Source organism: Streptomyces sp. NBC_00448 (genome assembly GCF_036014115.1).
In the GTDB taxonomy this organism is placed as follows: domain Bacteria; phylum Actinomycetota; class Actinomycetes; order Streptomycetales; family Streptomycetaceae; genus Actinacidiphila.
The window spans coordinates 5,979,937-6,095,279 of the sequence record NZ_CP107913.1 but is presented as its reverse complement, the minus strand read 5'-3'; the positions used below and the strand labels follow the sequence as shown (position 1 = coordinate 6,095,279).

Here is a 115,343-nt window from a genome sequence, read left to right as displayed (position 1 = left end):
TGTCCTTCGCCCGGCACAGCGGCAGCAGCACCTGGACCAGCCGGGAGAACGGGTCGCCGATCACCAGCCGCCTGACCCGCAGCAGCGTCGGCGCGAGCGCGCACGCGGTGCGCAGCAACCCGCCGCGGTCGCCCCGCGCTTCGTACCACCGCACCAACGCACCCTCGTCCCGGGCGAGTTCGGTCATCCGCTTCAACTGGCCCCGGCTGGTGGGGTCGGCGGGCGAGAGCACCACGATGGTGAGGGGTTCCGCGCGCTCACCGGGTGCGGCGGGCGGGCGGACGTGGCCCCACTCCAGCACGTTGAGCAGCTGCACGGGCGACTCGACGAGCGCGACGGCACCTGGTGGGGCGGGCCGGTCGGCCATGAGGGTTCCTTTCGGTGGGCGGGTGCACGATCCCGCCGTCAACTCCGCCCCGCGCCCCTCGGCGAACCCAGGGGCGCGGGGCAGCGGACCGTTCAGACCGTGGCGTCGACCGACTGCTCGGACTCGGCCACCACCCCGGGCACCCGGCGCAGCTTCTTCATCGGGCCCAACTCACCGTCGTAGACCTTCTTGACGCCGTCGCCCAGCGAGGTCTCGATGATGCGGATGTCGCGGACCAGGCGCTCCAGGCCCTGGGTCTCGACGGACGCGGCCTGGTCCGAGCCCCACATGGCGCGGTCGAGGGTGATGTGCCGCTCCACGAAGACCGCGCCGAGCGCGACCGCGGCGAGCGTGGTCTGCAAGCCGACCTCGTGGCCGGAGTAGCCGACCGGGACGTTCGGGAACTCGGACTGGAGGGTGTTGATCATGCGCAGGTTCAGCTCTTCGTGCTTCGCCGGGTAGGTCGAAGTGGCGTGGCACAGCACGATGTTGTCGCTGCCGAGCACCTCCACCGCGTGCCGGATCTGCTTCGGCGTCGACATGCCGGTGGACAGGACCACGGTACGGCCGGTGGCGCGCAGCGCCTGGAGCAGCTCGTCGTCGGTGAGGCAGGCCGAAGCGACCTTGTGCACCGGCACGTTGAACTTCTCCAGGAACTCCACGGACGGCACGTCCCACGGGGAGGCGAACCAGTCGATGCCCCGCTTGCGGCAGTACTCGTCGATCGCGCGGTAGCCGTCCTCGTCGAACTCGACCCGGTGCCGGTAGTCGATGTAGGTCATCCGGCCCCAGGGGGTGTCGCGCTCGATCTCCCACTGGTCGCGCGGGGTGCAGATCTCCGGGGTGCGCTTCTGGAACTTGACCGCGTCGCAGCCCGCGGCCACGGCCGCGTCGATCAGGGCGAACGCGTTCTCCAGGTCGCCGTTGTGGTTGATGCCGATCTCGCCGGTGACGTACACGGGCTGGCCGTTGCCGATGTGGCGGGAGCCGACGGCGCGGAGGTTGGCGGGGAGGGAGGTGGTCACGGCTGTTCCTTCACTACGGGGTTGGGACAGGGGGGTGGCACGGGCCGGACGGCCCGGGGACGAGAAGGCGGGCGAGAAAGGGGACAAGTCCGGGGCAGGGCAGGCGGGTTGGCGGGGTAGGCGAGGTGGCGGCCTCAGCGGGCGAGCGTGGGGCCGAGCAGCCAGGCGGCGATCTCGCGGATCGCGCCGTACCCGCCCTGCGTGCTGGTCACCGCGCGGGCCGCGGCGCGCACCACGTCGTGCGCGCCGGCCACGGCGACGGGCCAGCCGACGAGGCTGAAGCACGGCAGGTCGTTGACGTCGTTGCCCGCGTACAGGACCCGCTCGGGGGCGATGCCCTGCTCCTCGCACCACTGCTTGAGCGCGAGGTCCTTGCGGTCGATGCCGTGCAGCACCGGCACCTGGAGCTTGCGGGCGCGGGCGGCCACGACGGGGTTGGTCTCGGTGGACAGGATCAGTACGGGCACGCCCGCGCGGCGCAGCGCGGCGATGCCGAGGCCGTCGCCCCGGTGCACCGTGACCGCCTCGTGGCCGTCGGAGTCGATCAGCACCCGGTCGTCGGTCTGGGTACCGTCGAAGTCGAGTACGACCGCGTCCACGTCGTCGCGGCGCGGGGTGGTGGCGCCGGCGTCGAGCACCGGGGCGAGCGCGCGGGCCCGGTCCAGGTCGGCGGGCTCGTCGATCTCCAGCACCCGGGCCGGGTCGGTCCACACCAGGCTGGTGCGGCCGAAGAAGCGGTGGCCGGCGGCGCGGAAGCCGTCGGCGCGCATGCCGTAGGCGGCGCCGGTCTCCAGCAGGTCCTGCGGGCGGTCCTGGCGGCGCGGGCGGGTGGCCTTGTCGTGGTTGACGCCGACGCCGTTGCCGCGGAAGTCCGCGCCGGTGCCGGAACCGGTGCCGGCGGTCACGGTGCCGACGGTCGCCGCGCCGGTTCCCGCGGCTATGCCGGCGCCCGCGTTCGCGCCCGCGGCCACGTCCGCCCCGTCCGCACGCCAGACGAAGCCGTGGAAGGGGGCGACGGTGTGGGCGGTGTCGGCGCCGCCGTCGGTGATCGCCTCGATCACGCCGTCGAGTTCGTCACCGGTGATGAACGGGCTGGTGCACTGGACGAGCAGCACCACGTCGGCGGCGGCGCCGCTCATCGCCTCGTAGGCGTCCATGGCGTGCAGCACGGCGGCCTCGCTGGTCGCGGTGTCGCCGGCGATCGCGGCCGGCCGCAGCACCACCTCGGCGCCGGCCGCCCGGGCCACCTCGGCGATCGCCGGGTCGTCGGTGGAGACCAGGATCGCGCTGATCCGGCGGGCTGCGGTGCAGGCGCGTACCGCCCGGGCCACCAGCGGCACTCCGCCGACCGTCGCCACGTTCTTGCCCGGCACGCCCTTCGATCCGCCGCGGGCGGGGATGACGGCCAGGACCCGGGCGTCGCCGGCCGGGGCGCGGGGTGGCTCCCCCGCCGGCGTGATGGTCTGGGTCATCGTGCGGCTCCTGTCGTGGGGGTCATACGGGCCGCGGTCGCGGCATGGTGCGCCGCGAGGGCGCGTGCGGTGCGGGGGTCGAGGGGCGCGCCGGCGGCCGGGCGGCCGCCGTTCCGCACCGGTCCAGCGGGCCGCCGTCCAGCGGGGATCGCGGGTGTCGGCAGCGCGGTGCGGGGCCGGCTCACCGTTGGCCGGCTCACAGCTGGCCCCAGCGGCGGATGGCCGGGGCGACGCGCTGCACGCCCTGGCGGTAGGCGGTGCGCGCGGACTTGCGCAGCACCCGGCGGGCGGCCTTGCGCACCCGGTTGCTGCCGGCTCCGCCGGCGGTTGCGGCGCGCACGGCGGGCAGCCCCTCGGGGTCCAGGCCCTGCCGGGCGAGGATGCCCGGCAGGTAGCCGGGGGCGGTGCGCAGCGTGTAGTACGGCGTCAGCCTCGGCAGCCGGCCGGCGGCGACCAGGCCCTGGACGCGGGCCCGCAGGTCGGCGTACGGGTCGCCGGTGGCCACGCCGTGCGCGGCGGTCCATTCGGGGTCGGCCTTGGGCAGTTCGCCGTCGTCGAGCTGGTCCCAGGAGGCGAGGCAGCCCGAGCCGAGGAAGTGGTGGTTGCCGAGCGGCTCGCGGATGCCCAGGTCGGTGAGGACGGCGGTGGGTATGCCGCGGTGCAGCGACTCCAGCGCGGCGGTGGAGCTGACCGTGACCAGCAGGTCGGTGCGGTCCAGCACCTCGCCCATCGCACCGTAGACCAGCGAGACGTTCGCCGGCGGCTCCAGCGACTCCATCAGGTGCTGGTAGGGGTGCTCCTCGATGTGCGTGGTCTGCTCGCCGGGCATGCTGCGCAGCTTCACCAGCACCTCGCGCTCGGGGTGCCGGCGGGCGTGCTCGACCGCCCGGCGCAGCAGGTACAGCCGCTCGGGGCGCTCGGCGGGCGCGGACGGCTGCACGGCGAAAGTGACGGTGAACGGCCGGCTGCCGTCGGGCCGGTACGGTGCGCCGTCGAGGAACGGAAGCGCCGTCTCCACGATCGCGCCGGTCGGGAAGCCGACCCCTTCGTACACGGAACGGAACCGCAGCGCGTCGTCGGTGCTGTTGGCGAGCACCACGTCGGCGCCGGCCCGCAGCAGCAGGCCGTCGGCGAGCTTCTCGTAGACCACTCCGACGTAGCCGGTGACCACCACCGGGCGGCGCGGGTGGCCGCGCCAGGCGCGGTCGAAGCCGTGCAGGAAGCACTGGATGGTGCCGCCCACGCAGGAGATGACGAGCACATCGCAGTTGTCGGCGCTGGTCTCGGCGAGGATCTCCGCGGCGGTCTGCTCGGTCATCGAGTCGGCGGGAATACCGAGTTCGGCGAGCTGGCGCGGAGTGGGCGTGGCACGGCCGCGCAGGAGGCGGGCGTCGAGCCGCGCATCCGGGGCGATCCGGCGCGCGGTCAGCGCACCCCACTTCCAGCGGGTGTCCGAATCGGCGATCACCGTGACCCGCAAGGGCCCTGACGTACGTTCTGGCACATCGCAGACAGTAGGAAGCGGGTGGGTGGAATGGGCTAATCGAAGGCCAACGGCAGGTAAACAGAATGCCGCTACTTTGCGAGTGATCATCCGTCGCGAGTGAATCACCTGCTCGCCATATTCCGTTTACCTGGAAGTACGCGATCGGCAAAGTACCGAGCCGAACGGCGGCTTAAGGTAATCGGGTGGTCAAGCTCTCCGTCATCGTGCCGTTTTTCAATGTGCAGCCATTCGTCCCCGATGCGCTGCGGAGTCTGCGTGCCAACGCCCGGCACGACTTCGAGTTCCTGTTGATGGACGACGGGTCGACCGACCGGACTCCGCAACTCCTCGAAGAGGGCGCCGGCTCGCTGCCGGGCGCCCGGATCATCCGCCGCGACCACACCGGGGTCGCGGCGCTGCGCAACGCGGGCATCGACGAGGCCCGGGGCGAGTATCTGACCTTCATGGACGGCGACGACTGGCTCGCCCCCGGCTACCTGCCGCAACTGGTGTGCGCCATGGACGAGTTGGACGTGGACTTCCTGCGCACCGACCATGTGCAGTGCACCGGCTCCAGCCGCAACGTGATCCGCGCCCCGCACGGCCGCCGCAACGCCCGGATCGACCCGCGCGCCGCGATCCTGCCCGCCGACCGCCCGACCCTCGTGGACTACCCCTACTCCTGGGCCGGCGCCTACCACCGCCGGATCGTCGAGCAGGGCCTGGTGCACATGCCCGCGCACCTGCGCACCGCCGAGGACCGGCCGTGGATCTGGCGGCTGCACCGGGAGGCCAGGTCCTGCGCGGTGGTGGGCCTGCTGGGCGTGCACTACCGGCGCGGGGTGAACACCTCGCTCACCCAGATCGGCGACGAGCGGCAGCTCGACTTCGTCCGCTCCTTCGACCAGGTGATAGCCGAACTCGCCGGCGACCCCGACGAGGAGCGGTTCCTGCCCAAGGCGATCCGCACCTACTGCGCGATCATCGCCCACCACCTGGACAACATCGACCGGTTCGAGCCCGCGCTGGCCCGGCAGTTGAAGACGCTCTGCGCCGCGGCGCTCGGCCGGCTGCCCGCGGACCTGCTCGCCGACGCGCTGGACTCGATGGACGCCGAACGCAGCGCCCGGGTCCGCCGGTTGCGCGGGCGGACCGCGGCCAGAGCCGACCACTCCGGCCCCGCCGCGGACAGCGACGCCGACGTACGCGACAACGCGACCAGCGGATCGGCGGTCGCGTGATGGCCCGCACCCAGCTCCTCCTCGCCTCGACCCTGTACGGGATCGCCACCCTCGCCGCCGCGATCGACGCCGGCTCCGTGCCGCCCGCCGACCGCCGCATCCTCGTGGTCAGCAACAACGCGGCCGTACCCGAGACCCACGACGCCCCGGACCGGACGCCCGGCTTCGAGCCGCTGCGCACCCGCTTCGACCGGGTGGTGTCCTGGAACGACGCGATCCGCCCGATGCACCCCGGCGGCTGGGCCCCGCGCACCGACGAAGTCCCCATGTGGGAGCGGTACTTCCGGCAGCTGTGGCAGCTCGGCGACGACGACCTCGACCTGGTCGTGGAGTCCATCCAGGTCGCGCCCGCGCTCTCCTTCGCACAGGTCTTCACCGGCGCCCCGATCACCGTCTACGCCGACGGCCTGATGTCGTACGGCCCGACCCGCAACAAGCTCGGGCTGCTGGTGGACACCCGGATCGACGCGCTGCTCCACCTCGACCTGGTGCCGGGCCTGGAGCCCCTGCTGCTCAGCGAGTTCGGCGTGCCCTCGCGGGTGGTACCGAGCTCGGAGTTCACGAAGGTGCTCGCCGAGGTGGCCGAGGCCACCCGCGGACACGGCATCGGCCGGGACCCGGTGGACGAACTGCCGTGCGACGCGGCCCTGTTGCTCGGCCAGTACCTCTCGGCGCTGGGCATCCTCAGCGTCGAGGAGGAGGAGAAGCTGCACCTGTCCCTGGTGCGCGGCGCGGTCGCCCTCGGCCACCGCCGGCTCGTCTTCAAGCCGCACCCGACCGCGCCCTCGCACTGGCTGGAGCCGCTGCGGGAGGAGGCGCGCAAGCTCGGCGCCGAACTGACCGTGCTGGACTCACCGGTGCTCGCCGAGGTGGTCTACCAGCGGGCCCGCCCCGCCCTGGTGGCCGGCTGCTTCTCCACCGCGCTGCTGACCGCGTCCGCGCTGTACGGCATCCCGGTCGCCCGCAGCGGCACCAAGCTGCTGCTCGACCGGCTCTCGCCGTACCAGAACAGCAACCGGGTGCCGGTGACCCTCGTGCACGCGCTGCTGCCCGAGGTGTCCGACCCGGACGCGGTACGCGGCTGGACCTCGCCCTCACCGCGGCAGGTGGCCACCGAGCTCACCCCGCTGCTGCACGCCGTCGGCTACTGCATGCAGGCCGAGGCGTACCCGCACCTGCGGGCGGAGGCGGTGGCGTGGCTCGAAGGCCACCTCGACTCCGGGGTCGCGCCGTACTTCAAGCGCCGCCGGCTGACCTCGCTCGGCCTGCCCGGCGCCCTCCCCGTGCCCCGGCGCTCGCTGGTGCCGCGGGTCCGCGCCGTCCGCCAGGTGGCCCGCGGCGCCCGCGCACTGAAGAAGGCCGCGCTCGGGTAACGGCCGGATGATCTCGGGGTGCCTGGCCGCCGACGGCCGGGCGCCCCGATTAACGGACACGGGAGCTCATACGCCCTGCCCTACGATGGAAGAGTGAGCGACATCACCCGTGGGAGTCTGCGCGAACAGCCGACGCGCGCCGAGGCGATCCTCGCGGTCGGCCTGCGCGACGAGAAGAGGCGCCAGACCCGGCGGCACATCGCGGAGGTGGCCACCGGGCTGTTCCTCGAACACGGCTTCGCCCGGGTGACGATCGCCGAGGTGGCCCGCACCGCCGAAGTGTCCGTGAACACCGTCTACACGTACTTCCCCTCCAAGGAGGACCTGGTCTTCTACCCGGAGGAGGCGTCCGCGCAGCGGATGGTGGAGATGGTCCGGGACCGCCCGCCCGGGCAGTCCGCCGCCGGCGCCGTCCTCGCCACCCTGCGCGGCGAGCTGCGGCACGGTGACCGCATGGTCGGCCTCACCCAGGGCTTCGCCCGCTTCCTGGAGATGGTCCGCGCCGAGCCCACGCTCTCCGCCCGCCTCGACTCGACCACCCGCGAGATGGTCGACGCGCTCGCCGAGACGCTCGCCGAAGAGACCGGTGCGGAGCCGGGCGACCCCACGCCGCGCCTGGTCGCCTCCCAGCTCGGCTGGGCGCAGGAGCAGCTCTTCCGCGAGATCGGTGAGCGCTCCCGGGCGGGGTGCCCTCCGGGCACGGTGGCGGAAGACGCGCTGGCCCTTCTCGACTCCGTCGAGTCCCTCCTCGGCGACCGCGTCCTGACGTACGCCACGCGCTGACCAGCCTCGCCCCTTCGGGGGCGCCCCACAGGGGCGCGGGGAACCGCGCGCTCAGCCGTCCACCGGCCGGCGGTCCGGATACGACAGCAACAGCCCCTTCGGGCCGGTGACGACCCGCGGCCGCGCCCCCATCGCGCACCCTCAGAACGCCGGCGTCGGGATGTACGTCCCCCACACACCGCGCAAGGCGTCGCAGACCTCCCCCACGGTCGCGCGGCAGCGCAACGCCTCCCGCATCGGGTAGAGCACGTTGTCCGTGCCGGCCGCCGCCTCGCAGAGCACCGCCAGGGCGCGGTCGACCGCGTCCTGGTCACGTTCGGCCCGCAACCTCGCCAGCCTCGCCGCCTGCTGCGCCTCGATCGCCGGGTCCACCCGAAGCGGCTCGTACGGCTCCTTCTCGTCGAGCGTGAAGCGGTTGACGCCGACCACGACGCGGTCGCCCGCCTCGGTCTCCAGGGCGATCCGGTAGGCGTTCCGCTCGATCTCGGACTTCTGGAAGCCCCGCTCGATCGCTTGCACCGCGCCCCCCGCGTCCTCGATCCGGCCCATCAGTTCGAGCGCGGCGGCCTCGACGTCGTCGGTCATCCGCTCCATCACGTAGGAGCCCGCGAACGGGTCCACGGTGGCGGTCACGTCGGTCTCGTACGCGAGCACCTGCTGGGTGCGCAGCGCGAGCCGCGCGGACTTGTCGGTGGGCAGCGCGATGGCCTCGTCGAAGGAGTTGGTGTGCAGCGACTGGGTGCCGCCGAGCACCGCGCCCAGGCCCTGCACGGCGACCCGGACCAGGTTCACCTCGGGCTGCTGCGCGGTGAGTTGCACCCCGGCGGTCTGGGTGTGGAAGCGCAGCATCTGCGACTTGGGGTTCCTCGCCCCGAACTCCTCGCGCATCACCCGCGCCCAAATGCGCCGGGCGGCACGGAACTTCGCGATCTCCTCCAGGACGGTGGTGCGCGCCACGAAGAAGAACGACAGCCGCGGTGCGAAGTCGTCGACGTCCATCCCGGCGGCGAGCGCGGTGCGGACGTACTCGATGCCGTCGGCGAGCGTGAAGGCGATCTCCTGCACGGGCGAGGCGCCCGCCTCGGCCATGTGGTAGCCGGAGATCGAGATGGTGTTCCAGCGGGGGATCTCGGCCCGGCAGTAGGCGAAGATGTCCGCGGTCAGCCGCAGTGACGGCTTGGGTGGGAAGATGTACGTGCCGCGCGCGATGTACTCCTTGAGCACGTCGTTCTGGAGGGTGCCGGTGAGCTTCCCGGCCGGCACGCCCTGCTCCTCGCCGACGAGTTGGTACAGCAGCAACAGCAGCGCGGCGGGCGCGTTGATCGTCATCGACGTGGACACCTGGTCCAGCGGGATGCCGTCGAAGAGCACCCGCATGTCGTCGATCGAGTCGATCGCCACACCCACCTTGCCGACCTCGCCGGCCGCGATCGGGGCGTCGGAGTCGTGCCCCATCTGGGTCGGCAGGTCGAACGCGACCGACAGGCCGGTCGTGCCGTGGGCGATGAGCTGCCGGTAGCGCGCGTTGGACTCGGCGGCGGTGCCGAACCCGGCGTACTGCCGCATCGTCCAGGGCCGGCCGGTGTACATCGACGGGTACACACCGCGGGTGAACGGGTACCCGCCGGGTTCGCCCAGCCGCTCGGCGGGGTCCCAGCCGTCCAGGTCCTCCGGGCCGTACACCGGCTCGATCGGCACACCCGACTCCGACTCGCGCGTCATGCTCTCCGCCTCCGCCTCCGCCGGCTCGGTGGGGGTGTGCCCGCGTCCGCGCCACGTGGGGTGGCGGGCGCGTGAACAGACCGGCTCGCCCACGGACCTTACGACCTGGGGAGCGAAAGGGGACGGATGCCGCGCGTCGCCGGAGTGGGCACGCTGCGCGCCGGGGCCTCCCGAGCGGCGCTCGCGGCGCCCCGCGAACGGCGAGCGCGGCCGGGCAGGGGGAAAAACGCACCCGGCCGCGCTCTGTGTCGTGGACACCGGCACGGGGAGAGCCGGCGTCCACCGGGCCGATGACCAGTCGGCCCACTCCTTACGGCGGCGCGAGCCCCGGAAGTGTCACCCAGCGCCGCGGACGGGCGGTCCGCCGCGGGTCAGCGCGCCGCGCCCGACGCCGCCCCGTGGCCGCGGTCCCAGCCTTTGTGGCGGCCGTGCTTCAGGCGGTTCGCGGCGCCCTTCCCGCGCCCGTGGTCGCCGTGTCCCGGCGGCACGAAAGTGTCCCGGTCCGCGTCGGGAGGCAGGGCGGTACGCGCGGGCGGGCCGGGCGTCGTACGGGCCGGATCGGGCACCTCCCCGGGGATCACGGCGCGCCGGCCGGTGGCACCCGAGACGCCGGTGTCGGGCGGGCCGGAGCCGTCCGACGCGACGGACACCGGCGCGCTGCTGCCGGCCGGCCGCACCGGCTCCCGGCCGCCGCCGCGCCCGGCGGTCGCCGCCACGCCGACCGCGACCCCGCCGAGCGCGACCACCGACGCCGCCGCGGCCAGCACGATCCGGGTCGAGCGCCCGCTCCGCGTCCGCCGCACCGGCACGAGGCGCGCGGAGCGTACGGACCCGGCGCGGACCTTGTCCGCGGCGCGGCCGCCCACCACCACGGGCTCCGGGAGCGCGTCGCCCGCAGCAGGCCCGCCCGGCACCGGCCCGCTCGCGATCGCCACCGGCAGCACCCCGTCGAGGACCGGTTCGGCCGCCCCGAGGCCGGCCGCGCGCGCCGCGCGGAAGGCCGCCAGGGCCGCCTCCTCGCGCCCCGGGTCGAGCGGGTGGAGGACGCCCGGGTCCGCCGCGGCCGCCAGCAGGAGCAGCGCCAGCCGCTCCGCCTCGCCCGCCGCCCGGCGGTCCGCGAGCGGCACCCGGCGGCCGGACAGCAGCGCCTCCGCCGCGTCGCCGGTCAGCCAGTCCGCGCGGCCGCCGGACGCCTCGAGCCGTCCGGACCCGCCGCCGAACCCGGCCAGGACGTCCGGGCCGCCGAAGTCGCGCCCACCACCCGAATGATCCGAACCGTCCGGTCCACCCCGACCGTCCGAATCATCCGGACGGAACGAATCGCCCATCCCGCCCGCGCCCGGCAGTCGTTCGGGCCGCCGCGGGCGCGGGACCCCCGCCGCCCGTCCGTCGTCACTCATGCCACTTCCTCATCGGGCCCTAGGGCCTGCCGTGGGCGCGGAGAACGTCGCGCCGGTCCGCACCGCCGCTCCCCCCTCTGCCTCCTCCTCCGGTTCCCCCGCTGCTTCCCCCACTGCTTCCCCGCCGGCCCCGCGGGCACCATCCTCCCGGTCCTCGCGCACCACCGAGAGCTGTTCGGCCAGCCTGCGCAGCCCCCGGTGTGTGGCCATCCGCACAGAGCCGGCGCGTTTGCCCAGCACCTGGGCCGCGCTGGTGGAGTCCAGGCCCATCACCACCCGCAGCAGCACCGCCTCGGCCTGCTCGCGCGGCAGCGCCACGATCGCGGCCAGCGCGCGGTCGGTGGCGACCGCGTCCAGCGCCTCGCCCGCGGTGTCGGCCCGGCCCGGCAGCGCGACGAGCTCGTCCACCCCCGCCCCGGCGACCGGGCGGCGGCTGCGCGCCCTGATGTGGTCCAGCGCCCGGTTGCGGGCGATCCGGGCCGCCCAGCCGCGGATGCCGCTACCGCCGCCACGGAAGCTCGGCAGGTCGCGGGCGATCTGCAGCCACGCCTCCGAAGCGACGTCCTCCGCGTCGCCCGGGCCGACCAGGCTGCGTACGTACTGCAACAACTGCGGCTGCACCGCGCGGTACAGGACCCTGAACGCGGTCTCGTCACCGCCCTGCGCCGCGCTCACCGCGGTCTCCAGATCCACGTCCGGCCCCGCCCCCTCGACCCCCTGGTCCCCCGTGAACAGCCACCATCCTGCCCCATGACGGCCGGTGACACTTTCGGTCCCGCATACGCCGTACAAGTCGGCGGCCGGGGACGCTCCTGTGGGGGGAGGCGGCCCCCGGCCGTCGTCACGCCGGACCGACCGCGGCGAACCGACCGCACCGGACCCGGATTCCCGATCGCGCCGCGCCCGGGTCCACCCCGCGCCCCGCGCTCGTACGGGTGAATTCGCAGATCGGGCCAACCGATCGGGCCCCAGCCGCGTCTACAGTTGCCGTGCCCTCCGTAACGCCCCAAGTCACGCCCCCCGTCACGGGCCTCGCCCCGCGTCCCGAACCGCGCGCCGTACGACCCCCCGTGCCGGCGCGACCGCATCGCGATCCAGGAGCCCCGCTGTCCAGCGACACGCCGCCCGAGGGGCTGAGCCTGCTCAACGGCGTGCCCGCCGCCGACGCCGAGACGGCCCTGCTCACCTGCTGCGGCTCGCACCGCTGGGCCCGCCGGATGGCCGCCCACCGCCCGTACCCGACGGTGGAGGCGCTGCTCGCCGCGGCCGACGAGGCGGCGTACGACCTGGCGCCCGCCGATGTCGCCGAGGCGCTGCTGGGCGAGGACACCACCCCGCTGCCGGACCGCGGCGGGCTCGCCGTGCACACCGCGCTGCGCGCCGCCCACGCCGCCTACGAGGCGAAGTTCGGCCATGTCTTCGTGATCGCCCTGGACGCGGCCGATCCGGCCGCCGCCCTCGACCAGACCATGGCCAGCCTGCGCACCCGGCTCGGCCACGACGCGGACCACGAGTCGGCCGTCACCGCCGAGCAGTTGAGGCGGATCACCAGGGCCCGGCTGCTGCGGCTGACCGCGGGTCCCGGCACCCTCCGACCGTCCGCCCTGGTGGACGCGCACCGGCCGTAGCGTTCACCCGACCGTGCGGGATCGATCACACAAGCACTACCCCGCAGTACGAGGCACAGGTCACGTCGCTACGATGGCCGGGGCCGGTGGACCGTACCCGGCCGGGCGTGACCGACAAGAAGCCGGCAGCCCTCATCCCGCTCCCGGAGGGTATTTTCCGTGCCGGCTGGAACGCTGTACCGCGGCCGGGAAGGCATGTGGTCGTGGGTGGCTCATCGAGTCACCGGTGTCCTCATCTTCTTCTTCCTGTTCGTCCACGTCCTCGACACCGCGCTCGTGCGCGTATCGCCCGAGGACTACGACAAGGTCGTGGCGACCTACAAGACGCCCATCGTCAGCCTGCTGGAGTACGGCCTGGTGGCCGCCATCCTCTTCCACGCGCTGAACGGTCTGCGGATCATCGCCGTCGACTACTGGACCCAGGGCCCCCACTACCAGAAGCAGATGTTCTGGACCGTGATGGGCCTGTGGATCGTCCTGATGCTCGGCGCGATCTACCCGGTACTCGGCCACGCCGCCCGAGTCCTGTTCGGGAGCTGACCCATGGCCACTGAAGTCTCCCCCAAGGACGCCGTCGAACTGACCGGCTCCAGCATCTCCTACAGCCCGGAGAACCCGGCGCCGGTGATCGAGCCGCCGCGGGCCAGGACCAAGCGCACGCCGCGCCGCGGCCGCACCAACTTCGAGCTGTACGGCTGGCTGTTCATGCGGCTGTCCGGTGTGGTGCTCGTGGTGCTCGTGCTCGGCCACCTGCTGATCCAGCTGGTGCTCGACGGCGGTGTCACCAAGGTCGGCTTCGCGTTCGTCGCGGGCCGCTGGGCGTCGCCCTTCTGGCAGTACTGGGACCTGGCCATGCTCTGGCTGGCCATGCTGCACGGCGGCAACGGCCTGCGCACGATCATCAACGACTACGCCGAGCAGCCGAACACCCGTGTCTGGCTCAAGACCATTCTGTTCACCGCTGTGGCGTTCACCATCGCGCTCGGGTCGCTGGTGATCTTCACCTTCGACCCGAACATCCGCTAGGCCAGGGCCGGACAGGGAAGCGACCCCCATGCAATTCCACACGTACGACACCGTCATCGTCGGCGCGGGCGGCGCGGGTATGCGCGCGGCCATCGAGTCGACCAAGCGCAGCCGCACCGCCGTCCTGACCAAGCTCTACCCGACCCGGTCCCACACCGGCGCGGCCCAGGGCGGCATGGCCGCCGCACTGGCCAACGTCGAGGAGGACAACTGGGAGTGGCACACCTTCGACACGATCAAGGGCGGTGACTACCTGGTCGACCAGGACGCCGCCGAGATCCTGGCGAAGGAGGCCATCGACGCGGTCCTCGACCTGGAGAAGATGGGCCTGCCGTTCAACCGGACGCCCGAAGGCCGGATCGACCAGCGCCGCTTCGGCGGCCACACCCGCAACCACGGCGAGGCCGCGGTGCGCCGCTCCTGCTACGCCGCGGACCGCACCGGCCACATGATCCTCCAGACGCTCTACCAGAACTGCGTCAAGGAGGGCGTGGAGTTCTTCAACGAGTTCTACGTCCTGGACCAGTTGCTCACCGAGGTCGACGGCGTGCAGCGGTCGGCCGGCGTGGTGGCGTACGAACTGGCCACCGGTGAGATCCACGTCTTCCAGGCGAAGGCGGTGATCTACGCGTCGGGCGGCACCGGCAAGTTCTTCAAGGTGACCTCCAACGCGCACACCCTCACCGGCGACGGCCAGGCCGCGATCTACCGGCGCGGGCTGCCGCTGGAGGACATGGAGTTCTTCCAGTTCCACCCGACGGGCATCTGGCGGATGGGCATCCTGCTCACCGAGGGTGCGCGCGGCGAGGGCGGCATCCTGCGCAACAAGGACGGCGAGCGCTTCATGGAGAAGTACGCGCCCGTCATGAAGGACCTCGCCTCGCGCGACGTCGTCTCCCGCGCGATCTACACCGAGATCCGCGAGGGCCGCGGCTGCGGCCCCGAGGGCGACCACGTCTACCTCGACCTGACCCACCTGCCGCCGGAGCAGCTGGACGCGAAGCTGCCGGACATCACCGAGTTCGCCCGCACCTACCTGGGCATCGAGCCGTACACCGACCCGATCCCGATCCAGCCCACCGCGCACTACGCGATGGGCGGCATCCCCACCAACGTGCAGGGCGAGGTGCTCTCCGACAACACCACCGTGGTGCCGGGCCTGTACGCGGCCGGCGAGGTGGCCTGCGTCTCCGTGCACGGCGCGAACCGGCTGGGCACCAACTCGCTGCTGGACATCAACGTCTTCGGCCGCCGCTCCGGCATCGCCGCCGCGGAGTACGCCCTCGCCAACGACCTGGTGCCGCTGCCGGAGAACCCGGCCGAGCGGGTCGAGGCGCAGGTCGAGCGGCTGCGCAACTCCACCGGCAACGAGCGGGTCGCCGAACTGCGCCTGGAGCTCCAGGAGTGCATGGACGCCAACGTGATGGTCTTCCGCACCGAGCAGACCATCAAGACCGCGGTGGAGAAGATCGCCGAGCTGCGCGAGCGCTACCTGCACGTCTCCATCCAGGACAAGGGCAAGCGGTTCAACACCGACCTGCTGGAGGCCGTCGAGCTGGGCAACCTGCTCGACCTCGCCGAGGTGATGGCGGTCTCCGCGCTCGCCCGCAAGGAATCCCGCGGCGGCCACTACCGCGAGGACTTCCCCACCCGCGACGACGTCAACTTCATGCGGCACACGATGGCGTACCGCGAGGTGGACGCGAACGGCTCCGAGTCGATCCGCCTCGACTACAAGCCGGTCGTGCAGACCCGCTACCAGCCGATGGAGCGTAAGTACTGATGAGCACCCCGACGGTCGACAAGCACTCGGCGGCCCTGGACGCGGCCGAGGTCACCGGAACGCACCTGATCGCGATCACCCTGCGGGTGCGCCGGTTCAACCCGGAGGTCTCCGCCGAGGCCGAGTGGGTCGACTACCAGATCCAGGTCGACCCCAAGGAGCGCGTGCTGGACGCGCTGCACAAGGTCAAGTGGGAGATCGACGGGTCGCTGACCTTCCGCCGCTCGTGCGCGCACGGCGTGTGCGGCTCGGACGCGATGCGGATCAACGGGAAGAACCGGTTGGCCTGCAAGACGCTGATCAAGGACGTCAGCCCGGAGAAGCCGATCACCGTCGAGGCGATCAAGGGCATGACGGTGCTGAAGGACCTCGTGGTCGACATGGACCCGTTCTTCCAGGCGTACCGCGACGTGATGCCGTTCCTGATCACCACGGGCAACGAGCCGACCCGCGAGCGGCTGCAGTCCGCGGCGGACCGCGAGCGGTTCGACGACACCACCAAGTGCATCCTGTGCGCCGCGTGCACGTCGGCCTGCCCGGTCTTCTGGAACGACGGGCAGTACTTCGGCCCGGCCGCGATCGTCAACGCGCACCGGTTCATCTTCGACTCCCGCGACGAGGGCGGTGAGCAGCGGCTGGAGATCCTCAACGACAAGGACGGGGTCTGGCGCTGCCGCACCACCTTCAACTGCACGGACGCCTGCCCGCGCGGTATCGAGGTCACGAAGGCGATCCAGGAAGTCAAGCGCGCCCTGATCACTCGCCGCTTCTGATCCTTTCGACGCGCCCCTCGCACCGCTCGGCCCCGGCGGGCCGCCCGGGCTTCGGGTCGCCGCACCGGACTCCGTCCGGCGACAGGGGTTGCTGAGCAGAGCCCACCCGGTCGGGCCCCGCTTCCGCCAGGAAGCGGGGCCCGACCGTTCTCGGGCGCCGTCCTCACGCACCCCGACGGCACCTCACAACTGGCTCAGGATCGTCGGATCGGTGATGTCCGTGTCGCGGGCGAGCAGAAGCGCCTTGCTGAGGATCACCGCCAGGGTGCGATCGCCCTCGAAGGGCAGGTAGCCGACACCGGGGGCGCCCGGCGCGGACGTGGGCACGATGCAGAGATACGCGTCGTTCGGCGTCATCAGGATGTTCCCGGACCCGAGGTGGATCTTGTACGTGTGCCGCTCGCCGCGTACGTGCAGGAAGCGGCCCTCCACGCTGCACCGATCCGCGATCGCCAGCCGCGGCACCAGCCGGGTGAGCAGGTCGCGACGGCTCTCGGCTGTCTGCGAGAGCTCGCCGAAGCTGTAGCTGTGCCAGTACGCCTGGAAGTGGCCGCCGGGGCCGCCGTCCTGCCAGGTGGGGTCGTTGCCGACGCTGGCCACGCCGACGAAGAGGTCCACGTCGCGCAGCACCTCGCTGAGCACGAGCGCGGGGACCTCCTCCAGCGGCAGCGCCTCGGCGGGCGTCTGCCGCCGGCCCTGCCCGTAACCGCCGCCGCCGGCGTGCGCCCAGTTCTCCGGCGCGCCGGCCGGGTAGAAGCGCACCTGGTCGGTGCTCAGCCGCAGGTAGGACCCGGACTCCGTGGTGTCCGCGCCGTATTCGTCGCCGGTGCCCTCGATCCAGTACTCGGCCCGCAGCCCCCACTGCGGCAGCTCGCGCACGGCGGGCGGATAGGTGTCGTCGACCATCAGCCGCAGCTTGTTGCGCCAGCCGCGGACCGCGGCCAGCGAGTGGAACTGGTGCTGGCGCAGCACGTGCGCGGCGAACCGGTTGGAGTACGTCCGGGTGGCGCGTTCGGCGTCGGTGAGCAGATACACCTCGCGGTGGGCCTGCTTGAACGGCTGGGTGATCTCATGCCGCTCCAGCCACTCCCGCCAGGCGACCACCTCGGCCGGCTCCCGCCCCACCGGATGCCACAGCTCGACGGTGGCGGCGGCGTCCACCGGGCCGAGCCCGTCGTCGGTGAGGGTGCGCAGCCCGCCGTCCGCCCAGCCGCAGGCGCGGCCGTCGACCGTCCACAGCAGGCGCCGCGCGAGGGTGCCGACCAGCGGGTGGTCGAGGTAGCTCGCGCGCCACGCGGCGTACGCCCAGGTGCGGCGGGACAGGAACTGCCGGTCCAGCCGCTCGGCCTGCGCGCTGAGCATCTTGTCGATGTCCTTCGCGGTCGCCTTCAACTCGGCGATCAGCTCGGGCTGTTCCCGCTTCAGCGGCGCGGGCGGGCTCTTCACGGCCTTGCCGGCGGCGTTCCGCCAGGTCAGTACCGCCTTCCCGGCGGTCACCGCCAACTCACCGTGCTCGTGCGGCAGTCGACCAACCTCGGTCAACCCGTAGGAGGGGACGGCGAGTTCCTCGACCTCCTCGCGGCTCAGGCCCGTCGCGGTGGCCCGGGTCTCCAGCGCGGTGTCGAGTTGCTTGAGGGTGCCCTTGAAGGTGACGCGGGAGGCGAGCCGGGCGAGTTCGGCGAGCGCGGCCTCGCCCTCGGTCCTGGACAGCGCCAGCACGGCGGCGTTGGCGACCTTGGGGTTGCGCGGGCCGGTGCCGGGCACCTTGCGCAGCGACGTCTCGACCAGCCGCCCGAACGCGCGGGCGGTGTCGGGGTGCGGCGGGAGCAGCGACAGCAGCCAGGTCAGGCCGCGCAGCGCGTTGGCGTTGTACGGGTCGAAGAGGTCGTTCTGCGCGGGGGCGTACGCCTGCTCCTCGTACGGCAGCGTGCGCGGGCGGCCGACCCGGGCGAGCCAGCCGGTCACGCGGCCCCGTACGGCGTCCGGGTCGAGCGGGTCGAGCAGGGCGCGGCCCTTCTTCTCCCAGGTCCCGTTCGGCCGCGCGGCGGTCGCGGTGGCCGCGTGCCGCAGCAATTCGACCCAGGGCGGACCGAGTTCGGCCACATCCGCGAGCGCGGCCTCGGCCCAGGGCTCGCCGATGTTCAGCGCGGGCTCGGCGAGGTTCTTCGCGAGCGCGGACAGCGGGCCGCTGCGGTAGGCGACCAGGGCACTGCGCCGTACGACGCCGACCACCGGGGGCGGCAGGGTCCGCCCGGCGGCGAGTTCGGCCGCCACCAGGACGGCCAGCTCGTCGCCGTACCAGACGCTGTGCGTGTGGGCGTACCGGTCCAGGCGCAGCGACCGTTCGGTGGCGAGGGTGTCCTCGCCGAGGCCCTGGGCAAGGAGGGTCACCAGTTGGAGCACCAGGTCGCGGACCTCGTCGGTGTCGGTGCCGGCCCGGTGCCGGTCGACCAGCGCGCCGACCAGGCGGCGCCGGTCGTCGTCCGGCAGCTCCCCGACCGCCTCGATCGGCTTCTCCATACCGGGGTACAGCCGGCCGGACTGCGTGACCGCCCGCACCAGCGTGCCGGCCAGCACGCCCATGTTCCGCTCGGCGACGTGCCGCCGGACCTCCACCACGAGTTCGCCGAAGACCGCCATCAGCCACCCACCAGCGGCACGAGCTTGAGGAAGACCACTTCGGTGCCGAGCGGCAGGTCGATCTCCTGGTCCCACTCCTCGACCTGGCGGTCCCCCACGAGCACCAGGAAGCCGTTGCGCCCGAAGGCGGTGCGGGCCAACTCGTACTGCTGCTCCGGGTCGATCCGGCGCGGGGTGTGCAACCGGTAGCCGTTCAGGGCCACTTCAGCGTCGGACGGCCGGACGAGGCCACGGAAGACCTCCGACCCGGCCGCGTGGTACTCCGCGACCTCCTGGAAGACCCTCCTGCGTATCAACTCCCCCACCGTCAGCCGTTCTTCCGCGATCTCCAGCCCCCAGGAGCCGCTCCGCCCACCGGATGTCGTCTCGTCGACGAAGGTCACCGTTGCCATGGAACCGACCCTAGATGCCCCCACCGACACGCCTCCTGGCAGCGGGCGTCGGTGGCTGCTGCGGCCGGCCACTGCCGGTGGCCGGTGTCAGTGGCCGCGCATAGTCTGCCGCCGTCGTCCTCCGGGTGGAGGCGGGGCGCCGAGGGCGCGGGCATCAGGGGGTTCGGCGATGGCGTTGAGCACGCTGCTGGAGATACGGCTGCACCGGGCGATGGCCGACGACCGCCGTCAGGACGCCTTCGCGGAAGGGGAGTTCACGTCCTCCGCCGCCGGACGGCTGACCGCCGGGCTGGACGACCCGAAGCTGCGGGCGGCGGCCCGGTGGTTCCACGACCAGCTGCGCCACACGGACCTGGACCCGGTCGACATGCGGGCGGTGCGCGCGCCCGACCGGCTGTTCCTGCCGTTCGAGGAGGACGGCGGGATGCTGGCGGTGGTGCTCTCCAAGGCGTTCCTGCTGGCGGACGACGCGTCGATCACCGATCCGTCGATCCTGCGCCAACTGCCGCGCGCGGCCGCGTCCGTCTGAGTCCCGCGCGCCTGGCCCCCGGGTCCGGCTCCCGGGGCCGGGAGCGCCTACGACCCGTCGTCCGCGTCCGAGTCCTCGGCCACGACCATGATCCGGCGCAACAGGTCGGACAGGGTGCGGCGTTCGGCGGCGCTGAGGGTGCCCAGCAGGCGGTACTCCTCGTGCCCGACGACGTCCAGCGCGCCGAGCCACGCGGCGCGGCCCTCCTCGGTGAGTTCGACGTCGACGCGGCGGCGGTCCTCCGCGGAGTGGCTGCGGCGCACGAACCCGCGCTGCTCCAGGCCGTCCAGCCGCCCGGTGATCGAGGCGGGCGCCATCTTCAGGTCGGCGGCGAGTTCGGAGGGGGCGGCGCGGCCGCCGCGGCCGGCGAGGGTGTGCAGCGTGTCGAACTCGTGCTTGTGCAGGCCGAAGTCGACCAGCGAGCGCTCCCGCACCCGGCGCAGGTGGTCGGTGAGCGCCTTGGCCCGGGTGACCGCGCCCTCGATGTCGGGGTCGAGGCCGGGCAGCACCGGCGCCCAGCGCGCGACGTGCCCGTCCGTCCAGTCCCGGGCGGCGCTCCCGGCGCGCGCGGGCCGCTTCGCCGGAGCGGGCGGCGCGGGTGGCACGGGCAGCGCGGGCGCCGCGGGTGACACGGGCGGCCCGGGCGGGACGTCGGAGGCGGGGGTCATGGCCGCATCCTATGCCGGTCGACCACAGTCCATCGTCAGCGAAATATTCGTTGACGAAAGATTCGGTGCCGAAATACCCTGCGGGCGTGACGCACCCCCTCCGACTCCGCGCCTTCCGCCTGCTGTTCGCCGGGCGCACCCTGTCCGCGCTCGGCGACGCCGTCGTCCCCGCCGCCCTGGCCATCGCGATCAGCCGGGCCACCGGCTCGCCCTCCGCGCTCGCCCTCGTGCTGGGCTGCGCGATGGTGCCGCGCCTGCTGCTGCTCCCGCTGGGCGGGGTGGTCGCCGACCGGCTCGACGCACGCAAGGTCGCCCTCGTCACGGACCTGGTCCGGTGCGCCGCGCAACTCCTGGTGGGCCTCGAACTCATCGGCGGGTCACCGCGGTTGGCACACATCGCGGTGGCCGAGGCGATCGGCGGCACCGCCTCCGCCTTCGCGATGCCGACGACCGGGCCGCTGATCAACGGCACCGTGGGCGCCGCCGGCCTGCTGCGGGCCAACGCGCTGACCGCCTCGGCGGCGAACGCCACCCGGCTGGCCGGCCCGGCCGTCGCGGGCGCGCTGATCTTCACCGCCGGACCCGGCTGGGCCTTCGTCCTGGACGCGGCGTCCTTCGCGGCCAGCGCCTCGATGCTCGCGGTGATCCGGGTGCGGCGCGAGCGGATACCCCGGCGGTCGATCCGCGAGGACCTGGTCCAGGGCTGGAGCGAGGTGCGCTCCCGCGACTGGTACTGGACCAGCCTCGTGGCGCACGGGATCTGGAACGGCGCGGCGGCCGTACTGGCCACGCTCGGCCCGCTCGTGGTGCACCGCGAGGCCGGTGGCGACGGGGTATGGGTGGCGGTTCTGGAAGCCGGCTCGGTCGGTCTGCTGCTCGGCTCGCTGCTCGCCTCCCGCGTCCGGCTGCGCCGCCCGATCCTCACCGGCAACCTCGGCCTGGCCACGTACGCGCTGCCGCTGGCGCTGCTCGCCGCCGGCGCGCCCGCGTGGCTGCTGATCGCCTCCTACGGCCTCGCCCTGGCAGCGCTCGGCCTGCTCACCCCGGTCTGGGAGACCTACGTCTACGCGTCGGTGCCTGCCGGGGTGCTCGCCCGCGTCACGTCGTACGACTGGCTGCTGTCGCTGGCCGCGATGCCCGTGGGGTACGCCGTCGCGCCGCTCGCCGCCGACTCCTTCGGCCCGGCCGCGCCCCTGTACGTCTCGGCCGCCCTCGTCGCCGCCGCGTGCCTGGGCACCGCGGCCGTGCCCGGGGTCCGCGCCGCCCGCGCGCTGCCGGCCGAGCCGGTGCCCGCCGAGCCGGTGCCCGCCGCCTGAGCGCCCCGGACTCCCCCGCCCGCCGCCTGAGCGCCCCGGACTCCCCCGCTCTCCCACCGGTTCAAGCCCCCCGCCCGCGGACCGCTCCGGGCACTCGCCTTCACGCGGGCGCGAGTTGCCTGCTCACCGCGGGCAGCGTGACCTCCACGGTCAGGCCGCGGCCGGGTGCGGTCCGCACGGTGACCTCGCCGTGGTGGGCCTGGACCAGCGCGTGCACGATGGACATGCCGAGGCCGGCGCCGCCGGTGTCGCGGGCGCGGTCGGGGGCGGCCCGGAAGAAGCGGTCGAAGACGCGGCGGGCGTCGGCGGGGGCGAGCCCGGGGCCGCGGTCGCTCACCGAGAGCCGTACCTCGTCGGTGCCGTGGGCGGCGACCTCCACCGTGACCGGGGCGTCCGCGGGGGTGTGCACGCGGACGTTGCCCAGCAGGTTGCCGATGATCTGCCGCAGCCCGGCCTCGTCGCCGAGCACCGGCGGCAGGTCCGCGTCCGCTGCCTCGGCGTCGGCCACTCCGGCGTCCGGCGCCGAGGCATCGGCCACCCCGGGAGTGACCGCCGCGGGAGCGCCTGCCTCGGGAGCAGCCAACACCCTTATCGTCAGCGGCCGTTCGGGCTGCTGCGCGGCCAGGTCGGCGGCGGCCTCCCGGACCAGGCAGGCGAGGTCGACCGGGCCGAGCCGCAGCGCGGGGCGGTCGTCCAGCCGCGCCAGCGCCAGGAGTTCGTCCACCAGGCGGCTCATCCGCAACGCCTCCGCCGACACCCGGCGCAGCGCCCGGTCCTGCTCGTCGGCGTCGAGCATGCCCTTCTCGTACAGCTGGAGGTAGCCGCGTACGGACGCCAGCGGGGTGCGCAGTTCGTGGGAGGCGTCGGCGAGGAACTGCCGCAACTGGGCCGTGGCGCGCTCGCTGTCGGTGAGCGCGGTCTCGATCTGCTGGAGCATCGCGTTGAGCGAGCCGCTGAGCTGCTCGACCTCCTCCGAGCCGTGCCGGGCGGTCGGTTCCGGCACCCGCCGGGACAGGTCGCCCTCGGAGATCGCGGAGGCGGTCTCCACCATGTCCTCCAGCGGACTGAGCCGTCGGCGGGCGGCGGTGAGCGAGCCGGCCGCGAGCAGCGCCAGCAGCACCACCCCGACACAGCCCTCCACGATCAGCAGCTCGCCGACCGCGTGGTCCACCCCGCTCAGCCGCATACCCCGCACCACGATGGTGCCGTCGGCCAGCCCCACCCCGACCACCCGGTACTTCCTGCCGCCGCCGTGCACGGTCACCGCGCCGCCGCCGGCCAGCTTCCGCGGGTCCGGCAACGCGGCTGCCAGGGAACGCTGTTCGGCGTCGACCGGGGTCGCGCCGTTCTGGCAGATCGTGGCCGGCCTGCCGTGCGGGTCCAGCACGATCAGCAGGTCCTGCTGGAACGTCCTGGCCACCGCGGAGCCGCCGCCCTTGCCGCCCAGCACGTCGGCGAGCGTGCACAACTGCCGTAGCCCGCTGGCGTCGAGGGAGGCGTGCGCCATGGTCGACTGCGACGACTTCAGCGAGTCGTCGATCTCGCCGACCAGCACCACGTACGTGGCGGCGATGCTCGCGGCCGCGGCGAGCACCAGCCCGACGGCGAGGAAGAGCACGTTGGCGATGGTGAACCGGCCGCGCAGCGAGTGCGGGCGCGGCCAGAACCCGCAGCGCGCCCACACCGTCGCCGCCGCCCTCACGCCGCACCGCCGTCCCCAAGCACGTCACCGGGCGCGTCCCCGGCTCGACGCGTGTCGCCGACCTGAAGGCCGCCACCGACTTGCCCCGCGTCACCGGCCTGGCCGCCGTCACCTGCTTGACGCGGGTCACCCGACCGAAGGACATCGCGCGCCGCGCCCGACGCCGTGCAGATGCCGTAGCCGACCCCGCGCCTGGTCTGGATCAGCGGCGGCCCGAGCCGGTCCAACTTCCGCCGCAGATAGGAGATGTACGTCTCCACGACGGTGGAGGACACCGCCGTGTCGTAACGCCAGACGTGCTGGAGGAGTTGTTCCTTCGTGAGGATGCGGCCGGCGTTGCGCAGCAGGTGCCGCAGCAAGTTGTACTCGGTGGGGGTGAGTTCGACCGGTTGTCCGGCTCGGCGGACGGTGTAGGTGGCCTCGTCCAGTTCCAGGTCGCCGTGGCGCAGCACCCGCGCGGCGGGCAGCGGGTCGCGGCGGGTGCGGCGCAGCACCGCGTGCACCCGGGCCACCACTTCGTCGACCCCGAAGGGCTTGGTGATGTAGTCGTCGCCGCCGAGGGCGAGTCCGGCCACGACGTCGCGCGGGGCGTCGCGGGCGGTGACGAAGATGACCGCGGGCGCGTCGGTCCGGTCGCCGTCCGGCCCCGCGCCTTCGGCGGCACGCTCCTCGCGCAGCGCCCGGCACACCTCGAAGCCGTTGCCGTCGGGCAGCATCACGTCGAGCAGCACCAGGTCCGGCCGGTGCTCCCGGGCGGCGGCCAGCGCCTGCCGGCCGGTGGCCGCCTCGTATACCGTGAATCCGTTGTATTTCAGGGTGATTCGCAGGATGTCGGCGATACCGGGTTCGTCTTCGACGATGAGCACGGTGGCGTCCATGCCCCTCAGTATCCGTGGGCGGTGTGGCGGGCGGACGGCGGCGAACTTTGGAGTTCCTTGAGAGAACGCGGTTCGGCTTGGTGAGGGGGTGCGCGGCCACGGACGCTGAAGGGACGGGCCGTTCGGGGTTCGGGTGCGACTTCGACCGACGATGGGGGATGTGACGTGGCGGGTGTGGCGCGCTGGTGCTTCCGGCACAAGTGGTGGGTGATCCTGCTGTGGTCGGCGGCGCTGCTGATCGTGGGCGGCGCGGGCCGGATGGCCGGGGACGCGTACTCCAACGCGTTCTCGCTGAAGGGCACCGAGTCCGCGAAGGTGCTCGATCTGATGGGCAAGGCGGTGCCCGAGCAGTCCGGCGAGGCCGACACCGTGGTGTGGCACGTGGACTCCGGTTCGGTGCGCGACGCCCAGGTGCGGCAGCGGATCGCCCCGGCGCTGGCGCGGATCGCGCACCAGAAGGACGTCGGCGCGGTGGTCAGCCCGTACGACCCGGCGGGCGCGGCGCAGATCAGCAAGGACGGCCGGACCGCGTACGCCACCGTGACGTACACCAAGATCGGCGGCGAACTGTCCAACGGGCAGGCGCAGTCGTTGATCGACACCGCGCACGCGGCGCGGGCGCCCGGGCTGCGGGTCGAGGTCGGCGGCGCCAAGCCGGCGCAGGCCGAGCAGCCGCTGCCCGAACTCGCCGAGGGCATCGGCATCGCGGCCGCCGGGGTGGTGCTCTTCCTGGCGCTGGGCTCGCTGTTCGGGATGCTGCTGCCGATCGTCACCGCGCTGTTCGGCATCGGCATCGCGTCCTCGGCGATCATCCTGCTCAGCCACGGCATGGATGTGGCCGACTTCGCACCGGAGTTGGCGACGCTGGTGGGGCTGGGCGTCGGCATCGACTACGCGCTGTTCATCGTCACCCGGCACCGTAGGGCGATCCTGCGCGGCCGCAGCCCGGAGGACGCGGCGGTCGTCGCGCTCAACACCTCGGGCCGGGCTGTGCTGTTCGCGGGCGGCACGGTGTGCATCGCGCTGCTGGGCATGTTCACCCTGCGGCTGACCTTCCTCAACGGCGTTGCCGTGGCAGCCGCGTTGACGGTCGTGATCACCGTGGCGGCGGCGATGACGCTGCTGCCCGCGCTGCTCGGCCTGCTCGGGCTGCGGGTGCTCAGCCGCCGGCAGCGGCGGGCGCTGGCCGCGTCGGGGCCGCAGGTCGAGCAGGCCAACGGCCCGGCGGCGCGCTGGTCGGGCTTCCTCCAGCGGCACCCGCGCTCGCTCGCGGCGGTCGCGGTCGTGGTGATGGCGACGCTGGCGATCCCGGCGCTGTCCTTGCGGCTCGGCTCCTCCGACCAGGGCAACAACCCGGCCGGCACCACCACCCGCAAGGCGTACGACATGCTGGCCGATGGCTTCGGGCCCGGCTTCAACGGCCCGCTGACGATCCTCGCCGAGGTGCCGTCCGCGGGCGACCAGGCGGCGCTGGACGGCCTGGTGACGCATCTGCGCGCCACCCACGGCATCGCCTACGCGGCCCAGATGCCGATGAAGGCCGGCCAGAAGGTCGCGCTGGTGGAGGCGGTGCCGACCACCTCCCCGCAGGACAAGGCGACGTCCGACCTGATCGACCACCTGCGTGACGACGTGGTGCCCGCGGCCGAGAGGGGCAGCACCATGCGGGCGTACGTCGGCGGCCAGACCGCGATGTTCGAGGACTTCTCCACGGTGCTGTACGGCAAGTTGCCGCTGTTCATCGGGGTGATCATCGCGCTCGGCTTCGTGCTGCTGCTGTTCGCGTTCCGCTCGCTGGTGGTGCCGCTGACCGCTGCCGTGATGAACCTGGTGGCGGCCGCGGCCTCCTTCGGGGTGCTGGTCGCGGTCTTCCAGTGGGGCTGGGGCGGTGCGCTCGCCGGGCGGGCGGGACCGGTGGACGCCTTCCTGCCGGTGATCATGCTGTCGCTGCTCTTCGGCCTGTCGATGGACTACCAGGTGTTCCTGGTCAGCCGGATGCACGAGGAGTGGGTGCACACCCGGGACAACGCGCGGGCGGTACGGGTCGGCCTCGCCGAGACCAGCCGGGTGATCAACTCCGCGGCCGTCATCATGATCTGCGTCTTCGCGGCCTTCGTGCTCAGCGGGCAGCGGGTGCTGGCGATGTTCGGCATCGGTCTGGCCGGGGCGGTGGCGCTGGACGCGTTCATCCTGCGCACGGTGCTGGTGCCGGCCCTGATGCACCTGTTCGGCCCGGCCAACTGGTGGCTGCCGAGGTGGCTGGACAAGCGGCTGCCGCATCTGGCGGTCGAGCCGGCCGAGGAGGAGGCCGAGGAGTTCGCGGCCACTGCCACCCCCGGGTTCGCGACCGCCGCCGCGCCCGGGGTCGGGGTCACGCCGGGCGCCGGCCCGACCCCCGGTCCGCTGGTGCGCGGGCGGGTGACCGGCGCGGCCGGGCTGCCGGTGCCGCGCGCCGAGCTCACCCTGATCGCCTCGGACGGCCGCCAGGCCGCCCGGGCCCAGGCCGCCCCGGACGGCGCCTTCTCGCTGCCGGCCCCGGGCAACGGTTCCTACGTCCTGGTGGCGGGCGCCCCCGGGCACCACCCGCAGACCGCGAGCGTGCTCACCGCCGGCCACCAGGTCGACTGCGACCTGGTGTTGACCGGCACGGGCTCGCTCACCGGCACCGTACGCCGCGCCGACGGCGAGCCCGTCGAGGACGCGAAGGTCGTCCTGCGGGACGCCGACGGCCACCAGGTCGCCGAGGCCCGCACCGCCGAGGACGGCTCCTACGCCTTCGCCAACCTCTACCCGGGCAGCTACACCCTCCTCACCATGGGCTACCCGCCCTTCCCCGCGACCGTCCGGCTGACCGACCACGAACGCGACGGCGACGGAGACGTCGACCTGGAACTCGCCCACTCCGACTGAACGGTCCCCCTTCTCAACCGCTGTCTCGCCTCCGGGCACTTGGACCCGGTGTCGACGGTCGACCGTGCTCGATCACCTCGTCCCTCGGCGATCTCCGCGCGCTCTCCACTTTCGACACCGGCGCGCCCTTTGGCCCCCCCGCCACAACGGCGACCCGCCATCCTCCTGGGCACCCACCTCGGCGCGGCATTCCCGCACCCACCCGACGCGGCCCGGCTCCCTCCCCCGAAGGAGCCGGGCCGCTTCCGTCTGCCCCGCCCCGCCACCCGGCAAGGCCGTCACTCCGTCACCCAGCTCCGCGGCGACGGGACTTGGCCGTCTTGAACACGTTCAATAACAGGGCTAGCATCCTTGCTGTCAGAGTTTTGAACACGTTCAAGAGCACTCTCCCAGGGGTGGAATGCGTCATGAACCTCACCGTCCTCGCCTATGTGATCTACCTGGCGATCAGCGTCACGCTGACCGTCTGGGTGGCCCGGACGCTCAGCCACAACGGCCGGCTCTTCCTGTCCGACGTCCTGCACGGCGACGAGAAGCTGGCCGACGCGGTCAACCACCTGCTGGTGGTCGGCTTCTACCTGGTCAACCTCGGCTTCGTCGCGCTCTACCTGAAGACCACCGACACCATCGAGGACGCCCGTGAGGTCTTCGAGGCGCTGTCGGTCAAGCTCGGCGTCGTCCTGCTGGTGCTCGGCGCCATGCACCTGGGCAACGTCTACGTCCTCAACCGCTTCCGGCGGCGCGGCCTGAGCGACCGCGAGCAGTACCCTCCGATCGAGCCGGACGACACCACGCCGACCGCGTGGGCGCCCAAGCCCGCGGGGGCCTGAGATGGCCGCCGACACCGCGGCCCGCTGGGCGGGGCCGTACCGGCCGGCAGCCGCGGCGCGCGCGACCGGGAGCAGGAGTGGGAGTGGGAGCGCGACCGGGAGCGGACGCCGGCCGGTCCCCCGCCGGGCGATCCCCCGCCGGGCGATCCCCCGCCGGCCGTTGCGCGGGCTGACCGTGCTGTACGACCCGCACTGCAAGCTGTGCTCGTTCGTCGCGGACTGGCTGGCCCGGCAGCGGCAACTCGTGCCGATCGACCTGGTGCCCACCGGGTCGGGCGAAGCGCTGCGCCGCTTCCCGGAGTTGGACCACGCCGCCACGGCCAAGGAGATCACCGCGGTGGGCGACCAGGGCCAGGTCTACCGGGGCGACAACGCCTTCATCGTCTGCCTGTGGGCGCTGGCCGGGCACCGCGAGTTCGCGCACACCCTGACCAGGCCGGCCGGGCGACGGCTGGCCCGGGCCGCGGTGCTCAGCGCGGCGAAGTACCGCGGTACGACCAGCCACGGCGCGCTCGTCCACCCGCCGGCCAGGCCGCCGGGGAGGGTGACGTACGGGATGGCGCCCGGCTGGACGTACGACCGGGTCACCGGATGGAGCCAGGCGCCCGGGCCGACCCCGGAGCCTGGCCCGGACCCCGGCCCCGGCCCCGCTCCCACCTCACGCACCGGCACCCGCACCCGCGCCGGGGAGCACGACGACACCTGCACGGACGGCTGCGGGCCCGCCCCCGGATAGGCTCACCCGGGTGGAGGACATGAACGACCGCACCACCGCGAAGGCCGCCGACACCGGCGAGGCCGAGCCGCTGCCCGGTGGCCGGGCCAGGCCGAAGACGGGCAAGAGCGAGCAGACCCGGGCGCTGATCCTCGCCACGGCGATGCGGCTGTTCCAGGAGCGCGGCTACGACAAGACCACGATGCGGGCGATCGCCCAGGAGGCCGGGGTCTCGGTCGGCAACGCGTACTACTACTTCGAGTCGAAGGAATTCCTGATCCAGGGGTTCTACGACCTGATGACGCACGACCACGCGCGCGACGCGACATCCCGCATGGAGGGGGAGCGGGATTTCGCGCGGCGACTGGAGATCACCCTCGCCTCCTGGCTGGACTGCGCGGCGGAATACCATGAGTTCGCCGCGCAGTTCTTCCGCACCGCCGCCGACCCGGACAGCTCGCTCAGCCCGTTCTCCAACGAGTCCCACCCGGCCCGCGAGACCGCCGTCGCCCTCTTCCACGACGTCCTGACCGGCTCCGACCTCGCCCCCAAACTCGACGCCGAACTCGCCGAGCTCCTCCCCGACCTGCTGTGGCTGCACCTGATGGTGGTCGTCCTGTACTGGGTCTTCGACCGCACCGAGGACACCGCCCGCACCCGCGAGTTCGTCCGCCGCTCCACCCCGTTCGTCGCGCGGATCATCACCCTGTCCCGCTACCGGGCCTTCCGCCCCCTGGTCCGCGACGCCAAGGGCCTGATCCAGGACTTCATCCTCCCCACCATCGGCAAGACCCCCCTCCCCACTTCGCCGAAGCCGCCCACCCCCACCAGTAAGCGCAAACGCCGCGCCTGACCGCCGAACGGCGCTCGACCCGCCTGACCGCCGAACGGCGCCCGACCCACCCGCGGCCGGCCCTAGTCCGCCGTGTTCCCGCGGCGCAGATGCTCAGGGGTCCGCGTGGGGCGCTGCTTGGTGACGAAGGCACTGCGCAGCGCGTGGTACGGCGCGTCCGGGTCGAAGAAGGTCTGCCGCATCAGGGCCAGTTCCCGCTCGCGGTGGGCCCGCAGCGTCTCCTCGTCCCGTTCCCGCCGCGCCTTCTTCTCGACGACGCGCTGCTGCGTGCGGGGCGCCGACGCCAGACGCGCGGCACGTTCCGCGACGGCCGCACCGAACTGCGCGGGTGTGCTGTCGAGCACGAGGTCGACGAGGCCGAGGTCGCGCGCGCGGGCGGCGGTCACCGGCAGGGCCTGCCGCATGAGCCGTTCGGCCTGCGCGTCTCCCACCCGTCGGGGCAGCGTGTACGTCCAGTACTCCGAACCGTGCAGCCCCATCAGGCGGTAATGCGGGTTGAGCACGGCCCCGGCGCGGCACCAGACCTCGTCCGCGGCCAGCGCGAGCGGCACTCCGCCGGCCGCCGCGTTACCGGCGAGCGCGGCCACGACCAGCCGGTCCGGGGTCGTCAGTAGCGCCTCGACGACATCGTCCATGGCGTTGATGTTCTCCCAGGACTCCTGGGCCGGGTCAGCGGCGCCCTGGATCACGTTCAGGTGGATGCCGTTGGAGAAGAAGTCCCTGGCGCCGCCCAGCACCAGCACGGTGGTCGGGCGCGAGCAGGCGAAGCGGTGGGCCGCGAGCAGCCGCCGGCACTGGTCGGTGCTCATCGCGCCGCCGGGGAAGGCGAACCGCAGGAACCCGACCTGCCCGTCCTCCTCGTAGCGGATGTCGCTGTACGTCCGCCGCTCCCGGGGCAGCCACAGCGGGACGGCGGACTCGGGCAGCGCGGGCATCCGGTCCCCGAGGGCGAGTACGGCCGGCCGCTTGAAGGTCGCGGGCCCGCCCGGCTTGCGGCGGGGCCGCAGTTCGGGGAGCCACACCGCTCCGTCCGCGGTCGCACGGCAGACGGCTCCGGCGCGGGTGGCCAGCAGCGTCCCGGGGCGCCCGCGCAGGACGCCCTCGGGATGCCCGCCGTGCAGGTACCACTGCTCACCGAGCAGGTCGTCGAGCACGCCGGGCTGCGAGTCCGCCGCCCGCAGCTTCCGCACCACCAGTTCGGTGGGGTCCGCCGCCCAGTCGATCCGCCGCTCGCTCTGGTCGAGATAGGGCCGGGAGCGCGGCGCGCCCGGCCCGGCGGGAGCGGGTTCGGCGGGGCTTTCGGCACCCGGAGCGGCAAGGCCGGCGGGAGTTGCGGGAGTTGCGGGAGTTGCCTGCTGCGGGCGCGGCACATAGCTCCCGGCGGCGACGCGCTCGACCGCCAGCATCACCGCTCGGGCCGCCGCGTCACCGATCTCGTTGCGGTACAGGTCGCTCTTGCCGACCGGGGGCACCGGGCAGGCCACCGACGCCCACACGTCGCCCGCGTCCATCTCGGCGACCGCCTGGAGGACCGTCACCCCCCACTCCTCGGCCCCCTCGGTGACGGCCCGGTCCAGCGACGACGGTCCGCGGTCCCCCACCGGGCCCGGGTGGACGATCAGGCAGGTGTACGCCGACCAGATGTCCTCCGGGATCGCCGTCCTGAGCATCGGTGCGACGATCAGCTCGGGCGCGTGGCTCCTGACGGCCTCGCGCAACGCCTCGTCCCCGAGCGCCAGTTCCACCGCCACCCGGTGCCCGCGGTCCCCCAACTCCGCGAACACGCGCTGCGTCAGGCTGTTGAACGCGCTCGCCACCAGCAGGATGTCCATAACCGCCTCCGTCCGCCGACAGCCGAGGCCGAGATGTCGGCGTAGGCGATCATGGACCGTGTCGGGCGCAGCGACCCGCCCACCCGCCCGGACCCGCCCCCGGAATCACCTGACTGGTGGCGGGGCATGAGGGCTACGGGTCCGACGCAGCGGACCCGTTCGCCCGCACCGGCCCTCAGACAAGGCCGTTCTGCTTGGCCCAGGGGATGAACTGGCCGAGCCGGCAGGGATAACGCATCCCGGTCCCGATCAGGGTGTCCACGAATGTGGTGGCGACGTACTCGGTCGTGCGTCCATCCGCCACGGCTTCGGCCACGATCCGCAGCGAGCCGCAGACACCGAGCCCGTGCCGCCGTCCGATCCGGTGTGCGTCGCCGTCGTCGATCACCGCGACCGCCCCGTGCACGTCCGCCCAGGCAAGAACGGTCGCCTCGCCCTGGTTGGACTTCTGGCCCGACACGCGGTCCATCCAGACGACCAGTCGGTTCAGTTCGTCGAGGTCGTCCAGATGCACCACGTCAAGCCAGTCCAGCCCGCCGAGTTCCAGACCCTGGCGCCTGATCTCGTGGCGAACGGTCTCGGTCGTCACGTTACGCCGCGGCCCGTCGCTCCAGGTGCGAAGTCGTGCAGCACGTCGGTCTTCTCCGCCTTGATGGCATGCAGCAGAGGCGAGGTGTCCCAGATCAGCACCGGCCCCGTAGCGGTCGTTAACGGGGATTGCGCGATCACGGCAGCTCGTCTTCCACGTCGCGGCTGGGGAGTTCGTCCTCGCTGATGGCGCCGTAGAGCAGTTCGACAACTCGCGGCGCGGTGACGGCGCCGGCGAACCAGGCTTGCAGCGTCGCCTTGCGCCACTGCCTACCGGTGGTGCCGATCTCCAGGTCCGGTACCGGTTGGCTGCCGTGGGCGGCGAGGAAATCGCCGCGCTGCGGTATGTCCGCCTTGTAGCGGCGGGCGTCCGTGACATCGATGAAGTCCAGACGACGTGCACGGTTGACGACCGCGCTCCATGACACGCGGTAGCGGGCAGCGAGGTCCAGCAGGACCGCCCGAGGGCTCCTCCCCCCGTCGGTCTCCGCCCAGGCGGACCGCATGTCGTCCCCCGGCAGCAGGAACTCCTCGGCGAAACGGTCGATGAGCTGCTCGCGCTCGTCCCGCGCGGCCGCGACTCCCGCGTCGCTGTGATACTCGTCCTGCAACAGGTGGTGACCCAGCTCGTGCGCGGCCGTCCACCGCCGACGACCCGGCTGGGGCTCGCCGCTGATGACGGCGACGCCGTACCCGTCCTGAAGAAGGGATGCGCCCTCCCCCGCGTCATCGACGACGGTCAGGTAGAGGCCGAAGCACTCCAGAACGTCGGCCAGCGCACCGAGCGGGCCGGACACGAGCCCGGCGACACCCCGGGCCGCCTGCGCCAGTTTCACGGGGTCGGGTGACATGCCAGGAGTACGCAGCAGTGCGTCGTCGAGCACCGGTGGCCGCAGGTGACCGTGTGAGACGAGCCAGGCGGCGAACCGGGCGTGTTCCTCGAGCCGGGCGTCGAGCCGGTACCGGGAGCGGGCCGTGCCGTCGGAAGTCTCTTCGAGGGCGGTACGGCGGGAGACCAGAGCCTCTCGTGGTCGCGAGAGCAGGTGCGCCAGGGGGACGCCCAACGCGTCGGCCAGCCGGGACAGCTCCAATGCGGTGATCCGCCGCTCGCCTGCTTCGATGCGGACGACTGCGGTGCGGTCCAGCTCGACTCGCGAGGCGAGATCGCCCTGGCTCAAGCCCGCGGCGAGGCGGGCCTCGGCGATCCGCTCGCCGACCTCTCCCCAGTTCTGCGCCGTTTCCATGTGTGCGATTTTTGCACACCCGGCCCAGGCGAGCGATGCGGATCACCCAGATGACGTGAGGACGACGGCGTCACCCGCGTGCCCCTCGCAGGAAGTGCGGACTCGTCGGACCGGCCCCCGACGAGAACTCACAGGGCCGGCTGCAGCCCCTCGAAGCGCACCGACCAGCTCCGGTCCGCGGGGAAGCCCGGTGCGTGGTGGTCGGGGGCGCCGTGCCAGCCGGCGGCCATGAAGGCGACGGCGTACAGCAGCGCGGCGTTGCTGGGGAAGTAGGGGAACGGCCCGCCGGTGGCCAGGCCGGCGTCGTCGAACTGGAAGCCCGCGGCCGGGTGGAGCAGGAAGTCCACGGCGTCGGCGGGGCGGCCGAGCCGCGCGGCGCACATCGCGAGCATCGGGAAGTCCCACCCCCAGGTCTGGTCGAACTGCCAGCCGGTGAAGACCTTCTCGGCGGTACGGGCCATCGTGGGGACGTCGACACCGTCGCCCGGCAGCCAGCCGTACGGGCCGATCAGGGCCGGGTGTTCGTAGTTCCACTTCGTCCACATGTCCTGGACGCCCTCGTTCAGGACGTACACGCCGTCCTGCACCGGCAGCGGCGCGAGCTTGTCGTGGACGCGCTGCCACTGCGGGTCGTCGCGCAGGCCGAGGCGCTTGCGCCACTGCTGCGCGATCCGCAGGCCGAACCGCCAGTAGGCCAGCTCGAACGTCGGGTTCTGGGTGGTCTTGGGGTCGGTGTTCTCCGAGACCACGTACATGGGCGGGCCGAGGATGTAGCGGCTCGTGGCCTCGTCCCAGAAGGCCCAGGAGGAAAGGAAGTCGGCGGTGTCGAAGACGATGTCGCGCCACTTGTGCAACGTGCTCTCGTCGGGGTGCGCCTGGTAGTCCATCTCGGCGAGGAAGAGCGGGTGCGGCTGCTGCCACACCAGCAGGGCGTGGATGACGTGCGGCGACTCGCGCCCGTCGGCCGTCGTGCACTTCGGCCAGCGCGCGCCGCCGAAGCCCTGGAATTCCGCGCGTTCGCGCGCCGACTTGTGGAAGCGCTCGTAGACGTCCAGGCTGCGGTCGAGCATCGGCCAGCGGTTCCACAGCGCCCACTGCGCACCGTGCCACCAGTACATCTCCATGTGGAACTTGCCGTTCCAGCCGTTGTTGACGAGCCCGGCCTCCTGCGGCGGCAGCGAGCCCGCCTCGTTGACGCGCATCAGGTACTGAGAGAGCACGACGCGCCGCTCCAGTTCCTCCCAGCGCGGGTCGGTGCTCGCGGACAGGTCGATCGCCCCGCCGGAGAGCCAGTACTGCCGCCAGGCCCGGGTGCTCGCCGCGAAGCTCGCGCTCGACGTCGGCACCGATCCGGCCTGCGTGGGCGCGTACGTGCAGGTGAACCGCAGCCGGTCGGTACGGCCGCCGGCGGCGAGGCGGTAGCGGTGCCGGTCGGCCGCCGCTCCGATCGACAGAGTCTGGCCGTCGGGGACGACGATGTCGTGGTCCTGGCCCGCGTACGTGTAGCCGACCTCCAGGCGCTTGGCCTGGCCGGGCGCCGGGTCGCCGAGGTTCAGGTAATTGACCGGCAGGGTCAGCGAGTTGTCCGCGACGAGCGGCGCGAGGATGCCGGTGACGTCGGCCCAGTGACCGTCGGTTCCGTACTGCGCGGTACGGATGGCGAGTTCACCGGTGGTGGCGCCCAGCGCGGTGAACGCGCCCTGGCCTTCCCAGGCGAGCGCGACGTGGTATTCGGTCGAGTCCAGCCGGTGCGTGATGTCGGCGCGGTCGTGCCCGCGCGTCGTCGCCGTCGTCGTGTGGGCGTCCGGCGCACCGTAGTTACCGACGTACGCCGCGAACTCCTGCCCGTCGGCATACGGGAAGTCGAGGAGGACCGCCAACCGCCCGGTGGCGACGAGCGGCGAGTCGATCTGCACGGCGATCGTGTCGTGGTCGGGGTGGCAGCAGGTACGGACGTGGACCGGCTCGCCCGCGATCTCGAACCGGCTGTCGAGGACGCCGGTCCACAGGTCGAGTTCCTGGTGGACGGCCGTGAGGTCACCGGCGGTGGCCGCGCGGCCGTCGGGCATGGTCAGCTCCATGCCGATACGTCCGAGGTTGAGGCGGGCCGGATTGGCGTAGAGCCACGCCGACAGTTCGGGCTGGTCCGGGTTGGGAATGGGGTAGTCGACGGGCCGGCCGTGCGTGTCCCAGACCTGGCCGCGGAAGTCCGACGGCTCCTGGCCGGGCGGCAGCGGGAAGCTGTGCCAGCCCCAGTCCGACATGGTGTTGAACGGCACGAACGTCTGTAGCCCGGTGACGTCGACGCCGAACGCGAACCCGCCGTTGCCGACCTGCAGGGGGCTCTGCGTGTCGAGCTTCCCACGCACCACGCGGTGGCGGGCCACGACGGCCTGCCGGTCGATCGGGCGCATCGACCCGGCGCCCGCCGGCGTACGGGCCTCGGCGACAGCGGGCTCCGCGCCGACGCCGACCACCGCCGCGACCGCCGAGCCGGACAGGAACGTTCTACGCGTGACCATACGGGTGCCTCCTGGCGGGGCAGCGGCGAAGCCGAGCAGGCGAACGGTCGTCCGCGTCAGCCGTCGTCCCGGCGCCGTCACGCAATCCGACACGGAACCCGACACGGGGCACCGCCCGTCCCGCTCCTTCGCCGGCATCGAACGCTGGACGGCACGCGGAGACGACCCGGTGCAGTTGATTCGGTTCAACTCGTGCGCCAGGTTAGACCCGTGCTTTCGATCCGGGCAATGCCCAGGAAGGAAGTCGTCTACGCTGCCCGTCGCCGCGCGACCCTACCCGGCCACACCCGACGTGATTGAAACGTTCAACTCACCGCCCAGGCAGACCCGTCCGGCACTTGACGCCCTCGGGCTCAGGCCCGCTCGGCGGCGTACGCGACGAACGCGGCCCACGCCTCGGGCCCGAACGCGAGCTGCGGCCCCTCCGGGTCCTTGGAGTCCCGGACGTGAACGATCTCGGGGCAGGCCGCGACCTCGACACAGGCCGGGCCCTCGTTACTGCTGTGGCTGGACTTGCGCCAGGAGAGGGCGACTTCAATGCACTGCGGGCCATCGGCGGTGCTGTAGCTGCTCTTGCGCCAGTGCAACTGGGTGTTGTCAGCGGCGTACGGCTTGCTCGTCATGTCTCTCCCAGCACCTTTTCGATGAACGCCAGCGACTCACGCGGCGTCAGAGCCTGTGCGCGGATGATCCCGTAGAGGGCGTCCAGCCGGCGGACCTCCTTCTGGTCGGAGACGACGCGGCTGAACTGCTGTACTTCCACGTGCCCGACCTTGGGTCCGACTCTCGGAACGATAAGCTGAAATGGTCCGCTCAGGCCAGCATGGTCCTCAAGAGCCGTTGGCATCACCTGGATTTCTACGTGCCTCAATCGCCCGATCTCCAGAAGGTGTTCGAGTTGGCCCCGCAGCACCGACCTTCCTCCGACCGGGCGTCGAAGGGTGGCCTCCTCCTGGACGAAGCTGATGAACGGAGCTGGACGTCGGCCGAAGATCCCTTGCCTGTCCATGCGCGCGGAGATGTTCGTCTCGATGATGTCGTCGTCCATCACGGGTCGGCGCATCCGATACAGGGCTCGGGCGTAGTCCTCGGTCTGGAGCAAGCCGTGCATGACCGTTCCGGCATAGCCGCACAGCTCCACCGCATCCGCCTCCAACCGGGCCAGGTCACGGACCTTCTTCGGATACCGCGCGCGCTCCACATCCTCCGTGAACGCGGCCAACATGCCGCCCGCGCCCACTACTTCGTCGGCTGCCACCAGGAACTCCGGCTTCGGGGCGCGGCGGCCCCGCTCGACCGAGGAGACCAGTTCCTCGCTGTAGCCGATGCGGGCGCCCAACTCCGCCTGTTTCAGGCCCGCGCGTTCGCGCCAGAGCTTCACCTGCTTGCCGACCGTCTTGAGGATGTCGGTCGCGCCCTCGTCCCAGTCCTGTTCCTCGGTGCCGCCGCCCGGCTCCCCTGCCCCGGTCGTCATCGAACCGCCTCCCGTACGCCGCCGCGTCACGCCCGGACGCCCGGACGCGTCACCGAGGCACCCGGACAGGCCGCGTACCGTCCCGGCGCCGCTCCTTCTCAACCTATGCACGCTCGACCACTCTCGGTCACATGAATGGCGAAATCTCCACCCTGACCACCACATTCACCCGGCGCCTGCCCTCGGGTCGGCACGGTGCCCGCCTCGCGCGCCGGCTCGCGCTCAGCCGGCTCGCGGAGTGGGGCGTGCCGGGCGACGGCGAGTCGGCGGACGCGGTGGCGTCGGTGGCGTCGGTGGTGGCCGAGTTGGCCGCGAACGCGGTGACGCACGGGCGGGTGCCCGGCCGGGACTTCGAGTTGCGGCTCGGGTGGGACCCGGGCGCGGGCGTCGTACGGATCGAGGTGAGCGACGCGTGCGGGGAGCGGCGGCCGGTGCTCGCGCGGGTACGGCCGGGAGACGAGGCGGAGTCGGGCCGAGGACTGCTGCTGGTGCAGGCGCTGGCGCGGGCGTGGGGTGTCTCGTCGCGCGAGGTCGGCAAGACGGTGTGGGCGGAAGTGGCCCTGGACGAAGGCCCGCAGGGGGCGCGTCCGTAGCGCATGCGCGGCGGCGATCCACGTCCGGGGCGTGGCCGTACACGCTGCGGTGGCCCCGGTACCGGCCGGTCGCGAGGCCCCTAAAGGACCAGGTGAAAGAACCACCAACCACCCCTGCCGTCCCCACAGTCGGGGCTCCCCCGGCCCGCATCCGACCATTAACCCGAACGGGTGACATACCGTCAGGATTGTCGGATGGATGCGGTACGGTCGCCGCTAACGGCGCCGCCACTCCGCACCACCGGCAGCGCCCCACCCACCGAAACGACTTCGGCCCCCGGCAGGACGGCAATCCTGGTCCGAGGGCCTGACCAACCAGGAAGAACAAACCTTCCCGATGGCTGACCCTGAGTCTAACGCGCCCCTGTCCGCGTCCCCACTCCCCGACGGCACTCCGTACTCCGGGGTGATCCACGTCCGGCACCGCCACACCGAGAACTTCACGGTGATCGGCAACCACCTGGCCCAGCACACCGGGTTGTCCGCCCTCGCGATCGGGCTCGGCGTGTACATCCTGTCGCTGCCCGACGGTGCCCCGGTGACCGTGAAGGCGCTCACCGCGCGCTTCCCCGAGGGCGAGATCACGATCCGCCGCGCGCTCAACGAGCTTGTCGCCACCGGCTACTTGGAGCGGCGCCGCTTCCTGATCGGCGGCGGCCGGTTCGCCAGCCGCACGATCGCGTACGACCGCCCGGAGCCCGGCCACCCCTGGCCCCCGCGGCCGCCCGAACCGGACGGAGGAGGCGGACCGAGCGGAGGAGGCGGAGGGGGCGGCATCCGCCCGGAAGGACCCGCGCGGACTTCCACGGCCCGCCCGACGCCGATCCCCGCCGAGGAGCCCGCGCTGGCGCCCGCCCGGGGACCCGCCGCCGACCTGCTCGCCCGGCTGCGGCTCGCCGACCCCCGCCTGCTGCTGCCCGCCCGCGACATCGCGCGCCTGGTCCCCGCCGTGGACACCTGGCTGGAGCGTCTCGCCGACCCGGACCAGGTCGCCCGCGCCCTGACCTCCGGCCTGCCGCACGGCCCCATCCACCACCCGGGCCGCTTCCTCGCCCACCGCCTGACAGCCCTCCTGCCACCCCCGCTCCCACCCTCACCCCTGCCAACCGGCCGCCCGGCCCCCCTCCACACCTGCGACGGCTGCGACCGCGCCTTCCGCACCCACGACCCCACCACCCGCTGCGCCGACTGCCGCCCCACCCCACCCCCCGCGCCCGCCACGAAAAGGGCCGCCTGATGACCCGCTGGGGTAGCTTGAATCGCGTGAACGTCCAGGGCATCGAAGAGGTGCGGCTGACCGCCTTCAAGAGCTTTCGCGACCAGGTCCTCCCCCTTGCCCCGCTGACCACGCTCATCGGTCGCAACAGCAGCGGGAAGTCCAACGCGCTCGACGGTCTCGAAGTGCTGTCCCGGCTCGCCCGGGGCGAGGACATCACCGAGGCGCTGGAGAGCCGCCGCGGTCCGGAAGGCGCGGTCCGGGGCGGACTGGCGGGGTGCGTCCCGCACGGCTCCGACCGTTTCTCGCTCGGGTGCAGCGTGCGGACGAAGCGTGGACCGATCCAGCTCGACGTGACCGTCCAGGTCGAGCCCGAGGTGCAGATCATCGAGGAGCGGCTGACGGCCCGGACCGACGACGGCCGCCAGGACATGCTGGTGAGCCGCGAGTCGAACGCGGAGCACGGCGATGTGGTGGCCACCTGGCACAACGGAAAACCCGGCAGGGACCCGCAACTCCGGTTCCGCGGCTCCCGCCTTCTGACCGCACAGCTCCCGTTGCGCGTCGACGGTGAGACGCCCGGCGGCAAGTACGCCGTGCGGTGCGCCGAGACGATGATCTCCACGCTGGAGGGCGTCTTCCACCTCGACCCCGTCCCCCACCTCATGCGCCAGTACGTCCCCTCACGCGACAGCAGCCTGCGCCGTACCGCCGAGAACCTGTCCGCCGCGGTGGGGAACATCGAGCGCACCGACGGGCCCCTCTTCGGGCGCCTGGTGGAGTTGCTGCGCGGCCTCGCCGATCACGAGATCGAGACGCTCGCGGTCACCCGTTCCGAACTCGGCGACGTCATGATCGCGCTCAACGAGGGCCCGCTCGGCCTCACACCCGCCCGGGAGATGAGCGACGGGATGCTCCGCTTCCTGGCCATCACGACCTCGCTCCTCACCGGCGGTGGCGGGCTCGACCTGGGGCCTTCCACCACCGAGCGGGACGAACGCTCGCTGATGCTGGTGATCGAGGAACTGGAGAACGGCCTCCATCCGTCCCAGGCGTCCGAGGTGCTCGGGCTGGTCCGCCAGGCCGGTGCGGCCAACAGCACCCAGGTGCTCATCACCACGCACAGCCCGGCGCTGCTCTCCGCACTCGATTCCGAGGATCACGAGGGCGTGGTGGTCTGCTGGCGCGATCCCGACACGGGGACCAGCCGCCTGACCCGGCTCACCGAACTCGACGGCTATCCCGCGGCCATGGCAGCGGGCTCACTCGGCGAAGTGGTCACCCGCGGACGCCTCGAAACCCGCCCGCCCCGCGATCGCGACTACACCGAGTTCGACCGACTGCTGGGGATCGGGTGACGTATGGCACGCAGGGTCGAGTTCGTCGACACTTCCATCCTCTGCAACCTGCTGAAGATCCCTGGCAAGTGCCAGGACCACGCGAAGGTGGTCGAGGAATACCAGGCCAGGCGTGAGGCGCGCGACTGTGACCTGCTGCTCCCGGTGACCACGATCATCGAGACGGGCAACCACATAGCCCAGCTCGCCGACGGCCGTCAGCGGCGTACCTGTGCCGAGCTCTTCGCGGCGATGCTGCGTGCGGTCGTCAAGGGCGACGCTCCCTGGGCGCTCAACGAGGTGGAGTGGGGCGCTGCGCACTTGCAGGCGCTGATCCAGGGAGGTCGCACCGGCAGCACGCTGGTCGAGCACGCCTCCAACGGGCTCGGCTGCGGCGACCTGAACATCCTGATCGAGCGGGACCGCTACCTGGCCCGTACCTCCGGTGTGGAGGCGACGGTCTGGACGCTGGACGAGCTGCTGTCCTGTTACGCGTGACCTCGGCGCCGACCCGCCACTGACCCGTCGATCAGGGTCAGCGGGCGGCCGGCTGCTCGGTCGGCTTCGGGTCGGACGGCTGCTGCTGCTCCCGCAGGTCCTGCTGCTGCTCGCCCGCCACGCGGTCCCGTTCGCGGCGCAGCGCCCGCAGGCCGCGGATGCCGAGGACGCCGATCGCGGTGCCGAGGATCGTGGAGGTGATCGCGAGGGCGAGGTGAATCCAGAAGTACGCGGTCGGGTGGGAGTGGTCGCCGTGGTGGAAGGCGAGGCCGCTGGTGTCCTTCCAGAGATTCTTCACAAAGGTCGTCCAGACGATCCAGGACCACACGCCGAAGGCGACCAGGAACCAGGAGACGCGGCGGCTGAGCTTCATACGTACCAGTATGGGCGGGCTGTCGGGAGGGACGACGGGCGGGGTGCGGGGGTTCCGGGCGGCGGGCGTGCGAAGGGTCACGTGACGGGCGCGGGGCCCGGGGGCGCGGGAGGGTGGCCGGGCCCGGTACGTTCTGCGGGTGGCCAAGACAGTGACCTCAGCCCTGAAAGCGTCCGCGGCGTCCCTGACCGCCCTCCTGCTGGGAGGGACCGTGCTGGCCGGCACCGCACAGGCCGCGCCGGCCAAGCCGAAGACGCCCAGCCCGCCGGCGGTGATGTCGAAGGTCGGCGGCGACCGGATGAGCCTGCCGGGCACGCAGGTGAACGCGGCCGCGGGCGTGCCCGCGCTCCCGAAGGGCATCACCGCGCGTTCGTGGATCGTCACGGACGCCGAGACCGGCGACGTCCTCGCGGAGCACAACGCGCACTGGAAGCTCGCCCCGGCCAGCACCCTGAAGATGCTGCTGGCCGACATGCTCATACCGAAGCTGCCGGCGTCGACCGTGCACAAGGTGGTGCCCTCGGACCTGAAGGGCATGGGCGAGGGCAGCAGCCTGGTCGGGATCAAGGAGAACCTGACCTACACCGTGAAGGACCTGTGGCTCGGGGTGTTCCTGCGCTCGGGCAACGACGCGGTGCACGTCCTGTCGGCGATGAACCACGGCGTCCCGGCGACCGTCGCCGACATGAACGCCGAGGCGCACGAACTCCAGGCCGACGACACCCACGTGGTCTCGCCGGACGGCTACGACATGCCCGGCCAGGTCAGCAGCGCGTACGACCTGACGCTGTTCGCCCGCGCGGGGCTCCAGCTCCCCGAGTTCCGCGAGTACTGCTCGACGGTCACCGCGAAGTTCCCGGGCGACTACAAGAAGGTCAAGCACCCCAAGAAGGGCCAGCCGGGCAAGACCCGGGAGTCCTTCCAGATCCAGAACACCGACCGCCTGCTCAGCGGTGACTACGACGTGAAGCCGTACCCGGGCATCGCCGGGGTGAAGAACGGCGACACGACGAACGCCGGCGCCACGTACACCGGGGTCGCCGAGCGCGGCGGGCGCAAGCTGCTGGTCACCGTGATGCACCCGGACCCGGCGGTGTCGGGGCACAACGCGGTCTACCGCGAGGCGGCGTCGCTGCTGGACTGGGGCTTCAAGGCCGCGCCGACGGTCAAGCCGGTCGGCACCCTGGTGCCTCCGCTGAGCCAGCTGCCCGCGCCCAAGACGTCGGCGCCGTCGTCCGTCGCGACGGACGGGCGGACCGCGGTCGCCGCCGCGTCGTCCTCTTCCTCTTCGTCGTCCCGCGGGCTGTGGACGGCGGCCGGGATCACCGCCGCGACCCTGGTGGTGCTGGCCGCGGTGATCATCGTCGTGCGGCGTCGCCGTCCGCTTCCGTCCGCGGTGGTTCCCAGCGGTGCGAGCCGGAGCGCGGTGCGGGACCTCCCGCTCCGGGCGTCTCCCCCCGCTCAGCGGACCGCGCCGGATCAGGAGCAGACGCAGGGGCAGACGAAGGCGCAGCAGCCAGGGACTTCTCCGGACCGCCCGGCGAGCCGGCGCCGTCCCCGCTCCCTCCGGAAGCACTGACCGCGCCCCGCGGCGCCACCTCGCCGTACTGCGTCGCGGTCCACGCGGCGCAGTACAGCAGCAGCTTCGCCATGAAGTTGAACCACAGCAGCAGGGCGATCGGGGTGCCGAAGGCGCCGTAGACGTTCTTGCCCGCGACCCCGCGCAGATAGCCGCTCAGCCCGACCTTGAGCATCTCGAAGCCGACCGCCCCGATCAGCGCCGCCACCGCGACGGCCCGGCGGGGCGGGTCGACGCCGGGCAGCAGTGTCAGCAGGTAGACCAGGATGAGGAAGTCCGCGACGATCGCCAGCACGTAGCCGACGACGGTGAGCAGCACCCGGCCCGGGCCGTGGTGGTCCAGGCCGACCCGGTCGGCGGTCCAGTTGACCGCCGCGGTGGCGAAGCCGGAGGCCGCGAGCGAGACCAGCGCGGCCGCGCCCAGGCCCAGCAGCACCCCGCCGTCGGAGAGTTTGGCCTTGACCGGGTTGCGCTCCTCGTCGTCCTTGCGCCACACCGCGCGCAGGCAGTCGCGCAGCGAGCCGACCCACCCGATACCGGTGAACACCAGCGCGGCGGCGGCCGTCACGCCGATGGTGCCGGCGTTGGAGACCAGGCTGTTGATGTCGAGCTTGTCGGCGATGCCGGGGATCTGCTGGGAGATCTTGTGCTCCAGCGTGTCGAGCTGGTGATGCGACAAGGTGGCGGCGCCGACCGCGGCGACCACCGCGAGCAGCGGGAAGAGCGACAGGAAGCTGGTGAAGGTCATCGCGGCGGCCAGCCGCGTCCAGTGCACGGTCTGCAGGTGCGCGAACGCCCGCCACGCGTGGGTGCGCATCGCCCGCGCGATGTGCGGGCCGATCCACGGCAGCCGGGTCAACCAGTCCATGTCGGGCGGCTACCCTCCCCGGTTGCCTGCACGCCCGCGGGCTGCGCGGGCCCCTCGTCCGGGCGTCGCCGGCCGCGCCCGTCCCGGCGGGCGGCGGAGCTGAACACCAGCGTCCGGGTGCCCCAGAACCGCAGCGCGGTGGCCAGCACCATCCCGACGCCCGCGCCGGAGACCACGTCGGCGCGCGCCGAGGTGCGGCCGAGGACGTAGTGCGAGAAGCCCAGGCACGCCAACTGCACCAGCGCCCCGGCGAGGTTCACCGCGAAGAAGGCGCCGTACCGCCGCGCCCGGCTGCCCCGGACCGGGCCGCGACCGCGGTAGGTGCCCAGCGCGTTGCCGAGGTACGCCACCGAGCAGCCGGCCAGGAACGACAGCGACTTCGCGGTCAGCGGCCCCATCCCGCCCGGCCCGCGCAGCCACACGAACAGCCCGAGGTCGGCGGCGTACGCGGCCCCTCCGGCCAGCGCGAACCCCATCAACTCCGGCCACATCCCGCGCCGCGCGGCCCCGCTCACCCCGTGCCGCGCGGACCCCCTCAGCCCGCGCACGACGAGACCCGCCCCACCGGCCGCCCCACCCGCCGCCTCACGAATTGACCACCGCGAGCACGTACAGCGCGCTCCAGGCCATGGCGATCACCAGCAGCGGGCGGTCGCGCAGCACCACGTCCTCGGGCTCACCGGCGGCGCCGACATCGGCGAAGACCGCGTAGCGCAGCACCGACAGGGTGAAGGGGACCATCGACAACTGCCGCCAGGGCAGCAGGCCGTGCTCGCCGCCGCTGCTCTCCAGCGCCCACAGGCAGTAGGCGAGCACGGCCACGCCCGCCGCGAGCTGCCAGACGAACCGCAGATAGCCGATGGTGTACTCGCCGAGCAGCGCGCGGGTGGCGGTCAGGTCGCCGTCGCGCTGCGACATCAGGACGAGTTCGGAGTACCGCTTGGCGGCGACCATGAACAGCGCGCCGAAGCCGGAGGTGATCAGGAACCAGCGGGAGAGATCGATGTTCAGGGCGAGCCCGCCGGCCATGGCCCGCATCAGGAAGCCGGTGGTGACGATGACGAGGTCGACCACGAGCATGTGCTTCAGCCGCAGGCAGTAGGCGAGTTGCATGACCACGTACGCGGCGAGCAGCGCGGCGGTGTGGCCGTTGCAGGCGAGCGCGCCCACGGCGGGGGCGAGGACGGCGAGCAGGCCGCCGGCAGTGTAGGCGACGGAGACCGGGACCTGGCCGCTGGCGACCGGGCGGCGGCACTTCACCGGGTGGGCCCGGTCCGCCTCCGCGTCGCGGGCGTCGTTGATCAGGTAGACCGCGGCCGAGCAGGCGATGAAGAGCACCAGCGCGGTCGCCAGCCGTATCGCCTCGTCGAGGTCGAGCAGGCGGGCGGCGGCGAACGGCGCGGCGAGCACCAGCCCGTTCTTCACCCACTGCCGGGGCCGGGCGGCCCGCAGCAGCCCGGTGGCGAGGGTCCAGCCGGTGTCGGGGACGGCGAGCGCCGGCGGCGCCGACTGCTCGATGACGGCGGCGGGTTCACTCATCGCACACCCCTGTGGGTCCAGTCCCGCCCGAGGCGGGCGGTGGTCGCGCCGAGCAGCGCGCCGAAGGCGACATCGGTCGGGTAGTGGACGCCCGCGACCAGCCGGGACAGGCAGATCGCGGTCGCGAGCGGGCGGAAGGGCGCGGCCGGGGCGAGCGCGCCGAAGGCGAGCGCGGCGGCGGCGGAGGAGGCGGCGTGCGAGCTGGGGAAGCTGTGCCGGCCGGCGGTGCGCACCAGTGGCGCGGCTCCGGGCGGCAGTTGCGGGCGCGGGCGGCGCACCACGCGCTTGACGGCCATGCTCGCGGCGTGCGAGGCGGCCACCAGCACGGTGGCGCGCAGCCACGCGCCGCGGCGGGCCGGGTCGGCCGCCGCGCCGGCCAGCCCGGCGGCGAGCCAGACCGCGCCGTGCTCGCCGGCCAGCGACAGCCCCCTTGCCGCGGCGGCGGCGTACGGCTGCCGGCCGCAGCCGCGCAGCACGGTCAGCAGGTCGTGATCCGGGCGGAACACCGGCCGCACCTCCTCGCTTCCTCGGTCGGGCTTCGCGCCGATGGCCGGCCGCGTCCCCGCGTCCCCTGGGTCGCGTGCGTCGTGCGCGTCGCACACGGCGCATGAGTCATACGATTCGGCCATCGGACTGCGAATGCTTACCGTGCGGCACCCGCGCTTACCCCTCCCGATCGACCGTTACGGTGAGAAAAGCCGCATATACCGCCGAACCTCACCCCATAGGGCATTTCTCCGGGTTGGCCGACGGTACGTTCACGGACATGCCCGTACCGCTCGCGCCGGCCACCACCCCCGTCACCGGCTGGGGCCGCACCGCCCCGACCGCCGCCCGGCTGCTGCGCCCGGGCACGTACGAGGAGGTCGTCGAGGCGGTACGGGCCTGCGACGGCCGCGGCGCCATCGCCCGGGGCCTGGGCCGGGCGTACGGCGACGCGGCGCAGAACGCGGGCGGCGCGGTGCTGGACATGACCGCGCTGGACCGTATCCACGAGATCGACGCCGTCGGCGGCGTGGTCACCTGCGACGCGGGGGTGTCGCTGCACCGGCTGATGGAGGTGCTGCTGCCGCTCGGCTGGTTCGTGCCGGTCACCCCCGGGACCCGCTACGTCACCGTCGGCGGCGCGATCGGCGCCGACATCCACGGCAAGAACCACCACGTCTCGGGCTCCTTCAGCCGGCACGTGCTCGCCTTCGAGCTGCTGACCGGCGACGGCGAGACCCGGCTGGTGACCCCGGAGGCGGAGCCGGAGCTGTTCTGGGCGACCGCCGGCGGGATGGGCCTGACCGGGGTGGTGCTGGCCGCCACGATCCAACTGCTGCCGGTCGAGACGTCGTTGATGACCGTGGACACCGAGCGGGCCACCGACCTGGACGACCTGATGGCCCGGATGACCACCGCCGACCACCACTACCGCTACTCGGTGGCCTGGATCGACCTGCTCGCCCGTGGCGCCCGCACCGGCCGGGCCGTGCTCACCCGCGGCGACCACGCCCCGCTCGAAGCGCTGCCGGAGCGGGCCCGCCGCGCCCCCCTCGCGTTCCGCCCGCGCCGGCTGCCGGCCCCGCCGCGCCCCGCGCCCGACGGGCTGCTCGGCCGCACCACCGTCGGGCTGTTCAACGAGTTCTGGTACCGCAAGGCGCCCCGCGAGCGGCGCGGCCAGCTCCAGAAGCTCGCCACCTTCTTCCACCCGCTGGACGGCCTGCCGGACTGGAACCTCGTCTACGGCCGGGCCGGCTTCGTGCAGTACCAGTTCGTGGTCGGACACGGCCAGGAGGAGACGCTGCGTTCGGTGGTGCGCCGGCTGAGCACCCGCGGCTGCCCGTCGTTCCTCGCGGTGCTCAAACGGTTCGGGTCGGGCGATCCGGGCTGGCTCTCCTTCCCGATGGCCGGGTGGACCCTCGCGCTGGACATCCCCGCGGGGCTGCCGGGGCTCGGCGCGCTCCTCGACGAGCTCGACGAGGCGGTCGCGGCCGCCGGCGGCCGGGTCTACCTCGCCAAGGACTCCCGGCTGCGGCCCGACATGCTCGCCCGGATGTACCCGCGGCTGGACGACTTCCGTTCCCTGCGCGCCCGCCACGACCCGCGCGGCGCCATCACCTCGGACCTGGCGCGGCGGCTCGCGCTGTGACGTAGGGAGTTCGCTCATGAAGGACGCGTTCGGGGCTCCCCAGTCCCTGCTGGTGCTCGGCGGCGGCTCCGAGATCGGGCTGGCCACCGCGCGGCGGCTGATCGCCCGCAGGACCCGGCGGGTGCACCTGGCCGGGCGGCCCTCCCCCGCGCTGGACGCCGCCGCGGCCGAGCTGTCCGCGCTCGGCGCCGACGTACACGTCACCGGCTTCGACGCGCTCGACCCGGGCTCGCACGAGGAGGTCCTCGGCAAGGTCTTCGCCGAGGGCGACATCGACATGGTGCTGGTCGCCTTCGGCGTGCTCGGGGACCAGGCGCGCGACGAGCAGGAGCCGCTGTCGGCCGTACGGGTCGCCGCGACCAACTACACCGGGGCGGTCTCGGCGTCCCTGATCTGCGGGGCGGCGCTCCAGCGCCAGGGGCACGGCTCCCTCGTCGTGCTCTCCTCCGTCGCCGGGGAGCGCGCCCGGCGGGAGAACTTCATCTACGGCAGCAGCAAGGCCGGGCTCGACGCGTTCACCCAGGGGCTCGGCGACGCGCTGCACCCCTGCGGGGTCCATGTCATGGCGGTACGGCCCGGATTCGTGCGGACCCGGATGACGGCGCATCTGCCCGCCGCGCCGCTCGCCACGACACCCGAGGTGGTTGCCGCCGCGATCGAGTCCGGCTTGCGGCGCCGGGCCGAGGTGATCTGGGTGCCGGGCCGGCTCCGCCCCGTCATGTCCGCCCTCCGCCACCTCCCCCGCCCCCTCTTCCGCCGCATTACGACTCCGCGGTAACAGGACCCCCCGGGTGCCCCCGTCCCCCCGGTTGAGGGACCACCCCCCGGTGGTGGGCTTGTCGCGCAGTTCCCCGCGCCCCTGGGAAGCTGCGGGTTCTTCCGCGAAAGGAGCCGCACCAAGTGAGGCGCGCTGTGCAGCGGTGGCGCGCCACAAACAAGGGGCGCGGGGAACTGCGCGACCAGCCATCAACCGGGGGAAGATCCGGCGACCCCCGCAAGGGGCAGACCTGCGGACGCTCAGCGCGCCAACAGAACCCGGCCGAGGAGGCGGTACGGGGGCACCCGAAAGGAGCGAGGTTCGTTCCGCGGAAGAGCCGCAAGTCACCCAGGGGCGCGTGGGGGTACCTCCCAGGCGAAGCTCTGGGGGAGAACGGCGCGACAAGCCCACCACCGGGGGTGGTCCCGGGGCGGGCGGGACCACCCGCTGCGGGGGGTCAGGTCAAAGCGTCGCGAAGACGCTCCAGGGACCAGTCGAGATCCTCCTTGGAGATGGTCAGCGGGGGCGCGAGCCGAATCGTGGACCCGTGGGTGTCCTTGGCGAGCACGCCCCGCCGGAGCAGCCGCTCGGTGAGCGCGCGCCCGCTCCCGAGCGAGGGATCGACGTCGAGCCCGGCCCACAGCCCGCGCCCGCGCACCGCCGTGACCGCCCCGCCGGAGGCGATCGCCGCGAGCTCGCGATGCAGGTGGTCACCGAGTTCCGCGGCCCGCTGCTGGTACTCCCCGGTCCGCAGCATGTCGACGACCTCGATGCCGACCGCGCACGCCAGCGGGTTCCCGCCGAACGTGGAGCCGTGCTCGCCCGGGTGGAAGACGCCGAGCACGTCCCGGGAGGCGACCACCGCGGAGACCGGGACGACCCCGCCGCCCAGCGCCTTGCCGAGGACGTAGACGTCGGGGACCACGTCCTCGTGCTCGCAGGCGAAGGTGCGGCCGGTGCGGCCGAGGCCGGACTGGATCTCGTCGGCGACGAAGAGCACCCCGCGCTCGCGGGTGAGCCGCCGCACCCCGGCGAGGTACCCGGGCGGCGGCACGAGCACGCCGGCCTCGCCCTGGATCGGCTCGATCAGCACCGCCACGGTGTCGTCGTCGACCGCGGCCTCCATCGCGGCGAGGTCGCCGTACGGGACGATCGTGAAGCCCGGCGTGTACGGGCCGAAGTCCGCGCGGGCCTCGGGATCGGTGGAGAAACTGACGATCGTGGTGGTGCGGCCGTGGAAGTTCCCCTCGGCGACGACGATCTTCGCCCGGCCGTCCGGCACGCCCTTGACCTGGTAGCCCCATTTGCGGGCGGTCTTCACCGCGGTCTCCACCGCCTCCGCCCCGGTGTTCATCGGCAGCACCATGTCCTTGCCGCACAGCTCGGCGAGCCCCCGGCAGAACTCGCCGAACCGGTCGTGGTGGAAGGCCCGCGAGGTGAGCGTCACCCGGTCCAGCTGCGCCTTCGCCGCGGCGATCAGCCGCGGGTTGCCGTGGCCGAAGTTGAGCGCCGAGTACCCGGCGAGCATGTCGACGTACCGGCGGCCGTCGATGTCGGTCACCCACGCGCCCTCGGCGGAGGCGACGACGACGGGCAGCGGGTGGTAGTTGTGCGCGCTGTACTCCTCGACGACCGCGATCTCACGGTCGGTCGCGGTGCTGTCGGGAGCCGGGGCGCTGCCGGAAGCCGAGGTGCCGGGTTCGTCGTTCGTCACGTGCGTACTCCGTTCGTCATGCGTCAGGAGCCAGGCCGGGCCTGGAGCGGGGCGGGGGTGGTGCCCTCGTTTCTATCGTCGCTCACCGCCGTCCCGGTGAAACCTCCCGCGGACCCGCCCGTGCGTCGAAGGATCGACGGCATCGCCCGGGGGTGTGGGCGCGGGCCCGCGGCCTGAGAGAATGGAGGTATGGCCAACCTGCGACCTCGTGCCCTGTCCGGCATCCAGCCCACTGCCAGCTCGTTCCACCTGGGCAACTACCTGGGTGCGATCCGGCAGTACGTCGCGATGCAGGACACCCACGACGCCTTCTACATGGTGGTGGACCTGCACGCGATCACCGTGCCGCAGGACCCGGCGACGCTGCGCGCCAACACCCGGCTGGCGGCCGCGCAGCTGCTGGCCGCGGGCCTGGACCCGGAGCGCTGCACGCTCTTCGTGCAGAGCCACGTGCCCGAGCACGCGCAGCTCGGCTGGCTGATGAACTGCATCACCGGCTTCGGCGAGGCGTCCCGGATGACGCAGTTCAAGGACAAGTCGGCCCGGCAGGGCGCCGACAGCACCACCGTGGGCCTGTTCACGTACCCGATCCTCCAGGTCGCCGACATCCTGCTCTACCAGGCCGACGCGGTGCCGGTCGGCGAGGACCAGCGGCAGCACATCGAGCTGACCCGGGACCTCGCCGAGCGGTTCAACGGGCGTTTCGGCCAGACCTTCAACCTGCCCGCGGCCCACATCGTGCGCGAGGTCGCGAAGATCTACGACCTCCAGGACCCGACCGCGAAGATGAGCAAGTCCGCGGCCTCCGCGAAGGGTCTGGTCAACCTGCTCGACGAGCCGAAGGCGTCGGCGAAGAAGTTCCGCGGCGCGGTCACGGACACCGACACGGTCATCCGGTACGACGAAACGGAAAAGCCGGGCATCAGCAACCTGCTCAGGATTCACTCCGCCCTCACTGGCACCGGAATCGCCGAACTCGAGGAGCGATACGCGGGCAAGGGCTACGGTGCGCTCAAGACCGACCTCGCGGAGATCTTCGTGGCGTGGGTCACACCGTTCCGCGAGCGCACGCAGGAGTATCTGGGAGACCCCGAGACGCTGGACTCCGTTCTGGCCAAGGGAGCCGAGAAGGCACGGGCCGTCGCCGCCGAGACGCTGGCGCTGGCGTACGACCGGATCGGCTTCCTGCCGGCGAAGCACTGAAGTACCGGCCGTACGGCGGGATGGATCGGGTTGTGACGCACGTCGCTGTCCGGTTCCTCGGCATGCGCGCGACACTGAGCAGGACGAACGAGCACGACCGTGAGGCGACCCGGGAAAGAGGTGAACGCAGTGGGTACCACCACCATCGGCGTGTCCATCGCGGTCCCGGAGCCGTACGGGCGGCTGTTGCAGGAGCGGCGGGCCGGGTTCGGTGACCCCGCGGCCTTCGCGATCCCCACGCATGTGACGCTCCTTCCGCCGACGGAGGTGGCCCGCGAGGAGCTGCACGGCTTCGGCCGGCACCTCTCCCGGGTCGCCTCGTACGGGCGGCCGTTCGTGATGCGGCTCGACGGCACCGCGACCTTCCGGCCGGTCTCCCCGGTGGTCTACGTGCGGATCGCCGAGGGGGATGCCGCGTGCGGTGAGCTCCAGGAGCAGGTGCGGTCCGGACCGGTGGCCCGGGAGCTCCAGTTCCCGTACCACCCGCACGTCACCATCGCGCACGGCATCGCCGAGGATGCGATGGATCGGGCGCAGGCCGAGCTGGCGGGGTTCGCCGCCGAGTGGACCGCGTCCGGCTTCGCCCTCTACGAACAGGGCGCCGACGATGTCTGGCGGCAGCTCCGCGTCTATCCCTTCGGCGCGGAGGAGCTCCCGCCGCTCCCGCACCAACACGGGCGACGCGTCACCGCTCCGCGGTAACGGGACCCCCCGGGTGGCCCGGTCCCGCCCGTCCCGGGACCACCCCCCGGTGGGTGGCTTGTCGCGCCGTTCTCCCCCAGAGCTTCGCCTGGGAGGTACCCCCACGCGCCCCTGGGTAACCTCGGCTCTTCCGCGGAACGAAGCTCGCTCCTTTCGGGGGCGCCCCCGTGCCGCCTCCTCGGCTGCGTTCTGTTGACGCGCTGAGCGTCCGCAGAGCCTGCCCCTTGCGAGGGTTCTCCGGATCTTCCCCCGGTGATGGGCTGGTCGCGCAGTTCCCCGCGCCCCTTGTTGTGGCGCGCCCCCGCTGCACAGCGCGCCTCAGACCACCCCGCAGCGTGCGCACCCTCCTCCGCGGAAGAACCCGCACCTACCCAGGGGCGCGCCCTTCTTCGCGGAAGGAGCCGCACAAAATCAGGGGCGCGTGGGGGTCCCTCCCAGGCGAAGCTCTGGGGGAGAACGGAGCGACCAGCCACAACGCACCGGCACTGTGAACGCGGCGAGCAACCACCCCAAAGGGGCGCGTGGGGGTACCTCCCAGGCGAAGCTCTGGGGGAGAACGGAGCGACCAGCCACAGCGCGCCGCAAGGCGAAGGCACGACCGCAAGGGGCACCGTCCCAGGGGCGCGTGGGGGTACCTCCCAGGCGAAGCTCTGGGGGAGAACTGCGCGACAAGCCACGACGGCACAGCATCGTTGCCGCGGCGGGCAACCGCCCCAAAGGGGCGCGGGGAACTGCGCGACCAGCCCACCACCGGGGGGGTGGTCCCGGGGGCGGCGGGACCGGGGCACCCGGGGGGCGGGGGGGCGGGGGGCCGTAGCATCGGCGGATGGGGATCGGACTGGTCGCGGCGCTCGGCGCCGCGGTGTGTTTCGGCGCGGCAACGGCACTGCAAGCGATGGCCGCACGGGTGGCGGGAGAGGGCCGCGGCGCCGCGGGGCTCCTCGTGGCGGCGGTCCGCCAGACCCCGTACATCGCCGGCCTCGCCCTGGACTGCGCCGGCTTCGTGCTGGAAGTGATCGCGCTGCGCGGCCTGCCGGTGTACACGGTGGGCGCCGCGCTGGCCGCGAGCCTCGCGGTGACCGCGGTCCTGGCGAGCCCGCTGCTCGGCACGCGGCTCGCCCGCGGCGAGTGGGCCGGGGTGGCCACGGTCTGCGGCGGGCTGGCCCTGCTCGCGCTGGCCTCGGGCGGCGAGGGCTCGGGGCACGGCGGCAGCACCCTGCGCTGGGCGATCCTGGCGACCGCACTCGCGGTACTGGCGCTGGGCGCGCTGCCCGCCGGGAGGCTCCCGCGGCGGTTCCGGGCCGCGCTGCTCGGCCTGGGCGCGGGCTTCGGCTTCGGCGTGGTGGAGGTCGCGGTGCGGCTGCTCGACCCGGTCACGGCGCGGGCGCTGGTCGCGAACCCGGCGTCGTACGCCCTGCTGGTCGGCGGCGGCGCCGCCTTCCTGCTGCTGACCTCGGCGCTGCACCAGGGCTCGGTCACCGCGGCCACCGCGGGGATGGTGCTGGGCGAGACGGTCGGCCCCGCCCTGGTCGGGGTGCTCGCGCTGCATGACAGGACCCGGGCCGGCTGGGCCCCGGCGGCCGTCGCGGGGTTCGTGCTGGCGGTGGCCGGCGGGCTGGCGCTGGCCCGCTACGGGGAGGGCGGGGCGCCGGCGGATGCCGCCGGCGCCGAGCCGCAGGGCGTCAGGCTCGGGTCAGGGGGCTGAGCCGGCAGGTCACGCCGATCCGGTTCCAGGCGTTCATCGTCACGCACATGGCGATCAGCCGGGGCAGCTCGTCCTCGTCGAAGAGCGCGGCGGCACCGTCGTAGGCGGGGTCGGGGACACCGTGGGCGCCCAGTGCGGTGACGGCCTCGGCCAGCGCGAGGGCGGCGCGCTCGCGCGCGGTGAAGAACGGGGTCTCGCGCCACACCGTCAGCCCGGTGAGCTTCTGCTCGGTGACGCCCAGCCCGCGGGCGTCGGCGCTGTGCTTGTCGACGCAGTACGCGCAGCCGTTGAGCTGCGAGACGCGCACCCGCACCAGCTCGCGCACGACCGGGTCGAGCCCGGCGGACGCGGCCTTGTCCAGCGCGAACATCGCCTGGTAGAAGTCCGGCGCCTTGTCGTTGAGGTCGATCCGGCGCGGCGGCGGGGCCACGGTGGCGTCACCGGCGGCGCCGGGGGCCGGGGCGGAAGAGGTCTGCTCGGAAGTGCTCATACCGCCAACGTAGCCGCGAAGTGGCTCCGTCCCGTGGTCCACTTGCCGTATGACTGCACGGGCCACTTCCGGGGAGCAGGGCCGCCGCGCCGCGCCGGGCCGCGCGGGCGGACACGACCTGCTGCTCGACCTCGCCGCCCAGCGCGATCAGGGGGCCGGGGCGCGGGCGGGGCTGGAGGCGGCGCTGCGCGAGGCGGTGCGGGACGGGCGGCTCGCACCGGGCACGCGGCTGCCGTCGAGCCGGGCGCTCGCCCGCGATCTGGGCCTGGCGCGGAACACGGTGGCGGACGCGTACGGGCAGCTCGTCGCGGAGGGCTGGCTGACCGCGCGGCAGGGGTCGGGCACGGCGGTCGCGGCGCGCCAGGCCACGTCACCGGTACGGGCCGGGGCCGCCCGGGCGCGCGCCGCCGAGGGGCCGCCGGGGATGGTGCCGGACGCGGTGCGGCTGCCGTACTCGCTGTGGCCGGGCTCGCCGGACGTCTCCGCCTTCCCCCGGGCCGCCTGGGGCGCCGCCGCCCGCCGGGCGCTGACCGCGGCGCCGAGCGAGGCGTTCGGGTACTCCGACCCTCGCGGGCGGCCCGAGCTGCGGGAGGCGCTCGCGGCGTATCTGGCCCGGGTGCGGGGCGTGCGGGCCGACCCCGAACTGCTGATGGTCTGCACCGGCTTCGTCCAGGCGGTCGGCCTGCTCGCCCGGGTGCTGCGCGCCCGCGGTGGGCGCCGTATCGCGGTGGAGGAGCTGGGCTTCCCCGACACCCGCACGCTGCTGCGGGCCGCCGGGCTGGAGACCGTACCGCTGCCGCTGGACGGCGACGGCGCCCGGGTGGAACACCTCGACGGCACCGTGGACGCGGTGCTGCTCACGCCCGCGCACCAGTTCCCCACCGGCGTCCCGCTGTCGCCCGCGCGCCGCACCGCGGTCGTCGACTGGGCCCGCGCCACCGGCGGCCTGGTCTTCGAGGACGACTACGACGGCGAGTTCCGCTACGACCGCCAGCCCGTCGGCGCCCTGCAGAGCCTGGCGCCCGAACACGTGGTGTACGCCGGCACCGCGAGCAAGAGCCTGGCGCCCGGGCTGCGGCTGGCGTGGATCACGGTGCCTCCGCACCTCATGGACGCGGTGCTCCGGGAGAAGCGGATGGCCGACCACCACTCGCCGGTGCTCGACCAGTTGACGCTCGCGGAGTTCATCGGTTCCGGCGCGCACGACCGGCACGTGCGGCGGATGCGGCTGCGCTACCGGGCCCGCCGGGACCGGCTGGTGGCCGCACTCGGCGAGCGGGTGCCGTCGGTCCGGGTCTCCGGCATCGCCGCCGGACTGCACGCGGTCGTCGAACTCCCGCCGACGGCGGTCCCGTTGGAGCAGCTGACCGAGCGGGCCCGGCAACGAGGGCTGGCGCTGGGCGGGTTGGACCTGCTGGGCGCCCGTACCGCCGCCCGCCCCGCGCTGGTGATCGGCTACGCCACCCCGCCCGAGCACGCGTTCGGCGGGGCGCTGGACCTGCTGTGCGAGGTGCTCGCGGAGTTCTGCGGCTGACCTGGACCAGACCCTCGGCGCCCCAACGCCCTTACGGCGCCGAGTCCTTGATGTTCGGGCTCAGTGCGTAGGCGTGGGTCGGCGAGGTGCTGCCGTAGGTGTGGTCGGAGGAGGTGGGCTGGCCGGCCGCGTTCAGGCCGATCACGTCGTCGAAGGTACTGACGTGGGCGCACTTGCTGAGCTTGGAGTTGGCGCCGTCGAGGGCCTGCTTGGTGTCGGAGGGCGTCGAGGCGGCCTTGCCGCCCGGGTACACGGTGCCGGTGGTCCAGTCGGTGCCGAGCAGCAGCACGATCTGGTTGCCGGTGCCCTGTTTGACCGCCTTCGACGGCAGCCCGAGCGCCTTGGCGACGGTCTGGGCCTGCGCCTGCTCGCCGGCCGGGTAGCTGAGCGACGTGGTCGTGGTGTCCGGGCCGTCGCCGGAGCTGGTCTGCCGGCTGAAGCCCTTGCCGATCAGCTCCTGCGCGATCGCGCCGGCCCGGCCGGTGGCCTGCGAGCCGTTCTCCACCTGCACGGCGATGGTGCCGGGTGCCACGGTGGGCGTGGTGGTCGGCTTCGCCTTCCCGCTGGCCGTGGTGAGCGACTGGTCGTCGATGATGGTACGGAACAGCGCGGGCGCGCTCGGCTTGCTCATCAGCGTCTCATCGACGCCGTTCACCTTGGTGTCGTACGTCTGCAGGGTGACGTACTTGATCCGGTTCTGCGGGACCTTGTTGAGGTCGTTGGCGAGGCCGATCAGCTTGCTCGGCGTGTCCAGCGCGTTGTCCACGGTCAGTGCGGAGGTGGCGGCGTTGGCGAGCTTCCACAGCTTCGTCGGACTGCTCAGCGTGCCGTGGCTCTTGAGAGTGCCGACCAGCGAGTTGAGGTAGATGTGCTGTGCGACGGTGCGGCCGCGGCTGTCGCTGGAGTCGCCGAAGCCGTGCCGGGTGCGCAGGAACTCCAGGGCCGCGTCGCCCTGCAGCACGTGGTCGCCCTTCTTCAGCTTCAGGTGGCTGTAGGGGTCGTAGACGTCGTTGTCGACGCAGACGGGCACCCCGCCGACCGCGTTGGACATGTTCACCACCCCCTTGAAGTCGACCTTCATGAAGTGGTCGATGGGTATCCCGGTGAGCTGGTGCACGGCGTCCACGCTGCACCCGGGGCCGCCGTTGAGCGCCGCGTTGATCTTCTGGTCGGTCTGCGGGCCCATGCTGGGATGGCCCTTGTCGTGGCAGCCGCTCCAACTGGCGACCAGGTCGCGGGGGACGCTCATCACGGTCGCGTTGGTGCGGTCGGCGGATATGTGCACCACCATCTCCACGTCGGCCCGGGCACCGCTGGAGTCGGCGGCGCCGCCGAGCTTCCTGTCGCCCGCGTTGCCGCGCTCGTCCGAGCCGATCACCAGCAGGTTGATCGGGGTGCGGCCGAACGCGTCCGGCTTCTCCGTGCCGGCGCCGTTCTTGCCATTGGCGGACAGGTCGTCGGACTTGATGTTGCCGGACAGCTTGAAATACGCGTAGGCGGCGGCGCCGCAGCCGAGCAGCAGCACGAAGCCCATGGTCAGGCCGACGATCTTCAGGGCCCGCCGGCCGCCCCGCCTCCCCTGGTTCCTCTGATTCCTGCGGGCAGCGGCGCGCCCGCCCTCCACCGGTACGCCGTCAACCGGCCCGGTCGTCGGGCCGGCCGCGCTCATGTCGTTGTCTCCCGGGCGCCGGGCGCCATGCCTCCGGGAACCACTGGAGGAGCTGGTCATCTACGTACTTCCCCGCAACCTCGAGCTGAAGACACCTGTCCGGAACTCCTATTGAGACCCGGCAACCGCCCGTCGGGTTGCAGTCAGCTCTCGATCTCATAGCATTTCTTCACTCCGTCTTCACATATGGAGGGGTCATTCGGGACTCGGTAGGGCCAATCACCCCGGCCCGCCGGCCGGTTTTCCGGCTTATCGGCTCGCGAGGGCGGTCAGGCGGGCGTAGCCCAGGATGTGGGTCGACATCGTGAAGGTGGTGACCGCGGCCGGGGTGGCCGCGGGCAGCGCCAGCGTGGGGACGTCCAGCGCGTAGACGGTGATCTGGTAGTGGTGCGGGAGATCTCCGGCCGGCGGGCAGGGGCCCAGCCAGCCGGCGACGCCCGCGGAGTCGGTGCCGGCCACGGCGCCCGCCGGCAGGTCGGAGCCCAGCGCGCTGTCCTGGGCCGGGATGTCCCAGGTCAGCCAGTGCAGGAAGCCGGTCCCCGAGGGAGCGTCCGGGTCGAACATGGTGACGGCGTAGCTGCGGGTGCCCTTGGGAGCGCCGTGCCAGGCCAGCCGGACCTGCTGATTGGCCGAGGTGCAGCCGAACGCGTCGGCGTAGGCGTCGGCGGGGAAGGTGCCGCCGTCGCGGACGTCGGGGCTGGTGACGGTGAAGCGGGCGGCGGCGTCGGGGATGCCGCTGCGCACCGTGGTGTAGCCGAAGCCGTGGTCGTCGAAGCGGCCCGCGGTGGTGTGCGCAGCGGTGCGCGTGGTGGTGTGCGCCGAGGCGGCGCCGGTCCAGCCGGCGGTGATCGCGGCGACGGCGGCCAGCGCGAGGCCGGCGCGTACGGAAGTCCTCATGGTGTGCCCTCCGGGGGAACTGCCTGGTCGAGTAGGTGTATTGAGACCACCCTGGGGCCATCGCGGGGCGGGGAGGAAGGCGCTCCGCATCCTGGTATTCGGGATGCCAGGTCCGTGGCTGGACAGCGCGCGGGAGCAGTGGTGAGCATGGTCGTCATGACGACGGGCGCGGCGGCATCGGGGGACGGTACGGGCACGGCCGGCGGGCGGGCGCGGGGACGCGCCGAACTGGCCGCGTTCCTCCGGGCGATGCGGGCCCGGCTGCGGCCGGAGGACGTGGGGCTACCGGACACGGGGCGGCGGCGGACCCCCGGGCTGCGGCGCCAGGAGGTGGCCCAGCTCGCGGCGGTCAGCATCGACTGGTACATCCGGCTGGAGCAGGGGCGGGTGGGCATGCCCGGCACCGCCGTACTGGACGCGCTCGCGCAGGCGCTGCGGCTGTCCCCGGCGGAGCACCGGCACCTGCACATCGTCGCCCGCGGCCAGGCTCCGGCGGCCGCGCACACCCCGGCCCGGGTCGGCGGCTCACTGCGGGTACTGCTCGACGGGATGCCCCTGCTGCCCGCGTACGTCCTGGACTTCCGGCTGGACATCCTGGCGCACAACGCGGCGGCCGAGGCGCTGTTCGGTCCGGACTTCGGCTCCGGCGACGCGGACAACCTGGCCCGGGTGCTCTTCCTCGCCACGCCGATCCGAGCGATGCAGCTGGACTGGGTGCGGGTCGCCCGCGAGACCGTGGGCAACCTGCGGGCGAACCTCGCCCGGCACCGCGACGACCCCCGGCTGCGCGCACTGATCGCCGAACTGCGAGAGCACAGCCCCGAGTTCGCCGGCTGGTGGGCCGACCACACGGTCAAGGAACGCGGCCACGGCAGCAAGCGCCTGCTGCACCCTGTGGTCGGCGAACTCGCCGTCTGCTACGACGCGCTGGCCGCGCCCGGCGGCGCCGACCAGCACATCGTCGCGGTCACCCCGGCCGACCCGCCCGCCGAACGCGCCCTGCGCACCCTGGTGGCGGAGCACTCCGCCGCCCTGGCCCGGCCCGCCACCCGCCCGGCCGTGGTGGTGGCCTGACGGCTCGCCGGCCGCGCCGCCACGGCTCCGGCTCCGGCTCCGGCTCGATCAGTCCGCGGCCGGCGGCTGCCACGCGGCCGCCAGGGCGACCAGGCCCGGGAAGCGGGCTTCGAGGTCGTCGACCCGGACGTGGCTGCGACGCTCCAGGCCGTACTGCCGCTGCCGGATGACGCCCGCCTCGCGCAGTGCGCGGAAGTGGTGGGTGAGCGAGGACTTCGGCCGGTCCAGCCCGAACCAGCCGCAGGGGTGATCGAACTCCTCGCGTTCCAGCAGGAGTTTGCGGACCACGAAGAGCCGTAGCGGATCGCTCAGCGCGCCGAGCACCACCTCCAGCCGCAACTCCCCCACCGCCGGCTCAGGCAGCGGTTCCGGCAGCACGTCCGGTTCCGGCAGCACCTTGACGGTCGGCACCGGCGGCGCGATCGACGGCATGGGGTCCTCCTCGGGACATCGACTTCGCTGTACGACTTCTATCGTACAGCGTGCTAAGTTCGAGAAAACTCGTACCGGGCGGATGTTGCACGAGGGAAGGGAACTCGCCATGTCTCAGAGCCGGTTGACGCCACGCGTGAACGATCCGGGACCGGACGGTCCGGGACTGGACACCCTGGGGCCGGGCGGTCCGGGGCTGGACGGTCGCGCCAGCAAGGAGGCGCCGACGGGGTGGGTGTGGTTGGCGGCCTGGCCGATCACCGCGGTCTTCGTGCTGTCGAACGTCGCCACGCCGCTGTACGTGCTGTGGCAGCGCGACATCGGCTTCTCCAAGGGCACGCTCACCGTCGTCTTCGCCTTCTACATCGTGGGCCTGCTCGGTTCGTTGCTCGTGTCCGGCGTGCTGTCGGACCGGGTGGGGCGCAAGCCCGTGCTGCTTCCCGCGCTCGGTCTGGCGCTGGCCGCCTGCGCGGTCTTCGGCACCGCCGGGTCGGTGGCGGCGCTGATCGTCGCGCGGCTGTTCACCGGGGTCGCGGTCGGCGCGGCCGTGTCCGCGGGCATGGCCGCGGTGACCGACGTGGCCGGCCCGCACCGGCGGCCACTGGCCGCGCTGCTCGCGTCGTGCGCGATGGTGCTGGGCGCGGGCCTGGGGCCGTTCCTCGCGGGTGTGCTCTCCGAGGTGTTCCCGGCGCCGACCGTGCTGGTCTTCGTGGTGGAGGCGGTACTGCTGGCCACCGCGGTCCTCGTGGTGCTGCGCATGCCGCTGCCGCGTCGCGACCGGGCGTCGGAGGCCGGGGCGGTCGGCGGATCAGCCGACGGATCAGGCGACGGATCAGCCGGCGGATCAGCCGGCGGGGCGGCAAGGCCCGCAGGCGGAGCCTGGCTGCGGGTGCCGCGCGTGCCGCGCGAGGGCCGCACCCCGCTCGTCCTGGGTATCTCCGTGTTCGCACCGGGCATCACGGCCACTTCGTTCGTGCTGTCGCTCGGCCCCTCCCTGCTGGCCGGGCTGCTGCACACCGACAGCCGGGTGCTCGCCGGGTCCATGGCGTTCGCGATGTTCCTCACCGCGGCCGGGGTGCAGTTCGCCGTGCGGCGGCTGGACCGGCGCAGGGTGCTGGTGGCCGGGGTGGCGGCCGCCACCGCGGCCATGGCCGCGCTCGTCACCGCGGTGCACACCTCGTCCGTCCCGGTGCTCGTCGCGGCCGCGATCCTGGCGGGCGCGGGCCAGGGCCTGGGGCAGTTGGGCGGCCTGTCGCTGCTCAACTCCTCGGTGGCGCCCGCGCGGCTGGCCGAGGCGAACGCCGCGCTCAACGTCGGCGGCTACCTCCCGGCCGGGGCGCTGCCGGTCGCGGCCGGCTACCTCAGCGACGCCGCCGGGCTGACGACGGGCGCGACCGCCTTCGGCGTGGTGCTCACCGCACTCGCCGTCGCGGGCGGCCTGGTGGTCGTCACGACCGGCCGCGCCGAGCGGTCGGCGTGACATGCGAACGGCCCCGCGCGCTCACCGAGATGAGCGGCGGGGCCGTATCGGACCGGCTGGATCAGATCAGGCCGAGGGCGCGGACCGCGTCGCGCTCCTCCGCCAGCTCCTGCACCGACGCGTCGATGCGCGGCCGGGAGAAGGCGTTGATGTCCAGGCCCTGGACGATCTCGTACGAGCCGTTCCTGGTGGTCACCGGGAAGGAGGAGATCAGGCCGGCCGGGACACCGTAGGAACCGTCGGAGACGATGCCCATGGAGGTCCAGTCGCCGTCGGCGGTGCCGTTCACCCAGGTGTGCACGTGGTCCAGGGCGGCGGAGGCGGCCGAGGCGGCGGACGAGGCACCGCGGGCCTCGATGATGGCCGCGCCGCGCTTGGCGACGGTCGGGATGAACGTGTCGGCGAGCCACTGCTCGTCGCCGATCACCTCGGCGGCGTTCTTGCCCTCGATCTCCGCGTGGAAGACGTCCGGGTACTGGGTCGCGGAGTGGTTGCCCCAGATGGTGACGCGCTTGATGTCCGCGACGGCCGCACCGGTCTTCTTCGCGAGCTGGCCGAGCGCGCGGTTGTGGTCCAGCCGGGTCATCGCGGTGAAGCGGTCGGCGGGTACGTCGGGGGCCGCGGACTTCGCGATCAGCGCGTTGGTGTTCGCCGGGTTGCCGACGACCAGGACCTTGATGTCGTCGGCCGCGTGGTCGTTGATGGCCTTGCCCTGCGGCTTGAAGATGCCGCCGTTGGCCTCCAGCAGGTCGCCGCGCTCCATGCCCTTGGTGCGGGGGCGGGCGCCGACCAGCAGGGCCACGTTGGCGCCGTCGAACGCGGCGTTCGGGTCGTCGAAGATGTCGATGCCGTGCAGCAGCGGGAAGGCGGCGTCGTCCAGCTCCATGGCAGTGCCCTCGGCCGCCTTGAGGCCCTGCGGGATCTCCAGCAGCCGGAGCTTCACCGGCACGTCCGCGCCGAGCAGGTGGCCCGAGGCGATACGGAAGAGGAGGGCGTAGCCGATCTGGCCGGCCGCTCCGGTGACGGTGACGTTGACGGGAGTGCGAGTCATTGCCTTCTCCTGGCCTTCTGCTTCGGGTGGTGCTGCGGGTGGTACTGGCGGGTACTCGGTCGCCCCGGCAGTGGCCCGAGCGGCCCCGAACGTGGATCTCTCGGCGTCAAGAGAGCCAGTCGCCAGGCTATCGCGCGCCGCGCGCGGAGATGACGCTGCCTCCTGTGGCCCGGGTCACCGACGGCGGTACGTGCGCCGTACAGGGCCGGGTCGCACGGCGCGGCCCCGTCAGCCGATGCACACGCCGAGCAGGATCAGGCCGAGGCAGAAGGGGGTGTGGGACGGGCTGGGGTCCGGGGTCGGGCCGGCGCTCGTGGGCGGGTCGGAGGGCGGGTCGGCGGAGCCGCCGTTCGCGCCGCCCGCGGGCGGGGTCGTGGCGGGGGCGCCCTTGCCGCCCGGGGTGCCGGAGGTCCCGGCCGAGCCCGCCGAACCGGCCTGGCCCGTCGATCCGTCCGGGCCCGCGCCGGACGCCGACGGTTCGCCGCCGCCGGTGAGGGGCTGGTCCATGCCGCCGGGGTTCTGGTCGCCCGTTCCCGCGGTGGCGGTGCCGCCCGGGCCCGGCGGGCGCGGGGTGCCGCCGCCCCTGTGCCCGTGGGCCGGTGCGGAGGAGCCGGGTGCGGCGGGCGCCGTCAGCGACGGGTCCGCCTGTCCCGCGGGGGCCCGGCCGGTGCTCGGTCCCGCCGTCAGCAGGACCGCGATCAGCGCGCCCACCGCGAGCAGGGCGACGGTGGCCAGCAGCAGGAACTGCCGGCGGCGGCCCGGCAGCCCCTCCTCCGCGCCGAGCGGGTCCAGCGGGTCGGGGTGCGGCACCGCCTTGCCCCTGCCCCGGTCACCCGTACCGGTGCTCGCCTTCTCCGCCAGCCGCCACAGCTCACCGACCCGGGCGTAGTCCGCTCCGCTCGCCTGGGCCAGCACCTCCACCGCGTCCAGCGGCGGCAACTGCCGTCCGGCCAGGACCCGTTCCCACGTCTCCACGGGTTGCGCGGTCCGCGCGGCCAACGCGGGCACCGTCAGGCCGCTGCGGTCCTTCATCCGGCGAAGCTGCGTGGCAAGCCGCCGCACGTCCATCGGAATACGGTGCGCCAACGGCTCCCACTGCCCCACGGCAACCCCTCGCCCTCACCCGACCCCGTTTCCCGGCCACGCTAGGACGACGTTCCCTCAACCGGACGACTTTCGCCCGACCCCCACCGTTTCGGCTACCGCCGTGGTAAGCGGGCGCCCCAAGGGTGCCCCCCTCCCCCCGCTCCGCGACCTTGCGGTGGGTGGGTGGCTCGTGCGGTTGCCCGCCGCGGCAACGGCGCTGCGCCGTCGTGGCTCGTCGCTCCGTTCTCCCCCAGAGCTTCGCCTGGGAGGTACCCCCACGCGCCCCTGGTTTTGTGCGGCTCCTTCCGCGAAGAAGCAGGTGCCCTGAGGCGCGCTGTGCAGCGGGGGCGCGCCACAACAAGGGGCGCGGGGAACTGCGCGACCAGCCCATCACCGGGGGAAGATCCGGCGAACCCCCGTGAGGGGCAAGCTGTGCGGACGCTCAGCGCGTCAACAGAACGCAGCCGAGGAGGCGGCACGGGGGCGCCCCCGAAAGGAGCGAGCTTCGTTCCGCGGAAGACCCGCAAGTCACCCAGGGGCGCGTGGGGGTACCTCCCAGGCGAAGCTCTGGGGGAGAACGGCGCGACAAGCCACCCACCGGGAGGTGGTCCCGGAACCGACAGGACCACCCACCACGGGGGGACAGGGCCAAGCTCAGCGCACAGAGAAGTGGATGATGTCCTCCAGGAACGGAATCCGGATCAGGGGGTCCGGCTGGGCCATGAGCCCGAGCAGAACGATCGCCGCACCGAGAATCCCGTAGGTGATCACGTCAGTGAACCTGCTGCGGATCGCGAGCATCCCGACAGCGGTGAGCGCCCAGCGCAATACGGCACCGAGAAGCAGCGACGCCCCGATCAGGACCGTGCCGGCCCGAAACGCCCCGGCCGCGGTGACGATGAGCCCGATGATCGTCCCGGCGATGACAACGATGATCGGCCACTGCCGGGCGGGCGCGGGCGCGTCGCTGCCGGCCGCACGGCCCCCACCCTCGGGCCGGGCGATGCCACGCGTGGCCTCGGGCCGCCCGCCGGGCTCGCGCGGCACGGAACGCGCGGTGCCGTCGGGCACCTCCGCGGGAAGGCCCGCCGCCTCAGCCGACATGGCCCGCCGCCGTGCGCTCGGCCGCTTCCACGACGTTCTGGAGCAGGAGCGCGCGGGTCATCGGCCCGACCCCGCCCGGGTTCGGCGAGAGCCACGCGGCGACCTCGGCGGCACCCGGGTGGACGTCGCCGACGATCTTGCCGTTCTCGTCACGGCTGACGCCGACATCGAGCACGGCCGCGCCCGGCTTGACGTCCTGCGGCTTGACGATGTGCGGCACGCCCGCCGCGGCCACGATGATGTCGGCCTGCCGCAACTGCGCCGACAGGTCCCGGGTCCCTGTGTGGCAGAGCGTCACCGTGGCGTTCTCGGACTTGCGGGTGAGCAGCAGCCCGATCGACCGCCCGACGGTGATGCCGCGGCCGACCACGACCACATGCGCACCGTTGATCTCGACGTCGTGCCGCCGCAGCAGCTCCACGATGCCGTTGGGCGTGCAGGGCAGCGGCCCGGGAACGCCGAGCACCAGGCGGCCCAGGCTCATCGGGTGCAGCCCGTCCGCGTCCTTCTCCGGGTCCATCAGCTCCAGCACCCGGTTGGTGTCGATGCCCTTGGGCAGCGGCAGCTGCACGATGTAGCCGGTGCACTCGGGGTCGGCGTTGAGCTCGCGGACGACCGCCTCGATCTCCCCCTGCGTGGCGGTGTCCGGCAGTTCGCGCTGGATGGAGCCGATGCCCACCTGCGCGCAGTCGCGGTGCTTGCCCGCGACGTACCACTTGCTGCCCGGGTCGTCACCGACCAGCAGGGTGCCGAGACCGGGCTGGACACCGCGGTCCTTGAGCGCCTGGACGCGGACGGTCAACTCGGACTTGATCGCGGCGGCCGTGGCCTTGCCATCGAGAATCTGGGCGGTCATGGCTCCATACTCGCGGATCTGCCCGGCGAGCGACCAATCCGCCCGCGAACCGGACACCGGGCGGGCTCCGCAGGGCCTGCGGGCGCGGCGCGGAACGAGACCGGTCCGGCCAAACCGGGCAAGCCCGCCCCTTGCGCGCTCCCCCGCCCGGGCTCCACGATGTGCGCGCACGCCCGTCCCCTGCTGCCAAGGAATCCGCTCGTGAGCCAGCCCCCCGGTCCCGCCAACCCGTACGGTGACCCGCCCCCGCAGCCCTACGGGCAGCCGCCGTCCGCCGGCCAGTCCCCGTACGGAGCGGGTCCGTACCCCCAGGGCGGTCAGCCCTACGGTGCCGGTCCCGGCTACCAGGCAGGTCCGTACGGCTACCCGGCCCCGAGCAACCTCCCGCCCGGCATGCCGCCGCCGGCCAGTTGGGGCGCCCGCCTCGGCGCCATGCTGCTGGACGGGCTGATGTTCAACCTCATACCGAGCGGCCTGTTCTTCGCCGGCTACGGCCGGTTCGCGAGCAAGCTGGTCGACGCGTGGAACACCTGCGACGACCACGACATCCCGCGGTCGCAGTGCACCACCCCGAGCGTGCCCACCAGTTCGGCCATGCTCATGCTCGTCGGCGCGCTGCTGTCACTCGCCGCGCTCCTCTTCCTCGCCTACCGCGAGGGCCGCACCGGGCAGACCCCCGGCAAGCGCATCGTCGGCATCCGGCTCCTGCGCGAGGCGGACGGCTCCGCCCTCGGGTTCTGGCGCGCTTTCGGCCGCCGCCTCCTCCACGCCCTCGACGCGCTCCCCTGCTGCCTCGGCTTCCTCTGGCCCCTCTGGGACGAGAAGCACCAGACCTGGGCGGACAAAATGGTCCACACGGTGGTCATCCGTGACAACGGTTGACCGACCCCCCGGGTGCCCCCGTCCCCCCGGTTGAGGGACCACCCGCCGGTGGGGGGCTTGTCGCGCCGGCACTGTGAACGCGGCGAGCAACCACCCCAAAGGGGCGCGGGGAACTGCGCGACCAGCAGGCCACCGGCCTGCGGCCGGGACACAACCGAAGCCACAACGGCGCGTAGCCGAGGGGCGCGTGGGGGTACCTCCCAGGCGAAGCTCTGGGGGAGAACGGCGCGAGAACCCACCACCGGAGGGGTGGTCCCGGAACCGACAGGACCACCCACCCCGGGGGGTCAGGGGCACCGCCCCCGCGAGGTCAGTGGAAGAAGTGCCGGGTACCCGTGAAGTACATGGTGACCCCGGCCTTCTTCGCAGCCTCGACGACCGCCTCGTCGCGGATGGACCCACCCGGCTGGGCCACCGCCTTGACGCCGGCGGCGGTCAGGACTTCCAGCCCGTCGGGGAACGGGAAGAACGCGTCGGAGGCGGCGTAGGAACCCGCGGCGCGCTCCACCCCGGCCCGCTCCACCGCCAGCTTCGCCGAGTCGACCCGGTTGACCTGCCCCATGCCGACCCCGACGGTCGCCCCGTCCTTCGCCAGAAGGATCGCGTTGGACTTGACCGCCCGGCAGGCCCGCCAGGCGAACGCGAGGTCGGCCAGTTCGGCGGCGGACAGCGGCTCACCGGTCGCGAGGGTCCAGGTGGACGGGTCGTCGCCGTCGGCCTGCAGCCGGTCCTTGGCCTGCACGAGGACGCCGCCCTCGATCGGGCGGTGCTCCGTGGTGGCGGCGGGCGCGTCGGCGCAGCGCAGCACGCGGATGTTCTTCTTGCGGGCCAGCACCTCGACGGCGCCGTCCTCGTAGGCGGGGGCGACGATCACCTCGGTGAAGATCTCCGCGACCTGCTCGGCCATCGCCACGGACACCGGGCGGTTGACCGCGATGACCCCGCCGAACGCGGAGAGCGGGTCGCAGGCGTGCGCCTTGCGGTGCGCGTCGGCGACATCGGCGCCGACCGCGATCCCGCACGGGTTGGCGTGCTTGATGATCGCCACGCAGACGCCGTCGTGGTCGTAGGCGGCCCGGCGGGCGGCCTCGGTGTCGACGTAGTTGTTGTACGACATCTCCTTGCCGTGCAACTGCTCCGCGCCCGCCAGGCCGGTCCCGCTGCCGTCGGTGTAGATCGCCGCGCCCTGGTGCGGGTTCTCGCCGTAGCGAAGGGTGTTGAGGCGGGTGTACGTGGCACCGGTGAAGGCGGGGAACTCGTCGTCGGCGCTGTAGCCGTCCAGGAACCAGGAGGCCACGGCCACGTCGTACGCGGCGGTGTGCTGGAACGCCTCGGCGGCCAGCCGCTTGCGGGCGGCGAGGTCGAAGCCGCCGTCGCCCACCGCGGCGAGCACGTCGGCGTAGCGGGCGGGGCTGGTGACGACCGCGACGGAGGGGTGGTTCTTGGCGGCGGCGCGGACCATGGAGGGGCCGCCGATGTCGATCTGCTCGACGCACTCGTCGGGGCTCGCGCCCGAGGCGACGGTCTCGCGGAACGGGTAGAGGTTCACCACGACCAGCTCGAACGGCTTGACCTCCAGCTCGTCGAGCTGCCTGCGGTGGTCCTCCAGCCGCAGGTCGGCGAGGATGCCGGCGTGCACCCGCGGGTGCAGGGTCTTCACCCGGCCGTCCAGGCACTCGGGGAAGCCGGTCAGCTCCTCGACCTTGGTGACGGGCACGCCGGCGGCGGCGATCCGCCCGGCGGTCGAGCCGGTCGACACCAGTTCGACGCCGGCCGCGTGCAGGCCGCGGGCCAGCTCCTCCAGACCGGTCTTGTCGTAGACGCTGATCAGCGCGCGGCGGATGGGCCGCTGCGTCCCGCTGTCCTGCGGGGTGTCCTGGGAGGTGGCGCTCATGCCGGAATCAAAACCTTTCGTCCCTCAATGCGGTAGCCGTCACGCGACAGGCGTCCCACCACGTCGACGAGCAGCCGTCGCTCGACTTCCTTGATGCGCTCGTGGAGCGCTTCCTCCGTGTCGTCCGGCCGGACCTCGACCACGCCCTGGGCGATGACCGGGCCGGTGTCGACGCCGTCGTCGACGAAGTGGACGGTGCACCCGGTGACCTTGGCGCCGTACGCGAGCGCGTCCCGCACGCCGTGCGCACCGGGGAAGCTGGGCAGCAGCGCCGGGTGGGTGTTGACGAACCGGCCGCCGAACCTGGCCAGGAACGCCGGGCCGACGATCTTCATGAAGCCGGCCGAGACCACCAGGTCCGGGTCGTACGCCGCGGTGGCCTCGGCGAGCGCGGCGTCCCAGCCGGCCCGGTCGGCGTGGTCCCGTACCCGCACGGTGAACGTGGGCAACCCGGCGCGCTCGGCCCGCTCAAGGCCCGCGATCCCCTCACGGTCCGCACCGACCGCCACGATCCGCGCGCCGTACGCCGGGTGGGCGTCGATGGCGTCGAGCAGGGCCTGGAGGTTGGTGCCGGAACCGGAGACGAGGACGACGAGACGAGCAGGAGTGCGGGCGGCCACGGACGGGGCCTCTCTCGGGCGTGCGGGAATCCCGCGAACGGGGACCCTGGCGGCTGTATTTCGGGCTGCTTGGATGTTTCTATGAGACCGGGGCCGCTCGAATTCGGGGAACCCTACGAGTGCGCCGACCGTCAGCAACGATACCGGCACTCCGGACGGCCCCCACGGGACGGGGGAGCGTGCGGGCGGTAGCGTCTGGGGGAGAACACGTACGCGACAGGAGTCGAGCCCAAGGGGATGGCGCATCACATCATGAGCAGCGGCCGCATTGAACTCGCGCTGCGCGCGCCCGAGGGCGATCGGCGGGACAACCCGTTCGCGCCCCCGCCCGAGGGTGCCCCGGACCGCCCGTGGCAGCCCAGGCAGCCCTCCGGCGACCCTGGGCATCAGGGTGGCGGGGCAGGTGGGTCCGGCGGCTCCGGGTCCGGCTCCGGGGGTTCGGGCGGCGCCGGTTCCGGTGGCGGCTCGGGTGACCACGGCTCGGGCGATCACGGCTCGGGCGATCACGGCTCGGGCGACCACGGGCAGCAGGGCGGGCCGGAGCACCCGCACGGCGCCCCGCAGGCGTGGGGCCACCAGTGGAGCAGCCGCCAGCCGCAGTCCGGCCGGCCGGACCCGTTCGCCCGCCGCCCCGGGGACCAGCAGGGACCGACCGGGCCGCAGGGCCAGGGCCCGCGCTTCGACCCGACCGACCCGGCCCAGCGCCGCTCGCGGTACGCCCTGATCTGCGGCGGCTGGGGGCTGATCTTCTCGCTGCTCGGCTGGACCCCGCTGGGTCTGCTGCTCGGCGCGCTCGCCCTCTACTGGGGCATCAGCGCGCTGCGGATGTCCCCCGAGGACCGCGCCAAGGCCCGCGCCCAGGCCGCCTCCGCGCTCGCCGACGCCACCCAGTCCCCCCGCCCGGCGCCGCCCGCGCCCGGCCCGGACGCCCAGCGCTCCTTCCTCACGGCGGCCTGGACCGGCGTCATCACCAGCGCGCTCACCCTCGCGATCGTCGGCACCACCTACGGCTTCCAGATCGCCTATCGCGACTACTACGACTGCAAGTCGGACGCGCTGACCGCTCCGGCCTCGCACGCCTGCCAGAAGCTCCTGCCCTCCCCGCTGCGCGGCCTGCCCGCCCTGCGGGACTGACCACCAGGGCCGGCGCCGTCCGGTCATCGCTCAGGGGTCGGGCCTAGGGCTCGTCGGGTTCGGGCTGCCCGGCGGGCGGGGGTTCGGCCGGCGGCGCCGGTGCGACCGAGGGCTCGGCGGGTGAACCCGCGGACGGATCGGTGGCCGGATCTACGGGCGGTTCCGCGGCCGGCTGCTGCCCGGGGGGTTCCGCGGGCGACTGCACGGACGGTTGCACGGACGGATTTGTGGCCGACTTCACGGGCGCCTGCACCGGCGGTTCGGCTCCGGAACGGGTGGACGGTTCCGCGGGCGGGTCGGCCGGACGGGGTGGGACCGGCGTCGGCGGGGCCGCGGGCGGGGCCGGAGGCGCGGGGGGCGCTGAGGGCGGCAGGTCAGGCAGCGGTGGCGGAAAGAGCGGCAACGGGGCCGGGTTGGGCCACGGCAGCGGGTCGGACTGCGTCGGGGCGAGGCCGGGCAGCGGCGGCGGGAAGGCGGTCGGCGCGGCCGGGGCCGGCTTCGGTACGGAGGCGGGGGCGCCTTGCGCCGGCGGGCCCGGGGGCGCCGGAGCCACCGCTTCGCTCGGGCCCTGCTCGCCGGTACCGCTCCCCGCCGACCTGCGCAGCCGAGCCCACGACACGTCGGGCATCCGCGGCCGGGGCACCCGTAGCTCACCGACCAACGACCGCCACGGGTGCGGCGGATGGGCCACGTGGTAGCGCAGCACCAGCGCGGCCGGGACCGCGATCACCAGCGTCCACCCGGCCGCCGCGGCCCCCGCCAGCCACCAGGCCGGCCCGAAGTCCGCGAGCCGGCGCAGGCCGAGCGCACCCCCCGACCACGCGGCGAGCACCGCGAACCCGGCGCCCAGCACGAGTGAGGCCCCGGCCGTGACGCGGACCGTGCTCCACACCGGCCAGGCGTCGTTCCCGACGAACCACGCCACCGCGAGCGCGACCAGCGCCGGGACCGCGAGCGTGGTCCAGCCGACCCAGGACGTGCCGCTGTCCGGCAGCGCGGCCAGCAGCGGGAAACCGGGCAGCAGCAGGTAGCCGGAGGCGCCGGCCGGGGCCACCGCGCTGCCCGTGCCGACCGCGAAGCCGACCCCGAGCGCGTACGACGCCGCCCACACCGCGAGGTTGGGCACCAGGCCGACGGCCAGCAGCAGCACCGAGACCCGCCCCACCAGCGGCGCGCTGAGCTGCTGGTACGTCTGGCCGACCGCTCCCATGTGCCAGACCAGCGCGGCCGCGCCGATCAGGGCGCCGCCGGCCACCAGCAGCGCGCCGGCCATGGCCGCGGCCCGCACCGCCGCGCCGACCTCCTCGGCGTAGGCCCGGTGCACCCGGTGGAGGCGGGCGCCGCGGAAGCGGTCCAGCGGCAGCCGTTCCGGCCCGGGCCGCCCGCAGCCGGCCCACGCCCCGCAGCCGGCCGCGGTGCCGGAGAAGAGCAGCACGTACAGGGCGGTGAGCGGATCGACGTGGACGGAACCGCCGGTGGCGTAGACGACGACGATCGCGGCGAGGGTGAGATAGCCGGCGAGCACCCACCCGGTCACCGCGGCGGCGGCGCGCAGCCGGGCCGAGCCGGTGAGGCGGCCGTCGGGGTCGTCGCCGGACGAGCCGGGCGAGCCGCCGTGGGCAGCCGGGCCACTCGCGCCCGCGTGACCGTCGGAGCCGTCTCCGCCGGTGGCTCTCTCGGGCCCGTCGGCGTCCTTGCCGTCGACCGCGGCGGCCACGGCCGAGGACGTACCGCGGAAGACCAGCCACGCGGGCAGCACGCTGAGCAGCAGCGGCGCCACCGCGACGGGCGCGGGGTCGCCGGAGAGCGTGTCGGTACGCACCATGTCCGCGCCCTGCGCGAGCAGCCACAGGTCGGCGCCCACGTGCAGGGCGCCGCCGAGACTGGTGTCGGGGAAGGGCGAACCGATCCACAGCATCAGCACGGCGGCGGCGATCCCGCCGAGTCCCAGCCCGGCGGCGACCGCGCCCGCGGCCAGCGCGGACACGCGGAGCGCGGCCCAGCGCGGCGGCGGGGCGGATACGGAAGCGGTCAGCGGCTCGCTCGTCTGCGTCACGGCCACCCATGGTGACAGGAACACCCGTTTCGCCCCGGGAGAAGGCGAAAAGCCGACGTGTCGGCCATGATGTGCCCTATGTGTCATTTTTTCGGACCGTCATGTCAACGGATGGACGCCACCGGTGCGGCGGGGGCCCGGCGGGAGGCGGTCCGATGAGTTCGCGGCGCAAGTCCCGCAAGCGGTCGGCCGCGGCCAGGTCCGCCCGGCCCCGCCCCTCCACCCGCGCGGCGGCGCCCGCGGACACGGGTACTACCGCGGGCACGGCGCCCTCCGCGGACGACGGTCAGGGCACGGACGCGGCCGCCACCGCCGGGTCGGGCCCGGGGGCGGGCCGCGGCGGGCGGAAGGCCGGCCGGGAAACCGACCGGAAGAAGGCGGCGGTCGCGGGCAACCGCACGTACGCGGACGCAGACACCCGCGCACCCCGCGCGGCAGGCGGCCCCACCAGGACTCCCGTGGGCGGGGGCGCGGCAGCCCGTACGGCCCCCCGGTCCGCGGCACTCGTGGCGGCCGCCGCTCCGACCGCCATCGGCGCCGCCACCCTGACGGCACCTCAAGTGCCGTTCGTCGCCGAGGTGGTGACGGCACCCGCACCCGAAGCAGCACCCGAAGCCGCGCCCGCGTCCGCACCGTACGTATCCGAAGCCGCGCCGCCCGCCCCCGCCCCGATCCCGGCACCGGACCTCGGCCTTCCCGCCGACGCCACCCCCGACGACGCCTTCGACGCCCTCTACCGGCATGCCGCCGGCGCCCTGTTGCGCCAGGTGGACCTGCTCACCGGTGACGCGTCCCAGGCGCGGAGGTCCGTGGCGTACGCGTACGACCTGGCCTGGCAGCGGTGGCCCGAGGTGGCGCGGGACAGCGACCCGGTGGGCTGGCTGCGCGCGGCCGCGTACGAGCACGCGCTGGCGCCCTGGCAACGGTGGGTACCCGCGTGGGCGGGCGGGCACCGGACCCGGCCGCGTACCCCCGACGACCCGCTGGCGGCAGCCCTGCTCACGCTCCGCCCGACCCAGCGCAAGGCGCTCCTGCTCCACGACGGGCTCGGGCTCGATCTGCCTGCGGCGGCAGCGGAGGCGGAGGCGAGCGAGGAGGCGGCCGCCGCCCGTATCATCGCGGCCCGCGAGACGCTGACCGAGGCCGTACCGGACCTCGATGAGGAGGTGCTGCCGGCGCGGCTCGGCGCTCTGCTCGACGGCGGCGCCGGCCCGGACTCCGGCCCGGACTCCGGCCCCGGCGCGGGCTCGGGCGCGGGCGCGGGCTCGGGCGCGGACTCGGGCTCGAACTCGGGCTCGAACTCCGGTTCCGTTGCCGAGCCGCCGGACCTCCCCGACGGCGTGCGGGCCACGAGCGAGCGCGGGGCGCGGCGTCGTACCGTCGGGGTGTACGCCCTGACCGCGGCGATCGCGGCGGCCACCACGATCGCGGTGATCCTCACCCCGGCGCACCAATCGGCGCACCGTGCACGGCAGTCGGGCCCGGGCGCGCACGCTCCCGCCCGGAGCGGCGACCGGACCGGCCCCGCACAGCACGGCGGCGCGGGTCCGCTCCCTTCCGGGAAGCAGACCCGCGCCGCCGTGAGCCACTGAGCCGGGCCCGGTCCGGGCCCGGTGGCGGGTTCGGTCAGCCCGCCAGGATGGCCCGCGCCAGCCGCGCGGTCTCGGACGGCGTCTTGCCGACCTTGACGCCCGCGGCCTCCAGGGCCTCCTTCTTCGCCTGCGCGGTGCCGGAGGAGCCGGAGACGATGGCGCCGGCGTGGCCCATGGTCTTGCCCTCGGGCGCGGTGAAGCCCGCGACGTAGCCGACGACCGGCTTCGTCACGTTCTTCTCGATGTAGGCCGCGGCCCGCTCCTCGGCGTCGCCGCCGATCTCGCCGATCATCACGATCAGGTCGGTGTCGGGGTCGGCCTCGAACGCGGCGAGCGCGTCGATGTGCGTGGTACCGATGATCGGGTCGCCGCCGATGCCGACCGCGGACGAGAAGCCGATGTCGCGCAGCTCGTACATCATCTGGTAGGTCAGCGTGCCCGACTTGGAGACCAGGCCGATCCGGCCCGGCTTGGTGATGTCGCCGGGGATGATGCCCGCGTTCGACTGGCCGGGGGTGATCAGGCCGGGGCAGTTCGGGCCGATGATCCGGGTCTTGTTGCCCTTCGACTGGGCGAGCGCCCAGAACGCGGCGGAGTCGTGGACGGCGACGCCCTCGGTGATCACGACCGCGAGCGGGATCTCGGCCTCGATCGCCTCGACGACCGCGCTCTTGGTGAACTTCTCCGGTACGAAGATCACGGTGACGTCCGCGCCGGTGGCCTCCATGGCCTCCTTGACGGAGCCGAAGACCGGGACGTCGCCCTGCTCGAAGGTGACGGTGGTGCCGGCCTTGCGCGGGTTGACGCCGCCGACGATGTTGGTGCCGTCGCCCAGCATCAGGGTGGTGTGCTTCATGCCGGTGGCGCCGGTCATGCCCTGGACGATGACCTTGCTGTCCTTGGTCAGGAAGATAGCCATGGTGTCTTGAGTCCTCTTCCCTTACTTCGCAGCCAGCTCGGCGGCCTTGTCGGCCGCGCCGTCCATCGTGTCGACGCGCTGCACCAGCGGGTGGTTGGCGTCCGAGAGGATCTTGCGACCCAGCTCCGCGTTGTTGCCGTCCAGACGGACCACCAGCGGCTTGGTGACCTCCTCGCCCTTGGAGGCGAGCAGCGCCAGGGCCTGCACGATGCCGTTGGCGACCTCGTCGCAGGCGGTGATGCCGCCGAAGACGTTGACGAAGACGGACTTGACGTCCGGGTCGCCCAGGATGATCTCCAGGCCGTTCGCCATCACCTCGGCGGAGGCGCCGCCGCCGATGTCGAGGAAGTTGGCGGGCTTCACGCCGCCGTGCGCCTCACCGGCGTAGGCGACGACGTCCAGGGTGGACATGACCAGGCCCGCGCCGTTGCCGATGATGCCGACCTGGCCTTCGAGCTTGACGTAGTTCAGGCCCTTGGCCTTGGCGGCGGCCTCCAGCGGGTTGGCCGCGGCCTTGTCCTCCAGCGCCTCGTGCTCGGGCTGCCGGAAGGCGGCGTTCTCGTCGAGCGAGACCTTGCCGTCGAGCGCGACGATCTTGCCCTCGCCGGTCTTCACCAGCGGGTTGACCTCGACCAGCAGGGCGTCTTCCTTGATGAAGACGGTCCACAGCTGCTGCAGCACGTCCGCGACCTGGTCGGCGATCTCGGCCGGGAACTTCGCGGCGGCCACGATCTCGGCGGCCTTCTCCGGGGTCACGCCCTCCAGCGCGTCCACCGGGACCTTCGCGAGCGCGTCGGGGTTCTCCTCGGCGACGACCTCGATCTCGACGCCGCCCTCGACGGACGCCATCGCGAGGAAGGTCCGGTTGGTGCGGTCCAGCAGGAAGGAGACGTAGTACTCCTCCTTGATGTCCGCGGTCTGGGCGAGCATGACCTTGTGGACCGTGTGGCCCTTGATGTCCATGCCGAGGATCGCGTCGGCCTTCGCCACCGCGTCGGCCGGGTCCGCGGCGAGCTTCACACCGCCGGCCTTGCCGCGGCCGCCCACCTTGACTTGTGCCTTGACGACCGCCCGGCCGCCCAGCCGCTCCGCCACCTCGCGCGCCGCCTCAGGCGTGTCGATGACTTCACCGGCCAGCACCGGTACACCGTGCTTGGCGAAGAGGTCCCTCGCCTGGTACTCGAACAGGTCCACGCGCGTCCGTCTCCCTTATGGTCTTCTGGATTCCTCGGGCGGGGGCCCGGAATTCAGCGTCTCGCAGGCGGCTGCCGCCGGAAGTACAGCGCCGCCTGATCGGCTGGGCGTGCCGCTACGGGCAAGGCGACTGTGCGCAGTCACAAGGGAAGCGCACACGGTGACCGAGTACGCGGCATGTCCGTCTTGCAGGTTATCGCCGTGGGCCGTGACGTCCTAAATCGTGCCTCACATGGAGGCGGTGAGAACGGTCACAGCCTCCTGCGGAGTGGCCTCGCCGCACGGAAGGGGGTGCCCGGGGGTCAGGCTTCCGGTATGGGGAGGGGACGTTTCTCGATCGCGGCGGCCATGACCTCGGGAAAGAGATCGGGCGTGCAGGCGAAGGCCGGGGCGCCCAGGGCGGCGAGCGCGGCGGCGTGCTCCCGGTCGTACGCAGGTGCGCCCTCGTCGGACAGTGCGAGCAGCGCCACGAACTGCACACCGGACGCCTTCATGGCCGCGACCCGCCGGAGCATCTCGTCACGGATACCGCCCTCGTAGAGGTCGCTGATCAGCACCACGACGGTCTCGGCCGGCCGGGTGATCAGCGACTGGCAGTACGCCAGCGCGCGGTTGATGTCGGTGCCGCCGCCGAGTTGGGTACCGAAGAGGACGTCCACCGGGTCGTCGAGCGCGTCGGTGAGGTCGACCACGGCCGTGTCGAAGACCACGAGTTTGGTGTCGATGGACCGCATGGACGCGAGGACGGCGCCGAAGACGGAGGCGAAGACGACGGACGCGGCCATCGAGCCGGACTGGTCGATGCACAGCACGACGTCCTTCTTCACCGCCTGGTCCGCGCGGCCGTAGCCGACCAGCCGCTCGGGCACGACGGTGCCGTGCTCGGGCAGGTAGTGCCTGAGGTTGGCCCGGATGGTGCGGTCCCAGTCGATGTCGCGGTGGCGCGGCCGGTAGGTCTTCGCCGAACGGTCCAGCGCGCCGGTCAGCGTCGCCCGGGTCCTGGTCGCGAGCCGCTTCTCCAGGTCGGCCACCACCTTGCGCACCACCGCCCGGGCGGTCTCCTTGGTGGTCTCCGGCATCGCCCGATTCAGCGACAGCAGGGTGCCCACCAGGTGGACGTCCGCCTCGACCGCCTCCAGCATCTCCGGCTCCAGCAGCAGCGCGGACAGGCCGAGCCGGTCGATCGCGTCGCGCTGCATCACCGAGACGACGGAACTCGGGAAGTACGTCCGGATGTCACCCAGCCAGCGGGCCACCCGGGGCGCCGAACCGCCCAGGCCGGCCGACCGCTCCGCTCCCCCGCTCTCCCCCTGGCCGGACCGGCCGCCGCCGTAGAGCGCGCCGAGCGTACGGTCCATCGCCGCGTCCCGGCCGCTCAGCTCGCAACCGGTCCCCTCGGCGGCGCCGCCGCCGAGGACGAGCCGCCAGCGCCGCAGCCGCTCGTCGGCATCGGCGGCGTACGGAGGGCGGGAAGCGGTGCCGGTGCCGGGTGCGGTGTCGATGCCGGGTCCGGTCGTGTGTGGTGTGTGCGTCATGCGTGCGCTCCCCCTCGGTCGTCCGGCTCCGCCGGGTCCTCGTCGTCCTCCAGTTCGGCCGGGCCGGTGGTCCCGGCACGGCCGAGCAGCAGCCGTACGGTCCTGGCCGCGGTGTTCGCGCGGGCCCGGTCCAGGTCGGGGCCGAAGCCGGGCAGCCCCGCTTCCCCGGTGCCACCCGCCGCGGCCCGCGGCCGGTGTACGGCGGCCGGTCCGCGCCGCACCAACTCGCCGACCGAGCGCCGCACTCCGGGTTCGAACTCCGCGAACGTCCGCCGCAGCAGCGGGAGTACGTCCGTGAACGCGTCCTGCGGCACCCCGGCCAGCCAGCCGTCCACCAGGCCGAGCAGCCGTTCGTCGTGCAGGAGGAGCATCCCGCCGCCGGCGAGGAAGCCCTCCACCCAGCCGGCCGCCTCCGCGGGGCCGGTGCCCGGCGAGAGGGCGAGGCCCATCAGCCGGGCCGCCTCGGCCGCGTCCAACCGGCCCTCGTCCAGCAGCAGTCGGGCGGCGGCGCCGCGCAGCAGCCCCGGCACCGCGCCGTCACGCTCGGCGAGCGTCCGCAGCATCCCGTCCCACCGGTCCCGCAGGCCGCCGGTGGAAGGGGGTGCCGGTCCGGGCTCGGGGGTGGGGGTGGGCCCGGCCTTCTCCGTGGGCTCGGTCTTGCGCTCTGTTCTGCGCTCGGGTCCGCGCTCGGGTTCGGGTTCGGGTAGCAGGGCGATCGCGCGGTGGACCTCGTCCATGTGGGCGCGCAGTGCGGCGGCGCCGTCCTGGTCGAGGTTGACGCAGGCCGGGGGGAAGCCGATCCGGACCCGCTCGGCGAGCCCGGCCGCGACCCGGGCGAGGGCGGCGGAGTCGGTGCCGCGGACGTCTCCGTACCGGACCGCGCGGACCAGCGCGGGCAGCGCCGCCGCGAGGTGGGCGACGTCCGCGTCCAGCGCGGCGCGGTCGGCGAGCACCCGCATCACCGTCGGCAGGGCGTCGGACAGCCCGGCCAGCAGGCACAGTTCGGCGGTCGAGGTGACGTCGGCGAGTGTCGCCCCGGCGACCGCCGCCTCTTGGGCGCGAGTGCCGGCCGCGGCCCGTACCGTGGTGCCCCAGATCCCGGCCTCGGCGACACGGATCGCCAACTCCGGTTCCCAGCGCAGCTTCCAGGTCTCCCGGAAGGTGCCCTTGCCGCCGCGTCCGGTGCCCGGCTCGCCCCAGTCGATGCCCAGCAGCCGCAGCCGGTGCAGGAGCCGGCTGCGGTCGGCGTCGGTCTCCTTGCGCAGGTCGAGGTCGAGTTCGCGCTCCAAGGCCTCCGGCTTCAGCCGCAACCGGCGCTGCTCGCGGGCGAGATCGCGGGCGAGCGGCACCGCGGGGGCGTCCGGCGGGACCTCGCCGAGCACGTCGCCGACCACGAGGCGGTCCCGAATCAGCGCGAGCGGCACCTCCGAGCCGTCGCACATCACCGCCCGCACCGCGTCGACCGTCTCGCCGAGTCCGGCCAGCGGGCGGCCGCGCATCGCGGCGAGCGTGTCGGCCAGCCGCACCGACTCGATGACATGGGCCGAGGAGACCGGCAGGTCCTCCTCACGCAGCAGCCCGGCGACCTTCGTCATCCACCGGGTGACCGGGCGGTCCGGCGCGGTGAACAGGTGCTGGTACCAGCCCGGCGAGTCGATCCCCGCGCCGTATCCACCCGCCCGGGCGAGCCTGCGGTGGGTCCAGGGCACCCAGGTCGTCTCGACCTTGGCCTTCGGCAGGCCCTTGAGCAGCTGCCGGTCGGCGGTGGCCGGGACGGGCGCGGCGAGCGCCGGGACGTGCCAGGCGCCGCACACCACGGCGGTGCGCGCGTACGCCCGGCGGGCCTCCCGAAGCCGCAGCCGCATGTGCGCCTCGCGCAGCGGGTCGCGCGGGTCGCCGCCGTCGCCGTAGGTCGCCCGGATCGCGGCCATCGCCTCGGCCACGGCGGCGAACGGCGCGAGCGGGTCGGTGTCGTCCGCGCCGCCGCCCCGGTGCTCGACCGCGTCCTCCCACCAGCGCTCCGGGTCGTCGTACCCCGCGGTCTCGGCGAGCACGGCCAGCGGGTCGATCCGTACGGCCGCGGCATCGGAGCCGGAATCAGAGCCGTGATCGGAGCTAGAACCGGGCGCGGCTTCGGAACCGGAATCGGGCGCGGGATCGGCTTCGGGTGCGGGATCGGCGGGGGTGTCCTCGGCCGGGTCGGCCGCGCGCAGGGCCAGGGTGTGCGCGGCCGGGAGGTCGATGAACCGTACGGCGGCGCCCGCCTCGGCCGCCCACCGCATCGCCACCCATTCGGGGGAGAACTCGGCGAACGGCCAGAACGCGGCGCGTGCCGGATCGTCGGCCACATGCGCGAGCAGCGCGACCGGGGGCCGCATCGCCGGGTCCGCGGCCAGCGCGGTCAACGCGTCGGCCTCCGGCGGCCCCTCGATCAGCACGGCCTCCGGGCGGTACACGTCCAGCGCGGCACGCACCGCCCGCGCCGAACCGGGTCCGTGGTGCCGCACCCCCAGCAGCAGCACGTCGTCCGCGCCGCGGGCGGCCCGGACGCGCCGGGCCGCGGGCGGTCGAGACGGGGACGGACCGGTGACCGCGCCGGCCACGACGTCGGGTGCGGGTGCGGCATCCGGCGCGGCGGACTCGACAGAGGCCGTGGCTGCGGCCATGACGGCGGCCGACCGCACCGCGACCGCCTCACCGCCGGGGGCAGTCATGCGGACACCTCGCGGCAGGCCCGGTAGAAGTCCTTCCAGCCGTCGCGCCCGCGGACCACCGTTTCGAGGTATTCCTGCCAGACCAGCCGGTCCGCGGCCGGGTCGCGGACGACCGCGCCGAGGATTCCGGCGGCGATGTCGCTCGCGCGCAGCACCCCGTCGCCGAAGTGCGCGGCGAGCGCGAGCCCACCGGTGACGACGGAGATCGCCTCGGCCGTGGAGAGCGTCCCGGAGGGCGACTTGACCTTGGTGCGGCCGTCCTCGGTGACGCCGCCGCGAAGTTCGCGGAAGACGGTGACCACGCGGCGGATCTCGTCGGCGCCGCGCGGGGCGGCGGGCAGGTCGAGGCCGCGGCCGAGCTGGTCCACCCGGCGGGAGACGATGTCCACCTCCTCCTCCGCGGTGGCGGGCAGCGGCAGCACCACGGTGTTGAACCTGCGGCGCAGGGCGCTCGACAGTTCATTGACCCCGCGGTCGCGGTCGTTGGCGGTCGCGATCATGTTGAAGCCGCGCACGGCCTGGGTCTCGGTGCCCAACTCCGGTATCGGCAGGGTCTTCTCGGAAAGGATGGTGATGAGGGTGTCCTGCACGTCGGCCGGGATGCGGGTCAGCTCCTCGATCCGGGCGATCCGGCCCTCGGCCATCGCGCGCATCACCGGGCTGTGCACGAGGGCGTCGGGCGTGGGGCCGTGGGTGAGCAGCTGTGCGTAGTTCCACCCGTAGCGGATCGCCTCTTCCGGGGTGCCCGCGGTGCCCTGGACCAGGAGGGTGGAGTCGCCGCTGATCGCGGCGGCGAGGTGTTCGGAGACCCAGGTCTTCGCGGTGCCGGGCACGCCGAGCAGCAGCAGCGCGCGGTCGGTGGCGAGGGTGGTGACGGCGACCTCCACGATGCGGCGCGGGCCGACGTACTTCGGGGTGATCACGGTGCCGTCCGGGAGGGTGCCGCCGAGCAGGTAGGTGGCGACCGCCCACGGGGACAGTTTCCAGCGGGCCGGGCGGGTGCGGTCGTCGGCGGCGGCGAGCGCGGCGAGTTCGCCCGCGAAGGTGTCCTCCGCGTGCGGCCGCAGGGCCTGCTCGAAGCCGGGCGCGGCACTGCCGTCAGGACCGGCCTGAGCGGTGCCGGAGCCGCCGCCGGGCGCGACCGGCTCGGGACCGGCGGTGGTGCTGCTGGTTTCGGACATGAGCGACACGGTTCTCCCCCACTCGCTTGCGCGGGACCCTTCGGCCCCGAGCTCGTTCGGTGTGATCTCCACGATGCACCCGACCACTGACAATCGGTCACCCAGCGCTATTTCCGCAGGTCATGACGATTGTCAGTGGCGGGTTCTACGGTCTGTGACATGGAGACGGAAACGCGGTGGACGGTGGATCAGGTGCTCGCGCTCGCGCCTGACGCCACATCACGGAAGGCCGGCGCGAAGCTCGCGACGCCCGCGCCGTGGTCCGGCACGGGGACGGCGGGCACAGCGGTGTGGGGGCTGTGCAAGGGCAGCGGCAGCAAGCCGTACCAGACGGCGGTGGACACCCGCGGGCCCGCGTACCGGTGCAGTTGCCCGAGCCGGAAGTTCCCGTGCAAGCACGCGCTGGCGCTGCTGTTGCTGTGGGCCGGCGGGGCGGACGGGCCGATGGCGACGGCCGGCGCGGCGGGCTCGGAGCCGGAGTGGGTGGAGCAGTGGGTGGCCGCGCGGCGTAAGAAAGAGGAGGCCGATGCCGCCGGCGCCGGTGCGCCGCGTGCGTCCGGGCCCGCGGACCCGGAGGCGGCCAGGCGGCGGGCCGACCGGCGGGCGGTCCGGGTCGAGGGCGGCGCCGCCGAGTTGGAGCAGCGGCTCGCCGATCTGCTGCGCGGCGGGCTGGCCGGGGCCGACCGCGCCGGGCACCGCTCGTTCGACGAGACGGCGGCCCGGATGGTGGACGCCCAGGCGCCCGGACTGGCCACGCGGGTGCGGGAGTTGGGCGCGATTCCGGCGTCGGGCGGTGACTGGCCGTCCCGCATGCTGGAGGAGACGGCGCTGCTGCACCTGCTCGCCCGCGGGTTCCTCGGCCGCGAGGGCCTGCCGGGTCCGCTGGTGGACACCGTGCGAGCGCGGGTCGGATTCACCGTGGACAGTGCCGAGTTGCTCGCGGGGCCGACCGTGCGGGGTCACTGGCTGGTCCTCGCCCAGTACGACACCACCGACGATCTGACGACCCGCCGGATCTGGCTGCGTGACAGCGCGGCCGGGCGGTTCGCCCTCGTCCTGTCCTTCGGAGCCGCCGGGCGCGCGCCCCAACTCGCCCTGCCGGTAGGTGTCATGATCGAGGCCGACCTCGCCTACCACCCGTCGGCGGTCCCGCTCCGAGCCGCGCTCGGCCCCCACGGGACCACCACCACTCCCCCGGCGGCCGTCCCGCCCGGCACCCCGATCGGCCCGGCGCTCGACGCGTACGGCGCCGCCCTCGCCGACGATCCCTGGCTGGACGCCTGGCCGGTCCTGCTCAGCGATGTCGTCCCCATACCCGGGCCCGACCGCTGGCAACTCGCCGACGCGGCGGGCACCGACGCCATCCCGCTCAACGGCCCCGCGCCCTGGCGCCTGGCCGCCCTGTCCGGCGGACACCCGCTCACCCTCTTCGCCGAACTCACCCCCACCGGGGCGAAGCCGCTCACCGCGTGGTCCCCGTCCTCGCCCACGCCCACGCCCGTCCTGCCCTGACCGCCGCCGCGCGCGTGCCGCGCGACCAAGGAAGAGACCCGGCAGACCCGAGAGACCGAAGAGACCGCAGCACCGGCCCTGTTGAGACGAAAGCAGTGGACAGGAAGGGGAACCCGATGGGTGGGACGTGGGAGGACCTGGTGGGCAGCGCGCTGCTGGGCACGGAGCGGCGCCGGCCCTCCGGGGTCGTGGGGGACGCGGAGGAGGCGGCCGTCGGGTTGCTGGACGCCGCCGCGGTGGGCGTGGTGCGGCGCCGGGCCGGACTACGGCCGGGGGTCGCCGGGGAGCGGCCGAAGACGGTGGCGCCGGACCCGCGCCCGGAGCTGCCCGACGCGGCCCGGCGCCGGCTGGAGATGATGCTGACCGAGACCGGCCGCAGCCGGCAGGGCACAGCGCCCAACCTGCTGGAACTGCTGCCGCAGTGGCTGGCGACGGCCCGCGTCCGCGGCTTCGCCGCACCACCCGCGCTGCTGCCCGCGCTCCTGGACATCGCCCGGGCCCGCACGGACCTGCGCGCGGACGCCCTGGCGTTCGCGGGCCCGCGCGCCCTGTGGCTGGCGGAGCTGAACCCGGAGTGGAAGTTCGCGCTGCGGGCGGGCGGCGGCGCGGTGGGTGCGGCGTCAGCGGCCGGCGACGAGGCGGCACAGCAACGGCTCTGGGATGAGGGCCTGTTCGCCGAGCGGGTCGCGCTGCTGACCCGGCTGCGCCAGACCGACGCGGCGGGCGCGCTGGCCCTGCTCGTCTCCACCTGGCGCAGCGAACGCGCCGAGGACCGGCTGATGTTCATGGACGCGCTGCGTACCGGCCTCTCTCCGTCGGACGAACCGTTCCTGGAGTCCTCGTTGGCGGACCGCAGCCGCAACGTACGTGCCACGGCTGCCGAGTTGCTCTCCGCGCTGCCCACTTCCGCGCTGGCCGGGCGGATGGCGGCCCGCGCCCGTAGCTGCGTGTCGCTCGGCCCCGACGGCATCACCGTCGAAGCGCCGTACGAGTGCGACGCGGCCATGGAGCGGGACGGGGTGGCCGCGAAGCCGCCCAACGGAAGGGGCGAACGCTCCTGGTGGCTGGGCCAGTTGGTGGACGCCGCCCCGCTGTCGACCTGGCCGGCGCGGTTCGGCGGGCGCGCCCCGGAGCAGATCGTCGCCCTCCCGGTGCTGGACGACTGGCAGCCCGACCTGCACGCGGCGTGGTGCCGGGCGGCCGTACGCCAACGCGACGGCGCCTGGGCCCGCGCCCTGCTCGGCGCCCCGTCCGCGCGGGGCGGCCCGGTGGCGGCGATCGGCGACCCCGCGAAGCTGCTGGCGATCCTCCCGGTGGACGAACGGGCCGGCTGGGTCGCGGAGTTCGTCGCCGCCCACGGCCTGTCCGAGGCGTTCCAGATGCTCGGGGTGTGCGCGGTGCCGTGGAGCGGGCCGCTCGGCGGCGCGGTGGTCGACGCGCTCGACATCGCCCGGGACGGCGGGAGTTACCCGTGGAGCTTCAGCGGGGTGATGGGCCTCGCCGAACGCTGCCTCGACCCCGCCGCGGCCGAGCAGGTCGCCCTCCTCAGCGCCGCCGCCGAGGAGGCCCCCAACGGCTCCCCCGGCGCAACCGCCTACTGGTCGGAGGCGTTCCAGCGCCTGACCACCACGTTGCGCCTGCGCGCGCTGATGGCCGAGGAGTTGGGGGCGGCCTGACGTGCCCAGGAATGCCAGAACGAGGCACCCCGGAGGGTCCCCTCAGGCGGCCTGCCCGATATTCGCCTTGACCCACGCCACGACCTCGCCTGTGGACGTGCCGGGAGTGAAGATCGCGGCGACGCCCAGCTCCGTGAGCGGGGGGATGTCGGCCTCGGGGATGATGCCGCCGCCGAAGACCTTGATGTCGGCGGCGTCGCGCTCGCGGAGCAGCTCGACCACCTTGGCGAAGAGCGTCATGTGGGCGCCGGAGAGGATGGAGAGCCCGATCGCGTCGGCGTCCTCCTGGATCGCGGTGTCCACCACCTGCTCGGGCGTCTGGTGCAGCCCGGTGTAGATGACCTCCATGCCGGCGTCGCGGAGCGCACGCGCGATCACCTTGGCGCCGCGGTCGTGGCCGTCGAGCCCCGGCTTGGCGACCACCACGCGGATCGGTCCGGACACTCCCATAACTGCCTCCATGATCATGGGATGCGGCACACCGGGTGAGGTGGCGCAGAGTGAGCGAGCTGTACCGCGTAAACGAACGTTAGCGCCCACGCGCCCCACCCGACAGTTTTACGTGGGGCGGGGAGGGGGAAATCACACAGTGGGACACATTCACCAAAGGGTCGGGGCTGCCCACGGCGGCCGGCGCGGGACACGCCGGGAGCCGCGGGGACGCCCGGCTCGTTCCTTCGAGAGCCGCAGCCAGGACGCCGCATCACCGCGTATCAAGCCGCAGGACGCGGCGATGCGGCATCCGCTCCGGCTCCCGCTGAGGGCACCCGGGGTCGACGACGACCCCGCGGCGCCGCGACGGGAGGTGGGCCATGGCAGCCCAGTCCTCGGAAAGCGAGCCGGAGCCGGGGCCGACACCGGAGGAGCCCCCCGGCGACAGCCACTGGAACCGCATCCCCGGTCACGCGCTGTGGAGCAGTTCACTGTGGAGCGGGCACAGCGCCGAGCTGGCCAAGGTCGCCGCCATCGACCTCGCCCTGTTCGCCGGGCACCTGCTGCTGTATCCGACCGGAATACTGCCCGAGCGCATCCCCACGCCGCCGCGCCCGCCGGACGACCACGACGGCCCTGACGGCTCCGACAGCTCCGACAGCTCCGACAGCTCCAAGGCCACCCGTACTCGGCGCCCCGGCCGCGCCACACCACTCCCCGCCGAGAGCCGCACCGAGAGCCGCACCGAGAGCCGCGCCGAGGGGCCCTCCGAAGGCCGCGACCAGCCCCCGGTCCTGCTCCTGCACGGCTTCGTCGACAACCGCTCGGCCTTCACCCTGCTGCGCCGCTCACTGCTGCGGCACGGCTGGACCCGCGTCCAGGCGCTGAACTACTCCCCGCTGACCGGCGACATCCGCACCGCCGCCGCGATGCTCGGCCCGCACATCGAGCGGGTCTGCGCCGAGTCCGGGCACGCGCAGGTGGACATCGTCGGGCACAGCCTGGGCGGCCTGGTCGCCCGCTACTACGTCCAGTGCCTGGGCGGTGACGCCCGGGTGCGCAACCTGGTCACCATGGGCACCCCGCACTCCGGCACCCGCGCGGTGCCCGCGCTCGCCCCGCACCCGCTGGCCCGCCAGATGCGGCCGGGTTCGCCGGTGCTGGAGGAACTGGCGGGCCCCGCCCCGGGCTGCCGGACCCGGTTCGTGGCCTTCTGGAGCGACCTCGACGAGTTCATGATCCCCGCCGAGTCGGCGCGCCTCGAACACCCGGACCTTTCCACCGCGAACATCAAGGTGCGCGGAATCGGACACCTCGCCCTCCCCGTGCACGGCTCGGTGGCCGCCGAAATCAGGCAGGCACTGTCCGGTCCGGGGCCGCTGCCCGACGCGATCGACGCCGCATAACGGACACATAACGGTCGAATATCAACCGAACACCGGGCAAGGCGGGCGCCAGGTCCGGCCAGAAGATTGTCCGCAGCCGGTACGGAGGGCTACAGTCGCCGCTAATTCTCCTGCTGCCTAGGCGAAAGAGAAGCTGGCGGTGAACCAACGTCACCCGTCGGAGTACGCCTCCGACCACGACGCCCACGCGTACGACGCCTACTCCTCGGGTTCCTACCCGACTGTCGGCACCACCTACGCGGACGACACGACCGGCAGCTACAGCTACGCCCAGATCCCGCAGCAGGCCGCCGCCCCGTACGACCAGCAGTACGCCTACGGCTACGACCAGGGCGCGGCCCAGCAGCCGCAGCCCGGGTACGACCCGAACGGGTACGACACCGGGACGTACGCCGTCGGCGGTTACGACACGGGCAGTTACGACACCGGCGGCTACGCCACGTACGACCCGTACGCCGCGACCGGCACCACGACCGGCACCGGCACCACGTACTACGACACCGGCACGTACGACACGACCGCCTGGCAGACCACCCAGCAGCCGGCCTACCCGCAGCAGCAGGAGTGGGAGTCCGGCGCCTACACGGCCTACGGGTACGGCTACGGGTACGGGTACGACAGCAGCGGCGACACCGGCGTCTACGAGCAGGTGTCCGCGCCGTTCACGACCTCCGAGTCGTACGAAGCGCCCGCCGGCTACTCCGCCACCGCGTACGGGTCCGGCTACCAGCAGGCCGCGGAACCGGGCTCTGCCACGGCCACGATGGCGACCGTGTCGCCCGTCGCGCCCGAGACGGCGCCCGACGACACCGCGCTGCTCGGCGAGGAGTTCGCGCTCGGCACGCCCGACGACGAACCCGTACGCCACGACTTCACCGACGACGAGGTGCCCACCGCGCGCAGCCGCCGCCGAAAGCCGGCCAAGCGCTCGGCGCTGCTGACCGTCGGGGTGCCGTCGGTGGCCGTGATGGGCGTGGCGGCGGTCGGTGCGGCGGCGTTCGGCGGGGTCGGAGTAGCCCGGGACACCTCGAAGACGACGACCGAAGAGGCCGCGGGCAAGGCTCCGACCACCCAGCTCGACCGGCAGCTGTCCGGAGTGAGCCGGGACGCCGACGACTTCGCCAGCCGCGCCAGCCGCTCCCAGGAGCGGGTCGACCTCAAGGACCGGCAGGCCGCGGCGAAGAAGGCCGCGGACGAGGCGGCGGCCCGCAAGGAGGCGCTGCGGCCGAAGTTCGTGCTGCCGGTGAAGCAGAAGGGGCTGAGCGCGTACTTCGGGCAGTCCGGCGAGCACTGGATGGCGCTGCACACCGGGATCGACTTCCCGGTGCAGGTCGGCACCCCGGTGATGGCCGTGACCGACGGCACCGTGCGCACCCAGTGGAACAGTTCGTACGGCAACATGGCGATCGTCACCGCGCCCGACGGCACGGAGACCTGGTACTGCCACCTGAGCAGCACGAAGATCCGCTCCGGCACGGTCAAGGCCGGGACCGTCATCGCCTATTCGGGCAACACCGGCAACACCACCGGGCCGCACCTCCACCTTGAGGTCCGCCCGCACGGCGGCACCCCCATCGACCCCCTCCCCTGGCTTCTCTCCCACGGGCTGGACCCGAGGTAGGCCCGAGTAAGTGCGGCTCCTCCCGCGCCAAGCACGGAGGGAGCCCCCTTACCTTCGCTAGAGCTTTTCCACCGGCGCGTAGCGCAGCAGCAACTGCTTGGGCCGCTCGTCCCCGAAGTCGATCGTCGCCTTCTCGTCACCGGGTCGCCCGGTGACCGCGACCACGGTGCCGAGCCCGAACTGGTCGTGGGTGACGCGATCTCCCACGCTCAGCGAGATCACCGGCCGATCCCCGGCGGAGCGCTTCGTGGCGAACCCGCCCGTGCCGGAGCGCCCGCGGGCGCCGATGGAGGACGCGACGGACGCGGCCGCCTTGGAGCCGGCGCCACCGCCGGAGGACTGCCCGGTCCGCTTCCACTCTATGAGCGCCTCGGGGATCTCCTCCAGGAAGCGGGAGGGCGGGTTATAGGACGGCTGGCCCCAGGCGCTGCGCATCATCGACCGGGTGACGTAGAGCCGTTGGCGGGCGCGGGTGATGCCGACGTAGGCCAGCCGGCGCTCCTCCTCCAGCTCCTTGACCTGGCCGAGGGCGCGCATGTGCGGGAAGACGCCGTCCTCCATGCCGGTGAGGAACACCACCGGGAACTCCAGGCCCTTCGCGGTGTGCAGCGTCATCAGGGTGATCACGCCGCCGGTGTCCTCCTCGCCGTCGGGCGAGTCGGGGATCTGGTCGGAGTCGGCGACCAGGGCGACGCGTTCCAGGAACTCGGCGAGCGAACCGGTCTCCTCGCCCTCCCGCTCCTGCTCGAACTCCAGCGCGACGGCCGCGAGTTCCTGGAGGTTCTCGACCCGGGTCTCGTCCTGCGGGTCGGTGGACGCCTGCAACTCGGCCAGGTAGCCCGTGCGTTCCAGCACCGCTTCCAGGACGACGGCGGGGCCCGCGCCGGACTCCACGACGGTGCGCAGCTCGTCCATGAGGGTGTTGAAGCGCTTGACCGCGTTGGCCGAGCGCGCCGCCATGCCGTACGCCTCGTCGACCCGCCGCAGGGCCTGCGGGAAGGAGATCCGCTCGCGCCGGCCGAGCGCGTCGATCATCGCCTCGGCGCGCTCGCCGATGCCGCGCTTGGGCACGTTGAGGATGCGGCGCAGCGGCACGGCGTCCTCGGGGTTGGCGAGGACGCGCAGGTAGGCGAGGACGTCGCGGACCTCGCGGCGCTCGTAGAAGCGGACACCGCCGACGACCTTGTAGGGCAGGCCGACCCGGATGAAGATCTCTTCGAAGACACGGGACTGGGCGTTGGTGCGGTAGAAGACCGCGACGTCGCCGGGCCGGGCGTCGCCGGCGTCGGTGAGCCGGTCGATCTCCTCGGCGACATACTGCGCCTCGTCGTGCTCCTGGTCGGCGACGTAGCCGGTGATGACGGGGCCCTCGCCGGACTCCGTCCACAGGTTCTTGGCGCGGCGGCCGGCGTTGCGCTCGATGACGGCGTTGGCGGCGTTGAGGATGTTCTGGGTGGAGCGGTAGTTCTGCTCCAGCAGGATGGTGCGGGCCTGCGGGTAGTCCTCCTCGAACTGGAGGATGTTGCGGATCGTCGCGCCGCGGAAGGCGTAGATCGACTGGTCGGCGTCGCCGACCACGCAGAGTTCGGCGGCCTCGTCGCCGGTGCCGACGAGCTCGCGGACCAGGGTGTACTGGGCGTGGTTGGTGTCCTGGTACTCGTCGACCAGGACGTGCCGGAAGCGCCGCCGGTAGTGCTCGGCGACGTCGGGGAACGCCTGGAGCAGGTTGACGGTGGTCATGATGATGTCGTCGAAGTCCAGCGCGTTGGCGTCGTGCAGCCGGGCCTGGTACATCGCGTACGCCTCGGCGAGCTTCCGCTCGAAGGGGTTCTCCGCCTTGGCGGCGAACGTCTCGTGGTCGACCAGCTCGTTCTTGAGGTTGGAGACCTGGGCGCTGAACGACTTCGGCGGGAACTGCTTGGGGTCGAGATCCAGGTCGCGGCAGACCAGGGCCATCAGCCGGCGCGCGTCGGTGGCGTCGTAGATCGAGAACGACGAGGTGAAGCCGAGCGTCTTGGACTCGCGGCGCAGGATGCGCACGCAGGCGCTGTGGAAGGTGGACACCCACATGGCGTTGGCGCGCGGCCCGACCAGCTCCTCGACGCGCTCCTTCATCTCGCCCGCGGCCTTGTTGGTGAAGGTGATGGCGAGGATCGCGCCCGGGTGGACGTCGCGGGCGCCGAGCAGGTGGGCGATGCGGTGGGTGAGCACGCGGGTCTTGCCGGAGCCGGCGCCGGCGACGATGAGCAGCGGCCCGCCGTGGTGCTCGACGGCGGCGCGCTGCTGCTCGTTGAGCCCCACGAGGAGCTGCGCGGGGTCGAGCACGGGACGCGCCGCGCCGTTGCGGTAGTGCGCGTCGTGCGCGGGCGGACTGTCGTACCGCCCCTGGAACAGGTCGTGCGGGACGTCCTCGCCACCGGGGCCGTCCTCCGGCGGCGGGGGCTGCTCGCCGTCGGAAGGCCCGTGGGCCGCGTCCATACCGGCCAGGAAGTTGTCGTCAAAGAGGCTGCTCATCGCCTCCCGAGTCTAGGCGCCCGCACCGACAGTCCATCGCCGTCCGGGGAAGTCCATACGCTCGGCGCCCGGACCTGTCGGAAACCGGGCGCGCGGGGCGCCCGGGCCTGCCGGAAAGCGGCCTCCCGGGTAGCCCGATTACCACGCTGCGTGACGGCCGCGCCCGCTTCGGCAAAAGATTACGAAAAGGTATCGGGCCTATCGGACATCGCCCTTCCCAGGTGCGCCGGGCGTTGGCTAGCGTGCCGCACCAGCCGGAACCGGCAGCGTCCGAGAGGAGTCCGCGCGCCATGGCGACGCACCGTAAGGCTCGTACCGCGCTACTCAGCACCCCCGGTCCGCGTGCGGCCGTGGGGCTCACCACGGCGGCGCTGGCCACTGTGACGCTGCTCAGCGAGAGCGCGAGCGCCACCCCCGCTCCCACCAAGCCCAAGCAGCCGTCGATCAGCACGGTCAAGAAGCAGGTCGACTCCCTCAACCAGCAGGCCGAGGCCGCCACCCAGAAGTACGACCAGGCGCAGGAGCAGACCGACCAGCAGAACACCAAGGTCAACAAGCTGCTCGCGCAGGTCGCCCAGAAGACGCAGAAGCTCAACGACTCCCGGCGCGTGCTGGGCGAGTTCGCGGCGGCGCAGTACCGCAGCGGCGGCGACCTGACCACCACCCGCTACCTGCTGTCGGAGAACCCGCAGGACCTCGCGAACGAGATCCACCTCGCCGACGTGATGGGCAAGCGGCAGCAGGCGGCGGTCGAGGACTACCAGACCCAGCAGGTCGCGGTCACCCAGCAGCGGATCGAGGCGGCCAAGAGCCTGGCCTCGCTGACCGCGCAGCAGGGGCAGCTCAAGTCCGCCAAGCAGGACGTGCAGACGAAGCTGGGCGCGGCGCAGAAGCTTCTCAACAGCCTCAACGCGCAGGAGAAGAAGCGGCTGGCGGAGCTTCAGGCCAAGCAGGAGGCCGAGGCGAAGGAGAAGGCGAAGAAGCTCGCCGCGCAGGAGAAGCAGAAGGCGGAGGCCGCCGCGAAGGCCGCCGCGGCCAAGGGCACCGACGCGCCGGTCAACTCCTCGGCCGCCGACCAGGCCATCGCCTTCGCCCGGAAGCAGATCGGCAAGCCGTACGTGTGGGGCGCGACCGGCCCCGACTCGTACGACTGCTCGGGGCTGACCCAGGCCGCCTACAAGGCCGCCGGGATCGACCTGCCGCGCACCACCTACGACCAGGTGGACGTGGGCACCCGGGTGTCGGAGGCCGACCTGCAGCCGGGCGACCTGATCTTCTTCTACAGCGACGTCAGCCACGTCGGCCTCTACATCGGCAACGGCGAGATGATCCACGCCCCGCACACCGGCACCGTGGTGAAGGTCGCGCCGATTACCGAGATGCCCTTCTACGGGGCCGTCCGTCCGTAATGGAGCATCCCGACCGGGTCGCCACCCGATGACCCGGATGACCGATAAGGCGCCCGGGCGAAGTGTCCGGCAAAACCCAAGGTCACAAAGCGATTTCGGTCACATTGCAATCCAAACTTCCCAAGACCCGGCGAAGTTGACTACGGTAGCCCGCTAGGTGGTGCGCCTCCCGTCGGCGAAGGTCCGGCAGCGAACCATCTCCGCCTAATCCGGCCGGCGGCCGGAACCGGGGACCCACAGGCACTTTGGGGTGAATCGGGGTGGACGCGACGAGCGTTCGACCCGTAGGGCGACCTTCCCCGCCCGAACCCGTCAGCTAACCCGGTCGGCGGTACCCGGAAGGAGTCGTCTCCTTGGCGTCGCATCGCAAGCCGCGTACCCCGATACTCGCGTCGACCGGCACACGGGCCGCCGTCGGTATCACCACCGCGGCCCTGGCCTCGGTCACCTTGATGAGCGAGACCGCGAACGCGGCGCCCGCGAAGCCCTCCATCGCCGAGGTCAAGAAGCAGGTCGACTCGCTGAACGAGCAGGCCGAGGTCGCCACGCAGAAGTACGACCAGGCCCAGGAGGACACGGCGGCGCAGCGCACCAAGACCAACCAGCTGCTCGCCCAGGTCGCCGACAAGACCCAGCAGATGAACGAGTCCCGGCGGGTGCTGGGGCAGTTCGCCGCCGAGCAGTACCGCACCGGCGGTTTCGGCGCCACCACGCAGCTGCTCTTCTCGGACGACCCGGAGAGCTTCCTCTCGCAGAACCACCTGCTGGACCGGATGACCGCCACGCAGGAGCAGGCGCTCAAGACGTTCAAGATCCAGCAGGAGCAGGCGTCGGTCCAGCGGGCCCAGGCCACCGCGAGCCTCAAGAAGCTGACCGGTTCGCAGAGCACGCTCGCCACGCAGAAGAAGAACCTGCAGACGAAGCTCGCCGCCGCGCAGAAGCTGCTCAACAGCCTCAACGCGGAGCAGAAGAAGAAGCTCGCCGCGATGCAGCCCAAGACGTCGACCTCTTCGTCGTCCTCGTCCTCGTCGTCCGGCTCCAGCTCGACCTACAAGTACAACGGGCCCGCGTCCGGCCGCGCCGCCGCCGCGATCCAGTTCGCGCTCGCCCAGCGCGGCAAGCCGTACTACCGCGGCGCCACCGGCCCGGACTCGTACGACTGCTCGGGGCTGACCCAGGCCGCCTACAAGGCCGCCGGGATCACCATCGGGCGCACCACCTGGGACCAGGTCAAGGACGGCACCGCGGTCTCCAAGGCCGATCTGCGCCCGGGCGACCTGGTGTTCTTCTACTCCGGCATCAGCCACGTCGGGATCTACATCGGCAACGGCAACATCGTGCACGCCCCGCACACGGGCGCGACGGTCGAGGTCGCCCCGATGGACTGGATGCCGTTCGCGGCGGCCCGCCGCATCGCGTAAGCGGGCGTGCGGCGGCGAAACGCCGTCAGCACGTAAGGGTAAGGGCCGGTCTCCAGGAGACCGGCCCTTACTCATGGCCTTCGTGCCCCACCCCGCGGCTCAGGCCAGCACCAGCAGGTCCATCCAGCTCGTCGCCGGCGCCGCCGGATCGGCCGCCCGCAGCCGTGCCATGCCGCGCTCGAAGTCCTCGTCGCTCAGCGCCCGCAGCTTCGAGTCGGTGTCCCGGCGCAGCAGGCCGGCGTAGTGCCCGAGGCTCGGCGCGCTCTCCTGCGGTACGGCGACCAGTCGGCGCCGTACGAACCCGGCGGCCGCGAAGTCGGCGCAGACGCCGTCCACCGTCCGGTAGCCGTCGATCTCCGCCACCGTCTCGGGGAAGAAGCGGACCCGCAGGTCGCGGTCGGCCCGGCCGGGGAAGAGGTTGCGGATCAGCACCGGCGCGCCGGGCTTCAGGGCGCGGCGCAACTCGCGGGCGGCGGCGGGCAGATCGGGGATGTGGTGCAGCACCGAGCCGAGCCAGGCCGCGTCCGCGCCGCCGTCCGGCACCGGCAGCGCGTCGGCCCGGCCGGCCAGGGCCTCGATGCCGGGGCGGCCGTCCGTCGCGGGGACCCGCGGGATGAGCGCGCGCATCGCCTCGGCCGGTTCGACCGCCACGACGTGGACGCCGAACCAGTCGTGCAGCGCGGCCGCGAAACCCCCGGTGCCGGCGCCGACGTCGAGCACGGTCATCCCGGGGGTGAGCCCGGCCGTCGCCTCGATCGCCGTCTCGATCGCCGCCCGCCACGCGGCCAGCCCGGCGCGCGGGACCTCGCGGGCCAGCCGGTACTGCTCGGCGGTGGCGCGGTCGTAGGAGATGCCGGTCATCGCGGTCAGGTCCAGAGCACGGCGATGAAGATGTTGACGACGGTCAGGCCGCCGACCGCGCCGAAGGTGGCCGCGTCGACCTTCTCCTCGTCGCGCTTGACGTAGACGAGCCCGAGGATCACCAGCAGCACGACCAGTTTGATGCCCAGCTTCACGTTGCTGAGGTGCCGGTCGTCGGCGTGTGCGAGGCCGACCAGCGCCACCCCGGTGACGAGCATCGTGCCGGCCCCGTAGAGCATGCCGGGCACGAACCGCGGCTCGGCGCTGCCCCGGCCCATCGCCTTGAGTTGGGTGAGGAAGCCGCCCAGCAGCGCCGCGATGCCGATGATGTGCAGTCCGACAAAGACATTGATGAGGGTGTCCATGGGCCGGACCCTACGGCGCGTATAGCAGCGCACGGCGGGCGGGGTGCCGTATCGCGGGCTTCGGTCGGCGGGCGCCCGGATGCGGGCGGGTCACCCGTCGAACGGCGGTCGAATCCGGTCGGCCGCGGCGGAAAGCGGGCAGTCCCGGACACCTGGCCCGGGCGGCCCCCGGAGCAGGTTTAGCGTCACTGGCGGGTGGCCGGTTCCCCTTCGCCGTCGGTACGTCGGCGGCGCGGCCGCCCTGCCGACGTCCGGCGGTGCCGCGTTCCCCCGTAACGCGGCGCCGCCGGGCCCGCCCTGCCGAAGGAGTGACGGCCGCATGGCCTCGCACAGTCGCCGGAGTCGCCACCGCCGCGGCCCGGTCCCCGCCGTCCGCACCGCTGACCGCGTCACGGACCGCGCCACTGACCGCACCGCCGCCCGGCCACCGCTCGTCTCACGGGCGACCGCCCGCGCCGCGCTGTCGCTGGCGCTGGTCTCGGCCGCGTCCGTCAGCCTGCTCGGCGAGAGCGCGCAGGCCGACCCGGGCCCGGCCGCCGGCGCCACGACGACGTCCGGAGCGGACGGCGCGAAGGAAGCCGACGGCGCGAACGGAGCGAACGGCCCGGCCGGTTCCGTCACGGCGGTCAAGGCACGGGTCGACGCGCTCTACCAGCAGGCGGAGGCGGCGACACAGCAGTACGACGGCGCGCGGCAGAAGGCCGCCACCGCCCGCGCGGCGGTCACCGACCTCCAGGACGAGCTGGCCCGCAAGACCGCGCGGCTCAACACGACCCGCGACCGGCTGGGTTCGATCGCGACCGCGCAGTACCGCTCCGGCACGCTGGACCCCGCGCTGCAACTCGCGCTCAGCTCCTCGCCCGAGACGTACCTCGCCCAGGTCGGCGCGCTGGACCGGATGGGCGACCGGCAGGCCGCCACGCTCGCCCAACTGGCCGGGCAGCGACGGGAGATCGAGCAGACCCGCGCCGAGGCGAACGGCAAGCTCGCCACTCTCAAGGCCGCGCAGGGCCAACTCGCCGACCGCAAGCGGACCGTGCAGACCGCGCTGCACCAGGCGCAGGTGCTGCTGGACTCCCTCACGCCGACCCAGCGCGCCACCGTCGACGGCTCCGACGGCGGCGCGGACGCGAACCGCTCCGGCGCCCCCGGCTCCGGCACCACCACCCGCGGCACCTCCCGGCCGCCGCTCGACGCCGCGCCCGCACCCTCCGCGCGCGCCGCCCAGGCCGTCGCGTTCGCCTACCGCGCCATCGGGCTGCCCTACGTCTGGGGCGCGACCGGGCCCGGCTCGTACGACTGCTCCGGCCTCACCCAGGCCGCGTGGAGGGCCGCGGGCGTCTCCCTGCCGCGCACCACCTACACCCAGATCAACGCCGGCACCCGCGTGTCCGAGTCCGAACTGCGCCCGGGCGACCTGGTCTTCTTCTACTCCGGCGTCTCCCATGTCGGCCTCTACATCGGCCACGGCGAGATGATCCACGCCCCGCACCCGGGCGCCCCGATCCGGATCGCCCCCATCTCCGAGATGCCCTTCGCCGGCGCCACCCGCCCCGCGTGACCGGCTAACGGAGCCGGAACACCGCCACGTCGTAGCGCTCCGACACGGGGCGCGGCCGTACGAGCGGCTCGGCGTCCGCTCCGGCTCCGGCTTCTGCTTCGGCTTCTGCTTTCGCGTCAGCGGCCAACCGGGCCAGCCCCGTGGCGAATTCGGCCTCGGTGAGGTGGGTGAACTTCGACTGCGGGCGCGTCGCCAGCCGTTGGTGGTACGCCCGCAGGCCGGCGGCGACCGGCTCGGCGTGCGAGCTGATCCGTACGACGTCGAACCCGTGCGCCGCGAAGTCCGCGCGGACGTCCGCCTCCGCGGGGAAACGGATGCGGTCGACGTCGAGCAGCCGCGGCCAGTAGGTGTAGACGACGGCGTCCAGCCGCTCGCGGAAGGTGGTCCGGACGACCACCACCCCGCCGGGACGCAGCACCCGCGCCAACTCCCGCGCGCAGGCGCGGCGGTCGGGCAGGTGGTGGATCACCCGCGAGAGCAGGGCGAGGTCGACCGAGCGCGGGCGGAGCGGCACCGCCTCGGCGCGGCCCGCCGCGAAGTGCAGCCGGTCCGGGCGGTGCGCGGCCGGGTGCAGCCGATGCGCTTCGGCGAGCATCGCGGGCGACGGCTCGACGCCCACCACGAGGCGCGCGTCCGTCCACCGGGCCAGCGCCGCCGCGAACATGCCGGTGCCGGCGCCCACTTCCAGCACGCGCGGCGCCGGGACGGGAGCGCACTCCGCGATCACTCCGGCCCAGGCGCGGAGCGAGGCGTCCGGCATGTCGTTTCCCGCGTGGTAGGAGCCGGCGAGCCGCCGGTCCTCGTACACCTGAACCATGTCGGGTACCTCTCTGTCGGGTGGGAGGCGAGGATCACCGGCGGCCGGAACCGCGCGCCGGGTCGGCTGTCAGTGCAGGGTCGGCTGTCAGCGCGGGCCGATCGTCAGCGCAGAGCGGACCGTCAGCGCAGGGTGACCCGGCTGGGGCCGTTGAAGGAGGACAGCGACAGCACGGTGGACGGGGTGCGCAGCCCGTCGTGGTCCGCGAAGAGCGCGCGGGCCTCGGCGAAGGGCACCTCGTCGCCGGTGACGCGGGCGGCGGTGTCGTAGAGGTCGCGGATCTCGTCGCTCATCTCGTCGTCCGACTCCGCGCCGGTGCCCCAGACGTCCCACAGCAGGGTCTCGACCTTGTTGAGGGCGGCCAGGTCGAGCCTGACGTTGCCGGCCACGAACCACTCGCCCACCATCGGCCCCTCCGGCAGGTGGAGCCCGAAGGACTTCGGGTCCGCCTCGCCGGCGCGGATGAGCTGCCACGCCTTGGCCGCGACCAGGAAGCGGTCCCTGGGCACGTCGGTCGGGTCGAACGGCATCGAGTACCGCTCGGGGTCGACGATCTGGGCGTCGGCCAGCAGCCAGCCGCGCTGGTCGTCCCAGTACTCGGTGACGACGTGGTCGAAGTGGAACCCGTCGTCGCCGAAGTAGTCGGCGAACCCGGAGCGCAGCCGCGCGGGGATGCCGACGTGGCGCAGCAGGGAGACGTGCAGGAGGGTGAAGTCGCGGCAGATCCCCACGAACCGGTCGGCGAAGTCCCGCCGCTCCACCAGCGGCGCGCCGTTGCGGTTCACCACCAGCCGCAGGATGTCGTCGACGTAGCGGGTCTCCGCGTCGTCGCGCATCCGGTCCTCGGCGATCGGCACCCCGAACTGGCCGCCCTCGACCCGGTGGACCATCACGTCCCGCACCACCCGGGCGAGTTCGCCGACGTTCCTGGGGAGGTCGGCGTACCAGCCGACCAGCTCGCCGGGGTCGGAGAAGCTGCTCTGCGAGGCGTAGAAGGCGGCTTCCTCTGGGGCGAGGCGGTCTGCGGTCATGGTGGAGCCCCCTGCCTGCGGCATTCGACTGTGACGTCGATCATCGTCCACGTTTTCGAACGGTGGGTCGGCGCACCCCACCGTGCCAAAAACCGGGCCGCACTGTCCAGGGTTTGAGCCGCGGCCGGCCCGAGGCCGATCCAGGGGCGGCCCGAGGGCACGCATCGGCCGGGCATCGGCCGGGCGCCCACCGGATGCCGACCGGGCGCCGCTCGGGCGCCGCTCGGGCGCCGCTCGGGCGCCGCTCGGGCGCCGGACCGGGCCGTGCTTGACCTTCCCCCTGGGACAGGGCCCATCGTGGTCGTACCGGCCGCCGAACAGGCCGGTCCCCGGGCCGCCCGCCCGGCCACGCGTCGGAAGGACGACCGGGATGACCACTGCGTGCCTGATCCTCGACATCGGCGGGGTGCTGGAACTGACCCCGCGCACCGGCTGGGACGCCGCCTGGGAGCGGCGGCTGGGGCTGCCGGCCGGCGCGGTGGACCAGCGGCTGGAGGAGGTGTGGACGGCGGGCGGGTCCGGCGCCATGACCGAGCCGGAGACCCGGGCCGCGGTCAGCGCCGAGCTGGGCCTCGACCCGGCCAGGACCGACGCGTTCTTCGCCGACCTGTGGACGGAGTACCTGGGCACGCCGAACACCGAACTGATCGCGTACATAAGGGAGTTGCGGGGCCGCTGCACCCTGGGCATCCTCAGCAACAGCTTCGTCGGCGCCCGGGAGCGCGAGGAGGAGCGGTACGGCTTCGCGGCGCTGGTGGGCGGCGCGGACGCGGTGGTCTACTCGCACGAGATCGGGTGGTCCAAGCCCGATCCGCGCGCCTTCACGCTGACCTGCGAGCGGCTGGGGGCGCGCCCGGCGGACTGCCTGTTCGTGGACGACCTGGCGGCGAACGTCGAGGCGGCCGAGGCGCTCGGCATGTCCGCGGTGCTGCACACGGACAACGCGACGACGCTGGAGCGGATCGCCTCCCACGTCGCGGCCGCGGCCTGACCCGGGCATGGACCTGCTGACCATCGGCGCCTTCGCGAAGGCGGCCCGGCTCTCGCCGAAGGCGCTGCGGCTGTACGACGACCTCGGCCTGCTCCCCCCGGCCCGGGTGGACCCGGACACCGGCTACCGCTTCTACGCCCCCGAACAGCTCGAACGGGCGCGACTGGTGGCGTGGCTGCGCCGGCTGGGCATGCCGCTGGCCCGCATCCAGCGGGTGTGCGCGTGCGCCACCGACGCGGCCGCCGCCCAGGAGATACGCGGGTACTGGGCGCAGGTGGAGGCGGAGACCGCCGCGCGGCGGGACCTCACCGGCTTCCTGCTCGCCCACCTCGACCGCGCGCCGGACGCCCGAGCAGCCGGCCGCCAAGCGCCCGACGCCCAAGCGCACGATGCCCAAGCGCCCGATGCCCAAGCGCACGGCCCCCGAACACCTGGCCCTTCAGAAGGGAACGCACCCATGCCCGACGCCACTCTGACGTTGCGCTACTCCGCCCGCTCCGACACCGGCCTGGTCCGGCCGGGCAACCAGGACGCGGTGTACGCGGGCGACCGCCTGCTCGCGGTCGCCGACGGCTTCGGGCCGGCCGGCGCCCCGGCCAGCGCGGCCGCGATCGAGGCGCTCGCCGACCTGGACACGGGCGCACCGCTCCCGCCGGGCAACCTGCTCAACGTCCTCCAGGACGCGGTGGAGGCAGCGGCCCGCGCGGTCGGGACCGCGGCACCCGCACCCGTACCGGCATCCGCACCACCCGCACCCGGCACGGCCCCCGTCGGCACCACGCTCACCGCCATGCTGTGGACCGGAACCCACCTCGCCCTGGTGCACATCGGCGACAGCCGGGCGTACCTGCTGCGCGACGGCGAGCTGTTCCGGATCACCCACGACCACACGCTCGTGCAGTCCATGATCGACGACGGCCGGCTCACCGAGGCCGAGGCGGCCTCCCACCCGGACCGGTCCCTGCTGCTGCGGGCCCTGCTGTCCGACGGCCCGCCGCCCACCGCCGACCTGAAGCTGCACGCACCGCGGCGCGGCGACCGCTACCTGCTGTGCTCCGACGGGCTGCCGGCGGTCGCCGGGCCGGCCGACATCCGCCGGGTGCTGGTGGACGAGGCCGAACCCGACGAGGCCACCCACGCGTTGATCGCTCTCGCGAACGGCGCGGGCGGCCCCGACAACGTGAGCTGCGTGGTGGCGGACGTGGTCGCCCCCGCCACGCGGTAACTCCCGTCAGGACTCCCGCTCAGAACTCCCGTCAGGAGCGCCCCGGACCGTCAACCGGCCGGGGCGCCCTGCTCACTTGAGGCCGACGTGGCTGCCCGCGGCCGAGACCGCCGGGGTGGTCGACGTGCCGGCGAAGGAGAACCGCCAGTAGCCGTCGGCCGTCGCCTTGTAGGTGGTCTTCAGGTTGCCGTGGCTGTCGGTCTTCACCGTCTTGAGCGTGGTGTAGGTACTGCTGTTCTTCTTGCGGAACTGCAGCTTGACCGGCTGGCCGGTGTAGCCGGCGTACTTGTGGGTGTCCCAGTTGGCGCGGCTGAGCTTGCCCGTGACGGTCACGGTGCCGCCCTTCTTCACCGGCTTCGGCGTGGCGCTCGCGGTCAGCGTCGCGTAACGCTGGATGGCCGGCGCGTGCTGGCCGGTGAGCGCCGCCTGCCCGATCTTGGTCGGGTCCGGGTTGTCGCCGTCCTGGCCGTTGAGCGCGACCGCCCAGGCCACCGCGTGCCAGCCCGTGCCCGGGTCCTTCAGGGTGAGGTCCTGGCCCGGGTAGATGTCCACGGTGCCCTTGCAGCTCTCCACCGTGACCACGGAGTTCGCGGAGCTGGTGGAGGAAGTGACGCTGCACTTCGGCGGGTTGTCACCGAACAGGTCGTTGCTCGGGGTGTTCGCCGAGCCGCGGTAGAGGTCGACGCCGGCGTAGAAGTCGTCCGCGCGGACATCGACGTTCGTGGCGGTGAGGGTGAAGCTGAAGGGCACGTGCACCGTGTTCGTCGTGCCGACGACCACGGCCGGCTTGCCGTTGTCGACCTTGAGCTGGGAGAAGGTCACGGCGAGCGGGTACGGCTGGGCGGCGGCGGTCGCGGCCGAAGCAGCGGCTGAAGTGGCGGCCGACGTGGCTTCCTTCACCGCCGGCTTGGCGGCGGACTGGGCGGCCGACCCGGCGGCCGAGGTGCCCACCGCGAACCGGTGGGCGGACGCCCAGCCGCCGTGGGCCGGGAAAGCGCCGGAAGCGCCGGTCGCCTGTGCGGCCGGGATCGCGACGGCAGTCAGGGCCAGTGCGCCCGAGACGACTGCGACGGCCGCGGTTGCGCGTATACGCATGGATTCTCCGCTTGAGCAGCGTCACGGCGGCCGGGAGGCCCGGCCGCCGTGACGAGAGGAATCAAGAGCCTTGTGGCTCGCCCTGCTTGACGGGCCCGCGCCCGCACACGTTGCACGAGCTGTGAAGTTTCTGTGAGAACTTGTCCGGCATAGCGGACCGATCGCCGTTCCCCGCGACGGCGAAGGTCACGGTTCGGGCATTCCGACCGTCGCCACCCCGCACCGGCGTAGTGTCTACGCTCGCCCGATGAGCCGACCCGACGGGAGAACCACCGATGCAAGCCCTGAAGGCGAGTTGGGGCGACTGGATGGCAGCCTTCCAGCAGCGCTACGACCGGCTGCCGCGCACGGCGCCGGACGCCCGCTGTCCCAACTGCGGTGCCCGCGAGCTGAATCTGACCTTCTGCGGTCTGCCCGCCGACCGCGTCGGCTACGCGTCCTTCTGGTGCGACGGGTGCCTGACCGGCATCCACCTCAGCCGCTGCGCGGTGCCGGACGACGTCCCCATGGACTCCGTGCACACCCCGGTGGAACAGCGCACCGCGCACACCCCCAACTACGTCCTGGTCTGGCCCACCGACGAGGACGAGTAAGCCGCCCCGCCGAACGCGCGGAACGCGTCGCGCCCCGCGACCCGCGCGCTCAGACCAGCCGCCGGGCGGTCGCCCAGCGCGTCAACTCGTGCCGGTTGGAGAGCTGGAGCTTGCGCAGCACCGCGGAGACATGCGACTCGACGGTCTTCACCGAGATGAACAGCTGCTTCGCGATCTCCTTGTAGGCGTAGCCGCGGGCGATCAGCCGCAGCACCTCGCGCTCGCGCTGGGTGAGCCGGTCGAGGTCCTCGTCGACGGGCGGGGCGTCGGTGGAGGCGAAGGCGTCGAGCACGAAGCCGGCCAGCCGGGGCGAGAAGACCGCGTCGCCGTCGCGCACCCGGAAGATCGAGTCGACCAGGTCGGGCCCGGTGATGGTCTTGGTGACGTAGCCGCGCGCGCCGCCGCGGATGACGCCGATCACGTCCTCGGCCGCGTCGGACACCGACAGCGCGAGGAAGCGCACCGGCCGGTCCGGGTCCGCGCTGAGCGCCGCGCACCGCCGCAGCACCTCCACCCCGCCGCCGCCGGGCAGGTGGACGTCGAGCAGCACCACCTCCGGCCGGGTCGCGTTGACGACGGTGACCGCCTGGTCCACGTCGGCCGCCTCGCCGACCACCTCGACCCCGGTCTCCGCGGTGACGCCGATCTCCGCCTGCACCCCGGTGCGGAACATGCGGTGGTCGTCGACGAGGACCACCCGGACCCGTCGTTCGTCTCCCGTGGGCGTAGTCATGCCACCGCCACCCTCTCCATCTCGAGTTCGACTTCCGTGCCGCCGCCGGGCGCGGCCCGCAACCGGGCCTCGCCGCCGTTGCGCCGCATCCGTCCGATGATCGATTCTCTTACGCCCATGCGGTCGCCGGGAACCCGGTCGAGGTCGAAACCGGGACCGTGGTCGCGTACGGAGACGAACACCTTCGCCTCCTCGACCTCGGCGTAGACCTGGACCGCGCCGTCGCCACCGTACTTCGCCGCGTTGACCATGGCCTCGCGCGCGGCCTGCATCTGCGCCGCCAACCGTTCGTCGAGCGGGCAGTCGCCGACGCAGACCACCTCCACCGGCACGCCGTGCGCGTCCTCCACCTCCGCGGCGGCGGCCCGTACGGCGTCGGCGAGCGTGGTCGGCTCGTCGTCGCGGCCGGTGCCCTCGGGGCGGTAGAGCCAGGCGCGCAACTCGCGTTCCTGGGCCCGGGCCAGCCGCGCCACCTCGCGCGGCTCCTCCGCGTGCCGCTGGATCAGCGTGAGCGTGTGCAGCACCGAGTCGTGCACATGGGCGGCGACCTCCGCGCGCTCCTGGGCGCGGATACGCATCAGCCGCTCCGCGGACAGGTCCTGCGTCATCCGCACCAGATACGGCCCGGCGATCAGCGCGACCCCGACCAGCACGGCGAGCGCGGCCTGGAGGATGCCGCCGAGGTGGCTGCCGGAACCGCGCACCACGATGAAGCCGGTCACCCCCGCGATCACCAGCACGATGCCGCCCGCGGCCCGTACCAGCGGCCAGAACCGCTTGCCGTGGCTCATCTCGACCCAGCGCGCCTTGCGGGCGTTGTCGGCCTGCCGCCACACCAGCGCGACGCCGGCGCCGATCAGCAGCAGCGGCCACACCGCGCGGTTGGCCGCGCCGAGGTTGAGGTTGTCCACGAGGATGCCGGTGCCGCCGGCCAGCGCGATCAGGGCCATGATCTGGCCCTTGTCCGGACGCTTGCCCGCCAGCCAGGACCGGGCGTCGCGCGGCTCCTTGGCCTCGGAGACGCCGCCGACGCCGAGCGGCACGAAGAACCAGAACACCGCGTAGAGCAGGATGCCGATGCCGTTGAAGACGGCGAGCAGCACGAACAGGGCCCGTACCCACAGCACGGGCAGCCCGAGGTGGCCGGCCAGCCCGCGCGCCACCCCGCCGACCATCCGGCCCTCGGAGCTGCGGTAGAGCTTGCGCACACCGGACGCCGCCGGGTCGGGCGGCGTGAGGAAGGACGCTCCGGAGACGCCGCCGGACGGTCCGGGCGGCGGCGGGGTGCTGGCTGACATACCCCGATCGTCACACAAGCACGTCCTCGCGGGCATCAGGGTGAACCCCCGAGGATTGCCCGGCCCGACCCCCAGGGGGCGTCCGGGGCGGGATCAGGGTCGTACCAGGGTCGGGGCGGGTGCCGGTACGGCGGCGGACGGGCGACCATGGTGTCCATGACCGACGACCCCACCGAGACGAGCGCGGCCCGGAACCGGGCCACGGACCGGGACGAGGTCCGCGGCGAGGTTCGGGACGAGGGCGCCGGTGCGCCGCCCCCCTCGCCCGCGGACGAGGCCCCGCGGCCGGCCGGCGCGACCCGGGACGACCGCGGCACCGACGCGGGCGGCACGGGCACCGGCACTCGTACCGGCAGCACCCGCGCCTCACACGGGGACGACGGCAAGGACGGCGACGGCGACGGCACCGCCGACGACAGCCGCCCGAAACTCCGGCGCGGCCACGGCAAGGACAAGGTGCTGGCCGGCGTCTGCCACGGCGCGGGCCGCTACTTCGGCGTCGACCCGGTCATCTTCCGTATCGTGCTCGCCGTCCTCGCGCTGACCGGCGGCATCGGTCTGATCATCTACGGCCTGGGCTGGCTGGTCATCCCGCAGGAGGACGAGGAGGAGAGCGAGGCGCACCGCCTGCTCTCCGGCCGGATCGAGGGGGCGCCACTGACCGCCGTGCTGATGGCACTGGTCGGCTGCGGTCTGTACGCCTCGATGCTCGGCAACGGCGGCAACCAGGCGTTCTCCCTGATCCTGCTGGCCGCCACCGTCGCCGCCGTGTACTGGTCGCAGCAGCGGACCAGGATGCAGGCGGCCGGCGAGACCCCGCTCGCGGCGGCGAGCGCCGTCGCCGACGCACCGCCCGCCGCGCAGGCGCCGCCCGAGCCCGGCAGCACCCCGTCCTGGTGGCGCGACCCGCTGACGAAGGCGCCGCCCTACCTGTGGGGCCCGGACGACGGGCCGTACCAGGCGGCGGACCGGCAGGCGTGGCGGGAGCGGAAGAGGAAGACCCGCAAGGAACGCCAGTGGCCGTTCGGCCTGGTGGCCTTCCTGCTGGCGGCGACGGCCGCGGGCGTGGGCACCTGCGTGGCGGTGCACCGGACGTCGGTGGGCAGCAGCGTGGAGATCGGACTGGCGTCCGCGCTCGGCGTGTTCGGCGTGGCCTACCTGATCGCGTCCTTCGCGGGGCGGCCGCGCGGCCTGACCGCGTTCTGGTCGCTGCTGACCATCGCCGGCCTGATCGGCGCGGCCTCGCTGCCGAAGGACCAGGAGGGGTGGACCAGCCGGTGGACCCCGACCACCGCGACCGCGATCCAGCCGTCGTACGTGCGCGGCGCGGGCGACGGCGTCCTCGACCTGCGGACCGTGTCGCTGGGCAACCGCACGGTCAGCACCCGGCTGGACGTGCACGTGGGCGAGGCGGAAGTGAAGCTGCCGCCGAACGCCACGGTGGTCCTGACCTACCACATCGGCGTCGGCGACGTGCTGCTGCCGGGAAAGAGCCACAGCGGAGTGAACATCAGGAGCGGCACCCACGACACCGAGGTCTACAGCCCGAGGTCGGGCACCCCGTCGACCGGCACCATCGACCTCACGGTCAAGGTCGGCGTCGGAGATCTGCGGGTGGTCCGGTGAAGCGGCACCGTTTTGAACCGACCGCCCTGATGATGGGCCTGGTCCTGATCGGCCTGGCGGTGGCCTTCTTCCTCGACGTGGCCGGTGTGGGGAACCTCTCGGACCCCAACCTGTCGATCCCCGTCGCGGGCACCTGCCTCGGCCTGGTGGTGGCGACGGGGGTCGTCACGCAGGGGGTGCGGACCGTACGGGCCCTGCGGAAGCGTCGATCCCCTCGGCGGTAGCCGCCGCGGGTCCGGCCGCCGCGGGTCCGGCCGCCCCGGCGACGGCGACACCGGCGCCCGCACCGGTGCGCCGCTTCCTGATCAGCAGGTCGAGCGACAGGTAGGGCGTGCCCGCCAGCACCAGCGGCAGCCAGGCCATCAGGTAGGCGAGGTCGTTGCCGTAGTAGTAGGGCGTGGTGGACCAGCTCACGGTCAGCCACAGGCTCAGCGAGATCAGCGCGCCGCCGAGCGCGGCGACCCGGCCGAGCAGCCCGAAGAGCACGCCGAGACCGGCCGCCAGCTCGCCGAGCGCGATCGCGTATCCGAAGCCGTGCGGCGCCTTCAGCGCGAGGTCGACCATCGCCGGGATCGCCGCGGAGTCCCGCACGCCGTGCAGGGTCTGCAGCAGCGAGCCGTTCGCCGAGTCGGTGAAGAAGGTGTTGCTGGTCAGCTTGTCGAGCCCGGCGTAGGTGAACGTCACACCGAGAAAGATCCGCAACGGCAGCAGTGCGTAGCGACGTGCGGTCTCCCGCCACATCTCCAGCATCGTCTCCCGCCTCTCCCGCCGCTCTTGGTGGGGTGGAAGTCGTCTTCCGTTGCAGCGGCGTCAGGGGGTCATACGTACACCGGCGGGCTGTGACTCAACCCGGCGGGACATTTCCCGGCCCGCCGCACCGGCCGCCACACCTGCTGCCGCACCGGACCGCCCCCTGGCGCGAGACCGTACGGGGGCGGTGCCCGCTCACTCCCACTCGATGGTGCCCGGCGGCTTGCTGGTGACGTCGAGCACGACCCGGTTCACGTCGGCGACCTCGTTGGTGATCCGGGTGGAGATCCGGGCCAGCACGTCGTACGGCAGCCGGGACCAGTCGGCGGTCATGGCGTCCTCGGAGGAGACCGGCCGCAGCACCACCGGGTGGCCGTAGGTGCGGCCGTCGCCCTGGACGCCCACCGAGCGGACGTCGGCGAGCAGCACCACCGGGCACTGCCAGATGTCGCGGTCCAGGCCGGCCGCGGTCAACTCCTCGCGGGCGATGGCGTCGGCCTCGCGCAGCAGGTCGAGGCGGTCCCTGGTGACCTCGCCGACGATACGGATGCCGAGGCCCGGGCCGGGGAACGGCTGCCGCTGGACGATCTCGTCGGGCAGGCCGAGCTCCTGCCCGACCATCCGCACCTCGTCCTTGAAGAGCTTGCGCAGCGGCTCGACCAGGGCGAACCGGAGGTCCTCGGGCAGGCCGCCCACGTTGTGGTGGGACTTGATGTTGGCGGTGCCGGTGCCGCCGCCGGACTCCACCACGTCCGGGTAGAGGGTGCCCTGCACCAGGAACTCCACCGGCTGGTCGTCCGGCGCCTCGGCGATGATCTCGGCCTGCGCCTGCTCGAAGACCCGGATGAACTCCCGGCCGATGATCTTGCGCTTCTGCTCCGGGTCGGACACCCCGGCGAGCGCGGCGAGGAACCGCTCGGAGGCGTCGACGACCTTCAGCCGCACCCCGGTGGCGGCCACGAAGTCCTTCTCGACCTGTTCGGTCTCGCCCTTGCGCATCAGGCCGTGGTCGACGTAGACGCAGGTCAGCTGGTCGCCGATGGCGCGCTGCACCAGCGCGGCGGCGACCGCGGAGTCCACCCCGCCGGACAGTCCGCAGATCGCCCGCCGGTCGCCGACCTGGGCGCGGACCGCGGCGATCTGCTCGTCCACCACGTTGCTGGTGGTCCACTCCGGCTTGATGCCGGCGCCGCGGTAGAGGAAGTGCTCCAGGATCTGCTGGCCGTGTGTGGAGTGCATCACCTCGGGGTGGTACTGCACGCCGTACAGCCGCTTCTCGTCGTTCTCGAACGCGGCGACCGGGACGACGTCGGTGCTCGCGGTGACGGTGAAGCCGTCGGGCGCGGCCGAGCAGGCGTCGCCGTGGGACATCCACACCGACTGCTGGGCGGGGGTGCCCTCGAAGAGGGTGGAGCCGGGCTTGGAGACCTCGAGCGCGGTCCGGCCGTACTCGCGGGCGCCGGTGTTGTCGACGGTGCCGCCGAGCGAGGTGGCCATCAGCTGGAAGCCGTAGCACATCCCGAAGACCGGTACCCCGGCCTCGAACAGCTCGCGGTCCAGGCTGGGCGCGCCCGGCGCGTAGACCGACGAGGGGCCGCCGGACAGGATGATCGCGCTCGGCCGCTTCGCCAGCATCTCGGCGACCGGCATGGACGAGGGCACGATCTCGCTGTAGACCCGCGCCTCGCGCACCCGGCGGGCGATGAGCTGGGCGTACTGCGCGCCGAAGTCCACGACCAGGACGGTGTCGGTGGCGGCGGCGCCGTCGGGAGCGGGGTCGGCTGGGGTCGCTGAGGACACGGGCGGCCTTCCGGCGAGGGTGCGGGAGTGTGCCGCCAGTCTACCCAGCGCCGGGCGGCTCCCCCGACGGCGCCCGCCGCCCCCGCCGCCTCCGACCGCCGCACGGCCCCGCGCTCCCACCGCAGCGCCCGACGCAGCCCCCACCGCACCGCCCGCGCCCCGCCTTGCGCGCACACCCGGTCGGTGGTCCATACTGGCGCCATGCACACGCACACCTTCGCGTTTACCTATGGCACCGGCTGGTCCGGCTGCCATGGTCGCGTCGCGTGAGCTGAAGCAAGCGACCTCCAGGCGCCCCGGGCCACTCGGCCCGGGGCGCCTGTCGTTTCCCCGGACCGCGGCCCGGGTCGTGACCGACGTGCCACCGACCCGAGGAGCAGACCGTGACCGAGACCCTTCCCTCCGACACCGAGCAGATCATCGCCGAGGCCCGACAGCGCATCGACGACCTCGACGCGCGGATCATCGAACTCGTCCAGCAGCGCGTAGCGGTGTCGCAGGAGGTGCAGCGGGCCCGGATGGGCGCCGGCGGCCGGCGGCTGCACCTGACCCGCGAGATGGAGGTGCTGCGGGCGTACGGCGACGCCCTCGGCCGCCCCGGCACCGCGCTCGCGATGACCCTGCTGGAACTGGGCCGGGGCCGGGTATGACGGTATGACCGCGGCGGGCGAGGTTCCCCTTTCGAGGGGGATCACCCGAACGGCACGTGACCGGCCGACGGCCCCTTCGTTGGAGGTGATGTCCGTGCCAGCCAGGGGCGGTAACCCAACACCACGCGTGGAAATGGACACCGCCTAGACGCAGCTAGGCGGGGTGTGAGCCGGTGCGATGAGGCGGCCGCGGCAATGTGGCCGCCGTGGGACCTCGCATCGGTGCGAGTGGCCGGACGGCAGGGGACAGCAGCCCGGTCACGACTCTAAAGAGGCGGTCGGTTCCCGGGGACGCCCGGGACCGGCCGCTCTGCGAGTGACACATTACAGCGTGTTCAGGGCGTTTTGGGCACCTGCGGCGCTTCTTCCGCCCGAGGGACTCGGGGTATCGGCAGCAGCGTGAGCCGCAGCGCGCCGAACGCGTCCGCCGGCACCACCGGGGAGACCGGCTCGACCGCGGCGATCCTGCGGTACACCTCGCCCTGGGACGGCCGGGGGTCCGCCGCGCCCTTGTTCGGCCACAGCGACATCGCCCGTTCGGCCTGTGCGGTGATCGTCAGCGAGGGATTGACGCCGAGGTTCGCCGAGACCGCGGCGCCGTCGACCACATGGATGCCCGGATGCCCGAACAGCCGGTGGTACGGGTCGATCACGCCGTGGTCGGCGTCCGCGCCGATCGGGCAGCCGCCCAGGAAGTGCGCGGTCATCGGCCGGTCGGTGGCCTCGCCGACGTTGCTGCCCGCGAAGCCGTTGATCTCCTCGGCGATCAGCTCGGCCGCCCGCGCGCCCTCGGGGATGTGCACGGGGTTCGGGGCGCCATGGCCCTGACGTGCCGTCAGCAGCCCCTTGCCCAGGCCCTTGTCCTTGCGGTAGGTGGTCAGCGAGTTGTCGCTGGTCTGCATCACCAGTCCGATGATCGTCCGTTCCGACCATCGGAAGTTCGACAGCGAACGGAACGCGACCGCCGGGTGCCGCAGGTAGTTGACCGCGAACTCCGCCCAGCGCGGCAGCTTCCCGCGGTACGGCGCGGCCATGATCGACAGGTTGCCCATCGCGTTGGAGCCGCGGCCGTAGCGGACCGGTTCGATGTGGGTGTGGTCGTTCGGGTGCACCGACGAGGTGATGGCCACGCCCCGGGTGAAGTCCAGCGGGCGGTCCGGGTGGCGCTTGCGGTAGCGGGACGCGGAGGTCTGCGCACCCACCAGCGCCTCGGAGTTGGTCCGGGTCAGCTCGCCCAGCCGGGCCGAGATCCGCGGCAGCCGGCCGGAGTCCCGCATGGCGTGCAGCAGCGTCTGGGTGCCGTAGGTGCCGGCCGCGACCACCACCTGGCGAGCCCGCAGCACGCCGCGGGCGCCCTTCCTGCGCCGGTCGGTGGGCACGGTGGTGACCCGGTAGCCCCCCGCCGGGTCGTCGGCCAGCTCGACGACGGTGGTCATCGCCCGGATCTCGGCGCCGGCCCGCTCCGCCAGGTGGAGGTAGTTCTCGTTGAGCGTGTTCTTCGCGCCGTGCCGGCAGCCGGTCATGCACTCGCCGCACTCGACGCAGGCCCGCCGGCGCGGCCCGGCGCCGCCGAAGTACGGGTCCGCGACCTCCTCGCCGGGCGCCGCGCCCGGCCCGCCGGTCCCGTCGCCCTCGCCGCCGGCCCCCTCGCCGCCGCAGGCGTCCCGCCCGTCGCCGAAGAACACCCCGACCGGCGCGAGGTGGAAGCTCTCCCCCACGCCCATCTTCTCGGCGGCGGACTTCAGATGGACGTCGGACGGCGTCATCGTCGGGTTGAGCCGCACCCCGAGCATCCGCTTGGCCTGGTCGTAGTACGGCGCCAGCTCCTGCTGCCAGTCGGTGATCGCGCCCCACTGACGGTCCTGGAAGAACGCGGCCGGCGGGACGTACAGCGTGTTGGCGTAGTTCAGCGAACCGCCGCCGACGCCCGCGCCGGCCAGCACCAGCACCTTGCCCAGCACATGGATGCGCTGGATGCCGTAGAGGCCGAGCGAGGGCGCCCACAGGTAGTTGCGCACGTCCCAGGAGTTCTTCGGAAGCTCCTCGCGGGTGAAGCGGCGGCCCGCCTCCAGCACGCCGACCCGGTAACCCTTCTCGGTCAGCCGCAGCGCGGACACCGCACCGCCGAAGCCCGATCCGACGACGATGACGTCGTAGTCGTAGCCGTCTTCCTGTGCCACCTGGTCCTCCGGAGGATCGGTCGTCGAGCGGGGTCGGGTCGGGTCGCGTGGGAAGCCGGCGCGGGTCGGGAGCCGGGCCGCGCTCAGCGGATGTGCAGCCCCTTCATCAGCCGCAGCGAGGCGTTGAGCAGCGCCGCGTACTTCTCGTCGCTCATGCCGAACGCCGGGCCCATCGGCATCAGCCGCTGCACCGCGATGGTCTGCGCCTCGGTGTACTTCACGATGCCCTCCGAGCCGTGCCGGCGGCCCAGCCCGGAGTCCTTCATGCCGCCCATCGGCGCCCGCACGCTGCCGTAGGCCGCCGCGTACGCCTCGTTGACGTTGACCGTGCCGGAGCGCAGCCGGGCCGCGAGCGCGGTGCCGCGGCGGACGTCGCGGGTCCACACGCTGGAGTTGAGGCCGTACTCGGTGGCGTTGGCGCGCTCGACCGCCTCGTCCTCGTCGTGGAAGCGGTAGACGGACACCACCGGGCCGAAGGTCTCCTCGGCGCACACCGCCATCGGGGCCTCGACGCCCGTGAGCACGGTCGGCTCGTAGACGTACGGGCCGATGTCGGGGCGCGGGCGGCCGCCGGTGAGCACCGCGGCGCCCTTCTCCCGGGCCTCGTCCACATGCCGGGTGACCACGTCGAGCTGCCGCGGCCCGACCAGCGAGCCCATGCCCGCGCCGTACGCCAGCGCGGTGCCGAGCTTGAGCGAACGGGTCAGCTCGACGAACTTCGCGGTGAAGGCGTCGGCGACCGACTCGTGCACGAACAACCGCTCGATGGAGATGCACAGTTGCCCGGCGGAGGCGAAGCAGGCCCGCACCGCGCCGGCCGCGGCCCGGTCCAGGTCGGCGTCGCGCAGCACCAGCAGGGCGTTCTTGCCGCCGAGTTCGAGCGAGGCGCCGACCAGCCGGGCGGCGGCGCGCTGGGCGACCTCGCGGCCGGTGCGGGTGGAGCCGGTGAAGGAGACGTAGTCGGCGTGCTCGACCACCGCGGGGCCGACCACCGGGCCGTCCCCGATCACGATCTGCCAGACGTCCTCGGGCAGCCCGGCCTCGATGAGCTGCCGGCGGGCCCACAGCGCGGTCAGCGCGGTCTCGGTGTCGGGCTTCATCACCACCGCGTTGCCCGCCGCGAAGGCGGGCAGCGCGTCGCCGACGGACAGCTCCAGCGGGTAGTTCCAGGGCGCGATCTGCCCCACCACCCCGCGCGGCTGGCGCACTTCGAGCGCCTTGGTGAGGGTGGGCACGGCGCCGGTGTGCCGCTTCGGCCTGAGGTAGGCGGGCGCCTTGAAGCCGTAGTGCCGGGCGGCCATCGCGACCACCTGCACCTCTTCGTGGGCGTGCAGCCGCGCCTTGCCGGTCTCCAGCTGGATCAGGTCGAGGACTTCGGCCTGCCGGGCGAGCACCAGGTCGTGGAAGCGCAGCAGCACCCGGGCGCGCTCGCGTACGGAGGTCGCCGCCCAGCCGGTCTGGGCGGCGCGGGCGCGGCGGTACGCCTCGGCGACGTCGTCCGGGGTGGCCTCGGGCAGGTCGGCGAGCTTGTCGCCGGTCAGCGGGGTGTGGCCGGCGGTGCGGCCGGAGCCGAGCACGCCCCGGGTCAGCCGGGCGACGAGGTCGGGGGTGACGACATCCCGCGGGCCGCGTGCGGTGGCGGGCTGCGGCGCGACGGGGTTGTCGGTGCTGCCGTCGGTGAGGGAGGCACTGCGTGTCACGCTTTCCGGCGAATCCGTCATGCCGGTGAGGGTACGGCGACCGGCCCGCCGTGGGTACCCATCAGTAGCTTTTTTCTCCGTGACTTCTGCAACCACGCCAGCGCGCAATGGCATCGTGGTGATCTTCGCAGGTCAGCATGGTCGAACAGGCGGGCGGACGGCGGCCGCACGCACGGACCGGCGAACGAGCGGGACCGCGAACGGGCGGCGGGCTGACGGACCGTCGGACCTGGGGCCGGGCCGGGGTCAGTTCGCGGTGTAGGTCTGGACGGCCTTGTCGAACGCCTGCTGGACCGCCGTCCGCTGGTTGTCCAGGCCGGTGACCAGCACGATGTGGTACTTGCCGTCGATCAGGATGGCGAGGTTCCGCGCGTACACGCCCTGGCCGCTGGAGTTGCGGTATGTGTACTCGCCCTCGGCCGCCGGGTGGCCGTCGAGCGTCAGGGACTGCAGGCCCGACGCGGAGGACCAGGACGAGGAGCGGAAGTCGGACAGCTCCGGCTCGTTGAGCTGGTAGGCGACCGGGTCGGTGCCGCGCGCGGAGGACTTGTCGCGGCCGGGGACGACGGTGAGTTGGAGGTCGTCGCCGGAGTAGGTGACCTCGTCCTGGGCGTTGGGGCCCGAGCGCTGCCAGCCGGTGTGCACCGCGACGGAGAAGCCGGCCGCGTCGTGCCGCAGCGCGTAGCCGGGGCCGAGCGCGGGTCCCGACGGGGAGGCGGGCGCCGTCTTCGCGGGCTTGGTCGGGGACTTGCCGGCGGGCGCGGAGGTGCCGGTGGACGGCGCCGTGGAACCGTCCCCCTTGCCGTCGCCCTTGCCGGCACCGGGGTTCGGCATCCGGGCCGGCACGCTGCGGTCGGCCTTCGCGCCGTCGGAGGAGTCGCCGCGGTGCGGCATCACCAGCAGGGCGTACGCCACCGCGGCCGCGAGGATCACCAGCACCGCGATCAGCAGCCGCACCCCGAGCCGGCGCGGCGAGTCGTCGCTGCCGTCGGGACGCCGGTAGACGACGTCCTCCTCGTGGATGTGCGGGCGGGCGGCGGTGCGCGGGCCGCCACGGCCGGCGGTGGGCTGGTCCGGCACGGACGGGCGCGGCTGCCGGGCCGCCTTGGCCGGGCGGGTCGCTTCCATCGACGCGGTCGGCGCGACCGGCGCGGCGGGGGCCGGACCGGTGCCGGACATCCCGAGGGCGGTGGTGGCACCCGGCGCCTTCGGCAGCTTGGCGGGCTTGGGCGGCTTCGGCGGGCGGCCCACCTTGGCCTGCTTGCCGCGGGCGTGCCTGCGGTGCTGGGCACCCGCCTCCGCCTCGGCGCCCGCCTTCCGCCGGCGCCGCCGGACCAGTTCGCCCCGGCGCCGCTTCACCGGCAGCTTCGCCGGGTCGGTGGGCACCTGCACGGTGCTGACGCCGAGGTCGGGTTCGGGCGCGGAGCGGATCAGCGAGCGCAGCCAGCCGCCCAGCTCCTCTGCCTCCGGCCGCTCCTCGGGGTCCGGGCGCAGCAGCGACTCCACGATCGGCCGCAGCGGGCCGCACTCCTCGGCGAAGGCCGGCGGCTCCGCGCAGACCAGTTGGACGAGTTCGGCCGCGCTCTCCTCGGGGAAGGGCGGGTGGCCCTGGACGCTGCGGAACAGCAGCGAGCCGAGCGCCCACAGGTCGGCGGCCGGGCCGACCGGCGGGGACAGCCGCCAGTTCTCGTGCACTTCGTGCGCCTGCTCGGGCGCCCAGCGCTCGGTGACGGCGCCGACCACGGTGATGCGGTTCTGCCGGGCCCGCTCCTGTTCCAGCGCGGACCGCGGGCCGTGCCAGTCGTCGGAGTCCGCGTCGGTGCCGCCGGCGAGCACCTGCTCGGGCACCGGGTCGTATCCGCACAGCGCCTCCTGGGCGGCGCCCGCGGCCAGGCCGGCGAGCATCGCGCGGCCGTCGTCGCAGACCAGCACGGTGCTCGCGGTGACGTTGCGGTGCGTCCAGCCGGTGGCGTGCAGGGCGCGCAGCGCGGTCAGCACGTCGGAGGCGACCTCGGCGGCGCGGTAGGCGTCCAGCGGGCGCTCGGCGAGTAACGCGGCCAGCGACCGGGCGGACACCAGTTCGCTCGCGATCCACAGGCTGCCGTCCTCGACGAAGATGTCGAAGACCTGGACCAGCCGCGGGTGGTCGGGAATGGCGGCCGCGGTGCGGGCCGCCTCCAGGGCGCGCCGGGCGCTCTCGTCCAGCCCCTCGGCGCCGTCGGACCCGCCGGGGCCCTCCTCGCCGGGGTCGGCGCTGACCACCTCGGGCAGCAGCACCTGGTGGACCAGGACCTCCTGGCCGCTGTAGGTGTCGAAGGCGCGGCTCTCGACGAGTTCGAACTCGTCGGCGGGCGGCCGGGGCAGCCGGTAGCGCTCAGCGAGCACCCGTCCTGCGTACTCCTCCACGGCGCCCCCCTTCCGGCCCGCCCGTTCGCTCATCCGCCCGCGCACCCGAAACGGTCAGGCCCTTTCAGGTCCGGACACTTCCGACGGCGAGTCGGTCCGTATCCGGCTGCGGACAGTCCACACGCACTCACCTTACGTGCTTCGCCCCGCCTACTTGGCCGGTTTGAAGGTACTGAAGAAGGTCGCGAGCCTGTGCTGGTTCACGTCGCTGCCCCACGCGCCGGCCGGGGTGGTGTACATCAGGGCGTAGCCGTGCTTCTTGTCCGTCACCATGCCGCGGTTCAGGACATGTACGGCCTTGCCGTTCTGCTGCCGGGTGTATTCCCAGTCGGCGGCGTCGTAGTCACGGTAGTCCGCGGAGGCCACCTTGATCTGGTGGTAGTTCTTCATCTGCCCCGGCGCGGCGGCCGCCGAGACCTGCCAGTTGTGCAGGGCGCTCTTGCCCGGGCTGTGAGTCCAGTCCACCAGCAGGTTCTCGCCGCCGCTGCCCTTGAAGCGCGAGCCGACGCCGTAGCCGTCGTCACCGACCCGCTTCCACCCCGCGGGGAGCGCGATCGAGAAGCCCTCGGAGTCCTTGAAGGTGTGCCACCCCTGGGGGAGGGCGTCGGTGCCGGACCCGGAGGCCGGCGGGGTGGTGGAGGCGGTCGTGCCGGCCGTGCCGGGCGACCCGGCCGCGCCGTCGGGGTCCTGGCCCTGGCCCTTCTCCTTGGCCGCGTTCTTGTCGGTGCCCTGGGCGGAGGTGCTCGGCGTGCCGCCGCCGGACGCGCCCTTGCCGCTCTTGCCGTCGCCGCCACCGGAGTTGGCTATCGCGATGCCTATCACGGTGCCCAGCAGCGCCAGCACCACCAAGGCCACGACGATCACCATGGTGCGGCGCGGCACCACG

General features: G+C 73.3%; 94 protein-coding genes, 4 pseudogenes and 1 riboswitch (2 of these 99 only partly in view). Of the genes and pseudogenes, 42 read left to right on the top strand and 56 right to left on the bottom strand.

The features are described 5' to 3' along the window. The 4 genes from OG370_RS26265 to OG370_RS26250 all read right to left on the bottom strand — a co-directional run. On the bottom strand, nt 1-367 hold the 5' portion of the coding sequence (locus OG370_RS26265; protein ID WP_328468364.1) for a hypothetical protein. 692 nt of this gene lie to the left of the window's left edge; the window shows 367 of its 1,059 coding nt (coding positions 1-367); its start codon is at nt 365-367; the stop codon falls past the left edge of the window. A gap of 92 nt (nt 368-459) precedes the next feature. Further along, nucleotides 460-1,392, bottom strand: a complete 933-nt coding sequence (locus OG370_RS26260) for an N-acetylneuraminate synthase family protein (protein WP_328468362.1) — start codon at nt 1,390-1,392, stop codon at nt 460-462. A 134-nt stretch (nt 1,393-1,526) separates the two neighbouring features. Then, on the bottom strand, nt 1,527-2,864 hold the full coding sequence (locus tag OG370_RS26255) for an acylneuraminate cytidylyltransferase (protein ID WP_328468359.1): 1,338 nt from the start codon (nt 2,862-2,864) through the stop codon (nt 1,527-1,529). A 196-nt stretch (nt 2,865-3,060) separates the two neighbouring features. Further along, entirely contained in the window at nt 3,061-4,368 is a 1,308-nt protein-coding gene (locus OG370_RS26250) for a DUF6716 putative glycosyltransferase (RefSeq protein WP_328468357.1), read from the bottom strand. A gap of 185 nt (nt 4,369-4,553) precedes the next feature. On the opposite strand from OG370_RS26250, the gene OG370_RS26245 reads away from it, so the two are divergent. The 3 genes from OG370_RS26245 (at nt 4,554) to OG370_RS26235 (ending at nt 7,747) form a co-directional block, all read left to right on the top strand. Next, entirely contained in the window at nt 4,554-5,591 is a 1,038-nt protein-coding gene (locus tag OG370_RS26245; protein WP_328468355.1) for a glycosyltransferase family 2 protein, read from the top strand. After that, nucleotides 5,591-6,964, top strand: a complete 1,374-nt coding sequence (locus OG370_RS26240; RefSeq protein ID WP_328468353.1) for an alpha-2,8-polysialyltransferase family protein — start codon at nt 5,591-5,593, stop codon at nt 6,962-6,964. Before OG370_RS26245 ends, OG370_RS26240 begins: the two co-directional genes overlap by 1 nt. Before the next feature lie 93 nt (nt 6,965-7,057). Beyond that, the gene (locus OG370_RS26235) at nt 7,058-7,747 is read left to right on the top strand and encodes a TetR/AcrR family transcriptional regulator (protein ID WP_328468351.1); all 690 of its coding nucleotides are present in this window, start codon (nt 7,058-7,060) and stop codon (nt 7,745-7,747) included. 141 nt (nt 7,748-7,888) lie between these two features. Here OG370_RS26235 and OG370_RS26230 read toward each other — a convergent pair whose 3' ends face one another. The 3 genes from OG370_RS26230 to OG370_RS26220 all read right to left on the bottom strand — a co-directional run bounded on the left by OG370_RS26230 (nt 7,889) and on the right by OG370_RS26220 (nt 11,562). After that, the gene (locus OG370_RS26230; protein ID WP_328468349.1) at nt 7,889-9,469 is read right to left on the bottom strand and encodes an acyl-CoA mutase large subunit family protein; all 1,581 of its coding nucleotides are present in this window, start codon (nt 9,467-9,469) and stop codon (nt 7,889-7,891) included. Between the two features lie 371 nt (nt 9,470-9,840). Then, nucleotides 9,841-10,869, bottom strand: coding sequence for a hypothetical protein (locus OG370_RS26225; protein ID WP_328468347.1), 1,029 nt, complete (start codon nt 10,867-10,869; stop codon nt 9,841-9,843). Nucleotides 10,870-10,878: 9 nt separating this feature from the next. Then, nucleotides 10,879-11,562, bottom strand: coding sequence for an RNA polymerase sigma factor (locus OG370_RS26220; RefSeq protein WP_443060742.1), 684 nt, complete (start codon nt 11,560-11,562; stop codon nt 10,879-10,881). A 377-nt stretch (nt 11,563-11,939) separates the two neighbouring features. On the opposite strand from OG370_RS26220, the gene OG370_RS26215 reads away from it, so the two are divergent. The 5 genes from OG370_RS26215 (at nt 11,940) to OG370_RS26195 (ending at nt 16,079) form a co-directional block, all read left to right on the top strand. Next, the gene (locus OG370_RS26215) at nt 11,940-12,497 is read left to right on the top strand and encodes a 2-oxo-4-hydroxy-4-carboxy-5-ureidoimidazoline decarboxylase (protein ID WP_328468345.1); all 558 of its coding nucleotides are present in this window, start codon (nt 11,940-11,942) and stop codon (nt 12,495-12,497) included. 159 nt (nt 12,498-12,656) lie between these two features. Further along, the gene (gene sdhC, locus OG370_RS26210) at nt 12,657-13,037 is read left to right on the top strand and encodes a succinate dehydrogenase, cytochrome b556 subunit (RefSeq protein WP_328468343.1); all 381 of its coding nucleotides are present in this window, start codon (nt 12,657-12,659) and stop codon (nt 13,035-13,037) included. A 3-nt stretch (nt 13,038-13,040) separates the two neighbouring features. Beyond that, on the top strand, nt 13,041-13,523 hold the full coding sequence (locus tag OG370_RS26205; RefSeq protein ID WP_328468341.1) for a succinate dehydrogenase hydrophobic membrane anchor subunit: 483 nt from the start codon (nt 13,041-13,043) through the stop codon (nt 13,521-13,523). Nucleotides 13,524-13,551: 28 nt separating this feature from the next. Continuing rightward, complete coding sequence (sdhA, locus tag OG370_RS26200) at nt 13,552-15,306, top strand: succinate dehydrogenase flavoprotein subunit (RefSeq protein ID WP_328468339.1); 1,755 nt, start codon at nt 13,552-13,554, stop codon at nt 15,304-15,306. Then, nucleotides 15,306-16,079, top strand: coding sequence for a succinate dehydrogenase iron-sulfur subunit (locus tag OG370_RS26195; RefSeq protein ID WP_328468337.1), 774 nt, complete (start codon nt 15,306-15,308; stop codon nt 16,077-16,079). Before sdhA ends, OG370_RS26195 begins: the two co-directional genes overlap by 1 nt. A 183-nt stretch (nt 16,080-16,262) precedes the next feature. Here the strand turns inward: OG370_RS26195 and OG370_RS26190 are convergent, their stop codons facing one another. Together OG370_RS26190 and OG370_RS26185 are read right to left on the bottom strand one after the other, a co-directional pair. After that, complete coding sequence (locus OG370_RS26190) at nt 16,263-18,719, bottom strand: DUF4132 domain-containing protein (protein ID WP_328468335.1); 2,457 nt, start codon at nt 18,717-18,719, stop codon at nt 16,263-16,265. After that, nucleotides 18,719-19,111 carry a hypothetical protein gene (locus tag OG370_RS26185; protein WP_328468333.1) on the bottom strand — a complete coding sequence of 131 codons (393 nt, stop codon included), beginning with the start codon at nt 19,109-19,111 and terminating at the stop codon, nt 18,719-18,721. Before OG370_RS26185 ends, OG370_RS26190 begins: the two co-directional genes overlap by 1 nt. 169 nt (nt 19,112-19,280) lie before the next feature. Between OG370_RS26185 and OG370_RS26180 the strand changes: the two genes are divergently transcribed. Further along, nucleotides 19,281-19,640 (top strand): DUF7737 domain-containing protein, encoded by a 360-nt coding sequence (locus OG370_RS26180; RefSeq protein WP_328468330.1) that lies wholly within the window; start codon nt 19,281-19,283, stop codon nt 19,638-19,640. Between the two features lie 47 nt (nt 19,641-19,687). Here OG370_RS26180 and OG370_RS26175 read toward each other — a convergent pair whose 3' ends face one another. Further along, on the bottom strand, nt 19,688-20,308 hold the full coding sequence (locus OG370_RS26175; RefSeq protein WP_328468328.1) for a MarR family winged helix-turn-helix transcriptional regulator: 621 nt from the start codon (nt 20,306-20,308) through the stop codon (nt 19,688-19,690). An 86-nt stretch (nt 20,309-20,394) separates the two neighbouring features. Here OG370_RS26175 and OG370_RS26170 point away from each other — a divergent pair, with 86 nt between their 5' ends. Next, nucleotides 20,395-21,624 carry an MFS transporter gene (locus tag OG370_RS26170; protein ID WP_328468326.1) on the top strand — a complete coding sequence of 410 codons (1,230 nt, stop codon included), beginning with the start codon at nt 20,395-20,397 and terminating at the stop codon, nt 21,622-21,624. A gap of 100 nt (nt 21,625-21,724) precedes the next feature. Here the strand turns inward: OG370_RS26170 and OG370_RS26165 are convergent, their stop codons facing one another. Both OG370_RS26165 and OG370_RS26160 read right to left on the bottom strand, forming a co-directional pair. Continuing rightward, nucleotides 21,725-23,326, bottom strand: a complete 1,602-nt coding sequence (locus OG370_RS26165) for a sensor histidine kinase (protein ID WP_328468324.1) — start codon at nt 23,324-23,326, stop codon at nt 21,725-21,727. 170 nt (nt 23,327-23,496) lie between these two features. Then, nucleotides 23,497-24,204: pseudogene (locus OG370_RS26160) on the bottom strand (response regulator transcription factor); the annotation flags it as partial. Between the two features lie 174 nt (nt 24,205-24,378). On the opposite strand from OG370_RS26160, the gene OG370_RS26155 reads away from it, so the two are divergent. The 4 genes from OG370_RS26155 (at nt 24,379) to OG370_RS26140 (ending at nt 29,512) form a co-directional block, all read left to right on the top strand. Continuing rightward, entirely contained in the window at nt 24,379-27,114 is a 2,736-nt protein-coding gene (locus OG370_RS26155; protein ID WP_328474414.1) for an MMPL family transporter, read from the top strand. Between the two features lie 407 nt (nt 27,115-27,521). Further along, complete coding sequence (locus OG370_RS26150; RefSeq protein ID WP_328468322.1) at nt 27,522-27,944, top strand: hypothetical protein; 423 nt, start codon at nt 27,522-27,524, stop codon at nt 27,942-27,944. A gap of 1 nt (nt 27,945) precedes the next feature. Then, a complete protein-coding gene (locus OG370_RS41550; RefSeq protein ID WP_443060741.1) occupies nt 27,946-28,680 on the top strand; it encodes a thiol-disulfide oxidoreductase DCC family protein in 735 nt (244 codons plus the stop codon). 19 nt (nt 28,681-28,699) lie between these two features. Continuing rightward, nucleotides 28,700-29,512 carry a TetR/AcrR family transcriptional regulator gene (locus OG370_RS26140; RefSeq protein ID WP_328474412.1) on the top strand — a complete coding sequence of 271 codons (813 nt, stop codon included), beginning with the start codon at nt 28,700-28,702 and terminating at the stop codon, nt 29,510-29,512. 62 nt (nt 29,513-29,574) lie between these two features. On the opposite strand, the gene OG370_RS26135 is transcribed toward OG370_RS26140, so the two are convergent. From OG370_RS26135 to OG370_RS26105, 7 genes are all read right to left on the bottom strand, one after another. Further along, nucleotides 29,575-31,344: an enoyl-CoA hydratase-related protein gene (locus tag OG370_RS26135; protein WP_328468320.1), complete on the bottom strand. Its 1,770-nt coding sequence runs from the start codon at nt 31,342-31,344 to the stop codon at nt 29,575-29,577. 175 nt (nt 31,345-31,519) lie between these two features. Then, a complete protein-coding gene (locus tag OG370_RS26130) occupies nt 31,520-31,933 on the bottom strand; it encodes a hypothetical protein (RefSeq protein ID WP_328468318.1) in 414 nt (137 codons plus the stop codon). Further along, the gene (locus OG370_RS26125) at nt 31,930-32,073 is read right to left on the bottom strand and encodes a hypothetical protein (protein ID WP_328468316.1); all 144 of its coding nucleotides are present in this window, start codon (nt 32,071-32,073) and stop codon (nt 31,930-31,932) included. Before OG370_RS26125 ends, OG370_RS26130 begins: the two co-directional genes overlap by 4 nt. Then, the gene (locus tag OG370_RS26120; protein WP_328468314.1) at nt 32,070-33,176 is read right to left on the bottom strand and encodes a helix-turn-helix domain-containing protein; all 1,107 of its coding nucleotides are present in this window, start codon (nt 33,174-33,176) and stop codon (nt 32,070-32,072) included. Before OG370_RS26120 ends, OG370_RS26125 begins: the two co-directional genes overlap by 4 nt. A 128-nt stretch (nt 33,177-33,304) precedes the next feature. Continuing rightward, nucleotides 33,305-35,698, bottom strand: a complete 2,394-nt coding sequence (locus tag OG370_RS26115) for a DNAJC11 domain-containing protein (protein WP_328468311.1) — start codon at nt 35,696-35,698, stop codon at nt 33,305-33,307. 353 nt (nt 35,699-36,051) lie between these two features. Next, nucleotides 36,052-36,321 carry a DUF397 domain-containing protein gene (locus OG370_RS26110; protein ID WP_328468309.1) on the bottom strand — a complete coding sequence of 90 codons (270 nt, stop codon included), beginning with the start codon at nt 36,319-36,321 and terminating at the stop codon, nt 36,052-36,054. Then, nucleotides 36,318-37,172, bottom strand: coding sequence for a helix-turn-helix domain-containing protein (locus OG370_RS26105; RefSeq protein ID WP_328468307.1), 855 nt, complete (start codon nt 37,170-37,172; stop codon nt 36,318-36,320). Before OG370_RS26105 ends, OG370_RS26110 begins: the two co-directional genes overlap by 4 nt. A gap of 131 nt (nt 37,173-37,303) precedes the next feature. On the opposite strand from OG370_RS26105, the gene OG370_RS26100 reads away from it, so the two are divergent. The 4 genes from OG370_RS26100 to OG370_RS26085 all read left to right on the top strand — a co-directional run bounded on the left by OG370_RS26100 (nt 37,304) and on the right by OG370_RS26085 (nt 40,816). Beyond that, entirely contained in the window at nt 37,304-37,765 is a 462-nt protein-coding gene (locus OG370_RS26100; RefSeq protein WP_328468305.1) for an ATP-binding protein, read from the top strand. A 337-nt stretch (nt 37,766-38,102) separates the two neighbouring features. Further along, nucleotides 38,103-39,002, top strand: a complete 900-nt coding sequence (locus tag OG370_RS26095) for a hypothetical protein (protein WP_328468303.1) — start codon at nt 38,103-38,105, stop codon at nt 39,000-39,002. A 26-nt stretch (nt 39,003-39,028) separates the two neighbouring features. Further along, entirely contained in the window at nt 39,029-40,339 is a 1,311-nt protein-coding gene (locus tag OG370_RS26090; RefSeq protein ID WP_328468301.1) for an AAA family ATPase, read from the top strand. Between the two features lie 3 nt (nt 40,340-40,342). Continuing rightward, complete coding sequence (locus tag OG370_RS26085) at nt 40,343-40,816, top strand: hypothetical protein (RefSeq protein WP_328468299.1); 474 nt, start codon at nt 40,343-40,345, stop codon at nt 40,814-40,816. A gap of 37 nt (nt 40,817-40,853) precedes the next feature. Here OG370_RS26085 and OG370_RS26080 read toward each other — a convergent pair whose 3' ends face one another. Next, entirely contained in the window at nt 40,854-41,189 is a 336-nt protein-coding gene (locus OG370_RS26080) for an SCO4848 family membrane protein (protein ID WP_328468297.1), read from the bottom strand. 139 nt (nt 41,190-41,328) lie between these two features. Here OG370_RS26080 and OG370_RS26075 point away from each other — a divergent pair, with 139 nt between their 5' ends. Beyond that, the gene (locus tag OG370_RS26075; protein WP_443060740.1) at nt 41,329-42,768 is read left to right on the top strand and encodes a D-alanyl-D-alanine carboxypeptidase family protein; all 1,440 of its coding nucleotides are present in this window, start codon (nt 41,329-41,331) and stop codon (nt 42,766-42,768) included. A gap of 43 nt (nt 42,769-42,811) precedes the next feature. Here the strand turns inward: OG370_RS26075 and OG370_RS26070 are convergent. The 4 genes and pseudogenes from OG370_RS26070 to OG370_RS26055 all read right to left on the bottom strand — a co-directional run. After that, nucleotides 42,812-43,585 (bottom strand): annotated as a pseudogene (locus OG370_RS26070) (YihY/virulence factor BrkB family protein); the annotation flags it as partial. Nucleotides 43,586-43,623: 38 nt separating this feature from the next. Continuing rightward, on the bottom strand, nt 43,624-44,127 hold the full coding sequence (locus OG370_RS26065; RefSeq protein WP_328474408.1) for a GtrA family protein: 504 nt from the start codon (nt 44,125-44,127) through the stop codon (nt 43,624-43,626). Between the two features lie 94 nt (nt 44,128-44,221). Next, nucleotides 44,222-45,175: a decaprenyl-phosphate phosphoribosyltransferase gene (locus OG370_RS26060; protein ID WP_328468295.1), complete on the bottom strand. Its 954-nt coding sequence runs from the start codon at nt 45,173-45,175 to the stop codon at nt 44,222-44,224. Further along, nucleotides 45,172-45,681 (bottom strand): phosphatase PAP2 family protein, encoded by a 510-nt coding sequence (locus tag OG370_RS26055; protein ID WP_328468293.1) that lies wholly within the window; start codon nt 45,679-45,681, stop codon nt 45,172-45,174. Before OG370_RS26055 ends, OG370_RS26060 begins: the two co-directional genes overlap by 4 nt. A 260-nt stretch (nt 45,682-45,941) precedes the next feature. Between OG370_RS26055 and OG370_RS26050 the strand changes: the two genes are divergently transcribed. Together OG370_RS26050 and OG370_RS26045 are read left to right on the top strand one after the other, a co-directional pair. Then, nucleotides 45,942-47,309: an FAD-binding oxidoreductase gene (locus tag OG370_RS26050; protein WP_328468291.1), complete on the top strand. Its 1,368-nt coding sequence runs from the start codon at nt 45,942-45,944 to the stop codon at nt 47,307-47,309. Between the two features lie 16 nt (nt 47,310-47,325). Next, nucleotides 47,326-48,087: a decaprenylphospho-beta-D-erythro-pentofuranosid-2-ulose 2-reductase gene (locus tag OG370_RS26045; protein WP_328468289.1), complete on the top strand. Its 762-nt coding sequence runs from the start codon at nt 47,326-47,328 to the stop codon at nt 48,085-48,087. Nucleotides 48,088-48,523: 436 nt separating this feature from the next. Here OG370_RS26045 and rocD read toward each other — a convergent pair whose 3' ends face one another. Then, nucleotides 48,524-49,780, bottom strand: coding sequence for an ornithine--oxo-acid transaminase (gene rocD, locus OG370_RS26040; protein ID WP_443060739.1), 1,257 nt, complete (start codon nt 49,778-49,780; stop codon nt 48,524-48,526). A gap of 189 nt (nt 49,781-49,969) precedes the next feature. On the opposite strand from rocD, the gene trpS reads away from it, so the two are divergent. The 3 genes from trpS to OG370_RS26025 all read left to right on the top strand — a co-directional run bounded on the left by trpS (nt 49,970) and on the right by OG370_RS26025 (nt 53,390). Next, entirely contained in the window at nt 49,970-50,983 is a 1,014-nt protein-coding gene (gene trpS, locus OG370_RS26035; RefSeq protein ID WP_328468287.1) for a tryptophan--tRNA ligase, read from the top strand. Nucleotides 50,984-51,112: 129 nt separating this feature from the next. Then, the gene (locus OG370_RS26030; protein ID WP_328468285.1) at nt 51,113-51,685 is read left to right on the top strand and encodes a 2'-5' RNA ligase family protein; all 573 of its coding nucleotides are present in this window, start codon (nt 51,113-51,115) and stop codon (nt 51,683-51,685) included. Between the two features lie 826 nt (nt 51,686-52,511). Next, nucleotides 52,512-53,390, top strand: a complete 879-nt coding sequence (locus tag OG370_RS26025) for a hypothetical protein (RefSeq protein ID WP_328468283.1) — start codon at nt 52,512-52,514, stop codon at nt 53,388-53,390. Here OG370_RS26025 and OG370_RS26020 read toward each other — a convergent pair. Further along, nucleotides 53,368-53,880, bottom strand: coding sequence for a carboxymuconolactone decarboxylase family protein (locus OG370_RS26020; protein ID WP_328468281.1), 513 nt, complete (start codon nt 53,878-53,880; stop codon nt 53,368-53,370). The genes OG370_RS26025 and OG370_RS26020 overlap by 23 nt on opposite strands. A gap of 49 nt (nt 53,881-53,929) precedes the next feature. On the opposite strand from OG370_RS26020, the gene pdxR reads away from it, so the two are divergent. Then, nucleotides 53,930-55,414, top strand: a complete 1,485-nt coding sequence (pdxR, locus tag OG370_RS26015; RefSeq protein ID WP_328468279.1) for a MocR-like pyridoxine biosynthesis transcription factor PdxR — start codon at nt 53,930-53,932, stop codon at nt 55,412-55,414. Nucleotides 55,415-55,445: 31 nt separating this feature from the next. On the opposite strand, the gene OG370_RS26010 is transcribed toward pdxR, so the two are convergent. Both OG370_RS26010 and OG370_RS26005 read right to left on the bottom strand, forming a co-directional pair. Continuing rightward, complete coding sequence (locus tag OG370_RS26010; RefSeq protein WP_328468277.1) at nt 55,446-57,083, bottom strand: LCP family protein; 1,638 nt, start codon at nt 57,081-57,083, stop codon at nt 55,446-55,448. Between the two features lie 249 nt (nt 57,084-57,332). Further along, on the bottom strand, nt 57,333-57,980 hold the full coding sequence (locus OG370_RS26005) for a YbhB/YbcL family Raf kinase inhibitor-like protein (RefSeq protein WP_328468275.1): 648 nt from the start codon (nt 57,978-57,980) through the stop codon (nt 57,333-57,335). Nucleotides 57,981-58,136: 156 nt separating this feature from the next. On the opposite strand from OG370_RS26005, the gene OG370_RS26000 reads away from it, so the two are divergent. Beyond that, on the top strand, nt 58,137-59,054 hold the full coding sequence (locus OG370_RS26000) for a helix-turn-helix transcriptional regulator (RefSeq protein ID WP_328468273.1): 918 nt from the start codon (nt 58,137-58,139) through the stop codon (nt 59,052-59,054). A 48-nt stretch (nt 59,055-59,102) separates the two neighbouring features. Here OG370_RS26000 and OG370_RS25995 read toward each other — a convergent pair whose 3' ends face one another. Beyond that, nucleotides 59,103-59,486, bottom strand: coding sequence for an ArsR/SmtB family transcription factor (locus OG370_RS25995; protein WP_328468271.1), 384 nt, complete (start codon nt 59,484-59,486; stop codon nt 59,103-59,105). Nucleotides 59,487-59,595: 109 nt separating this feature from the next. On the opposite strand from OG370_RS25995, the gene OG370_RS25990 reads away from it, so the two are divergent. Then, on the top strand, nt 59,596-60,966 hold the full coding sequence (locus OG370_RS25990) for an MFS transporter (protein ID WP_328468269.1): 1,371 nt from the start codon (nt 59,596-59,598) through the stop codon (nt 60,964-60,966). A gap of 61 nt (nt 60,967-61,027) precedes the next feature. Here the strand turns inward: OG370_RS25990 and OG370_RS25985 are convergent, their stop codons facing one another. The 4 genes and pseudogenes from OG370_RS25985 to OG370_RS25970 form a co-directional block, all read right to left on the bottom strand. Then, nucleotides 61,028-62,017, bottom strand: coding sequence for a malate dehydrogenase (locus OG370_RS25985; protein ID WP_328468267.1), 990 nt, complete (start codon nt 62,015-62,017; stop codon nt 61,028-61,030). 228 nt (nt 62,018-62,245) lie between these two features. Next, nucleotides 62,246-63,085 (bottom strand): helix-turn-helix domain-containing protein, encoded by an 840-nt coding sequence (locus tag OG370_RS25980; RefSeq protein WP_328468265.1) that lies wholly within the window; start codon nt 63,083-63,085, stop codon nt 62,246-62,248. Between the two features lie 672 nt (nt 63,086-63,757). Then, nucleotides 63,758-64,207 carry a DUF3017 domain-containing protein gene (locus tag OG370_RS25975; protein ID WP_443060893.1) on the bottom strand — a complete coding sequence of 150 codons (450 nt, stop codon included), beginning with the start codon at nt 64,205-64,207 and terminating at the stop codon, nt 63,758-63,760. Next, nucleotides 64,187-65,063, bottom strand: a pseudogene (locus tag OG370_RS25970) (bifunctional methylenetetrahydrofolate dehydrogenase/methenyltetrahydrofolate cyclohydrolase); the annotation flags it as partial. The gene OG370_RS25975 and the pseudogene OG370_RS25970, both read right to left, overlap by 21 nt. Before the next feature lie 201 nt (nt 65,064-65,264). Between OG370_RS25970 and OG370_RS25965 the strand changes: the two are divergent. Beyond that, nucleotides 65,265-65,945, top strand: coding sequence for an RDD family protein (locus tag OG370_RS25965; protein WP_328468263.1), 681 nt, complete (start codon nt 65,265-65,267; stop codon nt 65,943-65,945). A gap of 310 nt (nt 65,946-66,255) precedes the next feature. Here OG370_RS25965 and purH read toward each other — a convergent pair whose 3' ends face one another. Together purH and purN are read right to left on the bottom strand one after the other, a co-directional pair. Continuing rightward, a complete protein-coding gene (purH, locus tag OG370_RS25960) occupies nt 66,256-67,839 on the bottom strand; it encodes a bifunctional phosphoribosylaminoimidazolecarboxamide formyltransferase/IMP cyclohydrolase (protein ID WP_328468261.1) in 1,584 nt (527 codons plus the stop codon). Continuing rightward, nucleotides 67,836-68,459: a phosphoribosylglycinamide formyltransferase gene (purN, locus tag OG370_RS25955; protein WP_328468259.1), complete on the bottom strand. Its 624-nt coding sequence runs from the start codon at nt 68,457-68,459 to the stop codon at nt 67,836-67,838. The genes purH and purN overlap by 4 nt, the downstream gene beginning before the upstream one ends. 237 nt (nt 68,460-68,696) lie before the next feature. Between purN and OG370_RS25950 the strand changes: the two genes are divergently transcribed. Next, nucleotides 68,697-69,593: a hypothetical protein gene (locus OG370_RS25950; protein WP_328468257.1), complete on the top strand. Its 897-nt coding sequence runs from the start codon at nt 68,697-68,699 to the stop codon at nt 69,591-69,593. A gap of 43 nt (nt 69,594-69,636) precedes the next feature. Here the strand turns inward: OG370_RS25950 and OG370_RS25945 are convergent, their stop codons facing one another. Then, nucleotides 69,637-71,649, bottom strand: coding sequence for a cell division protein PerM (locus tag OG370_RS25945; RefSeq protein ID WP_328468255.1), 2,013 nt, complete (start codon nt 71,647-71,649; stop codon nt 69,637-69,639). Nucleotides 71,650-72,155: 506 nt separating this feature from the next. Between OG370_RS25945 and OG370_RS25940 the strand changes: the two genes are divergently transcribed. Beyond that, a complete protein-coding gene (locus tag OG370_RS25940; protein WP_328468253.1) occupies nt 72,156-73,241 on the top strand; it encodes a hypothetical protein in 1,086 nt (361 codons plus the stop codon). 34 nt (nt 73,242-73,275) lie between these two features. Here the strand turns inward: OG370_RS25940 and sucD are convergent, their stop codons facing one another. The 5 genes from sucD to OG370_RS25915 form a co-directional block, all read right to left on the bottom strand. Further along, nucleotides 73,276-74,160 (bottom strand): succinate--CoA ligase subunit alpha, encoded by an 885-nt coding sequence (gene sucD, locus OG370_RS25935; protein WP_328468251.1) that lies wholly within the window; start codon nt 74,158-74,160, stop codon nt 73,276-73,278. Between the two features lie 21 nt (nt 74,161-74,181). Then, a complete protein-coding gene (gene sucC / locus OG370_RS25930; RefSeq protein WP_328468249.1) occupies nt 74,182-75,354 on the bottom strand; it encodes an ADP-forming succinate--CoA ligase subunit beta in 1,173 nt (390 codons plus the stop codon). A 302-nt stretch (nt 75,355-75,656) separates the two neighbouring features. Continuing rightward, a complete protein-coding gene (locus OG370_RS25925; protein ID WP_328468247.1) occupies nt 75,657-76,889 on the bottom strand; it encodes a VWA domain-containing protein in 1,233 nt (410 codons plus the stop codon). Then, a complete protein-coding gene (locus OG370_RS25920; RefSeq protein WP_328468245.1) occupies nt 76,886-79,603 on the bottom strand; it encodes a DUF5682 family protein in 2,718 nt (905 codons plus the stop codon). The genes OG370_RS25925 and OG370_RS25920 overlap by 4 nt, the downstream gene beginning before the upstream one ends. Further along, nucleotides 79,600-80,784 carry an ATP-binding protein gene (locus tag OG370_RS25915; protein WP_328468243.1) on the bottom strand — a complete coding sequence of 395 codons (1,185 nt, stop codon included), beginning with the start codon at nt 80,782-80,784 and terminating at the stop codon, nt 79,600-79,602. Before OG370_RS25915 ends, OG370_RS25920 begins: the two co-directional genes overlap by 4 nt. A 159-nt stretch (nt 80,785-80,943) precedes the next feature. On the opposite strand from OG370_RS25915, the gene OG370_RS25910 reads away from it, so the two are divergent. Both OG370_RS25910 and OG370_RS25905 read left to right on the top strand, forming a co-directional pair. Further along, complete coding sequence (locus tag OG370_RS25910) at nt 80,944-82,296, top strand: SWIM zinc finger family protein (protein ID WP_328468241.1); 1,353 nt, start codon at nt 80,944-80,946, stop codon at nt 82,294-82,296. A 116-nt stretch (nt 82,297-82,412) separates the two neighbouring features. Beyond that, entirely contained in the window at nt 82,413-83,972 is a 1,560-nt protein-coding gene (locus OG370_RS25905) for a DUF5691 domain-containing protein (RefSeq protein ID WP_328468239.1), read from the top strand. 42 nt (nt 83,973-84,014) lie between these two features. Here OG370_RS25905 and OG370_RS25900 read toward each other — a convergent pair whose 3' ends face one another. After that, nucleotides 84,015-84,422, bottom strand: coding sequence for a cobalamin B12-binding domain-containing protein (locus OG370_RS25900; RefSeq protein WP_328468237.1), 408 nt, complete (start codon nt 84,420-84,422; stop codon nt 84,015-84,017). A gap of 362 nt (nt 84,423-84,784) precedes the next feature. Here OG370_RS25900 and OG370_RS25895 point away from each other — a divergent pair, with 362 nt between their 5' ends. Beyond that, nucleotides 84,785-85,810 carry an esterase/lipase family protein gene (locus OG370_RS25895; RefSeq protein ID WP_328468235.1) on the top strand — a complete coding sequence of 342 codons (1,026 nt, stop codon included), beginning with the start codon at nt 84,785-84,787 and terminating at the stop codon, nt 85,808-85,810. A 139-nt stretch (nt 85,811-85,949) separates the two neighbouring features. Then, nucleotides 85,950-87,431, top strand: coding sequence for a M23 family metallopeptidase (locus OG370_RS25890; protein ID WP_328468233.1), 1,482 nt, complete (start codon nt 85,950-85,952; stop codon nt 87,429-87,431). Nucleotides 87,432-87,488: 57 nt separating this feature from the next. On the opposite strand, the gene pcrA is transcribed toward OG370_RS25890, so the two are convergent. Further along, nucleotides 87,489-89,945, bottom strand: a complete 2,457-nt coding sequence (gene pcrA / locus OG370_RS25885; protein WP_328468232.1) for a DNA helicase PcrA — start codon at nt 89,943-89,945, stop codon at nt 87,489-87,491. A gap of 290 nt (nt 89,946-90,235) precedes the next feature. Between pcrA and OG370_RS25880 the strand changes: the two genes are divergently transcribed. Next, nucleotides 90,236-91,354 (top strand): C40 family peptidase, encoded by a 1,119-nt coding sequence (locus tag OG370_RS25880; RefSeq protein ID WP_328468230.1) that lies wholly within the window; start codon nt 90,236-90,238, stop codon nt 91,352-91,354. Between the two features lie 191 nt (nt 91,355-91,545). Continuing rightward, nucleotides 91,546-91,700, top strand: a riboswitch (cyclic di-AMP (ydaO/yuaA leader). A gap of 7 nt (nt 91,701-91,707) precedes the next feature. Then, the gene (locus tag OG370_RS25875; RefSeq protein WP_328468228.1) at nt 91,708-92,775 is read left to right on the top strand and encodes a C40 family peptidase; all 1,068 of its coding nucleotides are present in this window, start codon (nt 91,708-91,710) and stop codon (nt 92,773-92,775) included. Nucleotides 92,776-92,874: 99 nt separating this feature from the next. Here the strand turns inward: OG370_RS25875 and OG370_RS25870 are convergent, their stop codons facing one another. Together OG370_RS25870 and OG370_RS25865 are read right to left on the bottom strand one after the other, a co-directional pair. Continuing rightward, on the bottom strand, nt 92,875-93,636 hold the full coding sequence (locus OG370_RS25870; RefSeq protein WP_328468226.1) for a class I SAM-dependent methyltransferase: 762 nt from the start codon (nt 93,634-93,636) through the stop codon (nt 92,875-92,877). Between the two features lie 5 nt (nt 93,637-93,641). Further along, a complete protein-coding gene (locus tag OG370_RS25865; RefSeq protein ID WP_328468225.1) occupies nt 93,642-94,001 on the bottom strand; it encodes a hypothetical protein in 360 nt (119 codons plus the stop codon). A gap of 319 nt (nt 94,002-94,320) precedes the next feature. Here OG370_RS25865 and OG370_RS25860 point away from each other — a divergent pair, with 319 nt between their 5' ends. Further along, nucleotides 94,321-95,562 carry an NlpC/P60 family protein gene (locus OG370_RS25860; RefSeq protein ID WP_328468224.1) on the top strand — a complete coding sequence of 414 codons (1,242 nt, stop codon included), beginning with the start codon at nt 94,321-94,323 and terminating at the stop codon, nt 95,560-95,562. A 4-nt stretch (nt 95,563-95,566) separates the two neighbouring features. Here OG370_RS25860 and OG370_RS25855 read toward each other — a convergent pair whose 3' ends face one another. Further along, nucleotides 95,567-96,379, bottom strand: coding sequence for a class I SAM-dependent methyltransferase (locus tag OG370_RS25855; protein WP_328468223.1), 813 nt, complete (start codon nt 96,377-96,379; stop codon nt 95,567-95,569). 122 nt (nt 96,380-96,501) lie between these two features. Then, complete coding sequence (locus tag OG370_RS25850) at nt 96,502-97,410, bottom strand: transglutaminase-like domain-containing protein (protein WP_328468220.1); 909 nt, start codon at nt 97,408-97,410, stop codon at nt 96,502-96,504. Between the two features lie 370 nt (nt 97,411-97,780). Between OG370_RS25850 and OG370_RS25845 the strand changes: the two genes are divergently transcribed. Both OG370_RS25845 and OG370_RS25840 read left to right on the top strand, forming a co-directional pair. Continuing rightward, on the top strand, nt 97,781-98,401 hold the full coding sequence (locus OG370_RS25845) for an HAD family hydrolase (RefSeq protein ID WP_328468218.1): 621 nt from the start codon (nt 97,781-97,783) through the stop codon (nt 98,399-98,401). A gap of 7 nt (nt 98,402-98,408) precedes the next feature. After that, nucleotides 98,409-99,626, top strand: coding sequence for a MerR family transcriptional regulator (locus OG370_RS25840; RefSeq protein WP_328468216.1), 1,218 nt, complete (start codon nt 98,409-98,411; stop codon nt 99,624-99,626). Between the two features lie 72 nt (nt 99,627-99,698). Here OG370_RS25840 and OG370_RS25835 read toward each other — a convergent pair whose 3' ends face one another. Further along, nucleotides 99,699-100,721: a hypothetical protein gene (locus OG370_RS25835; protein ID WP_328468214.1), complete on the bottom strand. Its 1,023-nt coding sequence runs from the start codon at nt 100,719-100,721 to the stop codon at nt 99,699-99,701. Between the two features lie 275 nt (nt 100,722-100,996). Between OG370_RS25835 and OG370_RS25830 the strand changes: the two genes are divergently transcribed. Beyond that, on the top strand, nt 100,997-101,314 hold the full coding sequence (locus OG370_RS25830; RefSeq protein ID WP_328468212.1) for a hypothetical protein: 318 nt from the start codon (nt 100,997-100,999) through the stop codon (nt 101,312-101,314). 49 nt (nt 101,315-101,363) lie between these two features. Here OG370_RS25830 and OG370_RS25825 read toward each other — a convergent pair whose 3' ends face one another. Both OG370_RS25825 and OG370_RS25820 read right to left on the bottom strand, forming a co-directional pair. Beyond that, nucleotides 101,364-102,047 (bottom strand): response regulator transcription factor, encoded by a 684-nt coding sequence (locus OG370_RS25825; protein ID WP_328468210.1) that lies wholly within the window; start codon nt 102,045-102,047, stop codon nt 101,364-101,366. After that, complete coding sequence (locus OG370_RS25820) at nt 102,044-103,345, bottom strand: ATP-binding protein (RefSeq protein ID WP_328468208.1); 1,302 nt, start codon at nt 103,343-103,345, stop codon at nt 102,044-102,046. Before OG370_RS25820 ends, OG370_RS25825 begins: the two co-directional genes overlap by 4 nt. Before the next feature lie 156 nt (nt 103,346-103,501). Here OG370_RS25820 and OG370_RS25815 point away from each other — a divergent pair, with 156 nt between their 5' ends. Further along, on the top strand, nt 103,502-104,971 hold the full coding sequence (locus OG370_RS25815) for a PspC domain-containing protein (RefSeq protein ID WP_328468206.1): 1,470 nt from the start codon (nt 103,502-103,504) through the stop codon (nt 104,969-104,971). Between the two features lie 276 nt (nt 104,972-105,247). Here the strand turns inward: OG370_RS25815 and OG370_RS25810 are convergent. Both OG370_RS25810 and guaA read right to left on the bottom strand, forming a co-directional pair. Continuing rightward, nucleotides 105,248-105,721 (bottom strand): annotated as a pseudogene (locus OG370_RS25810) (DoxX family membrane protein); the annotation flags it as partial. 195 nt (nt 105,722-105,916) lie between these two features. Then, complete coding sequence (gene guaA / locus OG370_RS25805; protein WP_328468204.1) at nt 105,917-107,521, bottom strand: glutamine-hydrolyzing GMP synthase; 1,605 nt, start codon at nt 107,519-107,521, stop codon at nt 105,917-105,919. 383 nt (nt 107,522-107,904) lie between these two features. Between guaA and OG370_RS25800 the strand changes: the two genes are divergently transcribed. Further along, complete coding sequence (locus OG370_RS25800; RefSeq protein ID WP_328468202.1) at nt 107,905-108,171, top strand: chorismate mutase; 267 nt, start codon at nt 107,905-107,907, stop codon at nt 108,169-108,171. A 335-nt stretch (nt 108,172-108,506) separates the two neighbouring features. Here OG370_RS25800 and OG370_RS25795 read toward each other — a convergent pair whose 3' ends face one another. The 4 genes from OG370_RS25795 to OG370_RS25780 form a co-directional block, all read right to left on the bottom strand. Continuing rightward, nucleotides 108,507-110,351 carry a GMC family oxidoreductase gene (locus OG370_RS25795; protein WP_328468200.1) on the bottom strand — a complete coding sequence of 615 codons (1,845 nt, stop codon included), beginning with the start codon at nt 110,349-110,351 and terminating at the stop codon, nt 108,507-108,509. An 83-nt stretch (nt 110,352-110,434) separates the two neighbouring features. Further along, nucleotides 110,435-112,072 (bottom strand): succinic semialdehyde dehydrogenase, encoded by a 1,638-nt coding sequence (locus OG370_RS25790; RefSeq protein WP_328468198.1) that lies wholly within the window; start codon nt 112,070-112,072, stop codon nt 110,435-110,437. Between the two features lie 225 nt (nt 112,073-112,297). Then, a complete protein-coding gene (locus OG370_RS25785) occupies nt 112,298-114,457 on the bottom strand; it encodes a protein kinase (RefSeq protein ID WP_328468196.1) in 2,160 nt (719 codons plus the stop codon). Between the two features lie 150 nt (nt 114,458-114,607). Continuing rightward, nucleotides 114,608-115,343, bottom strand: the final stretch of a protein-coding gene (locus OG370_RS25780) for a serine/threonine-protein kinase (RefSeq protein WP_328468194.1). Its footprint extends 1,115 nt past the window's final position; only the last 736 of its 1,851 coding nucleotides appear in the window; its start codon lies off the right edge, out of view — the gene reads right to left on this strand; the stop codon is at nt 114,608-114,610.

Coding starts and splice junctions, on each gene's coding strand:
- OG370_RS26255 (WP_328468359.1), bottom strand. CDS start 2,864: ATGACCCAGACCATCACGCCGGCGGGGGAGCCACCCCGCGCCCCGGCC.
- OG370_RS26240 (WP_328468353.1), top strand. CDS start 5,591: ATGGCCCGCACCCAGCTCCTCCTCGCCTCGACCCTGTACGGGATCGCC.
- OG370_RS26230 (WP_328468349.1), bottom strand. CDS start 9,469: ATGACGCGCGAGTCGGAGTCGGGTGTGCCGATCGAGCCGGTGTACGGC.
- OG370_RS26225 (WP_328468347.1), bottom strand. CDS start 10,869: ATGAGTGACGACGGACGGGCGGCGGGGGTCCCGCGCCCGCGGCGGCCC.
- OG370_RS26205 (WP_328468341.1), top strand. CDS start 13,041: ATGGCCACTGAAGTCTCCCCCAAGGACGCCGTCGAACTGACCGGCTCC.
- sdhA (WP_328468339.1), top strand. CDS start 13,552: ATGCAATTCCACACGTACGACACCGTCATCGTCGGCGCGGGCGGCGCG.
- OG370_RS26195 (WP_328468337.1), top strand. CDS start 15,306: ATGAGCACCCCGACGGTCGACAAGCACTCGGCGGCCCTGGACGCGGCC.
- OG370_RS26190 (WP_328468335.1), bottom strand. CDS start 18,719: ATGGCGGTCTTCGGCGAACTCGTGGTGGAGGTCCGGCGGCACGTCGCC.
- OG370_RS26185 (WP_328468333.1), bottom strand. CDS start 19,111: ATGGCAACGGTGACCTTCGTCGACGAGACGACATCCGGTGGGCGGAGC.
- OG370_RS26180 (WP_328468330.1), top strand. CDS start 19,281: ATGGCGTTGAGCACGCTGCTGGAGATACGGCTGCACCGGGCGATGGCC.
- OG370_RS26175 (WP_328468328.1), bottom strand. CDS start 20,308: ATGACCCCCGCCTCCGACGTCCCGCCCGGGCCGCCCGTGTCACCCGCG.
- OG370_RS26150 (WP_328468322.1), top strand. CDS start 27,522: ATGAACCTCACCGTCCTCGCCTATGTGATCTACCTGGCGATCAGCGTC.
- OG370_RS41550 (WP_443060741.1), top strand. CDS start 27,946: ATGGCCGCCGACACCGCGGCCCGCTGGGCGGGGCCGTACCGGCCGGCA.
- OG370_RS26140 (WP_328474412.1), top strand. CDS start 28,700: ATGAACGACCGCACCACCGCGAAGGCCGCCGACACCGGCGAGGCCGAG.
- OG370_RS26135 (WP_328468320.1), bottom strand. CDS start 31,344: ATGGACATCCTGCTGGTGGCGAGCGCGTTCAACAGCCTGACGCAGCGC.
- OG370_RS26120 (WP_328468314.1), bottom strand. CDS start 33,176: ATGGAAACGGCGCAGAACTGGGGAGAGGTCGGCGAGCGGATCGCCGAG.
- OG370_RS26115 (WP_328468311.1), bottom strand. CDS start 35,698: ATGGTCACGCGTAGAACGTTCCTGTCCGGCTCGGCGGTCGCGGCGGTG.
- OG370_RS26110 (WP_328468309.1), bottom strand. CDS start 36,321: ATGACGAGCAAGCCGTACGCCGCTGACAACACCCAGTTGCACTGGCGC.
- OG370_RS26105 (WP_328468307.1), bottom strand. CDS start 37,172: ATGACGACCGGGGCAGGGGAGCCGGGCGGCGGCACCGAGGAACAGGAC.
- OG370_RS26100 (WP_328468305.1), top strand. CDS start 37,304: ATGAATGGCGAAATCTCCACCCTGACCACCACATTCACCCGGCGCCTG.
- OG370_RS26095 (WP_328468303.1), top strand. CDS start 38,103: ATGGCTGACCCTGAGTCTAACGCGCCCCTGTCCGCGTCCCCACTCCCC.
- OG370_RS26085 (WP_328468299.1), top strand. CDS start 40,343: ATGGCACGCAGGGTCGAGTTCGTCGACACTTCCATCCTCTGCAACCTG.
- OG370_RS26080 (WP_328468297.1), bottom strand. CDS start 41,189: ATGAAGCTCAGCCGCCGCGTCTCCTGGTTCCTGGTCGCCTTCGGCGTG.
- OG370_RS26065 (WP_328474408.1), bottom strand. CDS start 44,127: ATGTGGCCGGAGTTGATGGGGTTCGCGCTGGCCGGAGGGGCCGCGTAC.
- OG370_RS26060 (WP_328468295.1), bottom strand. CDS start 45,175: ATGAGTGAACCCGCCGCCGTCATCGAGCAGTCGGCGCCGCCGGCGCTC.
- OG370_RS26050 (WP_328468291.1), top strand. CDS start 45,942: ATGCCCGTACCGCTCGCGCCGGCCACCACCCCCGTCACCGGCTGGGGC.
- OG370_RS26045 (WP_328468289.1), top strand. CDS start 47,326: ATGAAGGACGCGTTCGGGGCTCCCCAGTCCCTGCTGGTGCTCGGCGGC.
- trpS (WP_328468287.1), top strand. CDS start 49,970: ATGGCCAACCTGCGACCTCGTGCCCTGTCCGGCATCCAGCCCACTGCC.
- OG370_RS26025 (WP_328468283.1), top strand. CDS start 52,512: ATGGGGATCGGACTGGTCGCGGCGCTCGGCGCCGCGGTGTGTTTCGGC.
- OG370_RS26020 (WP_328468281.1), bottom strand. CDS start 53,880: ATGAGCACTTCCGAGCAGACCTCTTCCGCCCCGGCCCCCGGCGCCGCC.
- pdxR (WP_328468279.1), top strand. CDS start 53,930: ATGACTGCACGGGCCACTTCCGGGGAGCAGGGCCGCCGCGCCGCGCCG.
- OG370_RS26010 (WP_328468277.1), bottom strand. CDS start 57,083: ATGAGCGCGGCCGGCCCGACGACCGGGCCGGTTGACGGCGTACCGGTG.
- OG370_RS26005 (WP_328468275.1), bottom strand. CDS start 57,980: ATGAGGACTTCCGTACGCGCCGGCCTCGCGCTGGCCGCCGTCGCCGCG.
- OG370_RS26000 (WP_328468273.1), top strand. CDS start 58,137: ATGACGACGGGCGCGGCGGCATCGGGGGACGGTACGGGCACGGCCGGC.
- OG370_RS25995 (WP_328468271.1), bottom strand. CDS start 59,486: ATGCCGTCGATCGCGCCGCCGGTGCCGACCGTCAAGGTGCTGCCGGAA.
- OG370_RS25990 (WP_328468269.1), top strand. CDS start 59,596: ATGTCTCAGAGCCGGTTGACGCCACGCGTGAACGATCCGGGACCGGAC.
- OG370_RS25985 (WP_328468267.1), bottom strand. CDS start 62,017: ATGACTCGCACTCCCGTCAACGTCACCGTCACCGGAGCGGCCGGCCAG.
- OG370_RS25980 (WP_328468265.1), bottom strand. CDS start 63,085: ATGGACGTGCGGCGGCTTGCCACGCAGCTTCGCCGGATGAAGGACCGC.
- OG370_RS25975 (WP_443060893.1), bottom strand. CDS start 64,207: ATGTCGGCTGAGGCGGCGGGCCTTCCCGCGGAGGTGCCCGACGGCACC.
- purH (WP_328468261.1), bottom strand. CDS start 67,839: ATGAGCGCCACCTCCCAGGACACCCCGCAGGACAGCGGGACGCAGCGG.
- OG370_RS25950 (WP_328468257.1), top strand. CDS start 68,697: ATGGCGCATCACATCATGAGCAGCGGCCGCATTGAACTCGCGCTGCGC.
- sucD (WP_328468251.1), bottom strand. CDS start 74,160: ATGGCTATCTTCCTGACCAAGGACAGCAAGGTCATCGTCCAGGGCATG.
- OG370_RS25925 (WP_328468247.1), bottom strand. CDS start 76,889: ATGACGCACACACCACACACGACCGGACCCGGCATCGACACCGCACCC.
- OG370_RS25920 (WP_328468245.1), bottom strand. CDS start 79,603: ATGACTGCCCCCGGCGGTGAGGCGGTCGCGGTGCGGTCGGCCGCCGTC.
- OG370_RS25915 (WP_328468243.1), bottom strand. CDS start 80,784: ATGTCCGAAACCAGCAGCACCACCGCCGGTCCCGAGCCGGTCGCGCCC.
- OG370_RS25910 (WP_328468241.1), top strand. CDS start 80,944: ATGGAGACGGAAACGCGGTGGACGGTGGATCAGGTGCTCGCGCTCGCG.
- OG370_RS25905 (WP_328468239.1), top strand. CDS start 82,413: ATGGGTGGGACGTGGGAGGACCTGGTGGGCAGCGCGCTGCTGGGCACG.
- OG370_RS25900 (WP_328468237.1), bottom strand. CDS start 84,422: ATGGGAGTGTCCGGACCGATCCGCGTGGTGGTCGCCAAGCCGGGGCTC.
- OG370_RS25895 (WP_328468235.1), top strand. CDS start 84,785: ATGGCAGCCCAGTCCTCGGAAAGCGAGCCGGAGCCGGGGCCGACACCG.
- pcrA (WP_328468232.1), bottom strand. CDS start 89,945: ATGAGCAGCCTCTTTGACGACAACTTCCTGGCCGGTATGGACGCGGCC.
- OG370_RS25880 (WP_328468230.1), top strand. CDS start 90,236: ATGGCGACGCACCGTAAGGCTCGTACCGCGCTACTCAGCACCCCCGGT.
- OG370_RS25870 (WP_328468226.1), bottom strand. CDS start 93,636: ATGACCGGCATCTCCTACGACCGCGCCACCGCCGAGCAGTACCGGCTG.
- OG370_RS25865 (WP_328468225.1), bottom strand. CDS start 94,001: ATGGACACCCTCATCAATGTCTTTGTCGGACTGCACATCATCGGCATC.
- OG370_RS25860 (WP_328468224.1), top strand. CDS start 94,321: ATGGCCTCGCACAGTCGCCGGAGTCGCCACCGCCGCGGCCCGGTCCCC.
- OG370_RS25855 (WP_328468223.1), bottom strand. CDS start 96,379: ATGGTTCAGGTGTACGAGGACCGGCGGCTCGCCGGCTCCTACCACGCG.
- OG370_RS25850 (WP_328468220.1), bottom strand. CDS start 97,410: ATGACCGCAGACCGCCTCGCCCCAGAGGAAGCCGCCTTCTACGCCTCG.
- OG370_RS25845 (WP_328468218.1), top strand. CDS start 97,781: ATGACCACTGCGTGCCTGATCCTCGACATCGGCGGGGTGCTGGAACTG.
- OG370_RS25840 (WP_328468216.1), top strand. CDS start 98,409: ATGGACCTGCTGACCATCGGCGCCTTCGCGAAGGCGGCCCGGCTCTCG.
- OG370_RS25835 (WP_328468214.1), bottom strand. CDS start 100,721: ATGCGTATACGCGCAACCGCGGCCGTCGCAGTCGTCTCGGGCGCACTG.
- OG370_RS25830 (WP_328468212.1), top strand. CDS start 100,997: ATGCAAGCCCTGAAGGCGAGTTGGGGCGACTGGATGGCAGCCTTCCAG.
- OG370_RS25825 (WP_328468210.1), bottom strand. CDS start 102,047: ATGACTACGCCCACGGGAGACGAACGACGGGTCCGGGTGGTCCTCGTC.
- OG370_RS25820 (WP_328468208.1), bottom strand. CDS start 103,345: ATGTCAGCCAGCACCCCGCCGCCGCCCGGACCGTCCGGCGGCGTCTCC.
- OG370_RS25815 (WP_328468206.1), top strand. CDS start 103,502: ATGACCGACGACCCCACCGAGACGAGCGCGGCCCGGAACCGGGCCACG.
- OG370_RS25790 (WP_328468198.1), bottom strand. CDS start 112,072: ATGACGGATTCGCCGGAAAGCGTGACACGCAGTGCCTCCCTCACCGAC.